Here is a 115,343-nt window from a genome sequence, read left to right as displayed (position 1 = left end):
TGTAATTACACGTTCGTTAGGTCCAGAGCCAGTCGTTAAAGTCGATATTGAAGGTCCTTATCCGGTTATGGAAGGTGACCGATACATCTTATGTAGCGATGGATTGACGAGCCATCTCAAAGATGAAGAAATAGGGATGATTGCTAAGTATCTGGAACCCAGCGATGCCTGCCGGCTGATGATCAATCTGGCAAATTTAAGAGGCGGTTCAGATAACATCTCAGTGATTGTGGTGAGAGTGGGAGAACTTCCCGATGGCAATCTTTCACAGGAAACACCCCCGGAACCAGAGCCGGAATTTGAATCAGAGAAGAGCGGGAGTGAATGGTGGTGGCTGGCAGGTGTCTGGGTCGCTTCGCTCATGGTTGCAACGGGAATCGTTATGTGGCTACTCACAAAATTTGACAGGGGGGAGTTTCTGACGTTTGGAGGAATGTCACTTCTGGTTGTGTTGCTGGTACGAAAATTATTTTCGCAACGAGAATCCAGTTCGCATGAGGAATATCTGGACCATAGTAAAACTGTTGAATGGAAACCCTATCGTTCTGAACGTTTGAAATTTAATACGGACTTTTTGCAATACTTGACAACAATGGAATCTGAGTTGCAGCGCGCTGCGATGGAGGAAGAGTGGACCATTGAATGGTCAGCTCACAATAAAATTTACTACGAAGCCAAGGAAGGACTGGAAAAGAAAAAGTATTTGAATGCCTTTCGCGATTTTTCCCGTGCGATTGATATATTGATGTCAGGTTTACATTCCTATCGAAAAGAAATGGTCCACCAGGCTCGCTGGAAAAAGGGAGCCAATCCGTCATCTCGAGAGGGCGGATGATTAACTAGAATTCTCTCTCGATTCAGGGTTTTGTCGACTTGGGGAAGTTTGCTAATTTAACGTTGGATTTCTAAGCCAATTCAGATATGATCCCATTCTTATTCCAGGGGACTCTAAAGGACTTGTGACACGGAGGTCAGTGTGTTCTTTACACAAACAATTCGACGGAAATTGGGATTGGGCTTGGGGATCATCTTTTTTATGCTGATTCTGCTGGCTTATGGGGCTGTTTCCGGTTTGCGATCTTACCGTGATACCGTCGAGGATTTTGAATATTCTCTGAATAGCCTGCCTGACCGTGATCGGTTGATTATGTCTGTTGTGGCTCTTAATGAACCTCTCCAGAAAATCCTGAATTCACATGCTGAAGCTAGTACCCATTACCAACAAAAGTTTGAACAGCAGTTGAATGAGGTTGAAACGGAAATCCAGAGCTTTCTGCAAAAAGTAGATCAATTGCCACCAGATCCAACTGTGGCGCTCTGGAAAGGCTGGGTTAAATCACAACTTAGCGAACATGGCGCCAGTATGAGAGTTTTGGAAAAACTCTCGCTTAAAAAAGCCAATCTGGGAAATCCACAAGAGAGGCATCAAACGGCTCAGCAGATGATTTTCGAGATCGCGCATCTTGAGTCCATGCTGCTGGAGCTTCATGAAGTTCCCACTGGGAACAAAGCAGCCTTAAAGCGTGCATCGAGTGTCTATCGTTCCCGATACAATATAGTCTGGGTGACTTGTCTGGTGGTTTTTATCGCATTTGGTTGCCTCATGTGGTATGGCTACAGCACAGTACTTTCTCCCATACAGGATTTGCATGAAGGAGCCCGGATTGTCGCCCAGGGGCATTTTGACCATCAGTTTGTGATTAAATCCAACGATGAGATGGCAGAGTTGGCTGAAGCATTCAACCATATGACGGTACGATTTAAAGAAAAACGGGATGAATTGAATCACAAGGTCGAAGAGCGCAGTAAGCAACTCGTTCGTTCAGAAAGGCTGGCAGGAATTGGTGTTTTGGCTGCTGGTGTCGCTCACGAAATCAATAATCCTCTCTCTGCGATTTCGATGGCTTCTGAGTCACTGCAAGGGCGGATGGTCGATTTAAAACCGCATTGTGAAGAAGCGGATATTCAAGTTGTTGAGCAATATCTCGGCTTAATTCAGCGAGAAGCGATGCGGTGCAGGGACATCACTTCCAAGCTACTCGATTTTTCACGCGGCCAGAATTCAGAGAGGAGTGTCAATGATTTGGTGGCTGTGATTGAAGAAGTTTGCTCAATGGTCAGTTTGATCAAACGTTTGAAAGGGCGGAATATCGTTTTTACTAATAAGAATCCATGTAACGCGGAATTCAATCCTGCAGAAATCAAACAAGTGATCCTTAATATTATGACCAATGCCTTGGAATCGATGGATGTAGGGGGGACATTGGAGATTCGAGTGCGCGAAAATGTAGATTCCGTGGCACTGGTTTTTAAGGACGATGGCTGTGGCATGACACAGGAAGTCAAAGAAAGGCTGTTTGATCCTTTCTTTACGCAACGAGCTGATGGGACTGGCACTGGTTTGGGGATGTCGATCACACATCGAATTATTAAGGATCATGGTGGGGAGATCGAAGTCGAAAGTGAAGGTCTGGGGCAGGGAAGTACAATTTTTGTAGAACTTCCTAAAAAATCAAAGGCACAAAATAAGGCAGCATAAATAGTTAGGTAAATATTACGAATTTCGTGTTTTTGAAATTCTCCGATTGCCACGATTTTTAAAATATGATATTACACGTCTCTCCCCCTGATTGATTCACGCAAAGTTAACGATACAGGAGAAAATGGATGTTCTCTGTACAGCATATTGCTTTAAGAATTCCTCTTCCTTATTTCACGCGCATTGTGCAGAGAAAGGTCTTGGATGTAGTCCCGGTTCCGGAATTACATTAATCAGTTTCTATGCTGGAGAAAAAAATGAGTTCGCATGATTCGAACAGAATTTCTTCAGAACCTTTCACCTATTCCTTCCTGAATACCATTCGGTTATTAAATTTATTAAATGGCTTTCTCTTTGGCAGGATGTCAAAGCGGGAAGAAGGAGCACAACTTGAGTAATTCGGTCAATAAGTTACGGGTTTTATTTGTCGATGATGAAGCAGCTATTCGTGAAGTGATGCGAATTGAGCTTCCGCGTATGGGACATGATGTCACCATTTGTGAAGACGGTCAGTCGGCTTTGGTTGCTTTGGACAAGATCACCTTTGATGCAGCCATTGTTGATTTACGGATGCCCGGACTCAGTGGCTGGGATGTGGTGGACCACATTAATAAAGTTTCTCCGGAGACCGAGGTTATTATTAGTACCGGTCATGGAAGTATTGACGAAGCCATTCAGGCGATTCGCCGCGGTGCCTATGACTTTTTACCTAAGCCTTGTAAGTTAATCGATATTGCAACTGTCCTGCAGAAAGTAGCCGATAAGCGTTCTTTACAGAACAAGAATTATGCACTTGAGTCACGACTCAAACTGGCAGAAGGGCCTTGCCAGATCGTCGGCGAGACGCCACCAATGTTACAAGTGAAAAAGCTGATCGAAAAAATTGCTCCCACAGATTCCACAGCTTTGGTTCTGGGTGAAACCGGAACTGGTAAGGAATTGGTGGCGCGCCGTGTGCATGATTTGAGTTCACGTGCATCGATGCCATTTGTGCCTGTCAACTGTGGTGCTCTGCCTGAAAACCTGGTGGAGAGTGAACTATTCGGACACCGCAAAGGAGCATTCACCGGTGCAGATACTCCTCGTAAGGGTTTAATCGAAATTGCCAATGGCGGTACGTTATTTTTAGATGAACTAGGTGAGTTAGATAAAACGATGCAGGTCAAGTTGTTACGTTTTCTCGAATCAGGCGAAGTGAGGCGTGTTGGTGATAGCGAAACATTTCATGTCGATGTCCGGATTGTTTGTGCGACGAATCGGGATCTACAGGAAATGGTCAATGAGGGGACTTTTCGTGAAGACTTATATTTTCGTGTAAATACCTTTGAGATTCGTCTGCCAGCACTACGGGAGCGTAAAGGTGACATCCCGGAAATTTCCCGTGTGTTATTGAAACGACATTTGAAAAAAGATTCCATTCCCAAAGATATTCTTGCACCGGAAACCATTGAGATTTTGCAGGATTATGACTGGAAAGGTAATGTACGCGAATTGGCCAATGCGTTGGAGCATGCTGTTATTCTGTGGGATGGTGTGCAGATTATGCCTGCCGATTTGCCGTCCAATCTAACTAAAAACTCAGTGATTCCTCTTACTGGTTCCTCATCGGTGAATTGGACAGAAGGCACCCAGGGAAAAACATTGCGTGATATCGAGATGGAAGTGATTTATCATGTGCTCGATAAACATGATGGTGACAAGCCCAAATGTGCAGCTGAGTTGGGAATTGCTCTGAAAACTCTTTATAACAAGTTGAATCAGTATCAAACTCGAGCCGCTGGTTGATTGGGTTTTTTCGCGCATAAAAAAACGCCCTAGCAAGATACCAGAGCGTTTTTGGGAAATATCCAAACATAGATCATACTGAATTCGAATTAACCGTAGCGTCTTCTAAGCGACTGTCTAGTATTTTCGAATGACGCCAGTGACAACTCCAAGGATATCAACGTTTTTAGAGTAAATAGGTTGCATACTGGAATTTGCTGGTTCAAGACGAATACGGTCACCTTCAGAGTAGTAACGTTTTAGTGTGGCTTCTTGGCCATCAACTAAAGCAACAACAATGTCGCCTTCTTTACAAGTGTTTTGCTTGTGAACAACAACGTAATCACCATCGGCGATCTGATCTTCGATCATTGAGACGCCTTTGACTTTCAAGCAGAATTGATCATCTGGATCAAATAATGGTCCGAAATCGATGTGCTCATCATCCTGCACGGCAAGAACCGGGCTACCTGCAGCAATTTGCCCTGCCAGTGGAAGACGCGTTCGTTTTTGTGAGTGATCACACAGCTGAATGGCTCGTGACATATGAGACTCGCGGGTAATGAGTCCTTTCTTTTCGAGAGCCTTCAGGTGGCACATCACGCCATTAGGAGAGCGGATGCCAAAATTAGCACCGATTTCACGGACAGTTGGTCCATAACCTCGGTTAATAATTTTGTCTTTCAAGAAGTCATAAATCTCTTGTTGTCGCTGTGTAAGGTTTGCTTTGGTGCCTGCCATTACAAAGTACCCCATTTCTTAAAGTAAAAGTGAACTAATAAGTTGACATTCCTGAAACAAAACAGGAATCCATAAACGTATTACCTAAAAAGAAAACTAATTAGGATTTCAAAATAAAGATATTAACCATCAGGAATATATAAAGAGGAGCCACCTTTTTATTATAAATGTTAATGTAACCACCTGAGTGTTATACCTGTTTTTTATTTTAGTATACTGTCGTCTACAGGGCAAGTATGACAATCAAAAATAATGTAATTTAAGGAAACACCAAGATAGTTTGAACAAAACCTTTTGAATTAAATAACTGTAACTATATAAATATAATCAACTTAGGTTTTACTAACACGTCTTCATAAAATAATAATGTTTTTCTGGATATTTGATAAAATGTTCATAAAGAGTTTCTAGGAGAACTCTAGGTGAGTTGACTCACTTGCAAAGACGCTGAATTAACAAATCGAGAAATTAGTGCCAAGTCATCATTTAAATACGTGTCTATCTCTGAAAGTCTGCACAATTACGTTGTGCTCACTAGTAAGTTGTATAGTTGACGCAGTTTCTTAACAAAGAAAATTCGCAAATTAAAAAATTTTTAGACAAAATTAAAAGTCAGCGAGAGAAAACAAAAGTTAAGTACCGCTGAGAGAAGGTTTAATGAATTCAACAAGAGTAGGAGATTGTTTTCACTAGGGTTTGATTTGCTGTGATGCTTTGAATTAGGAACTTCGTCCCACTTGTTTTTATGAAGGGATTATGGCTGGCCACTTGGTCTAGTCACATAGAAGCACTCCCAGAATCTCAAAATTTTGTTCTCAGGCTGGCACACACAAAAGGATTGTGGTTAGATTGAAAGAACCTTTAAGTAGACTGAGACTCTGGTTTGGATCATCTGACAGTATGCAACTTAGAAGAAAGCAGGGGGGAATGATGTTTCAGAACGATGACCACTTATCAATAGATCGTAGAGCGGCTTTACAAAATATCGGATTAGCATTGTTGTCAGCAGGCGCGTTCGATTCCGCTTCTGGGAATAGAGGTTTATTTGCTGACGACCAAGTCCCAGGATTTAGCGACAGTCGTCTGCAGGAGTTAAAAGACCTGAATGGGTACTTTCCATTTGATCCGAGTGAGTCACCTGAAGCATGGACAAAGCGGGCAGAATATGTCAGGCGACAAATAATGGTGGCCGCTGGTGTCTGGCCGAAACCCGAAAATACAGAGATTAAGGCAACGCTACATGGCAAAGTAGACCGGGATGATTACACAGTAGAAAAAGTATTTTTTGAGAGTTCTCCCGGTTTGTTTGTGACCGGTAATTTATATCGCCCTAGAGGGAAACAAGGGCCTTTCCCTATGATTTTATCTCCGCATGGGCATTTTGCGGAAGGTCGCTTTTATGACAGTGGAGAAAAACGTGTTCAGGCAGATATTAAAGCTGGTGCAGAAAAATACGAGGTAGGTGGCAGATATCCGCTTCAGGCACGTTGCGTTCAACTGGCTCGTATGGGGTGTATGGTATTCCATTATGACATGTTGGGATATGCCGATGGGTTCTGTCTGAGCTACCAGTTGATTCATCGTTTCGCAAAACAGCGGCCAGAGATGTCGAGCGAAAAGAACTGGGGCCTATTCAGTGCGCAGGCGGAATTACGATTGATCAATGCGCTCGGATTACAAACGCTCAATTCAATTCGTGCGCTGGATTGGGTGAGCTCTTTAGCAGAAGTTGATAAGAAACGCATTGGTATTACTGGTGCCAGTGGTGGAGGAACTCAAACATTTGTGTTAGCTGCCATTGATGATCGCATTACTGCTGCGTTTCCGGCAGTAATGGTTTCAACTGCGATGCAGGGGGGGTGTACCTGTGAAAACGCGAGCTACTTACGAATTAACACAGGAAATATTGAGTTTGCGGCACTCCTGGCTCCTCGTCCCCTCGGCATGTCTGCAGCGAATGACTGGACCAAAGAAATCGAGACCAAAGGTTTGCCCGAGCTGAAACAGCATTTCAAGATGATGGGGGTGCCTGAAAACGTAGCCGGAAAATATTATCCATTCCCGCATAATTATAACTACGTCAGTCGCGCCATGATGTACGAGTTCTTTAATCAACATTTCAAGCTGGGGCTTACGTCGCCGATTATTGAGCCTGACTTTATCCCATTGACTCGTGAAGAACTATCCGTCTGGGATAAAAAGTATCCTGCACCTCCCAGCGATGAGAAATCAGAAGTCAAAATTTTACATACATTAGCCAGGAATAATGCAGATCAAATTAAACAGCTGACTCCCAGTGATCGGGCAACCCTTGCAAAATATCGAAAAATTGTGGGAGGAGCGATCGATGTGATGATAGGCCGGTCCTTGCCAACTGCTGATGATCTGGAAGCAGACAATATTTCTGAAGAAGAGAAGCAGGGATATCGCCAATATCAGACACTTATCAAGAATAAACAGTATGGTGAATCGACTCCGGCTCTCTTCTTTCTGCCTCAGGAGTGGAACAATAAAGTAGCGATCTGGTTACACGATCAGGGGAAATCTGGTTTACTGGAAAAAAATGGTACACCGACGGCCCCCGTTCAGCGGCTGATTGATGCGGGAACAGCGGTTGCCGGAATCGATGTACTTTATCAAGGCGATTTTAATCAGAAGCAACCTGCTCCCACGGAAATGCCGGTAGTGAAGAATCCTCGTGAATTTGCTGGATTTACATTGGGTTATAATCACCCCATATTTTCAAAACAGGTACATGACATTTTGAATGTTCTGTCTTTTGCGAAACATCATGAAAGCAATCCTCAGTCCATTTCGCTGGTCGGTTTTGGTTTTTCAGGAGTCCGTGCTGCTGCTGCTTGTGCTCATTCTCCGAATCTCATCAACCACTTAGCTGTCGGGCCTGGAGACTTTCGTTTTGCTGAGATTACTAACATTCGTGATCTCAGACTATGGCCTGGAGCAGTGAAATATGGTGATGTCAACGGTTTATTGTCTCTGTGCCAGCCAGCGGCACTCTGGATTGCCGGTAACTTCACATCAGTCCCCAAGTTGGTACAGGCGACGTATCGCTCAGCCGACCAGCTAAATAAAGTCGAGATATTCAATAAAACGGCAAACAAAGAAATTGCTGCCGTTGATTGGTTGCTCAAAGACTGACCCGATATGACGCTTACGGGCGATTCACAATCGAACCAGTTTTTTGTATTTCTTTCGTGCAGGTTGAGGTTCGATTGTGTACATTGAAATGAATATCTGAACCTGTCCGCGTTAATTCCTTCACTGGGAGATTCTTATGTTATCAGGAATTCAATTGCGAGATTTGTTTGCCTCTCGATGCGATGGCTTTCACTTTATAACTCGGCGTCTTTCTGAGATCATTTTAGGGGCGATGTTGGTGTTTCTTGTGCAAATTTCCGGTTACGCAGCAGAGAAAACGAAGCTGACATACACATGGGAACAAGGACAACATTTTGCTTATCGGATCAACATCATAGCCACATTGGATGACTATACGGAAACATTAAGTGGCGTCGAACAATATGAAGTGATCAAGTCAGACTCAGATAGTATTTCGCTACGATGTACTGGGAGTTTGAATTCTACCAAGAAAAGCAAAAGTAAACGATTATTGATTCATCCCATGAGATTGCATCGTCACAGATCCCCGTTTACAGGCCTGACCCATAACATGATGAGATCTTTTGAACCACATGTTTTAAATATGAATCGATACGGCGAAATTGATACGATAAAAGGTTCTTCCTCACTCCCTTATCTGATAGGTAATTTATCAGAAATTAATCTGATTCCGCTTTCTCCTGAGAGTAATGTTGAGTGGTCCGAAAGTGAAAAAACCAGTATTTCGATTATTTCTTCAGATCGAATTCCACTGACATTACGAGGCGCGAATGTGGAAAAAACAATGGGGGCCAAACAAACTACTGATTATAAAATTACTGGACAGACAGCAGAGGAAGTTTCAATTGAAGTCAAGCATTCTTATCGAACAATCGCGATGGTTGATGGTAGCCCTGAAGTAGAACTGGCGGGAACAGGTACGATTCAGTTTGATAAAAAGCAAGGTGGTGTGAAAAGCCTGACGATGAACTACAAGCTATTTCGTCGTTCTGAAACAAGCGTGCATAAAATTCCAATCTCGATTTCTTCGAAACAAATGACTAAAGCCGAACTGTTGAAATATCGAGCTGATCAGAAAGAGTTACAAAAGAAGCATCAAGCGGAAATTAAGAAACGTAAGGAAGCCAGTAAGTTTGAGGTCCCTGAAAATATCGATGCGGATCTTAAAAACATTCTTCAGGATTTGGCAACAACAAACGTATTGAAGCGAAAGGCTGCGCTGAAAAAATTAAGTGAATCCAAACCAACACAAGAAAATCCTGAGATTTCAAAAATCTTGATCAAAGTTTTGAAGAGTGGAGACATCATTGTCGTTGCTGATGCGTCGAAAGCACTGGTGGTTTGGTCCACCAAAGAAGACGTTCCCGCTTTAATAGAATTGTTATCTCAAGTCAATATCTTGGGGGCAGACGCCATCATGGATTCTATTCTAAAACATCAGACCACCGAAGGGGTTCTTGCTGTCGCAAAATTATTGAAAGAGCCTCTTAAGTCTCATAATGCGTCGAAAAAATTGATTGCCTATGGTAGTGGGGCAGAGGAGGCCGTACTAGACCAGCTTGATCCATCCAATTTATTGACTTTGGTCAGGGTCTTCAGTGTACTCAAGGAAATTGGGACAGAAAAAAGCCTAAAAAAAATCGACGAAATATCCCGCAGCACCAAAAATCAGAACTTCAAATTTCATGCAGCTGCTGCAGTAAAAGCGATTAAAGCACGAGAAGGGAAATAAGCAGGGTAGCAATTTGCTAGTTGTTTTGCAGTTCCTGTGGGGTTCGGAATAAATTCTCTTCTTGTGTTTTTTCGTCTGAGATACGGATGATAACCGATTCTTCTTCAGAGAGTTCATCCAGCGTTCGGAAGGAATTGATTTCCAGTTCATCTTCTTCCATTTTTGGCTCTGATTTTGTAACAGGTTTGAATGAAGGTTCCACCTTAGCTTGTCTCTTCATAGAAGTTTGTGCAATTAGTTTTTGTTTTCCAGCTTGCTTTGATTGAGTAGTCGATAGCGTTGTCGTTTTTTGAACAGGTTGCTTTGAGCTCACAAGCTGTGTTGGTTGTTTGTCAAATTCTGTTTTGGGAGCGACTTTTCTGGTTGCCAATTGTTGTGTCTGTTTTTTATCCTGTTTCGCAAGGAATAGACTCTTCATCTCCGCTAGCTCAGCAGCCGCTAGCCCAGCTGTTCTTAGATTGGGGTCAGCAGTCAGCGCTAAATCATATTCCTTCAGGGCTAACTCGCCTTCACCTCGTTGTGTATGAATATATGCAACATTGGCATGCGCTTCTGCTGCAGGCATGATATTTCGAAAGAGTGAAAAGCTTTCTTTGAAACGTCCCTGATGGCCAACACTAAGAGCAAGATTATTAATGATGCGATTATTATTAGCATCATTCTGTAATGCTTCTTTGAAGATTTTTTCAGCAGCTTTAAATTGTCCTCGTTGATAGAGGGCATATCCAAAATCATTAAGCAATACAGAGTTTTGTGGATCGATTTGTCGCGCTTGTGTAAAATAACGTGTAGCAGCAACAGGGTCGCCTAATCGAGTGCAGACGATACCCAGGCGATGGCAGGCCTTAGCACTTTTAGGATTTTTGCTAAGATACTTTTCATATTGCTCACGTGCTGCCAGCAATTCATTTTTGCTCTCAAATGTTCGAGCGGCAAGGATAAGCTTGTCTGAGTTTTTCTGAGTTGGTAAAGCCGATTTGACTTTGGCAACCTGGTTGCTTAGATGGGAGCATCCCTGGAAAGTGATTGTGATGAGAAGGATCACGGTTGAACAAGACAATCCTTTGTTGTTCATGACTCTATTCCTGGCGTTATTTTGACTAATTGTATTGTGCTATTTATAACAGCATAGCGAGCTTAAATTTGTGTTTTGCTCGATCTCGACCAGACCATAACTTAGCAGGCGATACTTACTTGTTTGATGCTATTAAAAAGTGGACGGATTCAAAAGAACCCGTCCACTGTTTCATATTTCTGTAGCGAATTCCTCTTTTATCTAAAAGATTCCACCGCCTACGCCGCCAAATCCTCCGAATCCGCTACCGAATCCGCCAAAACCACCGAATCCACCATTATTATTACGGTTTTGGAATCCGTTAGTATAAGCTCGATAGGCTTCGAAACCTTCAAAGCCAGGAGCCAAGGCAGGAGCCACAACGACTCTTTCATCAGCATCTTGTACATTCATCGCGGTTAAGATCTTAACGATGACATTTCGGCGATGCATATCCAGGTCATCATTTCCGTTGACCGGATATTTGTATTCATCCGATTGATTAACAGACATAGAGCTGGGTTCAACAATTACAGGGAAAGGTGTTGAAACCATGCGAACCGCAATCTGTTTGATGTGGTCTTCACCAGCAGCATTCAGTTTTGCAGTCGCTCCGACAAATTCACTTTCATAAATTACGAAGTCGGAAGCTTCGGCATTTTCTTCCTGCTTTTGCCAAATATCATCACTAATCGTTCCCAGCGGAGCTACAGCATCGTAGGGTATTTGTGCGTGATGTTCTTTATGGTGGCAACCACTGACCAGCATTGCTGCTAAAGCAATAGCAGGCAAAGTTGCAATTTTAGGTTGTATAGACATTGCTTACTTCCTTGTATTTTCTCTCACAGTCTTGAGTGAATGTGATTGGAATAATATAAGTTTTATTTTGCAAAGAAATAATAACTTGTGTTAGTCAGAGAATCCGTAGTCGCCATTGATATAGTATTTGTCAGATTTTGTCTGATGGATAAAATCTTTTTGTTGCTGATGAATACGTTTTTTCTGCATATACCAGACAGTGCTTCTGTGGTGCACATCAGGTTTGCCTTCAATGTTATTCAAGAAGAAGAAGTCCCAATCACCTGGCTCAGTAACTTCCATGCCAGGTAATACAGTAGGGGCGTCTTCTGCTTCCATTGGGTGAACCAGTTCAGGGCTAATCAAGATGATTAGTTCTGTTTCGTCACGTGAGACAGCTTTGTTTGAGAACAGGGGACCTACGAAAGGAAGATCTCCAATAAATGGTACTCTGTTCAAGTCTCCACGTTGTTGTTCTTGAATCAGTCCGGCGATGGCGAAAACTTGACCTTCTCGCATATCAACCGTAGTGCTGACTGATTGTGTATCGATCCCCAGGATTCCTTGAACAGACAGTGCCGGATTAACAGTACTGAAAGTTGGGGTGACCTGTAATCGAATTCTATCTTTATCCAACACAGTAGGTAGAAAAGAAAGTTGTGTACCAAAGCCTTTGAAAGTTGTGGTAGCTGCTTGAGCACCACCTACGCCAACGACTGTTGGGACAGCAAATTCACCACCAGAGATAAAGTTCGCTGCTCGTCCGCTGATTGTAACCAAATTTGGTTCAGCGAGAATTTTCGCATATCCATTTTGAGCAAGTGCTGAGATGAAGAGGTCGACATCACTGCTCGTTAATGAAGCCGTTACAAGACCAGTTCCCCCATTGGCCAATTGTGATGCAACTCCTGTGAACAATTGGCTCCAACCAAAGTCACCCGATCTCACAAATAAGTCAGTACTTGCAGTGCGTGCGGCAGAACGATCAATTTGGGCGATGCGTACTTTCAGCATCACTTGCTTTTCTCCCGGAACTTTCATCATATCGATGACAGTGGCTTCGGGAAGCACTGCACCGTCGGGGAAAGGATCTGCTGCTTCACCATTTGCGAACAAAGAACCTGTACCATTTCCTGTACCGATAGCAGAACCACCGCCGGAGCGTGCACGGATAATTGTAATGATCTGTGTTGCTTCCTGCTCATCTCGGGCTTGACCTCGAACAATTAGCTTATCAGCAAAAGGAATCAATTGAATCTTGCTGTTGGGGAAGAATTCATTGATCATCTTCTGAAATTCACCGTATTCCATCCGACGTAAGTCTTCGATGGAATTATCGCCCTCAACCTTTACTTGTACACTCAGGATCTGGGGATTTGCTTCTTGTCCCAGCCAGAGCGTCATTGTTGTCGTACCGGTTTCTTTTCCGATAACTTCAACTTCCTGAGCACCGAAGGCTACCACTTCAATTTTTGTTGGGTCTGCGATAGCGACTCGGAAGACATCCATCTTCATTTTTAGAATTTTTGAATGCCTTTGTTGAACACTGAGCTCTACTTCGGATTCGTAAATTCGATCAACGAGTTGATGGACTTTTTCTTTTGTTTTGGTGCTTACAACCGGTGTATTCTTTTTTGCTGCTCCAGAAGTAAACTTGTTCGCTTTAATTTTACCTGGAACAGGAGGAGCTGGAGGGACCTGTGCAGCAAGTGGCGTAGCTGTAATAGCGACACCGCAGGCAAAAGCCAGCATTGTGCGTCTTTTCCATGAGGCATTTATAGACATACTTGTCTCCCAATCCTTTGGACATCAATTTTGGAGTTAGGAATTTAGTTAAATATCGCTCACATTAAGCCACGCTTAATGGAGATTAGTTTAATTACTTATGATGTTGCCGCTTTTTTAGTTTGTGTCTGGTAGATGGCTCAAAACTGTTAAGGAATTTAAGTCAAGCTATCAGTTATTTGCGGATTTAACTTTCAACATATCATTTTAACTCAAATCGGGAGTTGGTATCTGTTCATACAATTCCCGTAGCATCAGTCTTATCGGATAATCAAGTCAGGGAGGTTAATCTTAATTTTGCAGTGTTTCCCAGATTATGCAATTTTTTATATTTTAGAGATTTATCTGATTTTCTACTTTACCTCCGGTCATTAGTAAGTCGAAAACGATTTATGGTGAGAGAGATTACGCTCTGAGTTCAGAGTGGATTTCAGTTGTTATCCCACCAGTTTGCCTAACCAAATGAGTTGTTTATACAACGTAAAGATATAAAAGGTGGTCTCATGAATGCGAGTTTTGCATTGCTCATCGGTTTAAGTGCCTGGCAGTATGATGGTGAAGTCATTCCTGCTAGCACAGTCAGTGCTCCCGCAACTATCTCATTAGCATCATGTGAATGTAGTTATCCTGCAGCCCATTCCTGCATGCCAGGCGGCTCTTGCCAGTCAGGTGGGGGAGATGGTTCAGGTGGTGGATATGGTGTTTGTAATATGTGTGGCAGTAGTTATTGCAATGGTTTTTGCAAATTAAAGAAGCGACCTTGGTGGAATTGGAAAACAACAGGAGATATGTACCCTCATTATCCTTACACACCAGTTTATCATGGTTATTACTACTTTAGACCATATAACTACACGAATGTTTTGAAGCAAAAAGGAGAAGTTGTCGCAATAGGCGGTGATCCTAGAGCTCCTTATTCGCATAAAATGTTCGTTCAAATTTACGCACAAATTGATCTGACTTCTTATGAAGAATCTCCAGCAAATGGCGAAGACTTGCCTGTGTTGGGACCAATCCATACTCCGCTTCCCAGTCTGGAAGACATTCTTAAAAGTAAATAATGAGTTTTATTCTACTCAGTATTTGCTGGCGATGAGATTGAAAACGAAAATCAAAAGGTCTGTACAATCATGTGCAGATCTTTTTTTTATTATTCACTATGAAACGGTAATAGATCCAAAGAGAGTAATGAATTATCTGGCAGAGGCAAGCTTGTGAAAGGACCTGATTTAGAACACGTTCCCGGCGAATGGACCATGAGTGATCAAGAGTGGTGGCTTTCCACTGCGATGATCTGGGGATGTTGTCTATTTTTAACTTCCACTGTGACGATTGCTGATCCTGATCTGTGGGGACATACGCTTTATGGTCTGCGTGCGATAGAACAACATGTTCTGGTAGAATACTCCGATCCATTTTGTTATACCGAACCAGGTGCCATCTGGGTGAATCACGAATGGCTTTCTGAGCTGTCTTTTGGTTGGTTATGGAGCAATTATGGAAATATTGGACTTTGGTTGTGGCGTAATTTCTGGTTGTTGGTGATTTTTATTTCTGCCTGGTTTGCGTTGCGAAAATTCAAAGCAAGTCTTGCTGCTGCAATCTTATTACTGGTTTATACTGCATTCTGCCTTTCCCAGTTTGTAGTTTTCGTTCGTCCTCAACTTGTCACTTTTGGCTGTTTTGCATTAACTCTGTTGCTCTTAAGGCATTATCTCAATCATCCCCAATCAAAATCAATTTGGTATCTGCCGGTCGTGATGTTGTTTTGGGCAAACTCTCATGGTGGTTTTCTGGCCGGCGTTGGAATTCAAGGGGTTGTATTACTTTGGATGGGCAAGGGCGTTTATCAATCGCAATATCAACAAAGAGATTTTTTTCGGTTGTGTATTACCATTGGTCTTGCCTGGACTGTGACACTGATCAATCCTTATGGAATTCAATTACATCAGATGTTGTGGGATCATTTAATCACAAAACAGATTGTCCGTGAGTGGCAACCACTTTGGGATGCGCAACAGGCATTGTTATACTATATTCCCTTTTTGTTAATCGGGCTGGCATTTTTCGGTTCACGAAAGTGGGAGTGGGTCGACCTCATTTTAATCACAGTGGTCGCTTATCAAGCCGTCAGTCATATCAGACATGTGGCATTACTGGCAATCGCTGTTATTATTTTATTACCGAGGCCAATTTCTGATGCGATTCGAAGATTATTTCCTTATCTAAATCAACAGTGGGGAGGAGAACCGCGCAGGAAAATACGTTTTCTATTAGTTGCTTTTACTATGTTGATGGTTAGTGGGCTGGCAGTTCATACGATTATAAAGCTCTGGGAAGAGTCAGTACCTCCCTGGGAGATTGGAGTGGAAACACAAAGCAGAGCACCAGGTATGCCCGTTGCGACAATCGAAGTTATGCAAGACGAAAATCTTACCGGAAATATTTTAACGGATTATGGTTGGGCACAGTATGTTATCTGGCAAACGTTTCCGGAGTCGCGGATTGCCTTTGATGGTCGATATCGAACTGTATACTCGGCCAAGTTAGAAGAAGAATTAATACAATTTCAAAAGTTAGATAAGAACTCGCGTGGTCCCACTCCCTTGCTTGACCAGTACCCAACGGAAATATTATTACTGCCTGCGTCTTTGAAAGTGTTGGGTTATTTGGAGCAACGCCAAGACTGGGTGCAGATCTATGAAGATCCGCAGGCGACACTATGGGTAAAAAAGATTCCCCGCTTTCAAGAGATCATTGCTGAGACAAAACAAAAGAAATTGGCGATTCCCCAAGTACCAAAATGGTGTCTCTTTCCAGCCGATCCGAAGACGCTGACTCATAAGTAGATGTAATTTCTGTTTACCGAAAACGGACAATCAACAAATACTTTGAGGTATTTTTTGTTATTAACTCTTCATCTATCTCTATTTCCGCGGTTCTTATCAGTTTCAGTACATTAGACTTGTTTGGATGTGTGTTCAAGAGATGCATATCAACACCTGAATTTAACATGAATACACTGTGAATCTTCACTGTTTCTTGATCCTTAATAATGTTGAAAAACTGAATCGCCAAAGCAGCCTTGAAAAAACACGATAGTATTAGGCGCAAGATGATTTAGCTTGGTATGATAATTTCATTCCTATTCTGGATTCATTTCAAACGCGTTCCAATGCAAATTTTGCCTGAATTATTAATTCAGGCATTCGGGCTCCACATCAAAGGTTGAATCATGAAACACATTCATCAAGCTTCTCTGCGTATGTTCTCCTTTTTGTTTTTCAAGTCACTATCGAAAACTGGTATCAAGCCACTGATGATTGTTGCAGCCTGCTTGCTTTCTGCTCCTTTCTATGAGGTTCCAGTATGGGCCCAGTTTGAAGACTTACTCAACAGAATTCCTGCCAGTGCAAATTCGATTGTTGTCATTGATGTTTCTGGGATGCATGCCAGCTCGCTGGCAAAAAAAGAAGGTTGGGAAAAAAAACATGAAGCTGCTTATGTCGAACGGCCCATTTTTTTGCCACCTGAAGCAGATAAAATTGTCATTGCAGCGCAACTTAACTTTGCGAATGACTTAGGGCAGAACTGGGAATTGGCTGTCATGGATTTGCAAGAACCGATTCCGATGCGTTCTATTGCACGGGCGGAAGGTGGCTATGTGGATTCAATTAATGGTTTGCATGCCGCATGGACTCCCAGCGATGCCTACTTCGTCAGGCTTAGTACTTCTGTCATGGGTGTTATGCATCCTGCTAATCGACAAGCTGTTTCTCGCTGGGCGGACTTTGGCCGAAAAAACTCCAGTTCTGTTCTTTCACCTTATTTGAGTCGAGCTACAAAGGTAGTGCGCCGGGGGGGGCCACAAATTGCGATGGCAATTGACCTGAAAGATAGCACACAACCCCATAAACTTGAGGAAGGCCTTAAGAAGTCAAATGTGCTAAAAGGAAATGAACAGAAAATAAAAGAGCTAACTGAACTAATCAGTGGGATTCAAGGTGCCACTTTTTCTGTCAAGTTAGACAGCAAAGCTGACGGAGAATTACGAATCGATTTTAGTTCGGAGACAGCAAAATTTGCTAGTCTTGCGAAACCCATGGTTTTGGAAATCGTAGATGATTTGGGAGTCCACTTGGATGATTTAGAAAAATGGAAAGTCGAGCTAAAAGGAAAGTCAATCATTCTCAGCGGCTCTCTTACCAATGATGGCATGCGTCGTGTGTTTAGTATCCTGGAAATTCCTTCAACAAAATTCAGCGAATTGAAAGACGAAGATTTAAGCCCGGGTAGTCCAGAAAAAGTTGCTCAGGCTTCGTTGACTTATTTCAAGTCGGTAGCGGTTCTCATTGACGATTTACGGAAATACCTTCAAACAAATCGCGATAATCATATTGTTTACAATGAACGTTATGCGCGAAAAATCGATAGGCTTCCCATCTTAAACGTCGATGAAGATTTACTTGCCTATGGCTCAAAAGTCGCTGAAACGCTCCGCGGTGTTGCTTTAGCAAAAAGAGCAGCTGGATCGCGCACTGGAGTTCGTAATTCCAGCGTCTATGGGAATTACAGTTATAATTATGATTCAAACAATAATTATTATGGTCGCCGTTCAAATGCGAGTGTGAAGATTCAGAACCGGGCAGAAGAGCAATCTAAAGCGACGGGGGTTCGTTTCACTAGCTGGAAAGAAATCGAAGACTCTACGGCGTCAATTCGTAGAGAGATGACTAAACGTTATCAGATCGAGTTCTAGATCAAATCGAATGATAGTTTAACTTGTATGGAAATGAGTCAATTCAGATCGAGTTGAGCCTGTTTTGATTTTTTGAACGAGAGCTCGTCGTTTTGTTTGTGTATCAGCGATATGATTGTGAGTTGGAATCTGTTTCAGGTTTAGGATTCGGCGGATCCCCTGAATCTAACTGAAAAAGTATTTCATCTCCCTCGATATCAACCACGGTCAAAAACTGATCGCCTATTTGAATTGTATCACCGATTGAAAGTTCCAACTCCAAACTTTGTACTAACAACTCTGCCACTTATCAGCCTTTCATAGATAAACAGTGATAAATCTATTGATTGCAGCCGTTTCATTGTGTTTTGGGCTATGTATACAAATGAATTAAATGACTACAAGGATTGCAGGGGGGGGAGAGATTAGCAGGTGTTTCGGTTTATGGCAATTGGAACCTTTGTAGAAGGTGAATTCGATAAAAAACCAAAAAAAGTCAATGAGAACTCGCTTATCGCAAATCATTGAGATTATAGTTGCAATTGCAGACTTTCGTGGTTTAGCATTACGTAAGTCTCTATTTTTACTCTTCTTTCTATCCTCTTTATTGAGATTACTTTTCTTCAATTATGTCACTGCAAGAAGTTCAATCCACGGCAACTCTGTTACCACTTGAGTTTACGCCTATTTTTAAGCGTACTCGATGGGGAGGAGAACGTTTGGGGACACAGTTGCATAAATTAATTGGCTTGGAAGGGGACTACGGTGAGAGTTGGGAACTGTCTGACCATCCTGCAGCCCAAACTCGAATCGCCAATGGAGAATTCGCTGGCTGGACTCTCTCTCAACTGATTCAAAAAGATCCGGATGCCCTTTTTGGGGTTGGAAATTGTAATACAACGTTTCCGCTATTAATTAAATTCATTGATGCGACTGACCGTTTGTCTTTACAGGTCCATCCTGATAACTCTCACCTGCAGACCATCGATTCGATCGAGTCAGGAAAATCTGAAGCCTGGGTGATTCTTGATGCCACCGAAGAAAGTCAAATCTATGCGGGTTTAAAATCAGGTGTCGATGAACGTGAACTCAGACGGCATCTGGAGCAGGGGACCACTCAAGAATGTTTACATAGTTATCCTGTGCAAAAGGGAGATTCTATTTTTATTCCTGCGGGTACGCTCCATGCGATTGGTGAGGGTGTCCTGTTGGCAGAAATTCAGCAAACTAGTGATATCACATTTCGCCTATTTGATTGGAATCGCCTTGATCAATCAGGAAACCCGCGTCCCTTACATGTTGCGAAGGCTTTTGCGAGTATCGATTTTGAAAGAGGGCCGGTGGATTTACTCCAGCCTCTGAAACAATCTGCTGCAGGACACCAGATTGAGCAACTCTTGGAATCAGAGTATTTTTCAATTCGGCGCCATCTGTCCCACCATTCATTCTTACTACCTGACTTAAGACGAGCACAGGTAGTAATTGTTTTGGAAGGGGAAGGCCAGTTGGACTGTGGTGCAGAAACTTATGAACTGCTACCGGGGAAAACCATGTTGATACCTGCAACGGCCCCTGATTGTCAAATTCATGTGGATAGTGAGATTACTTTTTTAGAAGTAATCCCTGCTTAGTTGTTTGAATTACTGTACTAGACTCGTTGATACCTTTTGTATCCTTCCAGCTCAAATTCATGCAGAGTCTCCTGCAACTGTTTGCTGATATCTTGTAACCTCGCATCGTCTTCTATTTTCTGTCCCTGTTCGTCAATCACATAGAAGACATCTACAACCTGGTCGAGGTGTGTTGAAATCTTTGCCATCACGACTGACAATCCCATGCGGCTAATCGCGCGTGAAACAATATATAACAGACCGATCCGATCATGAGCGATCACATCAATAATTGTGCAACGTTTGGATGATTGATTGTCAATTTCGACGCGACCCAAATCAAATTCACCACTCAAGCTTGCCGCTTCTTGAAAACGCTGGTTATTTAAAAACATTGTTTTGGCATCAGATTCACCAACAACTGCTTTGCGAATTTCCGTTTCCATTTTTTTGATGCGACTGGCTGGGACTTCTTCCGCATAATCGTTATCGATCACTCGAAAACTATCGACAACTCCACCAGAAGCGCTCGTAGTAATCTGGGCAGAGATAATATCCATCCGTTTGGATGTGAAGACGCTGACCACTCGATGAAAACAGGATTGTGAATACATGGCTTGCGCGATCACATGGTAGTTGACCGTTCTGGTCTCTGGCTCAAATTCTCCTTCCACAACAATTTGATCTGCGGGAAGATCCCGCAAGATTTTGATGTCAGCAGCAATACGCTCTGAAGGAGTCACCAATAGATAATGCGGAGAAAACGAGTTAAACAATTCAGTAAACCAGGGTGTCGTGTCTTCTTCGTTTTCCAGAACCTGGGGAAGTTCGAGATGACTACGTACACGCTGCTTAACGCGCGAAAGCCGTTGATCTCGATTGTAGCGGGAATGTTTACCACCAAGTAACAGCATGGTTCGTTCATACAGATCCGAAAGCAATTCTGATTTCCAGTCAGTAAACACACCGGGACCTACCGCAGTAATATCAGCGGCAGTGAGTACGTACAGCATTCGTAATTTTTCCGGGCTACCTACTTTCTGGCTGAAAGCGAACAGAATATCAGGGTCTGAAATATCGCGACGAAAGGCCAGATGGGCCATTGTTAAATGCTCTCGCACCAAAAAGACCAATAATTTTTGTTCTTCCTCTTTCAAGCCAAAGCGGACTGCCGTGTCTGCGGCAATCATTGCCCCCATTTTGCTGTGGTCTTCTCCATAACCTTTACCGATATCATGTAGCAGAATGGCCAGATTTAGAATATCTTTCTTTTCAATACGTCGATAGGAACTGCCCAGGGGCGAATCATCGTTAGCAAAAGTTTCAGCCGCTTCAATCGCGCGAAAAGTATGTTCATCGACGGTGTAACTGTGGTATTGATTAAATTGCAATAAACAGTAGGCGTGTTTCATGTAGGGGATCAGTAAATTTAAGACTCCCGTTTCAAACATCGTTCGCAGCGTCGGTCCTAAGTTATTACTCCGGTCCATAATAGCTCGAAATAGGTCGATCGACTCATTGGTAAGAGCAGGGGGGAGTTGTAGTGTTGATTCACGAATTGTATCTAGAAGTTCAGGAGCGATTGAGATGCCATACAGAGAAGCGGTATCGAAAAGTTTGAGAATTTCTTCCAGGTTACTACAGACTTTGGTGCGATATTTAGGAACGACATCCAAATGATCTGGCACAATTTTTAGAATCGAATCCGAACGGTGTGTCATCAAAAAGTTATAGATCCGAGAGAAAACTGGTTGAGGGCGATGTGCTTTTATAAAACGTTCGGTGATTTCAGCAACGGCTTTGCTGTGCTGGAAATATTCTTGCATCAGAAGTTCTACTGGGCGTTGTCCGTTTGTGCCTTCAATGTTGCGTTGTTCGGCCATCCAGAGCTGTGTGTCTTTGGTGAATAAATCCTGTTGTTTGCCAGCTTCATAGTGCAGTTGAATACGTACTTTGAGCAGGTAATCGCGGGCATGCTTCAGCGTGCGAACATCACGACTGCTGATCCGGCTGTCCAGTCGCAGCATATCAAGATTCGCTGTTCCGTAACGAGAGTAACCTGCCCACCGCAGTAAATGAATATCCCGCAAACCACCGGGCGATCGTTTGATATCGGGTTCCAACTGCATGACCGCGCCGCCATGTTGCTCGCGCTCTTCCCAACGTGCTATGACACATTGTTCAAAGAAAATTCGTCTGCGAAATAAAATGACATGCCGATAAAAGCTGCGGATTAGTTGTTCGGCAAGAGATTCGTCTCCCCAGATCGAGCGTGCTTCAATCATGGCAGTTGCGAATTCTGGTTCCGTCCGCGCCATCTTGACTGAATCTGCAACAGTCCTGACGCTATGTCCCAGTTTCAGGCCTGTGTCCCAAAAATTACGCACAACGTTTCCGACGAATTCTGAGAATTCACTGGTAACCTGACTACGATAAAGAAACAACAAATCGACATCAGAGTACGGGGCCATCAATCCGCGTCCTGAGCCGCCGATGACCATAATTGTACTGTGTTGACTGATTAATTTTTGCTCTGCTTCAGGTAGCTGGTAAAATTGATCCTGGATAATCTGCAGGATTAATTGCTCAATTGATTCTGCAATTGCAGTTGCGATCTGCAAGCCGCTCGCACCACTCTTTAATAACTCTTGGCCACGTTCTCTGGCTTGCTCCAGCTTTGCTCGATAGACAACAAATGGTTGTGCCGCAGAGCTTGTGGGAGAAATGTATGACATCAAAAATTCCAGGCTGAAACGAAAAAGAAAAAAGGTTGCCCGGGTTCATGACAGAAAGTAGTAGAAGGAAGCAAATTGATGTTTAAACCGCTTCCGGTCCAGTTTCTCCCGTGCGGATTCGAATGACTTCTTCCAGATCAGTGATAAAGATTTTCCCATCACCGATTTGACCGGTTCTGGCAACTTCCGTAATCGTCTCTACTGACTTTTGAACCATATCATCTTGAACAACGATTTCGAGTTTCACTTTAGGAAGAAAGTCAACGATATATTCATTGCCACGATAAGTTTCTTTGTGACCGCGTTGACGACCAAAACCACGTACCTCACTGACAGTCATCCCACTGATTCCAATTTCGGAAATCGCGTTTTTGACCTCTTCTAATTTATAGTGGCGTATGATTGCCTGTATCTTTTTCATCAAGTGTTACTTTCGAAAAACCCTGATTTGAGTCGCATTTGCACAGATGTAAAGCAAAAGGGGCGGCAAAACGCCCCTCGCTTTACGCAGAATTATCAAAGGGCGGTGTCTCCCGCTTCGCCAGTTCGAATACGAATAATGTCTTCGACTGGCATCACAAAGATCTTTCCATCGCCGATTTGACCAGTCCGTGCTGACTCTAAAATCGTGTCGACAACGGCCTTTACTTGATCATCGGGGACGATGACTTCCATTTTGGCTTTTGGTAGGAAATCGACGGTGTATTCGGCACCACGATATTGTTCCTTATGGCCTTTTTGACGTCCAAAACCACGGACTTCAGAGACCGTCATGCCTTGGACACCAATTTCAGTCAGAGCATCTTTAACTTCTTCCAGCTTGAAATGTCTGATGACAGCTTCTACTTTTTTCATCGGAATCATACTCCCAGAAAAATGCTCGGTTCTCTTCCAGCGCTTTCGGAAACCCAAGCGACTATCACACTTATAGTATTATATCGAATTCGAATAGAAATCTCGATACATCAATTTAATTTCCTTAAAAACAATGAAAACTAATCGCTTGTATCGTTTTTAAGGTCTACTTTTCTAAAGGAAATTAATGGAAGCCAACCTGATGCTGACTCCCATTAATTCATAGTCTTACAAGAAAATATATCCTTCTTCGCCATGTTGACTCAGGTCAAGACCCTGAATTTCACCATCTTTACTGACTCGTAAGCCCATGGTCAAATCAATCAACTTCAGAATGATAATGGTTCCTATGACTGAAATAACAATCGCAGCACCCACACTCACTAATTGATTAATAAATTGTTGGGTATTACCTTCCAGTAAACCAGATCCCTCAGCATCTCCCGTGATGGCTCGTGTCGCAAATACACCTGTGAGGATGGCTCCAACAGTACCGCCAATGCCATGAACTCCAAACGCATCGAGCGAGTCATCGTATTTAAACTTTGATTTCAGAGTAGTACAAGCGAAGTAACAGGCAAAGCCTGCCAGGAGTCCGAGAATGATTCCGGAAAGCGGAGTCACGGTTCCGCAGGCAGGTGTAATACAAACCAGACCTGCGACTGCACCTGAGCAGGCACCCAGAATACTGGGTTTTCCGTTGTAGACCCATTCCGCAGCAGCCCAGGCCAAAACACCAGCCGCCGCCGCCAAATGTGTGGCAACAAAAGCATTCACCGCTCCGGCACTGGCTCCTCCTGCGCTACCCGCATTAAATCCAAACCAGCCAACCCACAACATTGTGGCACCAATAAATGTATAAGTCAGATTGTGGGGAGGCATCGGTTCCTGACCGTATCCCAGACGTTTACCGAGTAGAATGGCACAAACAAGGGCTGAGAAGCCGGAGCTGATATGCACGACCGTTCCACCCGCAAAGTCAAAGGCAGGGTAGAGTGCATTTTCGTTCCATTCGCATAACCAGCCCGTATCAGACCAGACCCAATGAGCGATCGGACAATACACAAAAGTGCCCCAGAGAATTGAGAAGACCACCATTGAACTGAACTTCATACGTTCCGCAAACGCGCCACAAATCAAAGCAGGTGTAATAATGAAAAACATCATTTGAAAGACCATGAAGAGAGATGTGGGAATGGAACCATTGTCAGGTACCACAACAGCGCCGTCAGACCACGTAGGGATAATTCCTTTAAGCAAGATATGATCAAAGCCTCCCATGAAGCCTCCCAAAATGTCTGATCCAAAAGCCAGACTGTATCCCCATATTGCCCAGATGACAGACATGAGTCCCATTAGGAACACACATTGCATCATGACGCCCAGGATATTCTTTTTACGAACCAAGCCGCCATAAAAAAGCGCAAGACCAGGAGCCGTCATCATGAGGACTAATGCAGAAGAGACCATCATCCAGGCCATATCGGCCCCGTTTAATTCAACAGAAGCTGCTTCCTGGGCTGGGGCTTCGGCACCAGATGGTTCTGGTGGAGGATTGGAAACTTCGTCAGCGAATACCTGACCGATACTTAAAAAACTCAAACAACATGCCAACAATGTACAGTACGTACTGTGTCTGTAGACTCTCCTCATTACAGGGGCCTTTCCGAGCGCAAAAGTATTTTCAAAGCAGTGAGCGAGCGCTTTGGTTCTCTGAATTGATCGGATGATCTGTTTGTGAAATCAATGCTTTGAGATGACTCTGGTTCAATCCAGTTTCATCTAATTTCATTTTTTCACGCAACCGCAATTGCGATTGGAGTCATCAGACTTCACCATATCCTCGTCTAACATAATCTTACGATCAAATCAGTTAACGGACAGTTTAACAAAGCCTTCTTATAAAATCACCTATGTGAAAGCAGGTTTTGTTCAGGTTTGTTTAAGATATGGCTCAATTTATCTCGGAACAATTGGTTAGTATACCTCAGGATCAATTACCGTTGATCATGGCGGGGATCTTATTTTTATTGGGAACCGTGGTAGGGTTTGGCGTGAATATCTGGGTTCGCAGAATGTCTCTGAGCCCAGAAGCTCAGCCATTCTCCCGTTGTCAAAAGTGTGGAATTCTCATTTCCCGTTGGAAACTGGTCCCCATTGTTCGCTGGATTCCTTTTCGGAACCGTTGCCGAAAATGTTCCACTTACATCCCTCGTTCGGAAATACTACTGGAACTGGCAACGGGAGGACTATTTGCGTTTTATTATTTCATGGCTGTGCAGCAACGTTGTCTGGAAGTACCCTCCGTAGCTCCTTCTGCAGCGATGCTAGAGTGGAGAATGCTCAATCATTATGTACTGTTGACCTTGCTTGTCGCCGCAACCAGTATCGATTTTCGAGAATATTTAATTCCCGATCAAATTACAGTGACCGGAATGGTTGTTGGTGTCTTGGGAGCGACTATCGCGGGGCACCTTCAGATCATTCATTTTTGGGTTGACTGGAACCAGGCGATTCCCGGTTTATCTGGTCCCTACATTCCTGAGTGGATCAAAGATCACTCACATTGGCATGGTTTCGTCTGGAGCTTGACGGGGCTCATTGTAGGAGGGGGGCTTACATGGGCTTTGCGATTTATCTCTTCTGTTTTACTGGGCCAGGAAGCTTTAGGGTTTGGAGATGTAACACTAATGGCCATGATCGGCAGTTTTGTCGGGTGGCAGCCAATCCTGTTGATCTTACCGTTGGCACCCTTGTGTGGATTACTAATTGGGTTTCTGAGCCGCATGGTAACAGGGAAAACTTATCTCCCTTATGGTCCCTATTTATGTGCGGCAACTCTGATCGTACTAATGGGTTGGAAATGGATTTGGCTGGCCGAATGGCCGGCGACAGTACCCGGTGCGCCACCGGAGCTTTCCATCCGTAAGCTATTTGGCGATGCAACGGGCCTGATTATGATAGTTGGTATCGCAGTGGGAGCGTTGATTGTGATGTTGCTCTTATTAAGGATTTACCGTGCGATTCCTGTCAAGCGTCATTGAACATACTCAGACGACTGGGGACCAAGGATCTTGCAGTTTAGATTTAGATCAGATCCAGCTTTTTATGGCGGCGTTGAGTTGGACGTGAGCAGTCTTCACAAATTCCATACACTTCGAGTCGGTGTTCGTTCATACGGAAATTAATTTTTTCTGCAAGTTTCTCCAGAATTTCCGCGATGTCTGAATTCTGAAATTCGAACAATTCCCCACAGCTTTTGCAGATAAAGTGATCGTGTTGCGGGTAGCCATAATCGTGCTCATAGACATCGCGATCATTGGTCCTTGCAACTTTTCGCAATAAACCCGATTCTTCCAACCAGCCTAATGTGCGATAAACTGTTGAACGGCTGACGCGTCGACCCGTTTTTTGAGCCGCCATCCGTTCGACTAACTGGTCTGCATCAAAATGTTCGTGGGATGAGAAGACTTCAGTCACGATCAATTCACGCTCCTGCGTCAGTCTCATACCCTTTGTAGCCAGATATTCTCTGAATTTCTCGGTAGGAGAAACAGCGATTTCCAGGCTTTCTAAATTAAGCACTGTTGTCTCTTTCTCTTCTAAATTTTTTATAGTCGAAAACGTGGGTTACTCGAAATCGTACTATAAACATCACGATCACGGTTAATCATATCTGTCATCTTTCGTAACAGGCCGGCGTCTATCAGCCAGCCTAATGTACGATAGACTGTCGAACGGCTAACGCGTCGCCCCGTTTTTTGAGCTGCCATCCGTTCTACCAACTGGTCCGCATCAAAATATGCACAAGATGAAAAGACCTCAGTCACGATCAACTCACGTTCCTGAGTCAACCGCATGCCTTTTCCGGCTAGAAACTCTCTAAAGTTCTCGATAGGAGACATAGTGGTTTCCAGATTTTCTATATTGAGTTCCGATATCTCTCACTCAATAATTCAACAATTTCTGTAATTTCGGCAACTGCGTTATTACGCAGATTCGTCGATTTGGTTTAAAAGACGATTCAAAGCCGCATCGAGCTTTTCATCGGTCTCATAAGTGCCATCATCAATAGCTGCCTTGATTTGTGCCAACCGTTCTGCGCGCATTTCAGAGTCGTTCGTCATTTCATCCAGCATACGCCCCGCTGAAGATATCTCTAATTCATCCTTTGGTGAAGAGATCGGTTTCGAGGTGGGCGCTTCTTTATTGTTGGTGTTATTCTGCTCAACCTGTTTATTGATTGGCAGAGAACCGGAAATAGAACTGGTGCCGGTAACGTCCATGGCGGCATTCCCCCTGTCACGGAATCCTGTGTCAGCCGGGAGAGAATTCTCCCGATCATTATTTACTTCATGAGATTCATGATATCGTAATACGGGGGATCGATTCAACTGGTAGTCTGCAGTCATGGCCATTTCTTTCATTGAATTCACTGAATTCAAGTGAATTTGCCCCTTAATAGAGCAAAAGAACACCTGTTTTCAGCTTGTTATCAATATTGAATGTAGAATGGCTTCCTGCACATCCTCCAGCTCAATGGAATATAAAGCAAGATTTGGGCTTAAGTGTAAGACATAGTCCTATGTCTTTACGGCCTCAATCGTTGAGGGGAGTTTGAACCTTTATTCCATCGACGCAGAGATTGTAGAAAGTTTAATTTCAGGGCTAGAAATCGCCCGATCAACCCGGGACTCGGTGGCTGGTGACGATTTTATGGATTATAGAGAGGGGGAAAGCACTGAACTCAAAACATATTAAAGGTTTTATTTTAAGTGCCACTCTTTTAAGAGTTTAGCCTGTATGGAAGTTTATGGTAGCGTTTCCAAGGCTGTTTGGACCCCATATCATCGCTTTGAAGCCGCTATGGTTGAATTGGACATGCTATAGCGAGAGCCTCTCTAATTATCCGCGGGCGTAAGGACCTGTTGCCACTCCTTGATATTGATTGAGACCGGAATTGAGTGCTTCTTTGATGGCAGCGGGAACCTGAGCAATTTTCTCTCGACTGATATCTAAATGAGTACAGGCTCTAAGACGGGTATGTCCCATTGCACCAATGCCTACCCCGATTTCGTGCAAGGCTTTTGAAAGTTGCATGGCGTTGCCAAGTTCCGGATGAATATCGAAAAACACCAGGTTTGTTTCGGTCTCTTCAGGAGAAATGGAGATTCCTTCAATGGTTGCCAGTTGCTCTGCCAGGAAACGGGCATTGTCATGATCTTTTTGCAGTCGTTCAATGTTGTTTTCTAATGCGTAGACACAAGCGGCAGCAACGATTCCGGCTTGTCTCAAAGCACCGCCGAAAATTTTACGGGATCGTCGTGCTTTGGCAATCTCTTCTTTCGGCCCAGCCAGAATAGAACCCATCGGACAGCCGAGACCCTTCGAAAAACAAATGGAAATGGTATCGAGAGGAGCACAGACTTCTTTGATGGAGTATCCCGCTGCGATTGTGGCATTAAAGACCCGAGCACCATCCATATGTGTCTTTAAACCATTTTCGTGTGCCCAATCGCAGATTTTATTGAGTTGACCCAGAGGGTAATAGTATCCACCACCGGCATTAGTCGTATTTTCCACACAGAGGAGCCGGGTTCGACACAAGTGCTGGTCATCGGCACGAATTTTCCCCTGCAAAGTATCTACAGTCAACATTCCCTTATCGCCAGTCAACGTGCGGCAACTAATACCACTTAGAACTGCAGGTGCACCTCCTTCAAAGATGGCGATGTGTCCCAGTTCATGAATCAGCAATTCATCGCCTGGAAGACAATGTGACCTGAGTCCCATTTGATTGGATTGTGTACCCGAACAGGCAAAGACAGCTGCTTCCATTCCCAGCATTTCACAGACCATCGATTCCAGACGATTCACGGTCGGATCTTCACCGTTCATGTCATCGCCTAACTCGGCGGTCATCATTGCTTCCAGCATTTCGGGTGTCGGTTTTGTTTTGGTATCACTGCGAAGATCAATGTAAGAATCGCTATGTGGATCCACGGTTGGTATTCCTTATCAAATGATTGCTGTATTTTCTTTGGTTTATTCTGTTCTGAGAGGGGCCAAGATGCAATCCCTTCAGAGACTCATTTTTTTTGAGCGGCTATCTGGAGGTCATTAATGGAGAGAAAACTATTGAGACTACCGGATCGAAATCCCTGCAAGTCAAGTGTTACATTGCGAAAACCTAATGCTAAAAACTCCTGTGTAATCTCTTCGACTGCTGTGGGCGTGGTCAATTTTTGTATTTGGTGAAGTGGAACTTCAATGCGCGCCAATTCATTCGGCTCCAGACGAACACGCAGTTCGTCAATCTGAAATTGCTGGCGAAGATATTGTTCTCCCTGGTCGATTCTTTGTACGCGTTCCTCTGTCACTTCCACGCCATAAACAATGCGGCTGGAAAGGCAGGGGTGTGCTGGTTTATTCCAGATGGGGAGTTCCCAGTGACGAGCTAAGTTTCTGACATCCACCTTTGTAAAACCTGCTTCAATCAGAGGACTGCGAACTTGAAAGTCCGTAGCGGCTTGCATTCCCGGACGGTGGTCCCCTTGATCATCAAGATTGGCCCCGTTAACAAGCGTTGCCGTTTCCCATTCATTACATGCTACAGAACGGGTGAGTAGTTGATACAGTTCTGTTTTGCAGAAAAAGCAACGGTTGGGGGCATTGGCTCGGTAGTCAGTTTGCGAAAACTCCGAAGTAGAAATGAGACGGTGCTCGATGCCAATCAGTTCTGCCAGTCTGATCGCTTCTTCTTTTTCTCCCAGAGCCAGACTCGGGCTGACTGCAGTGACTGCTAATGCGTGATTGCCACGTGCTAAAAATGCCCCCTGAGCGACCACTGTACTGTCAACGCCTGCAGAAAAGGCGACAACAATGCGATCCATTGTCGACAAAATTTGCTGGAGGTGCTTAGATTTTTGTGATAATTCTGCTGTCAGAGACATAATTTAAAGCGGAGGTTTTGCAAGAAGTGATTAAAAAAGTACTTATGCTGCCTCTATTATAGACAATCTGAGATAGGCTTGTCTCGGAACATCATCAGAAAAATCTGAGGTTTCTTACTGGCAATTGTCAAAAAGAGGCGAACGAGGACTAGATAGGGGAGGTTGAGTTAAAAGGAAGCATTGTACACTCTATTTAGATTTCTGTTTCGATGTGTTCAGATCTTTTTTCTGATCCCGGGGCTGATTATACTGGATGGCTACAAGTAAGCATCTGTTAAGTTTTAAGCTGATCCCAGAAGTAGTTTTTCCACCCGGCTTTCAAACCCTATAGTTAAATAAAATAAGTAGTGATAGGGTGGGGCAGGGGGCTATTTTTTTAAAGTAATCAATCAAGAAGCAAGCAATGAGGCAAGTTATGTCATTTAAGTCTGTCAATGTATTACGAATTCTCTTTGTCTTGCTATTGTGTTTGGGAGTAATAGCGGGGAGTGTAGAGGCCGCGAAGCTCACATCTGCGCAGAGAAGAGAATTGGCATCAATTAAAAAGAACCTGGGTAAGGTTTCTTCGTTGATTCGACAGAAAAAGTATGAAGAAGCCCAAGAAGCGACAGATGCGGAAGAAAAGAAATTGGAGCAGCTTGCCGCAGATGCCATGCTCGCCGAAACAGACCCGATTCTTGTGAGCACTAAAAAACTGATCGCATTGCGCCGCAAACTTCTGGAGAAGGGGATGGGAGGCGGAAAAAAAGTGGCAGGAAATCAGGGAATCAGCTTCGAGACTCAGATTGCTCCTATCTTGAATGAAAGGTGTGTGAACTGTCATGGTGCACAGCGTGCTAGTTCCAATCTGAAACTGGATACGTTTGCCGGCATGAAGCAGGGAGGACGCAATGGTGTCTTGCTGACTCCAGGTAATCCCAATAACAGTTTAATCATCCGCAAATTGACTGCTACCGGGAATCAACGTATGCCCCGAAACGGAGCACCCTTGGCACTGAATCAGATTCAATTGATTGGACGCTGGATTGCAGAAGGCGCACGCTTCGACGGACAAAAAGAGACCGATCCTATCGGAGCGTCTACGAAGAAAAAGAAAGAACCAGTCAAGGTTGTTATGGCGACTGGTGACGAAAAAGTTTCTTTTATGGAAGATGTCGCACCCTGGATGTTGGATTTTTGTTTGCGTTGTCATAGTGGTAATAATCCTGCGAGCGAATTTTCGGTTGTGACATTTGAAGATATCCTACGTGGAGGTGAAAGTGGTTCTGTCATCGTTCCTGGTAAGCCAGATGAGAGTCGCCTCTGGCATCTGGTTGGTTTACAGGATCCAATTAAAATGCCACAAGGGCAGGCATTGCTCAAAAGAAAAAATGCGCAAGATCTCAAAACCTGGATTGCTGAAGGGGCCAGGTTTGACGGAAAAGATGCGAAGGCCGCACTGCGAGCGATGGTGCCGACAGAAGATGAAAAACGCAGGGCAGAATTAGCGACACTTTCGCCTGAAAAATTTGCCGATCTACGACGCGAAAATGCTGAATCACTTTGGAAGCGTGCTCTTACAAAAGAGAAAGCAGAAATATTAGAGACCGATGAGTTCATTTTTTACGGAAACGTCAGTGCGGATCGACTAAAGCAGATTAGTGCCTGGGCTGAAACACAGGCCGATGCCTTAAGAAAGATGTTCAACGATAAGCAGAAGCCACTCTGGAAAGGAAAGCTGGCAGTCTTTGTGTATAAAGATCGTTTTGGCTATTCGGAATTTAACCAGACTATTGAAGACCGTCGTATTGATAGAACAGTGACCTGGCACTCTAAAGTAACCCCCATTTATCTGGATGCCTATTTGGTACTGCAGGACGTAGGCGATGAAGCTTCTGCGGATGCTCCTGATTTACAAACCAATGTTATTGCGGGACTCACTAATGCGGCGATTCAACGAGGGGCAGGGGACGTACCAATGTGGGTATCAAGCGGATTAGGATTGCTGCTTGCCTCCAATGGTTCATCAAGTCAAACCTATTTTGAATCGTTAAGGCAGCAGGCGCTCGAAGCGGCTCCCAAAGTCACTCGTCCTGAGCAACTGTTTGCTGAGGGAACGTTTTCTCCTGCAGAAACATCGGCCGTTGGCTTTACTTTAGTTGAGTTTTTGATCAAAAGTGGGGGATTGCCCAAAATGGCGTTGCTTTTGCGTGAGCTCAAAAGTGGCACAGCTATTCCGGCTGCACTCACGAAAGTCTACGGATCCAATTTACGAACGCTGGCTGCAACATATGCGCGCACGCTACGTCCTGGTCGTGTGAAAAAGTAAATTTGGTTTGCTGGTGAGCACTTACGAGAGAAGAGGTATCGTTTCTTGGTGTTAGAGTTCTGCTCGACCCTTTGATTCTGTAAGCAGTCCGCTATAATCAATCGCCTTGAGTTCTCCGAGTTTTTGAGTGATACCAGGGCACATAATTCTTATGATGGATGTGAATATTGTTGGCGGTGGGGTCATTGGCCTATCTGTCGCTTATGAATTAGCAAATCAAGGTCTGTCTGTTGCCATCTTTGACCGCCAGCAACTGGGAAAAGAAGCATCCTGGGCAGGGGCGGGCATGTTGCCTCCTGCGGATCTCAAGTCGGCAATGACTCCCGGTATTCGACTGCGTGCCGCCAGTAAGCTGTTATGGTCCGAATGGTCGAGCCGGTTGAAAGAGGAATCGGGCATCGACAACGGTTTCATCAATTGCGGTGGTTTGCAGATTTCACTTGGTGATGAGAGTGCCGAGTGGGATGGCTTCATTTCAGAATGGCGCGACTCAGGTGCGTTGATTGAAGAATTCGATCAAATGATGTTACAAGAGCGCGCATCGTTTTTAAGCGAGCAGGTGAAGAAAGCATTTTATCTTCCTGAGATGAGCCAGGTTCGGAATCCCCGGCACTTAAAGGCGCTGCTCCTGGCTTGTGCAAATCAAGGAGTTCAACTTAATTCCGGAATGCCGATCGTTGGTTTTGAAATGAGTGATTCCAAAATCACAGGCGTCCGAACTTCATCAGAAATTCATCATGCAGAGAAAACTGTGATTGCAGGAGGCGCCTGGTCTTCTGAAGTTCTTAGTAAACTTGGAATCAATTGCGAACTGGTTCCTGTCCAGGGACAAATCGTTTTGCTGTCGGTGAATTGCCTGCCGTTTCGTAATGTGATCGAATGTGGTAGTCAATATCTTGTACCTCGTAGTGATGGTAAAATTCTGATCGGCTCGACGGAAAGCAATGTCGGTTTTAATAAAGACAATACCGCTGAAGGCGTTGGCGGCTTGATTCAGTTTGCACAGTCTGTTGTCCCATCTTTGAAAGAGGCAACCTTCGAACGTGCCTGGGCTGGTTTACGACCCAAGTCGATTGATGGTCTACCGTATCTGGGATTTGTGGAAGGCTACGATAATCTGTTAATGGCTGCCGGGCATTATCGCGATGGGTTACAACTTTCACCGATTACCGCCAGGCTGGTCAGACAATTGATCTGTCAACAGAAACTTGATCTTCCGCTCGAACCCTTTTCCTGTTCACGTGGGATGAAAGGCTGAGTGATGATCAGGAAAACGAACCAATTAGGAGAGACAAATTGAGAGCCGTTGTTCAGAGGGTTTCCCGCGCGAGTGTGACCGTGAATAATGAGATCACGGGACAAATCGAACAGGGCTTTTTGGTTTTACTCGGAGTCGAACAGGATGATACACAGGATGATGTGATCTATCTGGCACAGAAAACTGTGGGACTCCGTGTCTTTGAAGATGAAGCCGGGAAAATGAATCTGGCATTATCTGATGTTAACGCGAAGATGCTGGTCGTGAGCCAGTTTACTTTACTGGGCGATTGTCGCAAAGGACGTCGCCCCAGTTTTGTGAATGCCGCCCGTCCCGAACAGGCAGATGAGCTCTATCAAAGTTTTGTGGCAGAAGTGAAAGGGCATGGAATTGAAGTCGCCACAGGACGTTTTCAAGAACACATGGATGTGGAGCTGGTCAATGATGGGCCGATCACGCTGCTGCTAGATAGCAAGAAACAGTTTTGATCAATTCAGAATTGAGTACCATTGAAGTGGCGATTAAGCAATTAAATTCACATCACCTCAAACGTAGTGATTCCAAATTATTATTTCAGATGTAGTTTGAGAATACTATCTGACTGCTGAGATACAAGCCTTAATTTGGTCTTTGCGCTGACAGTGATTTTTACCTATAATCCCCTACCCTTGATTTTCGAAAAATCGGGGGAGTACCAACAGGGAAGGACCGTCCGCCCGATGATTATGGAAGATCCAAGTTAGACAGGATGTCGAAATGTGGTTTGATTTACTGATTGCGGGAATTTTGCTTTACGCCATCTGGAAGGGGGCTTCCAAAGGAGTGGTCTGGCAATTGGCAGCGATTGCTGCTTTAGTCCTTTGCTTTGCTTTTGCAGAATCGCTATCTTTGCAATTGGCTCCCATGATTAATGTGAAGCCTCCGTTGAATCGCTGGATCGCGATGTTAGTGATCTATATTGTATTCTCATTTATTTCGTTTACAGTGGCGCGAAGTTTAAAATCAACTCTTGATGCATTAAAGTTCCAGGAGTTTGATCGTCATCTGGGAGCGCTTTTGGGTCTAGCAAAAGGCATCATCTTCTCATTGTTTCTGACTTTTTTCGTAATCACGATTTCCGAATCAGCCCGTGCCACTGTTTTGACTTCTCACAGTGGTTATGCAGCTGCGGTTATCTTAGACGAGCTGGCTCCTGTCATGCCGGCAGGGTTTCATGATGTTCTTGATTCGTATCTGGCCGAATTGAATCATCCCGACGTTCCCGTTCGTGACCGTAATCCCGATGAAGAACTGTTTGGCGACGACCGTAAGCATCAGGGCGAACAAAACCCGTTTCCACCTGGTTCAAACGATCTTCCCAATCCGTTCTTTCGCGGATCAGAAGGAGATGGCTCTAAAGTTCGAACTACGAATCAGGAACCCTCATTAAAAGAGATTCTCAAGAGCATTCCCGTCTATTTACGCGGAGAGCTGGAAGATAAGATCATTGAAGCCTTCAATTCAACTGCTCCTGAGGACCGTGAGGAGTTTGCCAGGCAGCTCACGTCCCGGATCCCCGGTGTGTTGAGAGGGGTTGCTGAAAACTGGCAAAATGGCCAACCAGATAGCTCAACCACATCAGGTAGCCCTTTGTTTGACGCAAATAGAAATCAAGAAGAGAAATTGAATCCTGAGCGGGCAGTGTTATTGCGGGATATTGCTGCGATCTATTCTGACTATCCTGAGGCACAGAATTCACTCATCGAGGAGTTTGAAGAAAGCCTCTCAGGCTTGCCAGATCAGGTCGTAATGGCAGTCTTAAGAGACTGGCGAGCAGATGTGCTATTGACTGGGGGAGACCCCGATTCCAAGACAGATGTAACCACACCGTTGGACGTGAGAGTTTTGCGTCAATTAGAGCTGCAACGGGTCTCACTGGATTCACTTAGTTCAACACTGCAGAGCCGGTTAAAAAACATTCAAAGACGTTAGAAATCAGAGTCTTAAAAGTGGTTGTTACAGACTGATATGACTATGACATAGTCATAAAGCAATAAAAGGGCAACACAAAGCAGGCAAATCAAGTTACATACAGAGCTCTAGGGAGCAACAGAGAGAAGATTTGAAAACCCTATAAAAATAGGGATATTTGAAATCTGAATTTAACATAACGGACATGATCAGACGTTCATACTATACTTAGTATAGTGGGGCAATCCCTATCTCCGTTTTTGCTCTACCAATTTTCATTTGCTTAGTTTTCTCCCCGATTTGTTCGGTTCTATTCTGGAGAAAATTTGCTTATAGCAAGTGCCTCAAAAACTACTATACATCAATGAAAAAACCCGGTGTCTAGGGCACCGGGAAATACAGGCTAGATCACGACAAATAGCCTGCCTTACGATGAGTTAGCTTGACGGTCCACTCACCGCGTACAGAGATTATACGCGAACCGCACGCCCAGTCTAGGCCAACTCATGACTAAATTTTTTAGGTGTGCGGAAATTTTGGAGAGCGTAAATGTCTGTTTATTTTGCTGTCAAAGCTCAGGACGGTGCAACTCTAGTTCGTCATTCACCGGTGAAAGATGATGCCCACAATAGCTACGTGGATATCGCCGTAATAGGCCGAACACTTCAGGCTAAGGCTGCTACATCACTGGTTGCTGGAATGGCTGAGGGCACACGTGTAGATGCATCAGGCTACGAAACAGAAACGTCATTCAAGGGCAATAAAGAGGTTCGTTACACCATTACGAAACTCAAGGAAGCTGGTCCTACTTCCAGTTCTGCTTAGTTAGATCTGACTTGAGGGGCGGTGAACGTGCCGTAAGGCACAAAATCAAACTGGCCGTAGGCTCCATATTGGAACCCGTTCTTAAGCCAGTCGCCTCCCCTAATCCTGCTTTGTTGAGTCGTCACTTTCGGGGGGTCACCGATAGCTGCCCCTCAAAGTGATGATTCATAAAAAGCAGATTTGAGACGTTTAAGTAAATCTTTGAGAGGGCCGTCTCACTTCATTGTTTTCGTTTGGGGTAGGTGAGGTGAGATGGTTTTAAACAACAATAAAAAGGGGGTTTAAAATGAGAAGATGGGAGATCACTTTGGTTAAATCCGGTCGTTTCGATTCTGAATTAATACATGCATATGATGAATCGGCGGCACGAAATTACGCGAAGCGTCACTTTGTTAAGCATGGATGGACGATTAGTAGCGTTCGTGAAAGTAACGAGTTTGCAAATCTCAAAGTCAGAAAGGAGAGCTAGCCTTGTACCAATTAATGTTTGACCACATGTCAAAAAGAGAAACGCATACAAGAATGTTTAATTTTCTTCATATCGCAACTCAAGATCATCACCGCTTCGGGATTCTGTTACTCGAAATGAGGATACAAGGTTTTAACCTTATTTCGATAGAAGATCTTTACGGCAACGAAGTGACTCTAGCAAAGATGTTTCATGAAGAGCTGGGGAATCATCGGGTTTCGTTAGCTAAAGCGGTATAAAAAATAAACCCCTGAGAACTGCCATTCTCAAGGGTTTGAATTTGCTTCAAGTCAGCACTCAAGCAGAAAGGGATTCTACAATGATCCGTAGAACAAAGCAAGGACGTTTTGGTTTTTCTTCACTGGAGAAAAGTGGTCAAGGAACTGTAATCAAGGATGCAACAAAAGACCTCTACGGGTCGGGGAAACAACGGATTGTCTCCCCATCCAGCAAGGATGCAAAGGGGGCAGGGACGCCGCCTTGGAAGGTAGGAAGCCATCAGGAAGATGATGCGGGCGGGACGGCGGAGCCGGACCGCCCTTATCTTGAAAAGAAACACAATACTGTGGAAAAGGAAATTGAAACTCAATTCCGCACAGTGGAAATAGACTACGTCTATGTGGGCTGCTCCTGCAGGAGCAGATTTTGCCCTGATTGCTCGGAAGGGCAGGGGATTTTACTGCGCGAACGTGTTCGCAGCGCTTTGAAGAAATGGAAACACTGTCAGATGTGGACTCTGACAGTCGATCCCAAAATTTTCAATGATGATCCGAAGGCCGCATTTGAGTACTGCAAAGAAAAACGTGTCATTGGTGAGCTCGTAAAGGCTCTCCGTCGCAAAGAAGAATTTAAGATAGGCCGGCACTATTTTTGTGCGGTCGAATGGCAGAAAAAAACGGAATTCGTGCATTATCATTTGTTGTTGGAAACCGAATTCATCCCGTTTGATATTGTCTGCCACTATTGGAATTTGAATCGTCCTAAATGGGCGACTATTTCCGAAGAGGACCAAAAGACAGGGCGTCCAAAATTTGGCTCTGTTCGTTATACGTCTCGCGTAAAAAAAATTAATACGGTTGCTCATGCAATCAACTACGCAACTAAGTATGTGATTAAGTATCCCGATCACGGGTTCCCTGATTGGGTCATGAATTACCCAAAGAAAATTGACCGTTACCACATTAGTCAATCGTTTTGGCGTCAAGCGATGACTCAGGCAGAAATTGAAGCTCTCAAAAAACCGGAAGTACTTCATTCTCTCGACTGCACTTGTGATAACTGCGTACATGAGCATGAACCACGTTCAAATCGTAAGACTCATACAGAGCGTTTAGACAACTGTAAAACCTCTGGAATTGTTTTACAGCGTAAGACGGTAAATTATCCTGGCGGTGAACAGAGACGTTATTACGGCTATTGCTTTCCTGTAGACGGTGATTTTATTCAAGTAGCGAATTCTCTTGAGAATTACGAAGGGAAAAGAGAAACGGTTTTAACATTGCATGAGTATGCAGGCTTTAAACAGGCGGGCCGTTGGTCCTCTGACTTTGAGTATGACGTTCATTTCTCTGAGCAACATCTCGTTTTCATTGATCGCCCGGCCATTTACGAGGGCGAATTTCAGGATGGTGTAATATTTGAGGGAAATATTGAGGACGCCACTTTTTAAAGGAAGAAATTTTATGTATGGATTTTTGGACTATCTGACATATGCGATGATGATTGTCTCACATTTTATAATCATGTTGGTCACGATTCTTTTTGCGGTCATCGCAGTAGTTTATGCAAGGGATGTGGCTAAACAGAAAAGGGATATTGATGATCGATTTGATTCGTGAATTTGTCTCTGCTTCGGCTGCTGTTCCTTCTTCGCTTCTGTTTTACTTTACTCTTAGTTATTCGTTCCGTTGGTTCATGAGGGCGACTCGTTACGATCCGCGAAGCATAGACGGTCACTATGTTGAAGGTGAATTGGAATCAAACTTTTTAGATGATGAAAACTATCAAAATTTTAGGGAGGATTAAAAGTGCCTATCGTTGAATGTTTACTTGTCGCATTGTTTATTATGATTATCAATCTCTGCGTTCTGACTTGGATATACTGGATGAAGTCAAAGCAGGAATGGCAGGAACTTCGAGCTGTTCGTTTAATGTTAGCTCCAGAAATTGTTTCAGTTTTAATTAACTCGAAGTCGCAAAAAAATATACCCACAAAAATTCAATCTGTTCACGCGGAACAGGGCGTTGGAATTGAGGACATTTTTAGCTAGTATTCGCCTGTTGCTTAAAAAGTAAATTTAGCCTGAATGGCTTTTTGATAATATTCTAGCTAAATGTAAACGTTTACATTTTTTCGATTACAGCAAAAAAAAATTCTAGTTACGTCTAGTCGGTCGTGGGCTTGGGGCCGGAGCTTTCTTAACCTCTGGAACTAGGTCTGGATAGATAGTGGGTTTTAGGGTCTTAACTCTATTTAGCGAAGGAGCTTCTTCGACTGCATATGTTGTCTCCTCTGGATAGAGCGAATGAAGGGCATAGAGATATCCTTGAATCTGATAAACATCTGGTAGCGGCACAAGTTGCTCACTAGTTTTAATGGCATCAAGTAACGTCTTCGAAGGTTTTGAGGCATATGGATTTCGAACGTATTCAGTTAAAGCTTTACAATACATCAGGCGTAGTTTTCGAACTAGGCATTCACCATCACTCAAGGAATCATCTCTTATTAATTTTTGTTGCATATCGTTAATAGTTTTATCGGCTTTATCAAATTCACCACGTGTTGTATACAACCGAATTAAAAGCTCTTGACATTCAAATTCGATGAATTTGCTATGATTTCGTTCTCTTGCAAGTTTTAGAAGATGTTCACATTCTTCGTAGTTGCCTAAATTAAGAAACTGCAAGGAAATTTCGACAAGCTCTGGTGCAGTTCCCACATTTGACCGTTTGTCAATACGCATACAATCTGTGCAGTGACTGATGATTTCATATCGCCTCTGATCTGACATTGATGCAAATTTTGCAGTGATTGGAGCGCATGTGACGGGACTCAATCTAACATTTTCATTCGACTTACGGATTTCGGCCAATGAGTTACGAAATTGTTCTTCGTCAGATTTCTTCGAATTGAATATATACCCTAAGTAACCGACTACAAGAACTAGGATTCCACAAACTACTTTAATCCACATAGCTACATTTTGATGATCTACACTGGCTTTTCGTTCTTTCTTCGGTAGGTCATTTGTCTGGCTAGTTTTATTCGCTGGTGTAGATGAAGGTTTTGGCTCCAGTTCCATTTTGAACTCCTTGGTAATGTTTTTGCGTAGGTTCAATAAAATTGTAACGTTAATTTGCTAAATGAGATCAATGAATTATTTAAAAATTAGATTGAACAGGAGTTTTATTTAATGCTCTCATCGTGTTAGTCTGATTTTTAATGTTGAGGGATAGAGTTTAAATCGAATTGAATAGGCACATTTTAAAACAAACGCCAAGTGGTCTCATCGAAGATTTTGTATCTTTGTGATGTCATTATTGGGTTATGAATCTACTTATTGACTTTCGCAGCATTACGCACAGAGTATGCAATGTCGCTTGCAAAAAGTTGTTGAATTTCCTCCAATTCATTGGCAATTTTCCTATTCGGAGCTTGCGACTTTAATGTACTCAACGCATCTGCCGCTGCACGTCTTAGTAGGATTGAAGAGTTTGATTGAGCTGTTTTTAGTGCGTAGGTTACCATTCGCCATTGCGGCCGTGTTAATGTGGCATTATTTTTGTTTACGATTGCATCAAATGCTAGAGCTGCAGCGTTTGTGTTTGGATCTTGCATACCCATAATTACTGGAACCCAAGTACTTTCTGAAATAGTTGGGATTTCTCTGACAGCAGCAAATGCTGATTTCCGAATTTCGGGTGAACTGCTACTGAGAGATTTCTCTACAATACACAGTAATCTATCACCAAAGACATCAGGTAAATGGTATTCAATACAAGAAAGTATAAAAAGAGCGTGTCCTACTACTTGATTTAGTGTGACACCATTGAAACGAAATACGCTGAGAGGATGATTTTGTTGTTCAATATCTGGAAAATGTCCTGTCAGTTCTATTCTTCCTTCGGCAATTGGTGCCAAGACTTCAAATAAATCATTAGCGAGATTTCGGTCGAGGACATCAGCAAATCTCTTAATACAATCTATGAATGGATACTTATTTGCGAGTACATTTTCTGGATCAGAAATAGACTTCGAGAGTGCTCTAATGACGTCCCTAATGGATTCCGGACTGAAGTTCTTTCGGTTACTAGCCATCGCGTGAAGATCGGTCAGAGATAGATAGTGTACATATACGATTTCATGCTCTTTTACAGAATGCCAAGTCATTTTTGGTCCATTGACCGGGATTGGTTGAGTGCCCTTGGGTAATTGTTGAACTACGTTATTTAGATCAGTTATTATCTTTTTGGCGTAGTTGTCCAACTGATTGTTTGTGTTAAGTATTTCATATCCGAAATGAGGTGCAAGTTGCATCAACGCGGGATATATTCCTTGACCTTTTGGAAAAAGGGCATCTCGGATTGTTTTGCTGACAGACTCAGGTCCATAGGAAACGATTCGACCTAGCAAGTTTAAAGTTTTCGCATAGTCTTGGGAGTTTTTGCGGTCCGTTGCCAATGGAATGGCTAGGTCTGCTAGTACCGGAAGAGATTCTTCAGGTGAAGCAGGAACGGTTTGATATACGGCATCGATTATTTCTTCTCGATTTAGAATAAGCTTGTTTGGATTCTTTTCTATTTCTTTCCATGCAGGATGTTTAGTTGCAGTTATGATGATTTTTTGAGCCATTTCTTCTGTGGAACGGGATGCGATTGCTTTAATAGTATTCCATGCGACCTTTTCGGACGCTCCGTGATCTTCTGGATCTCTCTCACGTTTGCATCGGGGGAGAATCCATCGAATCAGTCGATCTACAAAATCATTAGGAACAATGTCAGTTGCCTCCTGGATAAACTCACATGCAATATTGAAGTGTGATCTGAGATTTGCAGTGGTCATTAACTTTTCTAAGACCTTCGAGATTTCTTTAGGTTTTCTTGAATCAACTAAAGACTTTGCGATTTGTTTAGCTATTTCTGAGTTTTCTGCAATTGACGCGTGAAATGCTGCGTCTGCAAACTCTTGAAGTCTAATGCACTCTTCGGCCATGTAGCAGGATGCGTTACGGAAGGAAGACCAATGTCCCTGCTTATAGGTTCTAACTAATTCTCTCCAAAAAGTAGGTAACGAGTCGTAGCTTTGTCCTCTTGCTGCCTGCTTTGATGCATGCAGTAAATCTGAATCATTTTGATGCCTTATTCCAGCAAATCGCATTTCGTCAACTAAGTTCTGATAACGAGATATTTCATCTGAATCAATCGATGCAAAAGCAACATTTGACCTGTTGAATTCAATCACAATTGCAACGTTATGTGGAAGCGATTTCAGTAGAGGTTCTAGCTCCAAGCTGAATACCTGATGCGAAGCCTTAAACTCTTTATCTAAAAAGAGCAGCTCAGACTTCGTCGAAAGTACTGCAGCACGATCTATGTCAGCTAAGCTAGTGGTTTTAAGATGCTCTTCAATTAATTGAAGAGCTCTATTTAGATTGCCGCAATATGCTATGCGATGAGCCATGGCAATTAGATTTCGTGTTTTATCTTCCACTAAATCCAGCATTTAGTTTAGCTCCCTATCTTGACTAAAGTCACCTTGTAACAGTTCCATCTGTGAGAGCTCTGCTTTAAGCCAAGGTTTTTCAGAAGCAGATGCCCATTCAAGAGCTTCCTCAATTGCTTCTTTTGACTCCAGGTATTCGCACGATGCTTCTAGTGCTCTAATTTGCGATTTTGTAAATAGCCACTTTCTTTTATCAGAGTTGGGTAAGTCTGAAAATTCCGGCGTGAGTATTTGGAGTAACCTACGTATGCTAAAGTGGTCGCCATCATCTATTTCCCACTCAAGGAGCCGAAGTCCAATCTTTAGTCGCATATCTAATGTCAATTGCTTAAGGTCTTTTGTGTAGGGATTGAAAAGCAACGAGTGAGCATCTCTGCGTCTACCCAATTCAAAAAGGTCTGTCGCAATATTGCTTAACTCAATGAGATATTCTTCGGTTTCAAGCTCTGAATTTCGTTTTTGTAGTGAATCTATTCTACGGCGAATACTGGGTTGTGCCTCCTTGTACAATGTTAGAGTTGCAAGCTGTTGTGCTTCATTCTCGACATTTCGACGCCTTGAAAGCTGTTTCAACATTGTAGTTAATACTTCTTCCGGCATAGCGTCACTATGTAGTTTATCTCTGACTTTAGCAGTAGCAGTCCAATGGCAACCGTTCTTCAGAAGAATGGTTTCATGGTGTTGAAGCTCGTCACGAATCCATGGCATTTGTAACTTGGGAATGACTTTCGAGTACTCATCTTTGTAATCTTGTGGGAAGTCAAACCAAACTGTGATTAATCGTTGATTTACATCAAGTGTAACATCTTCAGTGTAATAATGTCGCCACCAATGTGTTTGGGATTCCAAGTCTAGTAAGAGCGTTCGCTCCTTTTCTCTACTTGCTCGTCGCCGTGATTCGTCGAGGATATCAGCGATTCGAAGGAATGCGCTAAGTAATGGTGTTCGTATAGAAGGTCCTTCTTCAACCAAGTCTTTATATTTATCAGTATTAGTCGGTATACAGTGAGCGTGACAAAGGTTGGCTATATAAGAACCATTAAATTCTGCAGTTAATTGAATTCCGATCGGAGGTTCGCTTGAGGTCATGGAATTTCTAACCATTTCGGCAGAAATCTGATTATGATATGCTCGTAAGTATTCACGCCGTTCTGATTCAGTTTGTTCTTCCCATGGTGTTGTTAAATTTAAGTCTGAGATCACTTTGGTTTTTCCTGCACACTCGTAATGCATGCCGATATCGTGCAAGTAACAGGAGCTGTATAGAATAATTAATTCTTGATCTGATAATGGTTCCTTGATCCCTTCTTGTAGCTGGTCTACTAGCGAGGCAACGTTGTCTGAGTGGTTTACGCTATGATCAGTAAAATGGTGTAAGAGATTGTTGGCTAATATCCCTGCTACTTTCATTCGTAATGCAATGAGTAGTGCGCGATAGCTATCATCTTGAAAATGTTTAAATTTGGGTGGTGTGCCAATATTCATTCTTTGGTCAATCCTGAATTTTATGTTTACACGTATTGTTGTTCTATAAACTGATAAGTGTAGATTGATTATATCATGCCTGCATAAACCCGTCTTGCTCATAACCATCGAATTGTTGATTTGTCGGTTAAACTAAAACTGCTAAAAAACATGCGTGGAAAAATTCAATCTGACGATACAGGGCAGGGGAGTATATTTGATTCTGTTTCTATTCCGAATGGGGAGATTGAGTTTTGAGCATTGGTGACCTTGTAAGTGCAATTGGTTTAAGTGCCGGTATTGCAACAGGTGCGTTGATACTGGCTGACATCGTTATTCTTGTCTTGGCCGCGTGGATGGGTTTTAAAGTTGTTAAATACGCGGCTTCGTGGTTTAGTGATGGCTCAAACGGTCTGAATCTTATTGGCATGTTGATCGCGTGGCGAGTGCCGGGGGCACGTTGGGCGATTGCTTCCATGATGGGAACAAATCAGGCAGCCAAAAGTTCTTACAGTTACAAACGACGGCGAAAATTCAAGAAAAAATCTTGAGACGTCGGACGGGCAGGGGGGCGAACTTTAAGAAAGAAAAAAAGAAAAAAATATGCATGGAAAATCAAGACCTGACGATTTCTCTTTTTGTCGCGTTGTTACTTCCAGTTCTTGAAAGTGCAAAAAATGGATATCGCTGTCGATGCCTTCTCGTTAGCAAGCTTTCTGATCAGTGCAGGGTTCATCATGTCAGCCGCGATTCATTTTTTGGTATTTACTCTCTCAGGCTGGAAAAGTTTTTTCTTCTGCAAATGAAAAGGGAGTTTGATTTGAATTTTGTTCTTGCTAAGTGTAAAGCCAATTTCTACAAAGCGCTTTACGTCGTTCCTGCATTGCTTGCTGTGTTATCCCTTGGTTCGCCTGCACAAGCACAGGGCCTCACTGTAACCGATATCACTTCAGCCGTTGATGTTGGTTCTCTTATTCAGACGGGGGCCGGTGAACTAGCAACCATTGTTGCGGTTGCCTTGATTGCCTCTATCGGCTTCATGATTGTGAAGTATGGCATACGTTGGTTCCGTGGCGTAGCCTGATTTTTTTGTGTTCCATCCTTGATGAAAAGGGGCGGGGTGTTTTCGGGGGGTTCCGATTTCTTCCTCGTCCCTTTTTTATGTAAACAGGAAACTTCGCATGGATGCGGAATTGAAAGAATATCTTGACTGGCTGCTGTTGGTCGGTGTGTCGATCGCGATTACTTCCGGTCTGAATGTAGGTCAAACGATGTGGGATTTAGTTCGTCGTGCCGCACGCGAAAAAAACTGGTGGTTGGTCTTCTGTGCCTTTCTGTTTGTGATGCCTGAAACTTCTCAAGCTCAATGTTTTGATGACAGTGTGGAAGATATGCAGATACAAACCTTTGGCGAGGGGGTTGTGGCTCCTGTTTATGGGGTTCAAGCTGTTTATACTCGGCTCGATTTGACGAATCAGCGTTATGTTGAAGTCTCTGAAGCTCTCTGTGGTCCTAATGGTTGTCATTATTCTTCACGCGGTCAACTCTGTTCCATTGGCGATACTTCCATGACTCAACATTGGTGGGCCGTTCAAGGTTTTCCCTCTTCTAATTTGGCACAGTCTTACGGATTTAATAATACTCCGAACGGTACGATTGGCAGTGCAGCGTATCAATGCGATTGCAATGGAACTCCCAGCGGTTGTCCTCCCGGTCATACCTGGGATGGTCAAAGCTGTGTCCCTGACAATCCGTTGCCTCCTTGCGGGCCGGGTTATATTCGTGATGACCTCGGTTTTTGTAATCCCGATCCTAATAACCCGCCTGATCCTTGCGGGCCGGGATACATTCGTGACGAATTTGGTCAATGTAATCCTGATCCTAATAACCCTCCTGATCCTTGTCCGCCAAATCATACACGTGATGAGTTTGGTACTTGTAATCCTGAACCATGCCCGCCGGGTCATACAGCGGATGAAAACGGAAACTGTATTGAAGATCCATGTCCACCGGGTCAAAGTCGTGATGAGAATGGACAGTGTGTAGACGATCCCTGTCCTCCGGGGTTTAGCCGTGATCAGAACGGGGAATGTGTTGAAGATCCGTGTCCGAACGGGCAGGGGAGGGATGAAAACGGCGACTGTGTACCGCTTCCTTGTCCTAATGAGGGTGAAGTCCGCGACATTGACGGTAATTGTGTTGTTCCCTGTGCAAGAGATGAGGTTCGCGATGAAAACGGCAACTGTGTGCCGGGCGAATGTCAAGAGGGGTACTATCGCGACGAATCAGGCCAGTGTGTGCCGGGTTGTCCTGAAGGTCAAACCGCCGATGATGACGGGAATTGTCAATGTCCTGAAGGGACCGAACATAGCGAAGACGGTCTCAGTTGTGTGACTCCTCCGTGTGAAGATACAGACGGGGACGGTTGCTGTGACGAAATCGATCCTGATCCCGAAGATCCTTCTTGTGGTTGTACTCGTACCGAAACGGATACGTGTGGCGAATGTCCAGAGTGTGAAAAGACAATGGACAGCGTGTTACAGGATTACATCGATTTGTTTATGCAGTTTGGCGTTGATCTTACACCGTTTCAAAGTACGGGGGATGTCGGCTTGAGTTGGGTGATTCCGTTACCGCAACGTTTATTTTCATCCGGCACGACACTCGTACTTTATTCGGATGAAAGAAGTATGGATGCAGGGCCAATTAAAACGGCAGTCGGTACGGCTCGTGCTGCCTTCCGGAATATCTGTCTTACAATTTTAGTCTTACTTTCTGTTCGGGCCATTATGAGAATTTTTATGGGGTAAAAAATGCTAGACGATCTGTTTAATTATGCATTCGGCTTTGGTGAGTGGTTTGACAAGTTGATCAACTCGTTGTTGTGTTGGTTCTCACAAGCCTATTGCTGGTTCTTCACTGTGATGACGGATTATGTGTATGCTGCTGTGGCGGCATTCGTGCCAACTGAGCCGGGTTGGTATACCGTCGATATCAGTTCTTTTGCCACTTACTATCAGGCGTGCAATGCTTGGTTGCCATTATCTGAGGCGGCGTTAGCTGTCGCCTTTTGGGCGGGGATTTATATTCCGTATCGCTCATTGCAATTCGTGGTTGCATTCTTCATTTCTTAAGCTGAATTTTTCAAGGAGGAAAGATGGCTTATCGTGATCAATTAATTATCACTGCGGCACCGTCGGGAACAGGGAAAACTTATGTTCGCGGTGTTTGCTACATTGTCAAAGTATTCTTGCCTGATGAGTCGGGGGTTTTGTATTCGAATTATCCGCATGATATCCCCGCCATTCAGGAACACTTTAAAGGGAAGATTGGGCCGGAAGAAATCGAGCGTCGTTTGCAACGTATCCCGCGTGACGTTTTAGATTCATGGATGAATGACGGTTGCGGTCCGTGGGATTACTTCGCCGGGAAAGACGTGAAGGGGGCACACATCGCCATTGATGAGGTGCATAATTACTTGCATAAAAAAAGTAGTACCTCTCATGTTCAACTCTGGAAAAAATTCCTTGGTGAAATTCGAAAACGTGGTGCCACGATTGAGCTGTTGACGCAAGCTCAAAATAAGCTGCCTTCTGATCTGTTAACTGAAGCCGCCTTGCTGATTCGTTTGGTTGACTCTCAGTCACTACAAGATCCCTTGTTCAAAATTGAGTTGGCTGACTGGTACGAAATGCTGGCTTGTTATACCGGGATTTATCCGGCGGCCGTGTGGGAAATCAGGGAGCATCTAGTCGGCACAAAGCACGAAGAAATTTCGCGTCGAAAGTGGCGGCGGGATAAATATTTTTTCAAGCTCTACAATTCTTACAATGATACAGAAGATGGAGAGCAGGGGATTGGGGAACCTCCTCCTAAAATGTATCAGAAATTAAATTTCATCGCCCTTCACTGGTGGTTTCTCAAGAAAAACTTCGAGTCGGTTTTGCCTCGCGTCTTGGGCGTTGCTTTTGCTTTCTGGCTCGTCTCTGGCGGCTTTGTGATGGTCATGAATTATTTCATGGGGCGTATGATGGATACCGCAAAGATCACTGCAAAATCCAAAGTAGGAAAAACACCTGGCGTTGATTCACAAACATTAGCACCTGATGATGAAAATCTCGGTGAATGGGTCACGATTAAACAGCGTAAAGAATTGCAAGATCAATTGGCGTTAGAAAAACAACGCTCTGAATCGTTACAGAAGTTTCGAGATGATGTGAATAAAAACATTGCCGAAATGAAACGGCGTGGTGATCGTATCGGAATGTTATTCCGTGACTACGCGGTGACGGAATCGGGGCGAATGGTTCGTAAGGGAGACGACATTTACACATACATGGGATTGAAAATTATAGATCGGATTAACAAGGATGAGGGTAACGTTTATTTTACTGATGGTGGCTTGTACCACGTTGGGCAGCACACTCGCCGGTTGTCGAACAAGATCGAAGCACTCACGTCTCCAACCCTTCAAACAGTACTTGACGGAACTGGTGGAGGAAGTCAAAGAACAGGACGAAAACGACTCACAGAAGCAGAACGAAAACAGCGTATTAAATTTCAAGGCAGACGCCCAACCACTTTATACACTCCTGCAAGTGATTTCGAAAAACTCAGGGAAAACAATCGTCGCCGATCAGGCTCTCATGAATCAGCCGGTCACTCTGGAAGTCATCGACCAATCCCTGACGTCAACGCTCTCAATGGTGGCTCGTCATCTCGGCGTTGATGTTGCCAAAAATGGCGACGTTTATTTTTTGGGGACTCTCAAGCCGGAAGATTTAGGAGTTTTGGTGCGTCGGGTTCGACGGTTGGATCAGGAAGCATTACAACGAAGTTTGGAGGCGGTACTCACGACAAATGGTAAAGTTCATACGCTGGCTGATGGGATTGTTATTGCGTCAGATTCTGTGGAGGTTCTCCAGAAAGTTGATACGGTCATTGATGCGATTCATAGCAGTGCGGCGGTAAGTTGGGCCGTGCAATTGTACGTGGTTTCGATGACCGATAAGGATGCGAGAGATTTAGGCTTTGATTTGGCACCGGCGGTTGAGGTTTCTTATTCGTTAGCCGCCCTGACCTCTGGTAATCTGGTCGAGCTTGGGAAGATTGAAGCAAAGTTTGATGCCATTTTACGGGCCTCTGATTCGAGATCTACATTAAGGACAATGGCCGAACCGATGTTTTTACTAGCTGATGGGGAAACCGGGACATTTCACAGGGGTGATTCTGTGCCAGTTCCTAAGCGAACCGTGACCGATCAGGGGACTGTTTCCATCACTGGATATGATCAAATTGAGGCAGGGGTCTCCGTTGATGTTCTCGTTCGTGAGGTGACCGATAGCGTGCTGCGTCTGGAAGTGGAATTAAAGCTAGATGAGATTGTGGAATTGTTAAATGGTGAAGCCCCCTTCTTGTCTGGTGAGAATTATAGGTGCAATTCTCTTTTGCGTTCTGGACGCGTTTCTCTCATTGGTTCATTAGAAAGGTCGCGTACGAAGGACATCGCGTCACAGTGGCTTAAATGGGGTTCAGGGAGTGAGAAAGAAAAGTCGATAGTCCAGATATGGGCGAGGGCTTACCGTGTTGATTTGAATGAAAAGCCGAACGAAAGAGCGAGCGGTCCGAGCGAGCGAATGAGTGAGGCTTGGAGTCCTGACTTACTTGATTTTTGATTGTTGTTTTTAGTCTTATTTTGGCAGGTTAGAAATGCTGAACAGTATGGCTTATTTTGAGGTCGTTTTTACTTCGTTTTTGTGTGTCTTTTTTGGTGTTATTTCCAACCTTTTTTATGGCCAAATTAATATTAACCTTGCAAAGGAGAAGAGAAAGAGCTATTTTCGACAGACACTGTAAAACTAGGCTTTTTTGAAAATTGAATTTAACATAACGGACATTATCGGACGTTCGTGGTAGAGTGCTATTTCTAGTATTGAGGTGTGAAGTCACTGTTTCTTGCAGGCCAGTGAGTATGCTTGAAACCGGAGTGGTATTACTCGATTTCCCCTGTTTCGTTGAACATGCCGATCTTACGAAATTTCTCGTAGCGGAGATCGACTAATTGATCGCTGGGAAGCTCCTTCAACTCCTTCAGATTGGCTGCTAATGAAGCCTTCAAAGCAGTCGCCATTTGACGATGATCACGATGTGCTCCCCCCAATGGTTCTGGAATGATTTCGTCAATGATTCCCAGGTCGAACAAGTTCTGGCTGGTAAATTTCAGTGCGTTGGCGGCTTCGTTGGCGAATTTAACATCTTTCCACAAAATGCCTGCACAACCTTCAGGGGTGATGACAGAATAATAAGCGTATTGTAAGACGGCAATACGGTCGCCGATTCCGATTCCCAATGCTCCCCCAGAGCCACCCTCGCCAATCACCACACAGATGATGGGGGTTTTCAGTAGCGACATTTCTCTAAGGTTGACTGCGATGTTGTAGGCTTGACCGTGTTCTTCTGCTTTGATTCCCGGATAAGCGCCTGGCGTATCGATCAAGCAGATGATGGGTATGCCAAACTTTTCCGCCATCTTCATTTTGGAAAGTGCCTTACGATAACCTTCCGGATGAGCACAGCCATAAAAGCACTCGGTACGTTCTTTTAAGCTACGGCCTTTTTGTTGACCAACGAACATAACTTTTTGTCCGTCGAGCTTGGCAAAACCAGTCAGGATAGCACGATCATCACCCATGGCTCTATCGCCGTGTAATTCTACGAATTCATCAAAGACCAATTCGAGGTAATCCAGGGTTTGGGGACGTTCAGGATGGCGGGCAACCTTTACGGTATCCCAGGCATCAAGATTCGCAAAGATCTCGCGTTTCATGCGTGTGATTTCCAGACGCATATTGCGGATGGCATCTTTGGTGTTGGGGGTAGGATCCGGTTCCTGTTCGATTTTTTTGAGCTGTTCTTCCAGATCGTAAATGGGACGCTCGAATGGAAGCTGATTGATGACAGACATGTTTTGCTAGGCCACGTATAAAAAAAGAATGTGTTTATGTAAAGATGCTAGGTATTTTGCAAGTTGCAAGCGATTAATGCAAGATTTTATATTTTTAGATCACGTCTGGCAATTCATCCATAAAAGGAAGATCATCATCGTTCTTGTTTTTTTTCTTGCTCTCGGCGGTCTCCTGAGGTTGCTGAGCCGGTGGTTGTTGCGCTGCTGGGGGTTGCTGCGCCTGTGGTTGTGGCTGCGGTGCCTGAGTTGGTGCCGGCGCGACAGGAGTCTGTTGTGGTGGCATGCCAGGTTGCGGTGGTTGATGCTGAGGATACGGTTGTTGTGGTTGCTGCGGATGACCTGGTGGAGGATAAGCTCCCGGAGGCAGGGGTTGTCCTTGTTGTTGTGGTGGGTGCATCACAGGTTGCCCTGGCATTGGTTGTCCCGGCATGGGTTGCGGTGGCATCTGATACCCGGGCATTGGTTGGGGTGGATACATTGGTTGCTGATACTGTGGCGGGTATCCCCCCGGCATAGGCTGAGGTGGTGGCGGTTGTTGCTGGGGTTTCTTTTCTTTGGGAGGTTCTGGCTTTCGTTTCGGCTTGGCGTTGGCTTTACGTTCGGCTATTAATTGCTCAGCCAGTTTGGGGTCAGCTTTAACCAGTTCCGATAAGCGAGCATCCGCGCGACTGTCCAGTCGCTTTTCTTTCATCGATTCCTTTTCTTCTTTATCTGCTTGCGCTTTTTCCTGAGCGATGACTTCTGAAATTTCTGTTTTGAATAATTTCATATTCCTCATGGAAGAAACGATTTCATCCATTGATTGAAATCGGTCTGCAGGTTTCTTAGCCAGCATCTTCAGTACGAATTCATCAAATTCGGGTGACACATTCGGATTAATGCTCGAAGGAGGTACAGGGCGTTCTGAAATATGTTTTAGAAGAACTTCTTTAGGATTTTCGCCATGAAAGGGAGTTTTTCCAGTGAGGATTTCGAAGATCGTGATTCCCAGGCTATAAACATCCGCTTCCGGACCGAGTGGGAGTTTCTTAATTGTTTCTGGTGCTATGTAAGAGCGTGTGCCCTGAACGGTTTTGGGTTTTCCAAACAACTTACCAATCCCTTTGGCAACGGGTACGGCGAGTCCGAAGTCGATGACTTTGACTTCCGAACTTTTACTGATCAGAATATTTTCGGGCTTGATGTCTTTGTGAACCCAACCTTTTTCATGCATGTGCCCGAGTGCCATCGCTGTTGACTCTACCAGCTTTCTCAGCCGTGATTGTACGCTGAGTTGGTCAGAAGACATTTGCGAACGTAGATTGGGAGCGCGAAAATAATCCATCAGCAAATAAATATGCTTTTTGGATTTCACAAATTTATGAAGAAAGATCAGATTGGGATGATCCAGGGATCCAGCCACTTTTGCCTCGAGCTTCATCGTGGCAACCACTTCCGGTTTTTTCATAGGCTCTGGGAGGAGTCGTTTCATCGCAAAACTGGTCGTTCCACCCTGTTCTTTTACTTCCCAGACTTGCGTCGTGGTGCCATCGGCGATGAGATTGACTAATTCATATTCATCGACAACATTTTCTGCTTCTGCTGTTTCCGTTGTTTCTGCCATCGCGCAACCTCTAGCTTTTGAACGACTCAATGCACTGTTATTCGAAATCATTGCCATTGACTACAATGATCTATCATAAACTGAGTTCGTTTTTAGATGTGATGTGACTCTTATGAACTCAGACAATTGATCTGAAACATTTTCTCACAGCTTATAGTGTAACGAGGTCGAGCCCCTAACGGAACAATGGAATCTAAAAGCTGACCTTTTTTTCAGTTGGTTTTGAAGGAGAACGGCCTGTCGTTTTTCTCTGGGTCGGCTCTGGCTTGCCGACTGTCAGCTTGGGTTGCACTGCAGTTCCATCCGGTAGTGGTTGTGATGTGCTGACTATGATCTCATCATCTTTATTGAAAGCAGCTGAGACAAAGAGCCGTTCTGGGCCGATCTGACCCAGGATTTGGGGAATCAGATCTCTGATCACATTTTCACGAACAATCTGAATTGTTCGTTTTCCTTCAGGGGTGTTCTTGACGGAAATGGTAGGGATTTCCGCAATCGGATAGCGTGGAATCAATGCCACATTCACTGCCTGACCTGGCCGAAACTGATTCCCATTATTATTCAAAATCACGACAGCCGAGGTGATGGAATTCCCCAGATCTCTGAGCTTTTCAAATTTTGGGGCGAGAGGAAGTATTTGGTCAACAGTGGCTTGAGCTGTCTGTTCTTCGACATTGAGATTAATGCTGGTGCCTTTTTGCGCCTGTTCGCGTTCCAATGGGATCTCAACTTGAAGTTTTGAAGTGTCTCCCAATTCCAGAAGTGGCTCCCCTGCTCTGACGAAGGCACCTGGCGCGGCGAAGATTCGGAAGATCTCTCCTTGAAATGGCGCGCGGATATTGGTTTGCTCTAATCGAATGTTGGCGATTTTCAATTCTGCCTCGGCCAGATCCACTTTGGCTTTGGCAATTGCTGTGGCTTTGCCTGTTGCATTTTTTTGTTCCTGTTTGGCCAGTTCCAGGGCTGCTTCTGCGCGCGTGACTTCGGCTTCCGGGATACTGGAATCCAGACGAACTAAAACCGCTTTCGATGTTGGTTTCTCTCCTGACTTGACATCAACTGCATGCACAACGCCATCGATCGGCGAAGATATTACGAGTGAACGTACCGGTTTTAAATTCAACGGAACGTAATAATCACGTGGATGCCTGAGTGAGATTGCTTCTCGCTCAATCGAAACAGTCTGTGGCCCCTTAGTATCTTTCTGTGCAGAGGTAGGAGTGACTGATAGCAAAATCGCTACAATCAGGGAATAGCAGAGGCACTTTTTAATACAAGACACAGACAAGACTGCTTGTTTATCACGGAGGAGCTTCAACATAATCGCGCTTTCGTCTACGAACTAAGTCACACATGAGCAAAAGTTTCTTCGTAGATTTTCGCTAACAATCCCTGCACTTTCAAGCAGTGTTTACTGATCTTTCCCTGATTTCGAAGAAGATGTTGTAAGCTTTTTTGTAAGCAGAGCTACAGATTCTTATTGGCAGAAGACCCATCCCCGCAATTTAATACAACAGGCAGAAGTACAGTTTTTGGTATCAATCCAGAGTTGATGGCACCAGCCACTCGATTTTTCTGACACGCGCGGTGGTCGTTTCAACTCGAAAGTGACGGAGGGAGTATAGCGATCTGATTTGACGATCCCCGTGACTAAAGAAGCCGGAGAGACTTTGGCGGGGGCATTCGCTTTCATCAAATTGCAAGCAGATAATGCGTCGATGGCGTATTCCGCACAATGGATTCCCTTAGCTCTGCTTCCGGTCAAATGATGTTTGATTGAATAAGGCGTTCCCAATTTTTGATCCAGATAATGCTCATATTCAGCTGTCATGGATGGATTAAATTTCGTCTTTGGTTGAAAGATATGAATCGTAGCGGGACGTTGTGTATTCAAATAATTTTTCAGTGTCAGGCAGCGGGCCCCTGTTCCATTCATGCTGTCGTAAACTAATGGTTCGCCATTTCGGATCACAACCATTGCGACATGCGTATAAGCACTTTTTGTGTAAATGCGAACTGCCAGACAGTCTCCTTTGCTGAATAGCAGAGTGCCTGTCTGAACGCGGGAAGAAAGTGAATCGGCCAGTTGGTCGAAAGTTGTAAAATTAGTTGTCATTTGTGGTTTTTCAGCCTGGGCAGGTGGCTGCTCATTTTCATGGGGAATTAGTGGCGCGGAAGCCAGGATCGTAATAGACAGGAATAATGACATAACAGTCTCCTTCTGAAAAGATCAAAACCGTGTTTGTTATGTTCAGATGCAATTGTGCGAGGAATTCTCGAATCTCAGTTAGTTAAATCGATTTTTCCCCCTTCGTGATTCGTAGTTAACGAGTGATTCTTGAAAAAAGATTATAATAAAATCAGCGAAAATCAGAAAATGATGGCACACTGAAAAATTATTCTCACCACAAAACCTGATTTAACGATGATTAATATTGCAGATCTGACGTAGTATGAGCCGACTTTTTTGCGCTCAACATGAAGTGATGTGTAGAGCCGTCGATTGCAACATCGGTGAATAGATCAAGCAAACGATTCGCGTACCATTGATATTGTTTGGTAGAAAACTGTAACAGACCTCCTGGCTTCAAGGCACGCAGACTCATCTGTAAGAAGGCCTCTCCCTGATCTTCGCTCGTGAAATAGGATTTACACGCGAGAACATAATCGTAGGTTTCTGGAACGATGCCCTCTCCTTCTTTGTGTAATTCCACACGAACGTTAGACAAATGATTTTTGGCTATCCCCTGCTCTGTGCATTTCACAGCGCGTGCATTACTGTCAATGGCGTGTACGGTTGCGGTTTCATGACGAGCTGCTGCAACAAACGCAACAATGCCAGAACCACAATCAACGTTTAAGATAGTTGTCTTATCAGAAAGTTCCATGAGGTTAGTCAAAGCACGCGCACTTTGATTGGGACGACGGTGGCTGAAGACGCCAGGTTGCGTAAACGCATGCAACAAGTGATCGCTATCACGAATGACTGTTTCATCGAGAAAGTCTTTTTTATTGGAGAGCGTTTTCTGTTTTTTGCCTTGATAGATGATTCCAAAGTCAGAAACGATTCTCGTCACTTTGCTGAAGAGTGACTTCAGAAATTTATGATATTCGTAATCTTTGATGCGAGGCGAAGCAATGGTCAGCATGCCTCCAATTTGCAGGCAGTGAACGGCAGAGAATGTCAAATCTCGCACATACTCGTCGGAATACTGTTCCGAGAGCGGTAAAAGTGCCGCGTCATATTTACTTTCAGGAAAATCGTTGTCGCAGAGCGCATTCCATTCAATCGAAAGCGGTTGTTCTTCCTGTAAGAGACGACATTTTTGCTGAATGCGGTTGCTAATCGTTTTATCAAAACTGAAACTGTCAACGCAGCTGTCTGGCTGGGCACGTTGTATCATTTGTGTTGTGAGTGGCTGTAAATTTGATTGAAAGCAGAGTGTGTGCTTGGCTTGCCACTCAGGTGCCAAATAGTCCAGCAGCATCTGTTCCGGTGCTGGAGCCATTTTTTTCGAACGTTGTTTCTTTTTAGATTTGCGTGACATAGTATTTCATTTTAGAACGCTTATCAGTTCTGCAAGAAGTGTGAATGGTGGCGGAAGTTGTCAACATTTCAAACGTGTTTCATTGGGATTCAATGATTATAAAACACGGCAGATCAAACATGTCAAGTAATGGTTCTCTGGACAACTGGGAGAAACGGGATGGTCGGCGGGTTGCCCACGCTGTTCCAGAATCTGGACATGTCGTCGCGTATGTTGTGAAACTGAAGACAGCATCTGCTGAAATTCTGACTGGCTGATCAGTCCCGAACAACTGCAAGTAACCAGAATGCCTCCTGGTTTCAGAACATCGAATGCCAAACGGTTCAAGCTGAAGTATCCTTTCAGGGCCTGTTTGATTCCGCTGCGATGTCGCGCCATTTTGGGGGGATCCAGAATGACCGAATCGAATTGTTCTCCTTCTGCTTTTAACTGTTCGAGTACTGCGTATGCTTTTCCAGTTTGGAATTGAATTCGATTACCTACACCATTCAGTTCTGCATTGGCAGTGGCCTGTTCGATGGCGGATGGTGAAGAATCGTAGGCGAGAACTGATTGTGCTTTGCCATGAATCACTGCATTCAGAGCGAAGCCTCCCGTGTAGCAATGCATCTCCAGCAGGCGGTGCCCTTTCAGGTACCTGGCTGCTGCCAGACGATTTTCGCGTTGATCAAGATAAAACCCGGTTTTTTGTCCCGTCACCATGCTCATGCCATAACGAACTCCATTCTCTTCGAGAAAGAAATGTTCGGGAGGTGCTTCGCCATCGAGCAGCTGATCAGAGACTTCCAGACCTTCCGATTCACGCATCCCTTTTTCGGTACGTAACCAGATTCCCCTGGGTTGAAATCTTTTTTTGAGAAACTGGATTACCAGTTCCTGTTTTTGTGAGAGTGCCAAACTGGAAAATTGAACTAGAAACCATTGGCCATAACGGTCAATGGTCAGTCCTGAGAGTTGATCTGCTTCACTAAAGACCAGTCGGCAACCAGTGTTTTCAAACTGATCCAACAAGCCGACTGTTTCGCGCAGTGCAACTGCCTGCTCCAGTCGATGTTCCCAAAAGTTTTCATTCAGGATTTGCTCTTCTTTCCACGCATACAGGCGGACTCGAATGTTGCTATTGGGATTGTATAGTCCGCGAGCGATAAATTCTTTCTTATCTGATTGCAGGATCACCTCATCACCGGCTTGAGGAGATCCCTCAATTTTCGAGATCGCTCCGGCAAAGACCCAGGGATGCCGACCAAAGAAAGGGAGTGCACGTCTTGGTTTGAGAGTTACACATGGTGTTGAAACTGTTTCGGTAGTGACTGTCAAGTCGGACCCTATTGGGTTTGAATCAGTCATGAGAGATTTCTATTCAAAAAGCATCGGTAGAATTTTAGCGTCTATCGAAAAGAAAAAAGGGCGATCACTAACGGAATTGACCGGAAATGAACTGGATTGATGATTACGTGCGCAGGTCTTGTTAAAGACAAACCACGTTGAGTTTTATGATTCACTGGAAGTGGAATTAGGTGTGCGTTCCACTTCCGCAAGGTAAGCCAGCAATCGATCCCGCTCATTTGTCAAATGTCTGACACGCAATAGAGAACGGACCCGCGTGGTTAATTCAATTCGATTCACAGGCTTGGTTAAAAAATCATCACAGCCAGCCTGCACGGATTTTTCAATATCTCCCATTTCATTCAATGCCGTGACGACCAGAATGGGAATATCTTTGGTCTCTTCATTTTGTTTCAGCTGTGCGCAAACTTCATAGCCGCTTAGTTTAGGCATCATGATATCCAGTAAGATCAGATCAGGCTCAATTTCAGTGACCTTCTCAATTGTTTCTTTGCCGTCATATGCCATGAAGGTTTCATAACCTTCATCCAGCAGATATGCGTCTAATAGCTCGCAATTCTGATGATTATCATCAGCGATGAGTACTTTTGAATTCTTCAATGAGATTTCAGACGACATGATCTTTAACCCGTAGTATTAGATAGAAGGAATCGCTGGCCCTTTGGGTCAGCCTGAAATGCCAACCCATGCTTCCTATGTGCAATTTAACTGATTTAACGTAGAATCACAACAACCTGTAAACCGAATTTCCCGGTAGTGAATTGTTTTTCTGGCTGTGATCGTTTCCGTCAGGTTCAAGCGCACCGGCAATTACTACCACATCCGCTCGATTTGAGCTGTGTTGGTTCTGGCTTACAGCCGCAGCCTTGTTTATTACAGCCACAGCTTTTCTTCAAAAGCTCTCTGGCAGGTGATGCTACGATCAGACGACGAAGCAACACTTCATTGATGCGTCCGCGGAATCGGATTTTGCCATCAATCAGTACGACGGGGACACATGTGCCAAATTTTTCCACAAGTGCCGGATCACTATAGATATCAATCAATTCCACTTGAGGCAGATAGGCGGAGTAATCTTCCAGGATCTCGGTTGCTTCTTCGCAGAGGGGACAGTTTTCTTTTGTGTATACCGTGAGTGTCTCAAAGCGCTGTCCAGGCTCTTCCGGGATCCAGTCTCTGGTTTGCTGGGGTTCGTACTTACGTTCTCCCTCTTTCATTTCCGAACTGGAAATTTGCTTTAAAATCGCAATTCCGCCGAAGGACAAACAGAGTGCCAATAGCTTCCACACAGTTGGATTCTGAAACCAGGAACGGGGCATGGTAAAGGGGAGCCAACTCGTACCTGTCAGAGAGAGAGCAAAAATACCTAAGCCCAGAAATAACAAGGTGTTCCCCAAAACAGAGAGTCCTTGTGGAAGTTCTTCTTTGCGTGCAGTCGTGCTCATATCGTGTTTCCTGGTTTATACTCTTTTCTTGGACTTTTTTAGCGTATTCTGCCCGTCATCTCTAAACTATTAATCGAATTTCTACTCAAAATATTATAGTGAATTGCTGCGCTTTTTGAATCTCTTCCCAGTTTTATCCAATTTCGTTGTCATGATTCAGGCAAAATTAAGCTCATTCAAGATAGTGTTCAAATTGTATAGATGTCGCATTGAACGGAAAAAGTGCTTCTGCGAGCGCTCCATTCATTAGATGTGATTCAGGAGATTCCTTAAACCAATACTGGTCAGGCATTAAAACGGATGCTAGAGTGTTATTATTACCTGGCTGAGTAAATAGAGATTCATCGAAGGACACGTTGAGCGAATTGGTAGAGAATGGCGGGAAAACTAACGGCCGAAGGTTTTTTAAACCTGGTAAAACAAAGCGGTCTGGTTTCGGTCGATCAGTTGAAAAAACTTCTTTCCGAATATCAGGAAAAAGGGGTCAAGCTGGGCGAACCTGCTGAGATCGCAGAGGAGCTGATTCGGCGTTCGTTGGTAACCAGATGGCAGGCTACCAAGTTACTACAGGGAAAGCATAAAGGATTTTTCCTTGGAAAATATCGCCTGTTGGATCTGGTTGGTAAAGGGGGCATGAGTTCGGTCTATTTGGCGGAACATGTGCTGATGCGTCGTCGTTGTGCCATTAAAGTGCTCCCCTCCAAACGAGTTAATGACGCTTCTTACCTTGCCCGCTTTCATCGTGAAGCGCAGGCGGTCGCACTATTGGATCACCCGAATATCGTGCGGGCTTACGATGTGGACCATGAAATGGAAAATGAAGCGGAAATTCATTTTCTGGTGATGGAATATGTCGATGGTCGGGATTTACATGAGATCGTGAATAAGAATGGACCTCTCGACTTTCGAGACGCCGTGAATTACATCCGGCAGGCGGCCAATGGTTTGGCTCACGCGCATGAAGCAGATATGGTACACCGGGATGTCAAACCAGGAAATTTGCTGGTTGATTCTAAAGGGGTCGTCAAGATTCTTGACTTGGGGTTAGCTCGTTTTTTTAACGAAGGTGAAGACAAGTCACTGACAATCGCGCATGATGAAAAAGTATTGGGGACGGCTGACTATCTCGCGCCCGAGCAGGCCATTGACAGCCATATGGTAGATTCCCGTGCGGACATCTATAGCCTGGGTTGTACTTTATCGTTTTTGTTGACAGGTCATCCCCCCTTCACCGAAGGTACGCTCGCGCAGCGATTGATGGCGCATCAAACGAAAGAGCCACCACCTATCACTGATGACCGGCCCGATACTCCTGAAGATTTATTGTTGATCATTAATAAAATGATGGCAAAAGATCGCGAGGAGCGATACCAAACTGCAACTGAAACGGCGGAAGCCTTATATGAATGGTTGCAGAAAAATACAGACGATGAGTGGCGACAGAATAATGTGAGTAGTGGTGTCGGTTCCGGGGTTGGGTTAACTCAAAACAGTTCCGGAGTTCAAGAGCAACAGAAAAAAAATCCCGAACTGGCTGCGTTCCTCTCAAATTTGCAGGATGAACCAGTCGTTCCCCAGACAAGTGATTCCGGTAATTTGAAAAAGACGAAGAGTAGTCCTCAGCTTGAGCAGCCAAAAAAGTCTTCTTCCGATGTTCGAGATTCCTCCATTGTGCAAGAAAATAAAATCGGTACCGGATCAACGCGCATTTCTAATGTTGCAGAAACAAAACCTGGAAGTGGTGCAAAAGCTGCTGCACCGGCAGTTGCCGCAAAGGCCAAGCCGATAGCAAAGCCAGTCAAGAAACCTGCGAAGCGACCTGTCAAAAAAGCAATTCCTGTTGCCGAAGCCCTACCAGGTGATTCGGTTGTTATGGAAGCTGAACCGGATGAAGTTGAAGCAGAGTTAGTTGAAGAAGCGACGGCTTCCGATTCCTTTCTCGATGCAATTCCCGGCAGCGATCGTCGGTGGTTTCTCCCTGCTATCGCGGGAGGCGGAGTAGGATTGTTGTTGATAGTGGGGGTTGTGATGTATGCGTTGAAGGGGGAGGGTGACGAACCAAAGCCTGAAGACGCACAGACTGTCCAACCAGAACCAACACCAGACAAGCCTGCAGAACCAGAATCATTACCAGAAGAAATTAAAGTTGGGCCAGAGGAAGATTACAAAACGATTTCTGCTGTTCTCAAAGACATTCAGATTGTCTTCGGGAAAACTTTTGGTGTGGATAACAAACATTATACGATCAAAGTTGCTGCCGGGCAGGAATTAAAAGAGCGGATCAGTATTGATAATTCTCAATTAAATTATCCCAAGGGAATTACGATTGTTGCCGACCAGGGAAAACCAGTGATCTTGGCTCCTGAGGGGCCTGAGCCAATCATTCAGCTACAGGGAATTGAAGGTCTCACAATCGAAGGTTTTCTGATTAGAGCACAAGGCAAAAAAGTGGCCATTCAATTAAATGATTATCTGGTTGGAACGCGATTGAAAAATTTGAAGATAAATGATTTTCAAACTACAGGTATTCTGGCCGATGGAGTGAGTGGACTTGAAAATGAGCCACTGCTCCTGGAAAACCTGAAAATCAAAGCGGGTAATCCACAGGCAGTTGGTGTCCATTTTACTGGTGCGACGAATAGTGGGATTGTTGTGTCCAATCTGCGTTGTTTGAAAACGATGCAAACGGGCATTCAATACTCATCGACAGTGAAAGACACCCATATCAAGGAATCCATTTTTTCAGAGACTGCAACCGGGATACGTTTTGAGTCCTTGGGATATGATTTTATTAACTTGAAACTGACGAACAATACCTTTTTTATTGTGAACTCAGGGATTGTGATTACGGCGATGCCCGGACCCAATAGCGAAGCGATTCAGATTTCCCGTAATCTGTTTGCAACGCTTGAAGGCCCAGAAGCAACTGTCGAACAACAGAACGATCCCAAAGTCTGGGCAAAGATTTTAACAGCTCAGGAAAATTATTCTTCGCGAACCGCGCCAAAACCACTTCCCGCTGACGCATTGGATCTCTTCAAAAATAAAGGGAAGCGGGGCGATGCGAATTTGAGCAATTTCGTTTCGACAACACCCGGAGATGAAAAATTCCTCTCCCCTGCCCCGGATAATCCTGCTCGTAAAGTGGCCGGGACTCCCGGTGGCATGAAACCTTACGTAGGGGCTGTCGCACCGTAAAATCTGATTTGTCAAATTAATTTGAGGTCTTCGTAAATCGCCTCATTGATTTCTTTCGCACGGCGTTGGTGTTTTGGTTCGCCCGGTCTACCATTCGCGACAACAGCGACGACGAGCTCTTTTTCAGGATCGGCAAAGGCAATCGAAGATTGTGAACCACCATGCCCAAATGTATTTTCCGAAGCGTACTTTCCGAACCCGTATGGGACGGTAGTTTCGCCGTAACGGTTTGAATTAATGATAAAGCCGAGTCCATAATCGATAATGTGTTGCAGCGTTAAATCGAACTGGTCGATACGATGCCGGCTGGTCATCGTCTCAACAGTCTGAGGTTCAAACAGAGGTATTCCCTGATTCAGCAGGCATTCATAAAACCAGCCCAGTTCCCGAATCGGGCCTCGTGCATTCCCCCCCGGTGAAGGTTTCACACAGCGCGGTGCTGAATGCCAGTCGGTCAGTTGCATCTCTCCTTTTTCTCGCTGATAGACGTAGGCAATGTTGTCTTGAATCGTTTCAAAGACTTTATCGGGTACACCCAGCCAACTCTGGTTCATGTTTAGAGGTTCCAAAATCAGATCCCGGATCAGTTCGGGATAAGGTTGTTCCATGATGCTTTGCAGGATTTCTCCTAAAATAAACCAACTGGATGAAACGTGGTAACCGGCTGTTTTTCCGATTTGCCAGTTTTCTTCAAGTGGTGTAGTGCATATGCGTTGGATCGTCTCTTCCCAATCCGATTCCGGCCAGCCTGTTTCGACTATTCGAAAGCCAGCTGTATGGTTAAGAATGTGTAGTAAGGTAATTGTTTCTTTGCCGTGTGCGCCGAATTCAGGAATAAAACGTGTCACTCGATCGTCAAAATTCAGTTTTCCCAGTTCCGCTAGGCGTGCAATGGCCATCGCTGTCAGCGGCTTTCCCGCAGAGAGCCAGAGATTAATAGTATCTGCAGTCATGGGAATTTCGGGGCGTGCCTCTCCTACACCGGCGTCTGCAATGACTTCGCCCTGCAATGAGACATAAATTTGCACTCCCGTGTGCAACTCGTTTTCGATGCCGCTCATTATCCGTTGAAAGGTCAATGGAAGACGATCTTCGAGGGACGACACAGGCAACTCGCTTTCAGATAAGATGAGGAGAATTCAATATGTACTTGAGGTTGCTTTTAGCGGAATCGATACGGCAATTCAACCATCACAGACTCGCAGCATTCGTTGTTTAATGGTTTCAAGTAATAATGCAGGGAAACGCAGGCTCTTGATTCCTGTATGAAATGGGATTTGGTATCATTATTGACTTATTCGATAATAGGCTCAAGTTGATGAAATAATGACTGACAACTGGGAACACAAGCGAGAGCATCATGAAGATTACCGCGATTAAAACCTACCCTGTTCGTATTCCTCTCAAACCCGAACGCCGCATGATTTCAGCACTCGGCAAACACGATGTTTCCCAATATCTGGTATTGCGAGTAGAAACAGACGCCGGTATTGAGGGAGCCGGTGAAGCAACAGTCATCTCACGCTGGAGTGGTGAAACGGTCTGGGGGGCACAGGCCATTGTTGATCGCATCTTTACACCGTTATTGCTGGGACATGATCCGTGTGACATTGAAAACGTGAATTTGATTATGGATCGAATCGCACAGGGAAACTGGTTTGCCAAGTCCGCAATCGAGATGGCCTGCTGGGACATAAAAGGGAAAGAAGCAGGCCAACCGGTCTATGAGTTATTGGGAGGTGCTGCGCGGAGTCGTTCGATCAAGTGTCGCTTTTCAATGGGCGCGTATGCTTTGGAACGAGCAGAACGTCGAACTAAGGAACTTGTGGCTTCCGGATTTAGTACGATCAAAGTCAAAGTGGGTACCAATCCGGATGAAGATGTCGCTCGCGTCAAGCTGGTACGCGAAACAATGGGACCGGATTTGGAGTTAACCATCGACGCCAATGCGGGGTGGGATGCAACCACCGCGATCGCGGCAATGGAACGCATGGCTGACTGTAATGTGGTGCTGTTTGAACAACCGACACCACGGGGTGACTTTGCCGCGCTCGCAGAAGTGCGACGTGCCATTCAACCAGAAATCATGGCCGATGATATTTGTTTTGATCTGGAGGATGCAAAAGAGTGTATTCGGAATGAGGCCTGCGATGTGATCAACGTTTATCCCGGTAAGAATGGGGGTATCAGTAAGACTGTCGCGATTGTGAAATACGCCGAGCAACACGGGATTCCTTGTAGTATCGGTTCCAATCTGGAACTTGATATCGCTTCCGCTGCGATGTGTCATTCGGTCGTTGGTTGTCCAAATATGAACATTGAGCAATATCCGGGTGATATTCTCGGTCCTGAATATCATGAAATTTCTGTTGTTAAAAATCCGCTCCAGATCGAAGGCCCGGTCATCACGATTCCTGACTTGCCAGGACTGGGAATCGAAGTGGATTGGGGAATCGTCGAAGTGAATTCAAACACTTAGTGATTTCAGCCAGCTTAGCGGAATTCTCTCTCAACTTAAAATAGAATAATTTAACGGAACAATTTACTCATGAATGAAAAGTACGTTGCATTGATTACCGGGTCAGCCACGGGTGTAGGACGTGCCTGTGCCCAGCGCTTTGCCGAAGAAGGCTTTGATATCGTGGTGAATTATTCCCGCAGTGAAGCAGAAGCCCTTGAAACGAAATTCCTGGTGGAGGCAGAAGGGGGAAATGTTTTACTCATTCAGTGCGATGTGAGTGATGATGCAGCCGTACAAGCGATGATTGGCGAAGTGGAATCTCAATGGGGACGTCTGGATGTGCTTGTAAATAATGCGGGTACGACTGAATTTATCGAACACAAGGATCTGGACGCAGTGACCGAGGAGATTTGGGACCGCATTCTGGGGGTGAATTTGAAAGGGCCGTTCTTTTGTGTTCGTGCGGCAGCACATTTATTACGGATCAGTGATTTGGGATCAGTGGTGAATGTCAGCTCCACCGCAGGCATTGATGGTCGTGGTTCGAGTGTTGCCTATTGTGCAAGTAAAGGTGGTTTAAATACGATGACTAAATCACTGGCCCGTGCTCTCGGACCTGAGATTCGCGTGAACTCCGTTTGCCCCGGTCCAATTGACAGCCGCTGGCTCAAACGAGTGATGACAGATGAACAACTGGCCGAAGAGACGTCGGGTTATCCGATTCCCCGCCCTTCTCTACCCGGTGACATTGCCGATACAGTGTTGTATCTTTCGCTAGGAACGACTCTGAGCACCGGACAGTTATTAGTCGTTGATGGTGGCAGGACGATGTAGAGTGTTGTCTTACTCAGATTGATTCCAGTAAATTTTCAAATTGTGTGAATTACGACCGGCGGCAACAATATCGATTTTCCCATCGCCGTTCAGATCGCCCAGTCGAATGTCTTCGCAGGCCATCCCGTTCTCATCGATCCAGGCAGATTTCCAAATCTTGCCTGAAGCGTCGGTCGACCAATAGACTTTGACCCCCACTTTCTGATCTTTGTTAGGAGAACGCCAGCCAGCCACGATTTCCTGACGCCCGTTTCCTGAGAGATCTGCGGTCGCAATTGCGTGGCCGGCTTTGATGTTCTCGTCAAGCACCTGTCGACCTGAAATCTCAGTTGGTTTCGTTCCAGATTGATACAATACCAGTTTGTCGCCATGCAGTGGTTCAATGGTTGTGATGAATTGGTTGAAGGGGGCTATGTGCCCCATACGAATTTCGCCGCTACCTTCGATGACAGGAAAACGTTCTTTTTTCCACTCTCCCTTGTCATAGGAAATCAGCATTGCGCCTTCACGACCTGCATAGAGAATCTCTTCTGCTTCTGTATGGGGATTCCATTGAGCGGGGTCAAGATTGTGTGTGACATGTAACGTGTCTTCGATCACCGTTTGCTTCCATTTGTCTTTGGGATTGGTGGGCTTCTCATAAGCAATCAACTTCACACCGGCACCTTCCCCTTTTTTATTTCCTTTGCCATGCAGGGGAGAAACAACGAGTGCAAAACGATTTTTTCCCAGCTTGACCCAACGCATACGATGAACAACGGGTTGATTGGGAAGTTTGATGGGATTCCATAACTGCGTTCGATCTTTGGGAGGTTCGAGATAGAAAACCGCTCCCGAATTCAGTGTATCGCCGGGGTTCCACTGTCCGCCGACTGCGATTTCGACTTTCCCGTCGCCGTCAATATCACGAGCTGCAATGCAAACATTATCTCGTTCGGTCAAATTTTCAGCAATCACATGCCGTTTCCAGGTGGGATTCTGATACCAGACGAATTCTTTCTTATCTGCCAGTAGGATGTCTGGTTTTCCATCGCCGTCCACATCGCCAATGGCGGTGCCATAACCGATTTCAACCGTATCATCAATGGTTTGCGGTTTGAATTTTGGTGCGTGGTTCGCAGAAAAACAAACGTTTGTTATAAACAGGCAGGCAATGAATGAAAGATGTTTCATCGGAGAAACCTTTTAGCGGCAGGAAAAAATCTGGTTGTTGGGGTCACTATTATGATTGGAGCCGATCTGATCTCGGATTGCAAGGAATTCACGAAATGGAGAGACAAACGATGAGAGGAATGCCAGTCCTCACAGCTGCAAGAGAGTGAATTCTACCAGTCTGCTCAACTAAATAACTGTTTGAGTGGTTCCCCATCTTCGTTGATTGGAACCGGGCGGTTCAGCGCATCGGGTAACATTAAGCCCGGGTCAATGCCCATGGCCCAGTAGATGGTGGCGGCCAGATCTTCCGGGCTGACAGGATGTTCAACCGGTTTGGAAGCAAGTCGGTCAGAGCGTCCGTAAGTGGTACCTCCTTGAATGCCGGCACCGGCGATGAGAGCCGGGAAGAGTTGGCTCCAGTGACCGCGGCCCCAGGAATTGTTTGGTTTGGGAGTGCGTCCCATTTCTCCCATGGCGATCACGAGTGTTTCGTCCAGCATACCTCGTTGATCCAGATCCGCTAATAACGCAGCGGCTCCTTGATCGAACGTAGGCAGTAAATGGTGCTGCACATCATCACTGTTGCGGTGCGAGTCCCAGCTATAACCGTCTACACAATCATAGTGCACGGTGACAAAGCGAACGCCTGCTTCAACCAGTCTGCGCGCCATCAGGCAGGACTGACCAAAGAGATGACGTCCGTACTGATCACGGAGTGATTCTGGTTCTTTTTGAATATTCAAGGCATTGCGCGTGCTGTCCGAAGTCAGAAGTGCCAAAGCACGTTGACGAAACTGGTCAAAGATCTGTGAGTCGGCCTTGTCAAAATTTCGCTTCATATGGTCAAAGTGTTTGAGTAGCGCGATGCGACGACGGATCGTTTTGAGAGGCACTTCTGGTGCAAGCCCTTCGATCTCATAACTTAATTCTTCATCAGTGCAGTCACGCCAGTAAGGATTGTCTGTTGAGTCCCGTTGATCGACGGTCGTTGTCAGTGGATTATATGCACGCCCTAACCAACCTGCATATTCACCCGGTCGAAGGTAACGACCACCCGCCTGCAAACGTCCCAGACGATTGGGGACTACCGAGTAGTTCGGCAGATCACGTTCCAATCCTCCCGGTGTATGTTGAGTCAAATATTCCACGACCGAACCCACCGAAGGCCAGTCTTTGGGAGTGGCGTCAAAGCCCGCGCCGATGGGAATGTGCCAACGTTTTCCGGTTTGAATGTAATGGCCGCCGCCACTGTGATCATTGAATGTGTGAGTCATGCTGCGAATGACAGAATATTTATCAGAGACATTGGCCAGGTGTGGCAAATGTTCGCTGATGAGTAGCCCGGGGGTACGGCAGTCGATTGATTGAAACGGGCCACGAATTTCGCTGGGAGCTTCTGGTTTGAGATCAAATGTTTCGAGCTGACTGGGACCACCAAACAGAAACAGAAAGATGACTGATTTTGCACGCCCCCCTTGAAAGGGATCGGCTATCTGTTTTTGTTCCGCCTGTAAGACCTTAGGTAGACTGAGGCCAAGCAGCCCGGCACCGCCCGTTGTAAGAAGTTCCCGTCGTGTAATTCCATTACCGGTTCGGCTTGGATGATTCAGGATCGAGAACATAGTAATATCCTTTCGCTTGTTTTAGTTTAGCACGTGATATTAACTCGGTCTGATGCTGCGAGGATAACTTGAGGTCGGTTTGATTATTCTGCTGCACCATTCTAACAACTGATCGGTTGTCTGTCTCTATGATATGTAGTTTTTTTTATATGTTTTTACAAGACGCAAAAAAGTAGTACAGAGCTGTGGGTTTTGGTGAAATGATTGGGTAGAGTTGATATCAGCTCTCTGAAAAGTTCGATGATGAATCCAACCACCATCAAATAGGAGAGAGTTCTTACAGCGCGACTTACCGGCTTCCATGATTTTCAGGAGAGACTACCAATGCTTTCGATGCGAAAACAGGCTGTGATACTTGCTCTAGTTACTTGTTGTTATAGTTTCCTGAATGAGACTGCTTTGTTACAGGCAGAAGATTGGCCACAGTTCCGCGGTCCGAATTGTTCGGGAGTTTCCACTGCGAAGAACGCGTTACCGGCAAAATTCAGCGATCAGGAAAATGTCATCTGGTCGGAGAAACTGGGAGATGGCATCGGTTGCCCTGTTGTTGCTGCGGGGCGTGTTTTTACCTCAGGTATGGTGGGAAAAGACAAAGTCGCACTGTATGCCTTCGATGCCGCGACCGGGAAAAAAATGTGGGAACGTGTCTGGAAGACCGGCGAACTGCTCGAGATTCATAAGACTAACAGCTTTGCCGCAACGACACCCGCTGCCGACGACGAACGCGTTTACTTCTACTTCAGTACGCTCGGCATGTTGGCTGTTGACGCAGAAACAGGAGCTGACATCTGGCAAAAGAAACTTCCTGTGCCTTATTTTGTATTCAAATGGGGGGCGGGTATGTCCCCTACGCTTTATAAAGATTTGGTACTCTTCTGTCAGGACGATGACCTGGCACCTGCGTTCTATGCATTCGACAAGGCAACCGGAAAGATTGTCTGGAAAGATGATCGCAGCGATCAGGCTGTGAACTATTCACATCCGGTGATTTGTGAAACTGACAAGGGCGACGAGATTATTGTTGCCGGAACCGGCAAGTTGATCGGCTACGATCCGAAAACCGGTAAGCGGCTCTGGAGTGCCCGTACATTGTTACGCAATATTAAAACGACCCCTGTCAGCCGTGATGGCATTATTTATGTAGCACTCCAAAGTGGTGGGATTGCCAATCAGTGGCTGGCTTCTATCGATCGTTGGGAGACGGGCAACAGCGATGGGAAAGTGACCAAAGACGAAATTCAGGCGTTTGTCGGCAAAGTCAAAGTACCCGAGGCCTTTTATAAAAAGACATTTGATCGGGGAGACCTGAATAAAGATGGTGCCCTGGAAGGCAAAGAACTGGACATCGCGTTTCTGCCACCGGGTAATGAGGCAGGTGCGAAGTTTGGAGAAGAACCGGCACAGCAGTTTATCCTGGCAGTGAAAGGTGGTGGTAGAGGTGATGTGACCAAATCACATTTACTCTGGAAACATCCAACCAAACACACCGACCACATTGTCTCGCCTTTAGTCACGGCAGATCGCATGTTTCTGGTCAAGGGAGGCGGGATTTCAACCTGTTATGAAGTGGGGAAAGGCAAAAAGCTCTGGGGACCCAAGCGAATTCAAAACGAAAGTGAATATTTCGCGTCTCCGATTTTCGGCGATGGGAAGATTTATGTCGCTGGCGAGAACGGCAAGATCGTTGTGTTGGAAGACGGCCCGGAGCAAAAGATTCTTGCTAAGAACGACATGGGCGATTCCATTCTGGGTACTCCCGCGATTGCCGACGGTCGGATGTTTGTTCGCACACGCAGCAAGTTGATTTGTGTGAGTGAGAAGTAGGGTTTGGAATGCTGAGGTTGTCAGTGAATTTAGGCTACAAGGTGTCGAACGACATTTTTGTAACATTTGTCAGCTCTGTTGTGGTCATGCTCATGCTGAGTCTGAATTCAGCTCTGTCTGCTGAGGTGAATTCTGCCAAACCGGTTCTCGTCCATTATATGCCCTGGTACGCTTCCAAGCCTGTCAGTGGCGAATGGGGATGGCACTGGACAATGGGTCGTTTTGATCCCGAAAAGATTCGCAGTAATGGCCAGCGCGAGGTGGCCTCTCATGATTATCCGCTGATTGGTCTCTATGATTCGAATGATCCCGATGCGCTCGAATGTCAAGTGCTTCAGATGAAAATGGCTGGCATCAATGGCGTGATCGTTGACTGGTATGGAATTTCTGACTTTCGGGACTATGGTCACATTCACCGCAATACACGGCATCTGGTCAAATTTATCAAACAAGCGGGACTCAAATTTGCAATCTGTTATGAAGACCAGACCATCAAGCATATGCTCGAGAACAAATTCATTTCGCAGCAGGATGCGGTTACACGGGGAAAGGAAGTTTTCAAATGGCTTGACGAACATTGGCTTACCGATGATGCCTATGTCAAACTCCAGGGCCAGCCGATTCTTCTGGTTTTTGGGCCTCAGTTTTATCACAAAGATCAATGGCTCCAGCTCAAAGCTGGTTTGTCTCGGCCTCCCCAGCTCTTTGGTTTGCCGCATCTGACAAAATCGGCAGGCTTTGATGGGATGTTTCTCTGGCCTCCTGTCTCAGGTGGGAAAACAGTGACTCCCGATGAGTGGCAAAAACAACTTCGCACTCAATATAACAAATCATCGGCAGAGCCGATTCTTGCCGTAGCCTTCCCCGGTTTTCATGATATTTACGAGCAAGCTGGTTTACATAAGAGTTATGGATCGATTGAAGCGCGGAGCGGCAAGACCCTGGAGGAATCATTGAAACTGGCTGCAGAGAGTGACTCCCCCCTGATTCAGATTGCAACCTGGAACGATTACGGCGAAGGAACCATCGTTGAACCTGATACAAAACGTGGCTATCAGTCTCTGGAAATGATCCAAAACTTCATCAAGTCACAGGACCGCAATGTCACGACCGCAACTGCCAAGGATTTACGATTGCCAGCGCGACTTTATCAACTGAAAAAACAGAATCAAAAACAACCAGATGAGATGCAAAAACTGAAAAAAGCGGCTGCGTTTCTATTTGCGAGTCAGTATGATGCGGCACGTGAAATTCTTGAGTCTTACCCGCTAAAAAACCGTTGAATTTGTTCTCAGCAACGACAGCATTTGGCACACTTGTGAGCCATTCTCTGCGCTGAATGATCCCGAGGCTTGATTTCCTGTTGAAATTCGCTATTATGCACAATCGATTGTGCAAAGGGGTTCTATGAGTCAGTCTGCGAACAAACAGATAACATTAAAAGAGGTGGCAGAAGCGGCCGGAGTGAGCGTTTCGACGGCTTCTCGAGCTCTGGCGGGGAAAGCGGAAGCCTATCGCATCAGTCGTTCAACAGAACGCTCTGTGCAAGCGGCTGCGAAACGATTGCAGTTTCAACCCAGTCTGTTGGCGAAGTCATTGCGTTCTCAACGTACCAAATTGCTGGGTGTAGTCCTGCCGAACATCGCCAACCCGTTTTTTGCGTCGATCGCCCGAGAAATTACATTAGCGGCAGAAGAGAATGAGTTCTCAGTGCTCCTGGCAGACAGCCAGGAAAATGGCGAGACTGAAGTGCATCTAGTCGAGCAATTGCAGGCTCGACAGATTGAAGGTCTGGTGGTGTGTCCCGTCGGGATTCAAAATCAGCACCTTACCAAAATTACCAGACAGAACTTACCCCTGGTGTTGGTAGACCGAGGATTTGCACATAAGGATTTAGTCACGGTAACCTCCGATCATCGTGAGGGGGCTCGTGTAGCGACAAAGTTACTAACTGATCAGGGACACCATCAGATTGGTGTATTACAGGGCCTTCCCGATACATTGCCCAACACGGAACGTTTAAGAGGTTACAGTGAAGAACTCAAACGTTGTGGGATCACCTTTGATCCGACATTGATTGCAGGAAATCATTTCGATGAATCCTCGGGCTATCATGCCGCACATCAATTATTATCCGCTCATCCTGAGATCACTGCGCTGTTTGCATTCAGTAACCAGAATGCCTTAGGGGCACTGCGGGCGACTGCGGAACTGGGACGCAACATTCCCGACGATCTTTCATTGATTGCCTTTGATGATCATCCTTTTGCCGCTTATCTGGCCGCACCGCTCACATCGGTTTGTCAGGATGTAAGTCAACTGGGTCGCGTTGCCGCGAGTTTGCTGATGGAACAAATCAAAACCGGAAAACAACCCATAGAAAAACAACATCGTATTCCTGTCGAAATCATCAACCGATCTTCGATTGCAAAATTCGAGTGAGCATAAACAAAACAACTTTGAGAAAGGTTTCAAAAAAATGAATCAAAATGCTAAGACGTTCAACTATCGATACTCATTGATCGTTTGTAGTTTTTTTTGTTGCACACTGTTATGGATGAATGCGATAGTGAAGGCAGAGGAACCAGAGCGTCCTGTTCCGCTGATCTTTGATACCGATATCGGGAATGACGTAGATGATGTTCTGGCACTCGGGATGATTCATGCACTCGAAGCCCGCGGCGACTGTAAATTGCTGGCCGTTACAATTACGAAAGACAATCCACTGGCTGCATCGTTCACAGACGCAGTGAATACGTTTTACGGCAAAGGTGAAATTCCGATTGGCATCTGCCGCAGTGGTGTGACTCCTCAGAAGGGTAAGTTCAACGTACTGGCCCAGAAAAAAGACAATGGCAAATTACGCTATCCCCATGATTTGAAAGATGCCAAACAGATTCCCGATGCTGTAACGGTCTTACGCAAAGCATTGGGCGGTGCGAAAGATGGTTCGGTGGTCATTGCACAAGTCGGTTTTTCGACCAATCTGGCGAATTTACTGAAATCGACCGGAGATGACATCAGTCCGTTGACTGGAAAACAACTGGTGAAGCAAAAGGTCAAGTTGCTTTCGATCATGGCGGGGGCCTTCGAAAAGATTCCCAGAAAAGGCAAACTGGTTGATCATCTCGAATATAATATTATTAAGGATATCCCAGCCGCGCAAAAGCTGGCTCAGGAATGGCCGACACCCGTTGTATGGAGTGGTTATGAAATTGGTCTATCGGTACCCTATCCGCATGAAAGCATCGAAGAGGATTATAATTACACGCCTCATCACCCGTTAGCCGAGGCATACATTCTGTATAACCCTCCGCCTCACAATCGTCCGACCTGGGATTTAACGAGTGTGCTTTATGCTGTTTTTCCTCATCGCGGATATTTTGGTCTTTCGGATTCAGGAGACGTCGATGTGAAAGACAATGGTCTGACGACATTTAAGAAAAATGATCAAGGTCACCACCGCTATTTAAAGCTGAATGATGCCCAACGCCAGCGGCTGATCGAAGCGCTCGTGCAGCTTTCCAGTCAACCACCTGCAAAATAGTAGCGAAGGTGGTTTGATGACTGAAAAGCAACAAGCGAAGATCACTGTAGTCGGTTCCATCAATATGGATTTGATGATCCGTGCGTCAAATCTGCCACTCCCTGGTGAGACGGTCATTGCTGATTCTAAAGTGGAAAATCCGGGAGGCAAAGGCGCGAATCAGGCCGTGGCAGCGGCCCGGATGGGTGCGAGTGTCACAATGATTGGCTGTGTGGGAGATGACAGTTTTGCTACGCAATTGTTGGAGAACCTTGCAGAAGAAAACGTTGATACATCGCGCATTACACGGCGGGAGAATACCGCTAGTGGTGTCGCAGTAGTGATGGTGGAAGAGAGTGGCGAGAATGCGATTCTCGTTGTGCCTGGTGCCAATGCTCTGGTCAATCAGCAGGAGATCGAACAGGCAAGACAGGTGATAAGCGACAGTGATGTTTTGTTGATGCAATTAGAGGTGCCGCAGGAAATCGTCGCGTATACAACACAGATCGCACGCGATGCGGGAGTACCTGTGATTCTCGATCCGGCCCCTGCTCCGCTTGAATGTTGTGCCGATTTATTGAATGTCGATTTGATTTGCCCCAATCAATCCGAGGTAGCGGCATTGCTGGGGAAACCGGTTGAGTCAATGGACGATGCAGTGTCGCTGATGAAAGAACTGACGCAGCTTGGTCCCAAACAGGCAATCATCACGATGGGGGAACAGGGAGCCGTTGTGTTTGATGGGGAGACCGTTCAAACAGTGCCATCATTTGCCGTAGAAGCCATCGATTCTACAGCTGCCGGTGATGCGTTTGCAGCGGGAATAGCCGTTCGCCTGGCAGAGCATGCGAGTTTGATCGAAGCGGTACAGTTTGCTTCCGCCGCGGGTGCGTTGGCTGCATCGGGCGCAGGAGCGCAAACAGCGATGCCGACGCGAGAACAAATCGAAACACTTTTAAAACAACAATAAGAGGAATGCTCAAATGAACGAGTTTAGAAGACATTGGCATCATAGTTTATTGTTGGCGCTCTGTTGCCTGCTGATGAGCTGCATAGAAAACAGTGATCAGAAAGCTCAGCAGGTTGACGTCAATTCGGGAGATAAAAAACCACGAATTGCTTTGATCATGAAGTCACTGGCGAATGATTTTTTTTCTTCCATGGCGGAGGGAGCTAAAAAACATCAACAGCAACAAGGGGATGAATATGAACTGATCGTCAACGGAATCAAGGATGAGCGAGATCTCAGTCGTCAGGTGGCACTGGTTGAAGAAATGGTAGCTAATGGTGTGGATGCAATTGTGATTGCACCTGCGGATTCAAAGGCACTGGTTCCCGCGCTACGTCGCGCGCGGGAAGCGGGGGTGGTGGTCGTTAACATCGATAACAAGCTAGATCAGGAAATCCTGGAAGCGGAAAAAATTTCAATTCCCTTCGTTGGGCCCGATAATCAAGCGGGAGCCAAAAAGGTGGGCGATTTCCTGGCTTCGAAGCTGAAGTCGGGCGATGAAGTGGTTGTGTTAGAAGGCATTCGGACCTCTTTTAACGGAACACAGCGGCGACTTGGTTTTGAAGCGGCGATGCAGGATGCGGGGATCAAGATTGTAGACAGTCAATCGGCACAATGGGAAATGAGTATGGCGAATACTCTGGCCCTTTCGATGCTCAGCGAGCATCGGAATGTCAAAGCGATTCTGGCAGCGAATGACAGTATGGCTCTGGGGGCGTTAGCGGCCGTCAAGAATAATAATAAGACTGGCGAGGTGGCCATTGTCGGATTTGATAATATCGCTGCCGTTCAACAGGCAATTCGGGATGGTCAGATCCTGGCGACGGCCGACCAGCATGGCGGTGAGCTGGCGGTGTTTGGAATTGAACACGCATTGCGTTTGATTGAGGACCCGGATGCGAAAGTTGAAGATCGCGAAACCCCCGTCGATCTCATTACCGCTGAGGTTCTGAAATGAATGGTGAGTCGCAGCCGCTCCGTCTTACCGTTCACGAGCTATGCAAGGATTACGTTGTACGGGTATTGTATGACGTGCAGTTTGAACTCAAAACAGGCGAAATCCACGCGTTGTTGGGAGCCAATGGTGCGGGTAAAAGTACGCTCTGTCGGATTATTGCTGGTTTAACGCCAGCAACTTCGGGCAGCATGACTTTGAACGGCGAGTTATACAATCCCCGCGATAAACGCTCTGCCGAGTCGTTGGGTGTCCAGATTGTACAACAGGAACTGAATCTGATTCCGACGTTGACCGTCGCTGAAAATCTATTACTGGGACACTTTCCACAGCGGTGTGGGATCGTCAATCGAAAGTTACTCCATGCACATGCACGAGCGGCTTTGGATCGATTCGGGTTAAACGATATCGACACCAATCAAATGGCGGGTAGCCTCGGTATCGGCCAGCAACAGATGCTGGAAATCGCAGCGGCCCTGGATCGGAATTGTCAGGTGTTGATTCTGGATGAACCGACGGCGGCGTTGAGTGCCGGTGAAACCAAGCGGCTGTTTACGCGACTCTCTGAACTGCGAAAGAATGGTGTTGGCATTATTTATATCAGTCATCGGCTGGATGAGATCGCTCAGATTGCCGACCGCCTGACTGTGTTGCGAGATGGCAAATTTGTAAGCACTCATCAGGTGGATGAGTTCAAACCGATCGAACGAGTGATTGATCTCATGACGGGAGAAACTGAGGCGGCTCAGCACGCGATTCAGAATCATCGGTCTTATGCAATAGATCAGGAAATGATTCGTGTTTCGGGATTGGGGCGCGCGTCCGTGGTTCAAAATGTGAATTTTTCAGTCAAAGCGGGTGAACGTTATGGAATCGCTGGTTTGGTGGGATCGGGGCGTACTGAGCTGTTACGTTTGATATTTGGAGCTGACCGAACGGACAGCGGAGAAATATTTTTACGGGGGGAAACATCGCCTTATCAGTTTGACCATCCTCATACAGCAGTCTCACAACGACTGGCAATGGTGACGGAAGATCGCAAGCAAAACGGGTTGTTACTTTCACAATCGATTCGGGTGAATACGACACTCTCCAGTATGGAATTGCTGGCTGGTTCCGTTGGTATCATCAATTGCAGTCAGGAAAAGAAACTCGTTGAAGTACAGCGGGAAACGATGCAAATTCACGCCCGCAATATCGAGCAAAGTGTGGGGACGCTGAGTGGTGGCAATCAACAAAAAGTGGCGGTGGCAAAGTGGCTGTTGAAAGACGCGGATGTGTTTCTATTTGATGAACCGACGCGCGGCATTGATGTGGCAGCCCGTAGAAAGATTCATCAGCTATTCGACAAACTTGCCGAACAAGGTAAGGCACTCATTATTGTAAGCAGTGATCTGGAAGAACTATTCGAAACCTGTGACTGCATCGGCGTGATGTCGGCGGGGAAACTGGTTTCAGAATACACGCGTGAAACCTGGTCGTACGACGCAATCATGCAGGATTGCTTTTCAGGATACACACAACCAGAGACATGCTCTGTTTCAGGATCAAACTCATGAACGACTCCCCTGCCCCTGTTTCCGAGACGCCTTCTGCTTCGCGCTCTGTCAGCGAAAACCTGATGTCTTCGCTCCTGCAATACGCGGGATTGCTGGGTGTGCTGGCGCTGTTAGTTCTGATCTTCAGTATGATGAGCCAGAATTTTCTGTCACAGCAGACTTTGATCACGATTGCTAATCATATTCCTGATCTGACGGTGATTGCCGTGGGGATGACGCTGGTACTGATTATCGGTGGCATTGATTTGTCGGTAGGGTCGTTACTGGCACTCTCATCAGCCGTACTGGGGGTGTTGATGGTTAACTATGGCTGGCCGCTTTGGGCGGCGGTTCCCATCTGTCTGGGAGTGGGAGCGTTTTGTGGTGTGTTGAATGGTGTAATCAGCGTCAAAGCGGGCATCCCATCGTTCATCGTTACATTGGGCATGCTGGAAATGGCACGCGGCAGTGCGTATCTGATGACCGATTCACAGACAAAATACATCGGCTCTTCGATTGAATGGATTGGCGTGCCAATGAAGGGCCTCGCGTTTTCGCCTGCGTTTTTGTTGTCGCTAGTGATCGTTTTCGTGGGGCAATATTTGCTCACACGGACTGTGTTTGGCAGATACTGTATCGCCATCGGCACAAACGTGGAAGCAGTGCGCATGTCGGGCATCCGCACAGCTCCCTATTCGATTACCGTGTTCACAATCAGCGGTTTGATGTGTGGTTTAGCTGGCATCATGCAAACTTCCAGACTTTCCACTGCCGACCCAAACGCCGCCGTCGGATTAGAACTGGCGGCCATCGCAGCCTGTGTGATCGGCGGTACCAGCCTGATGGGCGGTCGCGGTTCTGTGATCAATACGTTCTTCGGTGTGCTGATCATCGCTGTTTTACAAACGGGGTTGGCTCAGGTTGGTGCTTCGGATCCGATTAAACGTGTGATTACGGGAGCGGTGATCATTGTCGCGGTGTTACTGGATGCAGCGAGGCAGCGGTGGAAACGGCGCGGGTGAGCTGGTTCTATACCAAGCCTAACATAGCAGCTGTGTTTCTCAATAGTTGAGCTATTTTACATAGTTTTCGAATCAATTTCTAAGAGAACTCTGTCGTCTGCCGATTATTAAATAAAATTGTTTACATGAAAATATAGTGTGTTATAGTGTTGACGCAATTGGGTTTTGTTGGTTTTTAGGACACTTGAATTTTATGAAAATGTATAGTTTTTTCAGTGAATAAATCTTTTGGTCCTATATTATTTTTAAAATCGAAGTACACAAATATTGAATTTAGGAGATCAACAGAACCCATTTTATTGCTTTGGAGATTAATTATGTCTCGGTACTCCCCATTTCTGATATTGCTGTTGGCTATTTCAACAGGATGTAGCAAAGGAAGGGTTGAGGAGGGCAAAGAATTTGTTAAGTTTCCCTGGCCACCTCCAAAAGCTTCTGCTCAGAGTCTCATCCCTAGCTCATATTTTGAAAACGAGTCTGGCAATACTCTCTTTGTTAAGGATATCGATCAAAAGATTTGCGATGCGCTAACTGCACAAGGTTATTCTGAACGCAGCTATTTTGCCGTTCCTGGTGGCTTTGCCCTTGTGACGAGGCTGGAACAATTCGATGAAAATGGAAAATCCAAGGCACCTCCCGATCGTTGGGTGACTGATATAAGACCAATGCGTGGTTTTTCTCTGGGCGAGTACATTCGCACTTTGTTTACCGCGAGTCCCGGGTATTACAGAATTATTGTCTTCATTGTAACGCCGGTTCTGTTTGACCAGACAAATCAAGAAGTGAACCGAGATGAAGCGATGGCATGGTTGAGGAGCGGCTTAAATAATTTGCCCGATGATGTCGGCGCGCAGGAATATTCTCAGAGCCACGTATGCACGGCTTTGATTTATGAATTCAAGCAGCCAGAGAAAGGAACTGATGCTGAACTCAGTGTGCCGGGACGGCTTTCCGGTATGGAGCATTTGACAAATGCGGGTCTGTTTGAGGAATTAAAGAAATAAATAATTCAGATGGCGAAAAGTGATTTGGACTGAGGGGGGGAGAGATGACCGACCGTATTTTGCTCGCTGAAGCCCGCTGGGGACTTTCGAAGATCTGGTTTTTCTGGGGAGGGATGCTCTTTACAATTATAGTGGTGCAATCTATTTTTGGCAGGTACGGTGAACAGGTCAAAGAAGCATGGTCCTGGTTTATTCCGACAATCATTCCAACACTCTCTTTAATGATGGGGGTGCTTGGCGCGGAAGCGATGCTCAGCGGCGATGACGTTCGCAATGTAAAAAAGAACTTTTATATTATTACCTGGTGGCTTTCGTTTGGTTATCTGCTCATACTATCGATTACAATTCTATTGGAACCCTTCGCACCGATGAATGTCATCGAACTTTATCTGCTATCAAATTTTTGGCTCTCGCCTCTGCAGGGAATTGTGGGAGGGGGGATTGCACTGTTATTTACCTCGCAACGAAAAGAATCCTCTCCAAACACTCCGCAGCCTATTGAAGAATAATCAAATGAGAGTAATTTAATAAACAGTTCTTCTTGATAGTACCATCCAACTACCGATCAACAATTGTTATTACAAGATTATCCCTCCCAAAACTTAATTAAACCGCAACGAATACAGATTCGCGTCTTTGAGTTTGATTTTGAGCCTTACGGATTTGCTGGCGAGCTGTCTGATATCGGAGTCGGTTTTTCAACGGATAGGACATAAGAGTGTATCGCCGAAGAGTTCGGTGGGTTATCAAAAAATAAAGCGAACCCCTGCCCTTCTTTTGTGTCTTAGTGAAAACGTCAAGTGATTTTAGATTTGCGGACGTTTTCTTCGTCATTCAGGACAGTCGTCTTTGTTCTACTTAGGAAATGAGTTTCTGCTTGGTATTGTTACTCATTTGCAGATGAATCATTTCAGATTCCTGAAATCAATGACCAGTCAACTCTGTTAAGGATACCCCCCTGATATATGCTACCAGTCGATGAGCTTACTCTGGCGATTGATATTCATGCTCGAAGTTACAAACTGTTGCGCTGGGTTTCCGATGATGTTGAAAGAGCTTTCAATCCCAGAACACGCTCGCATGAGTTTGCTAACGTTGCTGATGTAGTCCTTGATTGGGTTGAGCAGCATTATTTGAATTTTCCAATTGAGATGCGACCGGATCGTCGGCATTTGAGTCAATTCGCAAACTATTTCAGTACCTACGTCCTCACTTCGTTTGACGTCATTGATCAACCGGGAATGCAATTGGTGAGCAGTTGTGGTTGCTATTGTCCCTTGTGTTGGCATCTTATGAATGCAGGGCATCTGAAGACAAAGAAACTGTCTAAACGGGATAAAAACCGTGCCGTTGACCTGATGGTTGATCGTGTCACCGCTCTAGCACTTGAAGAGGGGATTCAATTGAAGCCTGAAGCTGCTTCGAAGATTGTCCATGATGAAGAAACACGGCGGTGTGCAGGATATTCTACTTATGGCCATTGGTTGATTGAACGGATGGATGGATATTCTGATGGGAAATCGATCTTGGCTCTTTGGCGGGAAATTGCCTGGTATCCAACAGGTTCGCCGAGAAAATTCTTTAAACTGCGTTTCAAAGATTTTCGATTTGCTGAGGAAGCTCTGATTGAGGCCATGCAAACTGCCCTGCTCTCATAAAGTCCTGCATGCCACAGTTATTTATTTTCTCGATGACAGAATTTTTACCACTACAAAAAACATGAAATGGTATTCATGTTTCATATGGCTTTTCAATTAAGTTACCGAGTGCAAGCAGGATTAGAAATTGGATTGTTTATTGAAACCGTAGCGAATACAGATCCGCGTCTTTGAGTTTGATTTTCATACGGATTGGTTTGCCAGCGAGTTGGCTGACGTCGGAACCATTTTTCCAGTGAACCGAGCGTGAGAGTGTGTCGCCGAAGAGTTCGATGCCCTCTTTTTCTGTGAAGCCGGGAATGGGTTTGCCTTCGGGAGTTTGTAACTCAACGACAATAGAACCGGCGGCTGAGGTGGCGAAGTTGAGCAGCAGTTCTTTACCCTTGAACGTGATGGGTTTGGTGATGATCTCTCCCCCCTTTATCGGTGCTTTGATTGAGACAAAGCCGTCGATTCGCATCGTGTAGCGCCTCAGCTGATTGCTTGTTCCGGTCCAGTAGCCCTCGGAAGCATAGAGAGACAGTTCATTCGGAGCACCTTCGGTGGTAGATTTGGTTTCGACCATTTGCCAGGCAATGTATTGATTGCCGTAGGCCCAGGTGTCGTTGCGTTCGGGGCCGGGACGCAGGAAGGCTTCCTGCCAGCGTTTGAATTTCACCCCGTCACGGCTGGTCATGAAGAGGGCTTCGGTTATGGCCATGCCATAACGATCAGAAATGGAAGAACGCATTTTACGGTGTTTCGCATCGGGCAGCGCTTCCATCGATTTTGACCAGCCACGTTCGATGTAACGTGTAGGCAAGCCAACCAGAATGTGGGGAGCCCGATAGTAGGGTTTGATTTGATTCGTATAGAGATGCTCGGGTGGTGCATCGCCATAAGTCAGGTTCTGGGGCTTGCTCCAATTCAGTAAGTCCTCAGAGGTCGCAGTACGGATGTCACGATAGCCGGCCGGCTTCCAGACTTTGTCAGTGGTGCCGGCTGTAAAATAACGCCAGTAAGCGCGGTATTTTTTGATGGTCGGATCCCAGAACGCCAGATTTTGTGAATCGAAGGCGCCGTGGGTAATCACCGGTTTATCAATCATGAGAGACCAGTGAATGCCATCTGGTGATTTCAGGACGAGCAGACCTTTGGGACCGCGAGAGCGTAGAATGGCCTTAAATTTGGCATCAGCGGGACAGTTCGGGTTTTCGTCTTTGAAAACGGCGGGATGCACGGGGTCGGGTTGGGCGTCTTTCATCCAGTCGCGACGTTCGAGCCCGATCACGATGTTGTTATCTTTGGAACCACCTTTGGGAAAGGCAAACAGGCCGAGATCAGGTCGTTTCCAGTGGATTCCATCATCGCTCTCAGCATAGCAGGTGAAGTTACTGGGATTGGGGCCAAGCTTTCCCTGCTGCACATCCAAGTGCCAGGCTTTGTAGTACATACGATATTTGTCGCCATCTTTGAAAATACTTTGATAGCCGCAGCCGCTGCCTTCCCAGGGGGCATCATACGTGAATACGACTCCCTGCGGAACAGGGTGATGCAATACAAAGCGTGCCTCTGATGAGCGCGATTCAATTAAGGTGTCATCCACCAATAATTCCAGTCGCGAGCCAATATGAATAGGTTCGGCTGCGAAGCTGATGCTTGAGGTGATGATGATCAAAAGTGAGAGGCAGAGGGCCAGCAATCGTTTCATGATGATGTTCCTGATTGATGTTATCTTGCGGCTGATGGATAAGGAGAGGCCTTTTATTCTATCGCATTTTTCCATTGGATGGAAAGTCAACTGGAAACTGGACTACCACGAAAGACACGAAACGCACGAAAAAGATTCATTCTTAGGAATGGTTATCTGTGTGTACTGGTCAGTGTTAGAACGTATGTGATTAATTTCAATAAGTGATGGTGCCATTACTTCTGTGAGGCTACTTGAAGACGTTTGTATGAATGAAACCACTAAAAAAACGAGAATTTTTTTGAACTATTGAACGTCTGTGGGTAAGATGCACGTTCCCACTTCTTTGATCGACTCAAATTTAGGAATTATAGGCCATGGCCGCTGTTGATAGTAATCTGGTGGATACCAAACTAACACAATTGAATCTCAGGTTATCGCCCGATATTAATTATCGACTGGAAACGATGTTTCCCAAAATTGAGGGGATGTTTGCTAACAGCGGGATTAAGAAAAAGTTCAAACTGGTGCAGCGCGTAGAACCATTGTTGAAAGAGATGCTTATGGAAAATGAGGAAGTGCTCTTTATTTCCAAAGGGAATCAGTCCTCTGTTTCAGAGCAGTTTTTTATGGGTGCACTCTGGGCACAAACGATTAATCATACGGTAGTGGTGCTCACGAATTTAAGACTACTTTGTATTAGGACCAATGGTAAGGGGAAACCAAAACGAACCTTCTGGTCGATTTACTATAGCCAAATTAAAGAACTGAAAAGTACGATTTTTGGAAATGCAAAAATTTGTCTGAAGGATGGCAAGAATCTGAACTATTCCGGTTTTCCCAAAATTGATCGCAAGACGATGCGGGCGGTGTTTCTGGACGCCTACAAATTGTTTGAAGAAAAAGGCTTTGATCCTGAAGTTTCTCAATCTCGCGAGAAACTGTGCGGCAATTGTTTCGATGTTGTTCCGAAACACAATTATGAGTGTGAAAGCTGTGGAGCCACTTTCTGGAAACCATCAGAAATCGGCATTCGTAGTTTTGTCTTCCCGTCCTGGGGTGACTTTGTCATGAAACATTATTCCGTGGCATGTGCTGAGCTACTCGGGTTTATGATCTTACTGATGGCAATCGCATTTGCAGTTTCAGATGGAGAGTATGGCTTTGCTGTATTCTTGTTTGTTATCGCTAATGGCGCTGACGCAGCAATTACTGCACAAATTGCTGCGAAAGGATTGCATCTCAAGAAGGTTCCCAGAGAAGCATGAGTGATCTTAATTGAAGCTCTGCATTTCAAAACCGCGCTGGTGAAAATGGACTCGCGTCAATGTGCGTGGGTTGGTCTTGCACGATCTCGGCAATTAATTTTCCCGTAGCTGTGGCCAAACTCATTCCAAGCATGTTATGACCGGTAGCGAGATAAGCATTCGTGAGATTGGGAACGCGGCCGATAATTGGCAGGCTGTCCCAGGTCATGGGACGCCAACCGAACCAGGTTTGTTGCTCTCCCTCTGTGAAGGGAGTCATCAGATAAGGCTCAGCAGATGTGCATAATTGAGCAATGCGATGTTTGGGGATGGATGTGTCATGACCGGAGAATTCCATCATCGAACCCAGACGATAACCGTTCTGGAATGGTGAGACTCCTACCTTATGCTCCGGAAACAGCATTGGATATTGCGGACACGGTGTTGGCCGCGGCATGGTGACTGAGTAACCTTTGCCCGGCTGAATCGGAATTTGACATTCCAGTTCCGCTGATAACTGAGGGCTCCACGCACCTGTGGCAAAGATAATACGATCAGCTTCCATCTCTCCACACGAAGTGATCAGATGTGTGATTTGACCATTCGATTTTCGAAGCGCTTGTAACTCACAGTTATCCACGAACTTGACGCCGCTCTGTTTGAGACGCTCTGTCCATTGTGAATTGAGTAAGTCTGGTCTTACAGACGTATCTGATGGATAATAGTAGGCGCCTGCGAGATCGTGTTTTAGGGCGGGGTCAAATGCGGGGAGATCATGGCCTTTAATACAGTGGGCTTTCACCCCAAAGTGATCGGACAGAATTTGATCGGTTTTAGAAAACTCGTGCATCCCTTTTTCGGTTTGCAGCACATAGAGCAGTCCTTTTTCTGTCCATTCACAATCAAGGTGCTCCTCTTTGATAAGTTTGCGATATTCGAGCATTGAAGAGTCTAGAATTGATTTGAGATGATTCCCTGAGGCGAGCATCTGGCGATGAGTGCAGCGTCTGGCGAATTGCCACATCCAGTTCCATAGTGCCGGGCTCAAGCGTGGTTTGATACGAAAGGGGGCATGGGGAGTAAACAGTGATTTCAGAGCGACGCGAAATGCTCCCGGTTCTGTGAGAGGCAAGACGTGACTTGGACAGATATACCCACAGTTTCCATACGAGCAGGCGCCCGCGATCGACTTTCGGTCGATGACGGTCACCTGGATGCCTGTTTTTGACAGATAGTGAGCACAAGCAATTCCAATGATTCCCGAGCCGACAACAATCGCTGTTTTGGGTTCTGAGGAGACATTCATGATTGGCCTTCAACAGTGATTCCATATCGAAATGGGTCGTTGGGTTGCTGGATGAGTTGTCCTTCTCCGCAAATATAAGCGTTACCAGTGATGGTGGGGACAATGTGGCCATCGTTCATGTCGCAATAGGTGGCAAGAAAACGACTGCCGATAATACTTTCCTGAATCCAGGGTTCATTCGGCTTTAGTTTTCCGTCAGCAGCCAGACAAGCGAGTTTGGCACTGGTGCCGGTACCACAGGGGGAACGATCATAGGCACCACCGGGGCAGTAAACGAAATTACGACTGTTTGCATCAGGGAATTCTGCAGGCCCGAAGAATTCAATGTGATCAATCTCTTCGCCATCTGCCCCGGTGATCTGTTGACGTTCCAGCTCTGATCTGATCAGTCGAGCCGCTTCAGTAAGTGGTCTCACATTTTGTAGCGTGAGTGCAACTGGTGATTGTTCAATCAGGAAAAACCAGTTCCCACCCCAGGCGATGTCACCAACAACCGTTCCTAAATCGGAAACATTCAGACTGACCTTTTGTCGAAAGCGAAAACTGGGAACATTTTGAATTGCAACTTTGTTAGGCGAGAGAAGACTGGCTTCGACAACCCCGACAGGTGTCTCCAACCGACAGATACCGAGTTCCACACTCCCCTGATAGGCGAGAGTGACAGCCACCCCCATCGCACCATGACCACACATGCCCAGATAGCCGGTATTATTGAAGAAGATGACGCCCGCCGCACAAGAGGAATCGACAGGCTCACAAAGTAAAGCGCCTACGACTGCCTCTGATCCGCGTGGTTCACTAATCACCGCGCTACGATAGTTGTCAAATTCTTCTTTAAAGCGTTGCAAGCGTTCCGACAGAGAGCCACTACCCAGGTCTGGTCCTCCTCCGACGATGACACGTGTTGGCTCTCCTTCAGTATGTGAGTCAATGATGCGCATAATAGGCTCCTCGCGATTTAAGTATTCGAACCCGGCCACATACTCCACCATTTTCTGAATTGTTCCCACTGCGAGCGAATAAAATTCTGTTGACTGGGACTGAGTGCATCCGATTTGTAGAAGTGATGCTCATATTCAGGATTGCCTTCCAGCACCATCAAATACTTGTAGTACAACACAAGGTCCGGGCCTTCATCATAAGTAGCAAGTACATTGAGTGCTTCCGTGAGTTCGAGTGCGAGTTTTCGCGCTTCAGCATCACCGGCGGCTGCCTGTTCGCAGAGTTCGATCAGACGCAGAGTTTCTTTTGGCAACGCATTACCCACGCCTGTGATGGCACCGCTTGCGCCACAATGTACGTAGCCATGAAAGACCTGAGTATCTACACCTGCAATCAACACAAGGTCCGGATCGCTATGAGTAATATGCTCAGCGGCGTAGCTCAGTGATTCCCCCCCCCCGAATTCTTTGAATCCCACGAGATTGGAATAATCGCGGCGCAGATCGAAAAATAGATCGGCTTTCGTTTCGAAGCCATAATAGGGACTGTTATAAATCACAGCAGGAAGTTCACCACCCGCTTTCAAGATCGCTGCAAAGTGATCACGCTGTGCTGCCGCCGAGGTACCTCGTGACAAGACACGTGGTATGACCATCAGTCCTGACGCTCCGATCTCTTTTGCGTGACTGGCAATCGCCACCGCGCGTTGCGTGTTTTGTGCTCCAGTGCCTACGATAACTGGTATGCCTGCTTCCACCAGTTGACGTACCCCTTCCCTGCGTTGTTCATCGGTGAGTAAGGGCCAGTCGCCCATTGAACCACAGTAGACAACAGCTCGCATACCGGCCGCGATGAGCTCACGCCCTTTTTTGATTAGAGACTCAAAGTCAGGAAGACCATCAACAGAACATGGTGTCATTAGAGCAGGAATACATCCGCGGAATACGTGTGCCTTATCAGTCACATCAGTTCTCCTTGTCGAGGCGTTTTGATCTAGAGTTTTATCGCGGTGCGATCCCGCCGAATACGAATTCAGAATACTGTATATGTTATGTCTAAAATTGTGCGTTGTCTTGACTAAGAGTCGACATTCAACTTAAAAAAGCGCACAATTGTGAAATGGAGACAAACTCATGATTTATGAAATGCTAAGCCAACTTGATCCCCCCTTTACGGGCGAGGAGTTGTTTGATCACTTATCAGACATCGTTTTTTTCATCAAGAACGAGCGGGGGGAGTATTTAGTTGTCAATAACACGCTTGTGGATCGTTGTAACGTTCAAGACAAGCGACAATTAATTGGATGCACTGCAGCCGAGGTACTTCCCGCGCCGCTGGGAACCAGTTTTGTGGCGCAGGACCTGTCGGTATTGCAAACGGGACAGCCGATTGTTTCGCAATTAGAACTGCATATTTATGCTTCAGGAGATGTAGGATGGTGTCTGACGACCAAACTCCCTTTACGAAAACGAAAAACCGGCACTGTCGTGGGATTGGTTGGTGTCTCCCAGGACTTACATTTGCCTGATATGACGACAGAAGCGTATCAGCACCTCGCAGCAGCGATTTCTTATGCTGAAGAACATCTGGCAAAGCCTCCCACAGTGGATGAACTGGCTGAGATTGCTGAAATGTCACACTATCAACTCAACCGACGTATGCGTCATGTTTTTGGTCTGACTGCCGGTCAATGGCTTTTGAAATTGCGCATTGATCGTGCACGACAGGCACTGAGGGAGACCGAGGCATCGATTGCTTCCATCGCGTTGAGTGTGGGTTACTCCGATCAGAGTGCCTTCACGCGTCAGTTTCGTCGTACAACGGGAATATCACCCCGTGACTATCAGAAGTCGAGGGATTACAGCTGATTAAAACAATTGTTGCTCGCTCACGATTATGCTATTCTGCGTATCGGGTCAATTGTTTTGGGTTTTAAAAGATCACTGTAAAGAATGTGAGGCGATTCAATGAGCCGTGCGCTGTTAGTCATCGACGTGCAGAATGAGTATTTTACTGGAGCTTTGCCCATTACCCATCCCGCAGGGCATCTGGAAAAGATTTTGGAAGCGATGGATGCAGCGGCAGGTTCTGTACCAACCGTTGTGATACAACATTACTTTCCAGATTCAGATAAGCCGTTCTTTCAAAAAGGAACACCGGAATGGGAACTGCACCCTGAGGTAGCATCTCGTTCGTATGATCATCTCGTTCAGAAGACATTACCGGGAAGTTTTACAAGTACCGATTTAGAAGAATGGTTGCGTGATCGTGGTGTGGATACCATCACAATTGCAGGATACATGACGCACATGTGCTGTGACACAACAGCGCGACAGGCAGTACACCTAGGATTTACCGTTGAGTTTTTGGGTGATGCGACGGGGACACTCTCTCTCTCGAACTCTGCAGGAGAAGTGACGGCAGAAGAGTTGCATCGTTCGGTTCTTTGCGCACAGCAGATGATGTTGAGTGAAGTACTGGATGTGCAAAGCTGGACCGAGCGAATTTGATGATGATTCCTCGCATTTCTTTTGATTTGATGTCACTATTTCAGAGGTGAGCCAAGTCATGACTAACTGATTCTATTTATGAGTCAACTACATTTCTTTCAAAACGGAGATTAAATTCACTTCCTGCTTTTTTTTAAAATTTTCTGATGAATCTCGAGTAAAATAAGCTCAAACTTCTTTGATGACTCTATTAAGGAAGGGTGAGCCATGGAAACTGTTGACCGAGATCAAGTGGCTGAGAAATTAGAGGAATTGAATTTCTATTGGTATCCCAAAATTTCTTATCGGTTGGAAACCATGTTTCCTCGCATTGATGGGTTCTTCATTAACGTCCAAATCAGGGATAAGGTTGATTTGGTACGGCATCTTGAGCCTCTGCTGGGAACGATGCTTCTGAAAAAAGAAGTCGTTTTATTTCTCTCCAAAGGGAGTCAATCAACACTCTTCGATGTGTTTTTAATGGGCTCATTGTGGGCAGAAAGCACGTTGCATACCGTGATTGTATTTACGAATTTACGTGTGTTCTGTATTCGCACCGATAGGATGGGAATTCCACATAAGACATTCTGGTCAATTTACTATAGCCAAATTGATGAGATCGTTTCCACGATTCTTGGCTATACAAAGATTTGCCTCAAAGATGGCAACAATTTGTGGTTTTCCGGATTTAACAAAGAAGCACAGCAAAGTATGCAGTGCCTTGTTGAGGAGATTGGACTGGAATATCGGGATAAAGGATTTGATCCTGCAGTGACTCAATCACGAGAGCAGCTTTGTGGTCACTGCTTTAGTGTGATTCCACCGAATATCTATCAGTGTGAGTGTTGTCGTGCTACCTATTGGACACCTTCCGAAGTTGGAATTCGCAGTTTTATCTTCCCTTCCTGGGGCGATATTGTGATGAGGCATTATGCATTGGCCTGCGCTGAGTTTTGTGGTTTTTTGTTATTGGTCCTGCTCACCTTGATCGCATTTTCTGAGGGGAAGTATTTCACAGGACTAGCAATATTTTTCATCGCGAATTTGGCAGATGCCGCATTGAGTGTGCAAATCGCTACGAAGGGCCTGCACCTGAAAAAAATCCCCAAGAAATAGATAAACATTTAAGGTGTTGTCGAATCAGTGTGTACTCCAGGAGAGCCACCGTCGCTTGATGATCAAACTAATCGCAAACACAAGAGAAATACTGCAGAATGTGACCAGTAAAATTCTAAGATACCCGGCAACTGGTGTCGAAAGTCCGACACCAGTGAAGAGGGCAATATATGCAGCAATACAGGCAGGACACTTAGGCATTAATGCCAGAACGATTCCGGAGAGAAGACAGCTTAAAGTCGGTAGAAATTGTTTTGAAGGTTTACCGATTGTTGGTGTTTCTCTGAGAGAAGTTCTGCAGTGGCAAGATGAACTCATAATCAACTTTCTTTTGCGGAGCAACACTCGTCTTTTCACTGTGCGGTATTGTTGGTATTATATTTATCGTGATGTCGTACCCAATCCATGGTTGTTTTCTCGTTGCGTCCGTTGGGAGTCAGGTCAAGAAAATTGTGTGCTCCCAGTAAAATGTCAAGACCGCGGGTATAAGTTGAATAGGTGTGATATATGCTGCCGTCGGCTTCTTTGACGAAGACACTCAAGCCGGGCATTTCCTCTGCGACTTTCCCTGTCTGTTCATAGTTGTAAAAGGCTGCTTCTTCAGCGATTTGCTCTTTTGTAAATGAGACACCAAAATCAAAGTTGAAATTGCTGCCCGCTGAAGAGACCCAGGGAAAAGCCCAACCCATTCTCTGTTTAAAATCCTGAAATTCGGCGAAAGGTGCCCGCGCGACGGCAACCAGAGAAACATCGTGGTGAGCCAGATGGAGATTGATCCCATCGAAATGATCAGCGAGAAAGGAACAGGAGACGCACCCTGCCTTCCAGCCAGGGCCGTACATGAAATGATAAACAATCAGTTGACTGTTGTTGCCAAAAAGATCTGAGAGTGTTTGTTGACCTGATTCTGATTCAAACAGATAGTCCTCTTCGACTTTGACACGTGGTAACTCTCTTCGTTGGCGCGCCAGATCGTCCAGTTCGTGCCTCACAGCTTTTTCTTTGATGAGTAATTCGCGACGGGCTTCGAGCCACTGATCGTGAGAAATAATGGCAGGGGATGACATTTGAGTTGTCCTCTTGAAATGAATGTGAAAGAAAGAAAGAAAATGCCGCCGCACTTAGATTGTCGAGAGTTTGCGACGGCATCTTGAATCGTTATGTATTAAGCAAAGACTGGTTCCATGCCGAGTGTTGCTCGAATTGTGGCGATTTGACCGCCGTGCACAAAATCATGTTGTGCTAATGTATGTACGGCAGTGATCGCATCAGGGGCAATCTGCGCGATCTCTTCCGGGGATGTCTGCCAAATGGCATCACCTTCTAAACTCTGAGCCCACTTAATCAGCCTCGTGCGGGCTGTTTCCATCCGTTTCAATAATTCTTCACGGTCGGGATAGTCGGCAGGGTTGTCGCTGGGAGTCGTTCCGTTGATAAACAACTCGGTATGTCCTTCCGGCAAACAACTGGGCTCATTGCAAAATAACGAAACGAACAAGTCGTCCGCATAAGCGACATGGCCCATCACCCACAGGGCATGGTTCCCTGCTCCACCAGCGCGCACGTGTAATTGATCATCAGATAACGTTTCCAGTAATCCAAGTAAAAAATTACGAGAGCGAGGCAGTTGTTCCGCAGCGTGTTCTACAATTGATGGGGTTTGTTGTTGTGTTGTCATAAATAATCTCCTGATTCTGTTTTTATAAGGGGTTTTAAGCTGATTGTTCAGCACGTTGTTTGATTTGACCTAACTGGTACTCCCAGCCAGGAGTCACATGTTCCGCATGTGAGGGATCAATATTTCCAATGGCCTGATGCAGGAACTGTAGTGTGGTGGCTTCACCCTTTTCGATGAGTCGGTATTGCATATGTGACATGACCGGATAGGACATGAAGAGCGGCCCGTTGATTTCAATCAGAGTGGGTGGCTTGATGACCTGGACAGTTCCCCAGAAATGCCCTGCCCCTTCTCCAAGATCGCGAAACCAGCGACCGCCGGGCCACGCTTCCAGTTTCATAGGCAAAGGAGTTCCATCCGGCATTTCGGAAGCAGGTCCCAATTGTTCGAGTAGCGATTCGTACGCCAGCTGAATCGGCGCGGCAATTTCGATAGTGCGCTCGATATATAACGACGTCTGATTTTGATCTGCTGCTGTTACCATGTTTGGTTACCCTTCTTTCTCTTTCTAGGATTTCTCTTGTTTCGCTGCTTTGGCCTTAGCCTCAGCAAGTGCTTTGACTCCAGCCAACTGGTGATCCCAGAATTGTTCAAATGTTTGTACCCAGTCAAAAACTGGTTTGAGTTGTTTGGCGTTGAGGCTGTACCAGCGGTGTTTTCCGTCCTGTCTCACATTCACGAGCCCCACCTCCCGCAATACGCGAAGATGTTTCGATACTTGTGGTTGTGCCACACCCATCGAGTCCACCAGGTCATTCACAGAACGCTCCTGACCTGCCAGATGATGGATGATTTCGCGCCTGCGTTCTTCCGCAATGGCATTAAAAGCGTCGGTTGTTGTTGGTGATCTAGGCATGTCGGTCATTATATTCCCATATAGGAATATGTAAAGTCCTTTTTTGGAACGAAAATCAAATTTTGTGAAAGTCGTCGTTGTGATCGCGATTGGTGGAACTTAAGATCCTGTGCCTTCGCGAAGAGTTTGTCAGGCGTGAAGTCTAGAGGCTGTCAGGTTTTGAAGATCGGACCGACTAATACATCTTCAGTGAATAAGAGATGCACTTAATGATGAATTTAGAAAAACACACTCTGACTAGTTCTTGCGGTGAATACAGACGCCGAGTGTGGTACTTACCTGCCGAGGACCCACCTGTGAGAATCGGGATTTTTCTCGATGGTGAATATTACATCAATCAAATGGATGCCCCTGCGCAATTGGTCGCGTTACAACGCGAAGGACTGATTCCTCCGATCGCATGTCTGTTTGTTTCTTATGAAAATGGAGAAACGCGTCACTACGACTTTACCTGCAATGATCGTTATGCGCGTTTCATTACCGAAGACCTGATTGAGTGGATTCGAAGTCAGAATGCAGGAATTTCCAAGCAAGATTGCTTGATCGGTGGGCTGAGTTTGAGTGGACTTCAAGTGGCTTTTACTGCTCTAACTACACCTAAGGTCTTTTCATTCACACTTTGTCAGTCTGGATCTCTGTGGTGGAATCAGGAATGGCTCACGAGTTACTTACGAAGTTATTCTGGTAACGGAGATAAATTTTGGATTAGTGTGGGTGATCAGGAAACAGATTCGGGAATCGTTCATCCTCCGACTGACTTAGTACAAGATGTCGATCAGATATCGGCGGTCAGGCGATTTGCAGATGCACTAAAGGCGCAAGGAGAGAGTGTGCATTATCATCTCTTTGCAGGAGGGCACGATCCAAAGTGTTGGGAAGCCGAATTTTCTGATGCGATGCAATGGTTGTTAGGATGATGAGTCATATTTTAAATAGAGACGCATGGCTGAACCGGCTATTCTCCCGGATGATACGATCGGCTGGTGTTCTTGCGAATTTCATCCATCGTAAACCAGGCCGGTTTGAATTGACCGTTTGCATAGAGCGGTGCCTGATCCAGGTAATGAGGTGATTTTGGATTTGTGCTTTGTCCATAGGGGACAATCGATTTCGCACGAATTCCCTTCGGATCGAATTCGATGACGCTGACGTAGGAATGGCCGTGAAAACCATATCTCTTTTTTGAGCCGGGAACTTCACGCGACAGATGTGTAAAAACCATTCCGACACGAGGGTGACCTCCGGCAAGAGGAAAGCTCTTTCCTTTGTCACCAGCTAACTGCCCTGCTCTGCCGGGGCGCTGATGCCGAAACACTTCGCCATATTCAATACGCCAATCACCAAACCTGTTTTCTAAATCTTGTTTTACTACAGATAGCAGTTCGAGCGTTTCGATGTCGTTTGGTTTGACTTGTTGAATTCTTCGTCCCATTTTTTCATACCATAAATGAAACAGTGTCGACGCTACAGAGTCTTGTTTGCATTGCTGGTCCCAGGATTTGAGTTCGTTGACTAATGGCTTAACGGATTCTGCCAGTCGAGCATGTCGCTGGTTTGTGGTTTCACTTTCAATGGATGAGAGAGCTTTCGACATGCCTGAAATCCAAGTGTTGGCTTCATTCACGTGAGTATCCCAGGCGGCGTCAGACCAAGTGTTAAAAGTAAATTTGTCATTCCCGGACAAGATCTTCTTTGATATTTTGACTCGGTTATTGTCCTGGTCTCGATGGCCTAAATAGCGAGGGTATTTCTTACGCTGCGGACTTTCTTTCATTGTACATGTCGTGAACGGAGATGAATTACAGTTCTGCATCCAGCCACATGCCGGGTTCAGAACCTGTGGTAGTTCATGCAGTGTGTGGTAGCCCGCCCATTCTGTTGCAGATGTGTTACCGGGGACCGGTTTGGTCCAATCGATCGTTGGATCGCGTCGGGGTGTTGCTGAGTTGTAAACATACCACGTGTTTCCTTCAACGTCGGCATACATGATGTTGTGAAAGACCAGCGCGCGTTTTGAAACTGCTGCCTGGAATTCATTGCGGTTTTTGGCTTTTGCCATTTGATAGAATTGCTGCGGCATGCCTCCCTCACGAATCATTGCCGTGCGAATCGCATAGCCTTTCTTGTTAAACAGAATCAAGACAGGGCCGTGATGAGTTTTTAAACAGGTGATCTCTTGTTCGATCAATTTTCCATTGGTTTGCTTGATTTTAATCGTCTCTTTCCAGGTTTCCGCTGTCAGCCACTGGTCGTTAAAACGATACTTTAAAGGATCATATGGATGATTAAATGATTCCACATAGACATCCACGATATCCGGATAGTTGACCGTCAGACTCCATCCCAGTTTTTCGTTGTGCCCAGCAAAGGGAAACAGGAAGCTACCGTATGCGAAACCACCTGAAATATTTAAACCGGTTTCGCTGTTCAGATGCCCTTCATAGACTTCGTTGAGCGGGATATGAGGATTGATCAGCAGCATTGCGTTTCCGGTGGCACTGCGACTGGGGCCGATGGCCCACATGTTTGAGCCATCTTGTTCCTCCTTTGGTTTTGGTTCTGGCAATTTGGTTTTGTTCTTTTTGGAGTCTGCCTGCTGTTTCATCACTTTTAACAGATGCCGGTATTCTGGACTCTTGGTCAATAAAGCGAGATTCATGGTTCGACTGGCTGCCAGCAGATGCCACGGTTCGAACCGCCTTATGAGTACAGGTTGCTCTTCGGGGTGATTCGCGACGTAATAATTGAGCGCATCCGCATAGGCGATCAGAATGGTTTTGAAATCATCGTCAGTGGCTGCAAATTCGGCCTTTGCGTGCTTCGGAACTTCGTTGATGCGCATCAGACGGTCCATCGGAAAACCGCCTGGTCCGATTAATTCTGCGGAACGTCCCATTCCGCTAAGCAGGCTTTTTTGGATTTTTTGAAATTCATCTTCTGCACGTGCATAGGTAAAACCAAAGACCACACTGGCATCGGTTGGTCCTGTGACATGTGGCACGCCGTACGTGTCTCGGTAGATAGTCGTTTTCTGTGCGAGTTGTTTCGCGCGATCGAGGCTTTGTGTAAGTAAGACACTGGCGTTTTGTTTTGCTTTTACTTCTGTCGACTGATTCTCGACGGCTTCTGAAATGAGTGGGCTGATGAAATAGAATAAAAAGGAGGCAATCCCCAAGAAGTAATTTTTTATAGAAGAATAGGTTTGCTGTTCCATTTCGTCGGTCCTTCTTTCGTATGCATATAGTGCTCAAGCAAAAATTTATTAGAAGCCGGTATGAGTGTGAAGTCAAGTAGGAACGGTAATCAGAGGCTTATTATGAGTTTGCATATTAGCCTGATGGCATGTACTCTATTGAGATGTATGTTTCTGGTCGAAGTGATCTGGTTTTGATAGATAATTTGCTTTTTAGAGGATCAATTTGCATGCCCGAATATCAACATGATCGATCTTTGGGTGAAGGTGTCTACTTTACCTCCGATGATTATATTGGGATCATGCGCCGGATTATCATTTTTATGGTTGATGTAACTGTGTTAATTTTATTACAGGCATTGATCACGATAGTCCATGACTTGCTGACAGGTGACTATGTGAGTGAGACTCCCATTTGGATCTGGTTATTTTGTGTTTGGGGCTATCTGACTGTTGTCAGAGCTTCAAGAATTCGGACAGTTGGTTATTGGGTGACCAATTCGAAGATTGTCAATCTTAGAGGAAATAAGCCTTCTGTATTTCGAATGACATATCGTCTTTTACTCAGCACTTTTATGTCGTTTAATTACATCTACGATCTAATGTGGTCTGCTGTTGATGAAGATCGCCAGACGCTGACCGACCGTTTTGCAGGGACTTGTGTTGTTAAGAAAAACTCCGCGCCACAGGGACGCTCTGAAATTCATCTTGCCAATTATTGTGCTTTAGGCTTTATCTATGTTTATCAACGCGTGACACGACCAAAACAGTTCGATCAGAAAATGTCATCGAAAGAGAACGAGTCAGTTTAGCCAGCATTGGAAATATAACGATGTGGAACTGGATTAAGAGAATTTTCTCACGCGAAACATATGATGAAGCTGCTGCTGAGCAGTGGTATGAAGAGAAAAGCAATCTGATGGAACATGTATTGGGCAAAGAGCATGACATGGTGATGCATTCTTTGATTCCCTATGCGGTGGGAGGTGCGCTCCATGGGTATTATTATCCAAATGGAATTGAAGGAGTGGGGATTGCTACCAAAGATTTGTCAACTCTGCCTAGAAAAGGTTCCAATAATGATTTTTTTGACTGTTATGAACTTGTGATGTTTACTAGAGAGAAATTTTCTTTTGAAGAGGCGCTTGATAAGAGCACCAGTTTCGGGCAAATACATCATCATCTCAAGGCTATCCTGAATGTGGTTGCCCCCTACGGTGCACAGGCGACGTTAAATCCTGCTGAAACCTGCGAATTTCCAGAGGATATGGAAGAAATCGGGGGAAAATGTTTGATCTTTGATCGCTATGGTTCGTTTTCTGATAGTGAGCTGAATTCTTTTGGTATGATGGTCGTGATTGAGGTATTTCGGAGAGAGATGAACTATGCTCGACAAAAAGGTGGTAACAGCTTGATTAAACGATTAAAAAAGGCGGGCCATTATCCCTATTCGGATTTGGATCGCGATTCGGTTGTTTGAGAATTTCAAATGATATTCAGTGGAGGACACACACACAATGGATCCTGCAACAATTGGCTTGATTGGCGGTATTGGTGGCACGGTCATTGGCTTTATGGGCGGTGCAATCGGCACCTGGTTCAGTATTAAGAATACGAATGGTCCGCGGGAAAAATCGTTGATGATCCAGATGTCTGTGATCTTGTGGACGATCATCTTAACGTTTCTTGCGCTAATGTTTCTCTTGCCAGTGCCTTACAAGCACTTGCTCTGGATCCCGTACGGAATTGGTTTGCCCGTTGCCATTCGATATTGTAACCGGAAACAGCAGGAAATTCGCAAGACAGAAGTCAGTCACTGATCGATTTCACCACTCGAATACAGATCTGTCACTCAATTATTATCATTTTTATGTGGGACAAAGCTTCATGGGATCTTCTGGAATGGTGTGGCAAGTTATGTGGTGGCTGTTGTTTCTGCTCGGATGTGTTGCGCTCTATTTCACTCTGACCTGGCCGACAGTCAAAGGAAAATCATGTTTGGTGGTATCGTTATTGGTGGTTTTGAGTGTTGAATTATTAACCCATTTACTGCAACTGTTTCTCAATGACTCAAATAATATGATGATGGGGCCTGATCGTTATAAACAAATCCTGTCATTCTCTTTTTTGTTAAATTGCCTCTCGGTCGCTGGCAAGATTTTATTCGTCATCGCGCTATTTCAGTTACGCTCCCAACTGCGGCAATTCAAAGCGGCATTGTCTGGTGAAACGGGCTAAGCCCAAGGAGTCAACACATGCAGCCATTCGATTTGATAATGATTGTTGTACTCGTCCTGTTTTTATTGTTGATGTCCCTGATTCTTGTGCGGTGTGTGAAAGACTTATCTCGGCATAAAGGGAGCACTGGATCAGGTTCTGGTGGGATCATCGGGATGATGGTGGAAATGGACCGTATCGTGAATCCCTTAAGCGAGCACGTGACGGAAGCGAAAGAGGTTGAAAGGCAGGAAGAGGAAATAGGCGGCGATTAGTTTTTATGGAAAGTAATGTTTTGCATTAAGATATTTCTATTATCGTAAATAGCAATGACTTCAGTAAAGAACAGCATGTCAGGAGGCGTTCGTTTGAACAAACCCGCCTACTGTCCGTATTGTGCTGACCCCGTCTCTGGCGAAGCAGTGACGTTGTGGGATGATCGTGTCTATTGTCGCAAATGTGTGGAAGACGTTTCGCCCGAGCTTTTTGAATTTATAGCTTTGCCTTCCAATAATATGAGACACAATATGTTGTCAAATCATGGTTGTATTATATTATTGAATGAGAGTTCTTAAGAAAGGCGAGGGGAAATGACGGGTGAGGAAGTTGAAAAATCCATCATTGAATGGTTACGCCAGCATTACCCTGAAGAACCGGACTGGCAAAATACGAACTTCCACTGTTTTACAGATGAACCACTCGAGCTAAAGATGATTCCGGTATTTCAAGCAATCGAATATAATATAGATAACGGTGGCTGGTCTCAATTTTTGTGGAATTGCTATGGGACATGGCCGCGAATGGTAGAGATTGCCGCGGATGGGTATGAATTAATCGGGGCACGGCCACAGCGGGAAGCGCTTGAATTGCTTCGCGAAATACTCGCAGCTCATGAAGTTGAATGTGCCAGTTTCATGCGGAAAGCTGCCAAAGAAAGAGGCTCTACAATCTTTGCTGAGTTCACAAAACGAAGTTATGCTCAACCGGGAAATGATTGGCAGGATCTCTTCTATTATAATTCTGGAATCAATGAATTACGCTTAGCGTGGTTGGCTCAACATGCGACTCAGGTTAGAATTCTCATGTCCAAAAAACAAACATTGAGGTTATGGCTTAAACAGATATTTTCCTGGTCAGCCAATTGAGAAAATCAAGTGGAAACAGTTTTAATCGATATTTGCCGGAAAGAAAAGGAATCTCAGGTCGAATCACAAATTCCTAAAAATATGGCGAAAGAATATTTCAAGAAATATCTGACCCAATAACTAAGTTGAGGATCGAAGACGAAGTTCCATATTCGTTAGAAGTCAAAGACTTCTTCAGTGGTGCTGCCCTGTATGCCGATGGAACGATTTGTGCTTCATGGTCGCCTCAGGGGCTGGCTTTTAAGTTACCGGAGCAAAAAGCAGAATCGCTGATTGCTAAAGGTAAGGCGAAGCCGCTCAAATATTTTCCAAAGGGCCATGTCAAAAAAGGGTATGCGCTGTTTGAAGATCCTGAGAGTCGAAAAGCAGTCACATGGAAAAAATACTTTCTGAAAGCAGTTCAGCAAGTATTGGTGATTCAGCAGGTTGATGGATGTATTTGAATGTCTATCATTCTACAATACACGATTTTACGGATCGCTCAGTGATTAACTATTAATCAATCTTATACATCCATTAGTTGATATGAATATATTGATCATCACCGTCGGTACCCAGGGGGATGTGCAGCCTTATGTCGCCCTGGGTAAAGGGCTCAAGGCCGCCGGCCATTCTGTTACCGTTTGCACCTGTGCCTATTTTGAGTCCTTTGTCACTGCACATGGATTAGATTATGCGTTTATGAATGATGACCTGATTAAGTTCATGCATTCAGATGACGGTAAGATTGCGATGGAAAATACGGGGAACCTGTGGGAAGCAATTCGTACGGCGATCAAAATCATTCCCACCGTCGGCCCTATGCAGCGTCGCCAGATTGATGATTCCTGGCAAGCAACGCAAGCCGTTCAGCCTGATCTCATTCTCTATCATCCCAAAGCACTGTGTGCTCCCGATTTTGCTGAAAGATTGGGTGTGCTCAGTATCATTGGATTCTATTTGCCTCTGTTTGCTGTCACCGGCGACTTCCCCGCGATGGGATTGCCGCAGTGGAAGCTGGGGCGTTGGTATAACCGGTTGACGCATGGGTTGATTAACAAAGCAACCTGGTGGGGAATGAGAAAGCATATTTCGGCGTGGCGGAAAGAGAATGACTTGCCGCGCAAGCAGGGAATTGATTTTTTGAACCAGTCAGACGGTCAACCAGCACCCGCACTGTACGCGTTTAGCGAATCTGTGATTCCCCGACCGACAGACTGGCCTGAAAACGCAAGGGTGTCCGGATACTGGTTTCTGGACCAGATCGACGATTGGAAGCCTCCGGCTGAACTTCAGGAATTTTTATCCAACGGTGAGCCGCCGATCTACTTTGGATTTGGCAGTATCTTTGGGCAGGACCCTCTGCGTTTGACGAAAATAATTGTCGAAGCTGTGAAAGCAACGGGAGTCCGTGCGATTCTGGCCCGTGGCTGGGGGGGCCTTGATCTGGATCAAATCGAATTACCGGAGACCATTTTTAAGCTCGATTTTGCGCCGCACGACTGGTTGTTTCCTCAAGTGGCAGCCGTGGTGCATCATGGGGGATGTGGAACGACAGCCGCGGGTCTGCGTGCCGGGCGGCCTTCGATCCTTTGTCCTTTCTTTGGCGATCAACCTTTCTGGGGTAGCATTATCGAAAATCTGGGCGTGGGGCCGACTCCCCTGCCCCAAAAGAAACTGACGGTCGAAAAATTAAGCGCCGCGATTCGTCAAGTCACCACAGATACTGCCATGATTGAGAAAGCCGATCAAATCGGTCAGAGGATTCGAAGCGAAGATGGTGTTGCCAATGCCGTTAAATTCATTGACCAATGGTTAGCACGAGATTCTGAATTATCACTCGTTGATAGAAAATCAGATGGTTTACAATGACTGGTTAGTTTTCGTGATGCTTTACTGGGGCCTTTTGTTATTTTCTTGATACACTGCATTTATTTGTTACGCTGATGAGTACCCTGACATGTAAGAAACTGATGCAGTATTATCTGTGATAGTTGTTCTTCAAATGATTAATCAGTTACTGCAGAATTGGAATCGCCATGAATGACAACGAAAAAAATGATTCTTCGCAGTCGGGTGAGCCGACAAAGCCTGACTCTGTCAGTGGCGAACTTCCCGCACAGTCAGCGCAATCAACCAGTGCTGGAGGCTCCTCAAGTGCCGAGAGTCAGTCGGCTGATCGTCCAGCGTTCAAGGACCGAAGTACCGGGCTGATCATTTTTGGGTTGCTGCAAATTTTCATGGGGGGCTGCTGTGCCTTGATGATTCCATTGATGTTGCTATCGCTGGCTGTCGCCCCTGATGTCAATCCCCAACTGGATACACAGACGCTGGTTCCAGCAATTGGAATTTATACCCTGTTGGCGGTGCTGTTAATCTGGTTGGGAGTCGGTTCATTTCTTGCCCGCCGTTGGGCGAGAGCGCTGACATTAGTGCTGGCGTGGATATGGCTTGTCATCGGCATTATGGCGATGATCATGATCGCCGTTTGGATGCCGAACCTGTTCAACATGATAGGTCAGGATCAGAAGATTCCACCGGAGATGCTCCTGTTTATGCAGGTGGTGATGACGGGCACCATCGGTTGCATGTATCTCTTCCTGCCTGGAATCTTCGTTCTGTTCTATCAAAGTAAGCATGTGAAAGCGACGTGCGAGATGAAAGACCCTCATGTTCGCTGGACTGACAAGTGTCCGCTGCCGGTGCTGGCAATGAGTCTGATGCTGGGTTATAGCTCCTTATCGATCTTCTATTCGGCGAGCTACGGTTTTGTGACACCGTTCTTTGGAATCATATTGAAGGGACTCTCAGGTGGTTTGGTGATGTTGGCCTTTTCTTTACTTGCCGTTTATCTGGCCTGGGCAACATATCACTTGAAAATTGTAGCCTGGTGGACGATGCTGATTGCATACGTGACTTTCGGCATATCAGGCATAATCACTTTTTCACGCATCGACATGATGGACCTTTATAAAGAAATGGATATGCCCAAGGAACAGTTAAAAATCATTGAGCAATCCGGAATAGTCGATCGGATGAATCTGCCCTTGATGTTCAGCCTGAGCTTTGTCGTGTTCGTGGGGTACATGCTTTGGGTCCGCAAGTACTTCGTCTCTAGTTCCTGAATATAGAAAATGTTTTTTATGGACAATTCACAACTTCAAGATCGCCTGGAGTTTCTTCGCCGCGCCGAGCGTTTGAAAGACACCCTTCGCAGTGGTCATACTACCGAAGGTAGAACCGAGAGTGTGGCTGACCACACATGGCGTTTAACGCTGTTAGTCATTACGTTTTCAGATTTATTACCAAATGTTGACTTGCTTCGACTTTTAAAGATTTGCGTTCTGCATGATTTGGGTGAGGCGATTAATGGTGACATACCTGCTCCCTTTCAAACAGGCGCAGCTCCCAAATCTGATAAGGAACGAGCCGACTTTGAATCTCTGCTGTCGACGTTGCCCGCACACCTGAAGTCTGAGTTCTTGTCTCTGTGGGACGAGTACGAAAACATTGAATCCAATGAAGCACAGATCGCCAAAGCACTCGATAAGATTGAAACCCTCATACAACACAATCAAGGTCGGAACCCTAAAGGTTTTGATTACGCGTTCAATTTGGATTACGGAAAACAATATACGGACGCCGTGCCGCTGGCCTCGCAGTTACGTGCTCTTATTGACAAAGACACAGCAGCTAATGCGGCACACTCTCAGCGCGGCGGTTAACGATTAAGCGGGCCATAAATTTCCGGCCGGCGATCCTGAAGGTGATTATTCTCTTTTGCCTGTGAAAGGTTGATGTCACAAATCAAAATTTGGGGCGCATCCTCTTTGTCGTTCTTGTGATCCTGCTTTGCGAGCACTTGTCCTCGTGGCCCGGTGACAAGGCTTTGCCTGGGGTGAGTAAATGCAATGAAGCATTGGTTCTCGTAAGATCGAGTTCGCATCATGGCTTCGTTCAAATCGTTATGAAAACCGTAAGTTGGATTGAGAATCAGACGCGCCCCTTGGAGCCTTAACGTCCTAGCTGTTTCGGGCCAACGGCGATCGGCGCAAATCATCATACCCACTTTGCCCCAGGGAGTGTTCCAAACGGGCAAGGCCCGCCCTGGTGCATACTGCAAGTCATGAGCTTGCAGGTGCGTTTTATGATACACGCCAATTAGTTTTCCCTGATCACTCCACAAGCCAGAGGCGTTAAAAGCCCGCCCTTTTTCCAGCGACGTAAAACCAAAACAAAGAAACATATGGTGTTTCTTTGCCAGGCGAGCTACGTTTTTAAGGTACTTGCTTTGGTCGAGTGGTTGAGCAACCGTATGAATTTTCTCCGGAGTAGAATCTTTGGCAGTACTCGCATAACCATCGAGCCAGCACTCTGGGGTGATCAACACGTCGGCTTTTTTTTGGGCAGCCTGGGAAACTGCTTTCTCAAAAAGTTGGTAGTTTGACTCCAGTTTCCATTTTTCCGGAACTGCTCGCATCAGCGCTAAACGAACTCGATTGCGGGCACTTGGTTTTGTTTTTTCCTTTGCCAAACCAGTTTGTGTACCGATTAGAGTGATCACGATCAAAAAACACCAACTTCGGCAGATGAATTTGCTCATTGGAATCACCTCTCGCAAATCGAAAAATAGATCTGTCCTTACCGTCTACTCTTTTTCAAACCGGAAAATTCCTTCGCCGCCTTTGACGGTTTGAACTGTGTAATACAGCTCTCCGTCTTGATCGGTTCCAAATGCCATGACGGGAATCCCACCTGAGCTGATTTGCAGATTGCGAATGACTTTACCAGACTCTTCATCGTATTCGAGCGCCCAGATTTTTCCGGAGACAAAGTCGGCGTAGACATACATGCCTTGCAGTTCAGGCAGCCGCTTGCCCCTGTAGACGATGCCACCGGTGATGGAACGACCAACACCGTGATCGTATTCCCAGATTGGATCGATGGGCGCGTCTTTTGCAGTCTCGGGACGATTACCAAAGTTGCGTGTGCCTTCGCGAACGCTCCAGCCGTAGTTGCCACCTTTTTTAATAATGTTGACTTCTTCCCAGAGATCCTGGCCGACTTCTCCTGCATACAAAGTGCCGGTTTGAGGATCAAAGCTCAACCGCCAGACATTGCGAACGCCGTATGCGTAAATTTCAGGTTTGGCTTTGGCGCGATCGACAAACGGGTTGTCTGCGGGAATCGCATAGTTCTTGCCGTTTTGTTTGTGGTCTACATCGATACGTAAAATGGAACCGAGTAAGGTTTCCAGATCCTGACCGTTGCCGAGTGGATCATTGCCGGAACCGCCGTCTCCCAGTCCGATATACAGATACCCGTCCGGACCAAAGGCAATTGATCCACCGTTATGGTTACCATAGGGCTGGTCGATTTCCATTACGACTTGCTCACTGTTGGCATCAGCGCGATTGGGATCGTCTTTTGAAACTTGAAACTTGGAAACTATCGATCGACGGGGGCCTTCCGCTGCGGAATAGTAAACGAAGAACTGGCCATTTTCTTTGAAGTCAGGATGAAAGGCCAGGCCTAACATGCCTTCTTCATTGTTCTTCTTCCAGGGGGCGACCTTAGGTCGGATGTCGAGAAACAGCTTGGTTTTCTTTGGCGACTTCTTATCGATGACATGAATCATGCCGTTCTGCGTCGCGATAAAAATACGACCGCTATCATCATTGGCGTGAGTCACAATCATCGGTCGCAATGGAACGACTTTTCCTGTTTCTTCATTGACGGCTTCCCAACCTTCCCATTTTAAATTGGGGAATGCGGGAACGCCTTTGAGTGCCAGTTTCCCATCACTGGGATCCTGTACCGAACCATCTGCGGGGATCTCTCTGATTTTGATATTTCGGAATGAAACCAGGTCGTTATGATCCTGCAGACAGATATGTCCTTTGGTCGGTTTTCCGAATTTAGGGAACTTCGAGAACTTGCTGGCGGCGACCCGTTTATCCCAGTCGGCGCTCCCTTTATTGAAACGGAAATATTTCACCCCATTCATAACGACTTCGGATCGGTCAGGCCCGACTCTGAGAAAGAGGTGATTCCACTTACCGGCGGGACGTGTGGCATCCACGACGGCGGGTGTTACTTTTTTGCCTGCCTTTTCTGCTTCGATCATCCATTTGGGTGTTGCTGGTTTGTAAAGTTGGTACAGCCAACCTGCTTTTTGGGGATCGTGTCCATCGACGTTATCTTGAATCTGAATTTCCGGCCCGGTGCGCCAGGGGGTCTTTTCTTCTTCCGTGACGTGAAACATCAGGCCGCTGTTTCCCTCTTTGGAAATGCGATACTCAAGCGAGATTTCGAAGAATTCAAACTGATCTTTCGTGATAATGTCGCCAGCCCCTTTTGCGGAACGGGAAAGAACACCGTCTTTAATCGTCCAGCCATCACTGACATTGTCTTTTTTATAATTACGCCAGCCGTTGGTTGTCTTTCCATCAAAGAGCAGTTTCCAGCCGCTACGTTGTTCAGCTTTCGAGAGGCGATTTAATGAATCATCGGCACCAGCGGTAGCCACGACAAGAGAAAGGCTTGCTGGAATCAACGTCAGCATCAAACATAATTTATTGCGCATCACGAATGAACTTTCTTAATGAATTGTTAATCGACTGGAATCGATGGAGTGAGTATCAACTTGGAGTGAGGACGATTTCTTCTTATTACTGTTATCCAACATTTTCCAGGCAGAATCAACCACAAAGGCAGGCTGACTTCTCAAATTTTTAATGCCATCGAAAGGGCGATTGTGTATACTCATTTTTACAGAAACGAGTCTGGATATTAAGTAACGTGGATTGTTTCTACTGAAAAACAAGTTTATCAGATTAGAGGTTCTACTTTTGGAACAAGCGAATCAGTCATCAGAGCTAACACAAGAATCAGCGCAACCAGCATGCTTGGCGACAGAACCCAACTCGAATACAGTATTTTTGGGGATCGCCATAGGCATTTGGGTGTTCCCACTTCTCATATCCTGGGGCTTGTTTCTTTTCTCTCTGGGGGACTCGGAGTATCTTGGTTTCTGGGTAATCTCCCGAATTGGCCCCTTCGACTTGCTATTGAGCTCTATCTCAGAATATTGGTTATGTGTTTTTTCGCTCATAGTGGATATCGCATTCGTAGCTGCCATTTTTAAGATTTTTCGCTCACAACGCTTTCAATATTCTATTTTTGTTTTACTTGGAATACTGGCATGGTATATCTGGGGGCTGATTATGTTCGTAAACAGCATTCACATCGCATAATGGAGTTATTTAGCAGTTCAGTTTACATACTCAATGAAGGGAGTCTCAGAATGAAACGTTTTTTCCGGTCCTCATTATTTGGTCCACTTGTTGTCTGCGCCTTGTTTACTGTGCTTTATGCCGCGCCACCTACTACAAATAAAACTAAAACGCACGGCAATTCCTATAACATGTATACCAGTGCCCTGCATGTTGATGATTCCGGAGTGGTTGCCATTCCAGCACGTTATCGATGGAGTGTCGAGACGAGCTGGAGAGGAATCGACTTAAACGGCAAAAACCTTCCCGATACGCGTGTGATGCTGCGCTTGCATGATCCCAATCATAACTTCACCGCCCTTACAGCGCAGATGGACTTGGCGACTGCCGCAAAACTCCATCACGAACTGGGGAACATCATTGTGAAGAAACTACAGAATCCAGATTTTCAGTATCGGCCACAGCTTTATCGGCCCGATCAGATACCGACCAAGCGAATCATTGGCATCGATACGAAAGGTACTGCAATCGTTGAAGATGTCGACAAATCCCAATAACAATTCTTGCAAATTGGATCATATTGACGATGCGAAAGCTGGCCATTGGTAGGATCATTGGATTGATTATTGCTTTGGTCTTGATTTCTATCGCATATTCCTTCGGAGTATCTGCTTTTCGCTTCAAAGAAAATTTCCAAGAATGGATAGTAGCCCGACCGATGGAGACAACCATCGATTTGTCTCAGCCGGGAAAAGTCAGTGTTCCTTTTCATCAGACCTGTAGTATCTCGCACGGTGAGCTTATAGTTTTGGACTGTAATATTAAAGATGAAGCGGGAAATGTACCTGACGGACTACTGACTGGTTTATCGGCTTCGATTACATTCACCGATGCGGAAGGAAATGAGGTTGATAGCAGAGAACTGGTTCATTTAGGAGTTCATCCTCAGAATGGTCGGATCATACGGAATGTCGCTGAAGATATTATATTGGCCGACATTCCTACGTTTAGAACAGGGAATTATACGGCGACGATAATTGTAGAAGATGGAGTGGCTGCTTTGGCTGATTATCCACAAACGATTTATGCAAGGTATCAATTGTGTGGTTGCGAACAAATTCCTGTTTACACTTTGGGTTTTGTTTCATTCGTGATTGGTACAATTGGGTTGATTGTAATGCTGTGCGTCGTTGCCGGTTTGATACGATTTGGTGTCTGGCAGAATGTCGCATCAGAGAGTGTATCTTTGAGCCAATGAAAAAATAACAAGATATTTGGTTTGTTTTGTTTCGGAATCTACTCTTTCTGTTTTTATTACGATTAATCAAATAGATTGCAAAATGGTCATGAAAAAAATATCTTGTAGAGTCACTTTCTTTCATAAAAAGCTTTCCCCAATTATTTTTCTGTGTGCTTTATTCTATGTTATGACCATGCTTGTATTTGGAGTACGAGGAAATCCGATTTTCGCTATTTATTTCACCCCAATCATAATTATCGCTCTGTGGAGCATTTTGAAATCCAAAGAATTAAAAGTGCTTGATGAGGTATATGATGATGGGGACTCATTATTGCTCAGAAATTCAGGAAAGGAAATTAGAGTTAATCTTGGGGACATCAAGCATATAAGCTATGGCACTAAGAGGAGTAGGCGCCCGACTGTAATAATGAATTTTCGTCAAGACAATGAGCTGGGCACTGAAGTTCGTTTCTGGCCAGCCGGAGAGGATATTCTTTCATGGGAAGAAAACAATGATATTGAAGAGTTGATCGGGAGGATCTACCAAGCAAACGCAAAATACAGAGAAATTCAAATAGAAGATATCTCAGCACTTTTTGAGGTGCGGATTGCGACCTGGGAAAATTCAAACGGTGCGGAAGAGCTGGAATCTTTGGGGTATACTTATAATGTAGTGAAACAGATGCTGAAACATACGCATCAAGGTTGGCTTTGTGAGATTGAGAATCAGGTAGTTGGGTTTGCGATTGGCAATAGAGAAACGGGAGAGATGTGGGTGATCGCCGTACTGCGGGAGTATGAAGGGAATGGTATCGGTAAGAGACTGTTGACAATGGTTGAAGATTCGCTCTGGGCACGAGGCTGGTTAGAGATTTGGCTGACGACCGACCCCAATGAGAAGGTTCGCGCAGTCGGATTTTTCCGCCATCTGGGTTGGGAAGACTGGAAAATGGATGGCAACCGATTCATGCAGAAAAAACGATCAGTCGAAGCTATAACTGGCTAGGTTTTATACTTTCGCTTAATTGAGAACTAAATGAACAATCCTATGTATGACGAATTCGCCAGAGAATATGACTCGGCGATTCAAAATAATTCTTATAATGCCCATTATGAACGGCCATCATTACTCTCATTGCTCCCTGAAGTGAATGAGAAAACAGTGATTGATTTAGGTTGTGGGCCGGGGCTTTATTCTAAATTTCTGGTTGAGAACGGTGCCAAAGTCACTGCCGTTGATGGTTCTCAAGAAATGATTCAAATTGTAAAGGAAAAATTAGGTGATCAGATTGATTGCTATGTGCAGAATCTTGCTGATGGATTACCCAATGAACAGGATCAGACCTTTGATGTGGCTGTTTGTCCTTTGATGATTCATTACCTTGAAGATTTCACGAAACTGTTTACTGATATCAAGCGAATCTTAAAACCGGATGGCATTTTCATCTTTTCTACACATCATCCCTTTGTCGATTATCAACTCTCGCCCTCCGGCAATTACTTTTTAACTGAGAAAATTGTGGATGAATGGGATACGGTGGGGCGTCCGGTACGGGTGGAATATTATCGACGCCCTCTCACATCGATTATTCAAGCCATTGTCGATGCGGGGATGTATGTCATCACATTAACTGAGGGAGAACCTGCTTCGCACATGCAGGAATCGTCTCCGGAATCTTATCAAAAACTATCGACAGAGCCCGGTTTTCTATTTCTCAAATGTAAAGTAGTTTCGTAACCTTATCTTTACGTTATGATATAAATAAAAGACAGAATCGAATCTGATCGTTGCTATGTACCTCATCGTGACTCGAAGATCGGTTTGTAATCCGCTTACACTTTGGACTACTGAAGCTGACTTTCAGCCTTTCGCGGGGAAATCTCAAAATGTTTACGCTTGATATGAACACACTGACCTCAGAGCAGCGGGCGATGGTTGAGTTATGGGAAGCACATTTAGAGGCGGAGTTTGAAACCAAGAGTGCTTCCGCATCTTGTGGGACGATGACCAAAGAGCCGTATGTGAATCACATACCGACGCTGACTGGTGGCGTGGGATGGAAGCAGTTGGAGCACTTTTATGACAAATATTTCATCCCACATATGCCGGCCGATGTAGAGACAGAGTTAATCTCACGGACTGTCGGACAGAATCGCATCGTGGATGAATTTGTGTTTCGTTGTACGCACACAGTGCAAATGGATTGGTTATTGCCGGGCGTTCCACCCACAGGGCGTCGGTTAGAACTGGTTCTGATTGTGATTATTTCGTTTGAAGAGGGAAAGATGAGCGAAGAACACATTCACTGGGATCAGGCTTCGGCACTGGTACAAGCGGGGTTGCTCGATCCTGAAACGCTTCCGGTTTCTGGCGCGGAAGCAGCGCATAAGATGCTTGATCGCAATTCGGTTCCCTCGAATCAATTAATCAAACGCACGATTGCGGATGAATTACTATAGCGTGTTGAATCATACTTAAAATAATCAAGCAGGCACTTTCATCTACGAAAATAGAACTTCAACTAAAACCAGTTTGGTTGTTAAGTCATGGATTTTTCAAATTGAGAGGAGGTGCTTCATGATCATGGATACAAGCAATTTACTGACGATTTTGGGAATTGCGATTGCGTTATCTGCTTATCTTTCTGCCATCAGACTGATGGCGATTCAGAAAATTAGCGATATTTCTAAAGACGATCCTAAAGGGAGTTGCAAAAAATGGGATATACGGAAGAAACTCGGATTATTGACCCTTGCTGACATTCCGATTGTTCTGTCCGCTTTTTTTCTAGGCCTACATTTGCTTTGGAATGATCTGAGGTTTAATTTTCTGGGATATGAAATATTTAGCGGTGATCCTTATTCATGGCTTTTGCCAGTCGGCTTATGGCTGTTTCTGATCGCAGGTACGGTGATGGTGTTACTGCATGTGTTCGCCTGGATAATAACTTGCAGTGAACTACTAAGGGGAAATAAGACAGTCGAGAAAAAAGTGGAATCTGAAGTAACGACGGTGAAAAAAGAGCAGGAAAAGAAACCTGAAGCCTCTAAACTTCAAATTGAAGTACAAGAATCAAGTGGTGAAGTATCTGAATCATGAGCATGCAGCAGGAAATTGCAGATTGGAATGGTAAGTCTGCCGATGACATTCACTTGACTTACAGCCGTTATTATCATGCCCCTGCCTTTATTTCTAAGGTCCTTTCTTTGATCAAACAGGTACCTTATCAAAAAGGCGCGACCTGGCTATTAAAGAAGCATTTGGAGGATGAGGGGCATTTGACTCTTCAAGAGATAGGAAGTATTTACAGAACGCTGCCCAAATTGGAACATTGGGAATCGAAGTTACATATTTTGCAATGTATGCCATTCATGCCCATTCGTAAGTCGAACGTCAAAGTCGTTGAATCTTTCCTGAGGGATTGTCTGGCTGACCAGAATAAGTTCGTGAGAGCCTGGACCTATAACGGATTTTATGTGCTTGCTAAACAATACCCGGAATATCAAGCAGAGGTCGATCAGCTTCTGGATGAGGCGATGCAGAATGAAGCAGCGTCTGTTAAAGCCAGGATTCGAAACATTTTGAAACAAAGCTGAGAGCGCGAAAATGAAAAAGTCTGAGAAACGGGATCTGCTTTACGTTATTGGTGTATGTTTTGTTTTGGTGATTCTCTTTTTTCTGTGGTTCCTTTCGTACAATGCCAGTAAGGGGTATTGGGAAGCGGAAGTTGACAGCAAAGGACCTGGCGTGATTCTGACAATTCGACGAGCGGGAACTGAATCTGATCACCTGAGTCGCCGGATTTTATTTAAAGATATTGGTACTGATGTGATTAAGTCGGGGACATTCAAGTTACCCGATGAAGCAGATGAGATGTCGGGAATAAAAATGACATTTCAAGATATTACCCTGCGTCCTGGTCGCGTGATGCTTCAACTGAATGATCATGAAATTGACATCATGGTTGCTAAAATCTCAGTAGATTCCCAAATCCATGCTTGGGATCAAGCTGAGCTGATTGAGATTTTAGATTGAGGTGATGGTAATTTTCGCTTCCTGAAATAGTGTGTGACATTTGTCGTTATTCCGCAATATTATCCCAAAACGCCCCCTCATCATTGGGAGCCTGAGGGCTATAATCTTAAAAGCAGCTAATTCTCCCGACCGGTTTCTTTCAGATCGGTGATATCCGTAAGACGTCAATTGATAGAAATTCGACCATGTCTCTCGAACAGAAAGACTTAAACTTTGATCCGGGGTTGATTCTCCTGACTGGGGCCACGGGTTATGTGGGCGGGCGGTTGCTGCCTGTGCTGGAACAGAGCGGTTATCGAGTGCGTTGCCTGGCACGACGTCCTGAAATCCTGCAACCTAAGGTGGCCGCTTCGACGGAAGTGGTGGCCGGCGATGTACTCGAACGTGAAACACTCGATGCCGTGCTTGCGGGAGTGAAAGTAGCCTACTATCTGATTCACTCGATGGGGGTCAAAGGTTCGTTTGAGGAAAATGATCGTCTGGCCGCACGGAATTTTGCAGAAGCGGCGCGCGTGGCAGGAGTGGAGCGCATTATCTATCTGGGGGGACTGGGAGATGAGCATGAAGAACTCTCGCCTCATCTACGGAGTCGCCAGGAAGTGGGAGAAATTTTGCGCGAGTCAGGTGTGCCTGTGCTTGAGTTTCGTGCGTCGATTGTCATCGGTTCGGGCAGCCTCTCCTTTGAGATGATTCGTTCGCTGGTGGAACGTCTGCCGATCATGATTACACCCAAGTGGGTGATGCGTAACGCGCAACCGATCGCCATTGAAGATTTGATTGGCTATCTAACGGCAGCCATGAATTTGCCGCTCTCAGACTATCGCGTCTATGAGATCGGCGGTGCTGATCAAGATTCTTACGCCGACATCATGCGTGTGTATGCCAAGTGTCGTAATTTACGAATTCACATGATACCGGTACCTGTGTTAACACCCTATCTTTCGAGTCTGTGGTTGGGGTTAGTCACACCCTTATACGCGCGCATTGGGCGTAAACTGATTGAAAGCATTGTGCATTCCACGGTGGTTCGCGATGAAGCCGCCTTGAACGTATTTGATATTCAACCGATGGGCATCGAACAGGCGATTCGTCGTGCCTTGGCGAATGAAGACAAAGCCTTCGCGGAGACACGGTGGTCCGATGCGCTTTCTTCTTCAGGCGCACTTCCGACCTGGGTGGGAGTGCGATTTGGTACGCGACTTGTCGATTCACGAACGACACAAGTTGCCCGTCCTCCCTCGATTGCATTTCAGCCAATTCAACGAATTGGTGGCGATACTGGCTGGTATGCCTGCAACTGGTTATGGCATCTACGAGGGTTTATGGATTTACTGGTAGGTGGCGTCGGCATGCGTCGTGGTCGTTTACATGCGGAACATTTGCGGGTTGGCGATACCGTCGACTTCTGGCGCGTGGAAGCCTATGAGCCTGAGCATCGTCTACGACTGGTTGCCGAGATGAAACTCCCCGGACGCGCCTGGCTCGAATTCCAGGTAACGGGTAACGATCAATCTTCGACGATCACGCAAACAGCGATTTATGATCCCATCGGTCTGCTTGGGCGTCTGTACTGGTATGCGGTTTGCCCGCTGCATCATTTTGTCTTTTCAGGCATGCTACGAAATATAGCGAAAGCTGCGTTGCAGGTAGATGAGCAAACCCCAACAACCATTTCACAAAAGTGAATTCCCATTGCCCCGGCTCTCTGCTCTTACCTTCTTGTACTCAATGATTTAAAATAAACTGAGACGGTTTGGCCTCGTAATCGATACTGCAAGGTAATGAGGGTTCATACGTACCAGAGAGATAACGCGATTCAGTTCCAGGAATGATCTCAATGAGGAAAGTGTTACTGACCGGTTTCGAACCATACGGAAATACGCCCACCAATCCGGCAGAGTCTGTAGCGAGGGCCCTTGATGGTACTTTGGTTGGTGATGCAGAAATTGTCTCTCGCATTGTTCCGAACGTGTTCTTTGAATGCATCGACTTTGTTTGTGCTGCCATTGCCGAAGTGCAGCCGGAACTGGTGATTATGCTGGGAGAATATGGCGGTCGCGCGATGATCACAGTCGAACGGCTCGCGCAGAACTTTAATGACGGGACCCGGTATCACTTAGCAGATAATGCAGGCAATGTGCTGCAGGGACAACCGACGGTAGCCGAAGGGCCAGCGGCTTACTACACCACGCTCCCATTACGTGCGATGGTCAAAGCGATGCGTGCCGCTGGGATTCCCTCTGATATTTCAGATGCAGCGGGAACGTTCTGCTGTAATCATCTGATGTATGGCGTTCTGCACCATATCGCCCAGGAGCAACTCCCCATTCGTGCGGGGTGGATTCATCTGCCCCACTTACCAAGCGTGGCGGCAATGGACGAGAACCTGGGGGCGCCCAGTATGTCAGTCAAAACGTCGACGGCCGGAGTCAAAGCAGGCATTCAGGCCGCGCTCGAGCATTCCAAAGATATTGACGAACCAAGTGTTTCACGATTGCAGATTTGATTTATTTCTGATTTGAGTTTGATTGATTTTGTAGACTCATGATGGAATGATTAGCGTTTTGTCATTGAATAACAAAGGAAGTACAAAATGGACACGCAGACTCTGACAACATTCTTTATGTGGTGCACAATTTTCAATGGGGGTGTACTGATTCTGTGGACGTTTTTTTGCATGTTCGCTCCCGACTTTGTGTATCGGGTCCAGAGCAAATGGTTTCCCCTGCCTCGAGAAACCTTCGATGTAGTGATCTACTCATTGCTCGGATTGTTTAAGCTTGTCTTTATTGCGTTCAGCCTGGTTCCCTATTTGGCGCTGTTGATGATTGGGTGATCTGGTTGAAGAGAATTTTGGTTTCTTGAAAAGTAAGATTATGACAGTCAAAGACCAAACCCCTGACGAGCGCTGTCGATCAAGGGGTGAGTTAGGTTTAAGAGAAAAACGTACCAGTATGACACAAAATCAATTTCAAAATCAATCCGGTCCCCTGCCCGGCGAACGGGACTTTGATCCTTATGAAGGTGACCTGGACGCGCAGTCTGCCTGGAAAAATTTTGGTGGCTTGAGCCTGTCGGAGGCATACCAGAAATTTTTGGAGAATCCCGGTACATACTCAGAAGATTTCATGTGGATGGGGGACAAGGCGTTTGTCTATTATTTCCCGGTGCTCGAACGTTATCTGCTGGTCACTCCCGTCTGGGGCAAAGAGAATGGAAGTGAGTGGTGTCAGATTCTGGGGCTGGGATCTGCAATCCAGTTTCAGTTTACCGAACAGAGTCTACCAGAGTTGTTGCAGCTTACGCCACGCGTGTTGACGTTGATTGCTCAGGTGAAGGAATCGATCGATGCTTATGTCGCCAGCGGACATCCTTATTATTCCGATCCGGAAATTCATCAACATGTCATCAAAGAATGGAACGAACTTGAACAACACCTGCAGCAGTTTGTTGATCTTTAAACTAATGAGCAAAAAAATGAGTCTGGTAGAAAGTGATGTTTAATGCCAGCTTCAAAACCAGTTCCTCAGAATATGTGGTTTCGGGTTACTCTCATTGCAATTCTATTTTTGTGGTTTGTTATTATGGAGATCAATAGTCTGTTAAATTAGCGAGGAATGAACTGTTTTCCAAACAAGATAATAGCAACGTGCGGCATGCAGGCTAAACAATCTTTTGCATGAGAATTAATCCACAGAGGCAACATGAACGAATTGATTGAAATCCTGGTCTGGCCCGTGACAGTGATTATTGTTGTGGTCATCCTGCGGCAGCCACTGGGAAAACTGGTGCAAACCACCAAGAAGCTCAAGTATAAAGACCTGGAGGTCAGTTTCCGCGA

At 45.4% G+C, this 115,343-nt stretch carries 105 protein-coding genes (2 of these 105 cut by a window edge); 66 read left to right on the top strand and 39 right to left on the bottom strand.

The window, feature by feature from the left end; all coding sequences use genetic code 11:
* The 3 genes from V202x_RS13880 to V202x_RS13870 form a co-directional block, all read left to right on the top strand.
* On the top strand, positions 1-835 hold the 3' portion of the coding sequence (locus V202x_RS13880; RefSeq protein ID WP_145175811.1) for a PP2C family protein-serine/threonine phosphatase. Its footprint begins 509 nt before the window's first position; 835 of the gene's 1,344 nt are visible here — the last part of the coding sequence; its start codon lies off the left edge, out of view; it ends in the stop codon at positions 833-835.
* 141 nt (positions 836-976) lie between these two features.
* The gene (locus V202x_RS13875; RefSeq protein ID WP_145175808.1) at positions 977-2,539 is read left to right on the top strand and encodes a sensor histidine kinase; all 1,563 of its coding nucleotides are present in this window, start codon (positions 977-979) and stop codon (positions 2,537-2,539) included.
* Between the two features lie 390 nt (positions 2,540-2,929).
* A complete protein-coding gene (locus tag V202x_RS13870; RefSeq protein WP_145175804.1) occupies positions 2,930-4,324 on the top strand; it encodes a sigma-54-dependent transcriptional regulator in 1,395 nt (464 codons plus the stop codon).
* A 117-nt stretch (positions 4,325-4,441) separates the two neighbouring features.
* Here V202x_RS13870 and lexA read toward each other — a convergent pair whose 3' ends face one another.
* Positions 4,442-5,044: a transcriptional repressor LexA gene (lexA, locus tag V202x_RS13865; RefSeq protein WP_145175801.1), complete on the bottom strand. Its 603-nt coding sequence runs from the start codon at positions 5,042-5,044 to the stop codon at positions 4,442-4,444.
* Between the two features lie 927 nt (positions 5,045-5,971).
* Between lexA and V202x_RS13860 the strand changes: the two genes are divergently transcribed.
* Together V202x_RS13860 and V202x_RS13855 are read left to right on the top strand one after the other, a co-directional pair.
* Positions 5,972-8,203 carry an alpha/beta hydrolase family protein gene (locus tag V202x_RS13860; protein WP_197993385.1) on the top strand — a complete coding sequence of 744 codons (2,232 nt, stop codon included), beginning with the start codon at positions 5,972-5,974 and terminating at the stop codon, positions 8,201-8,203.
* Between the two features lie 136 nt (positions 8,204-8,339).
* Complete coding sequence (locus tag V202x_RS13855) at positions 8,340-9,917, top strand: hypothetical protein (protein ID WP_145175795.1); 1,578 nt, start codon at positions 8,340-8,342, stop codon at positions 9,915-9,917.
* A 16-nt stretch (positions 9,918-9,933) separates the two neighbouring features.
* On the opposite strand, the gene V202x_RS13850 is transcribed toward V202x_RS13855, so the two are convergent.
* The 3 genes from V202x_RS13850 to V202x_RS13840 all read right to left on the bottom strand — a co-directional run bounded on the left by V202x_RS13850 (position 9,934) and on the right by V202x_RS13840 (position 13,554).
* Positions 9,934-10,992 carry a tetratricopeptide repeat protein gene (locus V202x_RS13850; protein ID WP_145175792.1) on the bottom strand — a complete coding sequence of 353 codons (1,059 nt, stop codon included), beginning with the start codon at positions 10,990-10,992 and terminating at the stop codon, positions 9,934-9,936.
* Positions 10,993-11,193: 201 nt separating this feature from the next.
* A complete protein-coding gene (locus V202x_RS13845; RefSeq protein ID WP_145175789.1) occupies positions 11,194-11,790 on the bottom strand; it encodes a hypothetical protein in 597 nt (198 codons plus the stop codon).
* A gap of 90 nt (positions 11,791-11,880) precedes the next feature.
* Positions 11,881-13,554 carry a type II and III secretion system protein family protein gene (locus tag V202x_RS13840; protein WP_145175786.1) on the bottom strand — a complete coding sequence of 558 codons (1,674 nt, stop codon included), beginning with the start codon at positions 13,552-13,554 and terminating at the stop codon, positions 11,881-11,883.
* Positions 13,555-14,057: 503 nt separating this feature from the next.
* Between V202x_RS13840 and V202x_RS13835 the strand changes: the two genes are divergently transcribed.
* The 4 genes from V202x_RS13835 (at position 14,058) to V202x_RS13820 (ending at position 19,923) form a co-directional block, all read left to right on the top strand.
* Positions 14,058-14,615: a hypothetical protein gene (locus V202x_RS13835; protein WP_144986829.1), complete on the top strand. Its 558-nt coding sequence runs from the start codon at positions 14,058-14,060 to the stop codon at positions 14,613-14,615.
* Between the two features lie 153 nt (positions 14,616-14,768).
* Positions 14,769-16,403: a hypothetical protein gene (locus tag V202x_RS13830; RefSeq protein WP_145175783.1), complete on the top strand. Its 1,635-nt coding sequence runs from the start codon at positions 14,769-14,771 to the stop codon at positions 16,401-16,403.
* Between the two features lie 386 nt (positions 16,404-16,789).
* Positions 16,790-18,313, top strand: coding sequence for a hypothetical protein (locus V202x_RS13825; protein WP_145175780.1), 1,524 nt, complete (start codon positions 16,790-16,792; stop codon positions 18,311-18,313).
* 608 nt (positions 18,314-18,921) lie between these two features.
* On the top strand, positions 18,922-19,923 hold the full coding sequence (locus V202x_RS13820; protein WP_145175777.1) for a type I phosphomannose isomerase catalytic subunit: 1,002 nt from the start codon (positions 18,922-18,924) through the stop codon (positions 19,921-19,923).
* Between the two features lie 17 nt (positions 19,924-19,940).
* Here the strand turns inward: V202x_RS13820 and glnD are convergent, their stop codons facing one another.
* From glnD to V202x_RS13800, 4 genes are all read right to left on the bottom strand, one after another.
* Positions 19,941-22,637 carry a [protein-PII] uridylyltransferase gene (glnD, locus tag V202x_RS13815; RefSeq protein ID WP_145175774.1) on the bottom strand — a complete coding sequence of 899 codons (2,697 nt, stop codon included), beginning with the start codon at positions 22,635-22,637 and terminating at the stop codon, positions 19,941-19,943.
* An 82-nt stretch (positions 22,638-22,719) separates the two neighbouring features.
* Positions 22,720-23,058: a P-II family nitrogen regulator gene (locus V202x_RS13810; protein WP_144986819.1), complete on the bottom strand. Its 339-nt coding sequence runs from the start codon at positions 23,056-23,058 to the stop codon at positions 22,720-22,722.
* Positions 23,059-23,153: 95 nt separating this feature from the next.
* Positions 23,154-23,492 (bottom strand): P-II family nitrogen regulator, encoded by a 339-nt coding sequence (locus V202x_RS13805; RefSeq protein WP_144986818.1) that lies wholly within the window; start codon positions 23,490-23,492, stop codon positions 23,154-23,156.
* 228 nt (positions 23,493-23,720) lie between these two features.
* Positions 23,721-25,145 (bottom strand): ammonium transporter, encoded by a 1,425-nt coding sequence (locus V202x_RS13800; RefSeq protein WP_409996676.1) that lies wholly within the window; start codon positions 25,143-25,145, stop codon positions 23,721-23,723.
* A gap of 296 nt (positions 25,146-25,441) precedes the next feature.
* Here V202x_RS13800 and V202x_RS13795 point away from each other — a divergent pair, with 296 nt between their 5' ends.
* Positions 25,442-26,536 (top strand): prepilin peptidase, encoded by a 1,095-nt coding sequence (locus V202x_RS13795; RefSeq protein WP_232098979.1) that lies wholly within the window; start codon positions 25,442-25,444, stop codon positions 26,534-26,536.
* Between the two features lie 43 nt (positions 26,537-26,579).
* On the opposite strand, the gene V202x_RS13790 is transcribed toward V202x_RS13795, so the two are convergent.
* From V202x_RS13790 to larE, 5 genes are all read right to left on the bottom strand, one after another.
* Entirely contained in the window at positions 26,580-27,077 is a 498-nt protein-coding gene (locus V202x_RS13790; protein ID WP_144986816.1) for a Fur family transcriptional regulator, read from the bottom strand.
* A gap of 26 nt (positions 27,078-27,103) precedes the next feature.
* Positions 27,104-27,397, bottom strand: a complete 294-nt coding sequence (locus V202x_RS13785) for a Fur family transcriptional regulator (protein WP_145175771.1) — start codon at positions 27,395-27,397, stop codon at positions 27,104-27,106.
* An 84-nt stretch (positions 27,398-27,481) separates the two neighbouring features.
* Complete coding sequence (locus V202x_RS13780; RefSeq protein WP_232099013.1) at positions 27,482-27,928, bottom strand: flagellar biosynthesis anti-sigma factor FlgM; 447 nt, start codon at positions 27,926-27,928, stop codon at positions 27,482-27,484.
* Positions 27,929-28,397: 469 nt separating this feature from the next.
* Positions 28,398-29,495, bottom strand: coding sequence for a threonine aldolase family protein (locus tag V202x_RS13775; protein ID WP_145175765.1), 1,098 nt, complete (start codon positions 29,493-29,495; stop codon positions 28,398-28,400).
* An 86-nt stretch (positions 29,496-29,581) separates the two neighbouring features.
* Entirely contained in the window at positions 29,582-30,445 is an 864-nt protein-coding gene (larE, locus tag V202x_RS13770) for an ATP-dependent sacrificial sulfur transferase LarE (protein ID WP_145175763.1), read from the bottom strand.
* Between the two features lie 415 nt (positions 30,446-30,860).
* Between larE and V202x_RS13765 the strand changes: the two genes are divergently transcribed.
* The 8 genes from V202x_RS13765 (at position 30,861) to V202x_RS13730 (ending at position 39,280) form a co-directional block, all read left to right on the top strand.
* Positions 30,861-32,753: a c-type cytochrome domain-containing protein gene (locus V202x_RS13765; RefSeq protein WP_197993384.1), complete on the top strand. Its 1,893-nt coding sequence runs from the start codon at positions 30,861-30,863 to the stop codon at positions 32,751-32,753.
* 151 nt (positions 32,754-32,904) lie between these two features.
* Entirely contained in the window at positions 32,905-34,011 is a 1,107-nt protein-coding gene (gene thiO / locus V202x_RS13760; RefSeq protein WP_145175756.1) for a glycine oxidase ThiO, read from the top strand.
* A 38-nt stretch (positions 34,012-34,049) separates the two neighbouring features.
* A complete protein-coding gene (gene dtd, locus V202x_RS13755) occupies positions 34,050-34,499 on the top strand; it encodes a D-aminoacyl-tRNA deacylase (RefSeq protein ID WP_145175753.1) in 450 nt (149 codons plus the stop codon).
* Between the two features lie 268 nt (positions 34,500-34,767).
* Positions 34,768-35,982, top strand: coding sequence for a CvpA family protein (locus V202x_RS13750; protein WP_145175750.1), 1,215 nt, complete (start codon positions 34,768-34,770; stop codon positions 35,980-35,982).
* Positions 35,983-36,510: 528 nt separating this feature from the next.
* Positions 36,511-36,786 (top strand): hypothetical protein, encoded by a 276-nt coding sequence (locus V202x_RS13745; RefSeq protein WP_145175746.1) that lies wholly within the window; start codon positions 36,511-36,513, stop codon positions 36,784-36,786.
* A 286-nt stretch (positions 36,787-37,072) separates the two neighbouring features.
* Positions 37,073-37,255: a hypothetical protein gene (locus V202x_RS13740; protein WP_145175743.1), complete on the top strand. Its 183-nt coding sequence runs from the start codon at positions 37,073-37,075 to the stop codon at positions 37,253-37,255.
* Between the two features lie 319 nt (positions 37,256-37,574).
* Positions 37,575-38,924, top strand: coding sequence for a hypothetical protein (locus tag V202x_RS13735; RefSeq protein ID WP_145175740.1), 1,350 nt, complete (start codon positions 37,575-37,577; stop codon positions 38,922-38,924).
* Positions 38,925-39,073: 149 nt separating this feature from the next.
* The gene (locus V202x_RS13730) at positions 39,074-39,280 is read left to right on the top strand and encodes a hypothetical protein (protein WP_145175737.1); all 207 of its coding nucleotides are present in this window, start codon (positions 39,074-39,076) and stop codon (positions 39,278-39,280) included.
* A gap of 350 nt (positions 39,281-39,630) precedes the next feature.
* On the opposite strand, the gene V202x_RS13725 is transcribed toward V202x_RS13730, so the two are convergent.
* The 3 genes from V202x_RS13725 to V202x_RS13715 form a co-directional block, all read right to left on the bottom strand.
* Positions 39,631-40,557, bottom strand: a complete 927-nt coding sequence (locus V202x_RS13725) for a hypothetical protein (RefSeq protein WP_145175734.1) — start codon at positions 40,555-40,557, stop codon at positions 39,631-39,633.
* 251 nt (positions 40,558-40,808) lie between these two features.
* Complete coding sequence (locus V202x_RS13720; protein ID WP_145175730.1) at positions 40,809-42,977, bottom strand: hypothetical protein; 2,169 nt, start codon at positions 42,975-42,977, stop codon at positions 40,809-40,811.
* Positions 42,978-44,462 carry an HD domain-containing protein gene (locus V202x_RS13715; RefSeq protein ID WP_197993383.1) on the bottom strand — a complete coding sequence of 495 codons (1,485 nt, stop codon included), beginning with the start codon at positions 44,460-44,462 and terminating at the stop codon, positions 42,978-42,980.
* Between the two features lie 233 nt (positions 44,463-44,695).
* On the opposite strand from V202x_RS13715, the gene V202x_RS13710 reads away from it, so the two are divergent.
* The 6 genes from V202x_RS13710 (at position 44,696) to V202x_RS13685 (ending at position 50,116) form a co-directional block, all read left to right on the top strand.
* Positions 44,696-44,992, top strand: coding sequence for a hypothetical protein (locus tag V202x_RS13710; protein ID WP_145175725.1), 297 nt, complete (start codon positions 44,696-44,698; stop codon positions 44,990-44,992).
* A gap of 56 nt (positions 44,993-45,048) precedes the next feature.
* A complete protein-coding gene (locus V202x_RS13705; RefSeq protein ID WP_145175722.1) occupies positions 45,049-45,525 on the top strand; it encodes a hypothetical protein in 477 nt (158 codons plus the stop codon).
* A gap of 97 nt (positions 45,526-45,622) precedes the next feature.
* Positions 45,623-47,251: a hypothetical protein gene (locus V202x_RS13700; RefSeq protein WP_145175719.1), complete on the top strand. Its 1,629-nt coding sequence runs from the start codon at positions 45,623-45,625 to the stop codon at positions 47,249-47,251.
* 3 nt (positions 47,252-47,254) lie between these two features.
* Entirely contained in the window at positions 47,255-47,575 is a 321-nt protein-coding gene (locus V202x_RS13695; RefSeq protein ID WP_145175716.1) for a hypothetical protein, read from the top strand.
* Between the two features lie 23 nt (positions 47,576-47,598).
* On the top strand, positions 47,599-49,170 hold the full coding sequence (locus V202x_RS13690; protein WP_145175713.1) for a zonular occludens toxin domain-containing protein: 1,572 nt from the start codon (positions 47,599-47,601) through the stop codon (positions 49,168-49,170).
* Complete coding sequence (locus V202x_RS13685; RefSeq protein ID WP_197993382.1) at positions 49,088-50,116, top strand: hypothetical protein; 1,029 nt, start codon at positions 49,088-49,090, stop codon at positions 50,114-50,116. Before V202x_RS13690 ends, V202x_RS13685 begins: the two co-directional genes overlap by 83 nt.
* Positions 50,117-50,433: 317 nt before the next feature.
* On the opposite strand, the gene V202x_RS13680 is transcribed toward V202x_RS13685, so the two are convergent.
* The 8 genes from V202x_RS13680 to V202x_RS13645 form a co-directional block, all read right to left on the bottom strand.
* The gene (locus V202x_RS13680) at positions 50,434-51,405 is read right to left on the bottom strand and encodes an acetyl-CoA carboxylase carboxyltransferase subunit alpha (RefSeq protein ID WP_145175707.1); all 972 of its coding nucleotides are present in this window, start codon (positions 51,403-51,405) and stop codon (positions 50,434-50,436) included.
* A gap of 94 nt (positions 51,406-51,499) precedes the next feature.
* Positions 51,500-53,008 (bottom strand): serine/threonine protein kinase, encoded by a 1,509-nt coding sequence (locus tag V202x_RS13675; RefSeq protein WP_197993381.1) that lies wholly within the window; start codon positions 53,006-53,008, stop codon positions 51,500-51,502.
* 193 nt (positions 53,009-53,201) lie between these two features.
* Positions 53,202-54,329, bottom strand: a complete 1,128-nt coding sequence (locus V202x_RS13670; protein ID WP_145175702.1) for an efflux RND transporter periplasmic adaptor subunit — start codon at positions 54,327-54,329, stop codon at positions 53,202-53,204.
* Positions 54,330-54,485: 156 nt separating this feature from the next.
* Positions 54,486-55,217 (bottom strand): YiiX/YebB-like N1pC/P60 family cysteine hydrolase, encoded by a 732-nt coding sequence (locus V202x_RS13665; RefSeq protein ID WP_145175699.1) that lies wholly within the window; start codon positions 55,215-55,217, stop codon positions 54,486-54,488.
* Between the two features lie 220 nt (positions 55,218-55,437).
* Positions 55,438-56,556, bottom strand: coding sequence for a methyltransferase (locus V202x_RS13660; RefSeq protein WP_145175696.1), 1,119 nt, complete (start codon positions 56,554-56,556; stop codon positions 55,438-55,440).
* A gap of 96 nt (positions 56,557-56,652) precedes the next feature.
* Positions 56,653-57,903 (bottom strand): class I SAM-dependent rRNA methyltransferase, encoded by a 1,251-nt coding sequence (locus V202x_RS13655; RefSeq protein ID WP_145175693.1) that lies wholly within the window; start codon positions 57,901-57,903, stop codon positions 56,653-56,655.
* Positions 57,904-58,047: 144 nt separating this feature from the next.
* On the bottom strand, positions 58,048-58,521 hold the full coding sequence (locus V202x_RS13650) for a response regulator (protein WP_145175690.1): 474 nt from the start codon (positions 58,519-58,521) through the stop codon (positions 58,048-58,050).
* A 176-nt stretch (positions 58,522-58,697) separates the two neighbouring features.
* Positions 58,698-59,348 (bottom strand): glutaredoxin family protein, encoded by a 651-nt coding sequence (locus V202x_RS13645; RefSeq protein WP_145175687.1) that lies wholly within the window; start codon positions 59,346-59,348, stop codon positions 58,698-58,700.
* A gap of 375 nt (positions 59,349-59,723) precedes the next feature.
* On the opposite strand from V202x_RS13645, the gene V202x_RS13640 reads away from it, so the two are divergent.
* Positions 59,724-62,546, top strand: a complete 2,823-nt coding sequence (locus V202x_RS13640; RefSeq protein ID WP_145175684.1) for a serine/threonine protein kinase — start codon at positions 59,724-59,726, stop codon at positions 62,544-62,546.
* Between the two features lie 11 nt (positions 62,547-62,557).
* Here V202x_RS13640 and V202x_RS13635 read toward each other — a convergent pair whose 3' ends face one another.
* Positions 62,558-63,652: a serine hydrolase domain-containing protein gene (locus V202x_RS13635; RefSeq protein WP_145175681.1), complete on the bottom strand. Its 1,095-nt coding sequence runs from the start codon at positions 63,650-63,652 to the stop codon at positions 62,558-62,560.
* 254 nt (positions 63,653-63,906) lie between these two features.
* Between V202x_RS13635 and V202x_RS13630 the strand changes: the two genes are divergently transcribed.
* Positions 63,907-65,025, top strand: coding sequence for a mandelate racemase/muconate lactonizing enzyme family protein (locus V202x_RS13630; protein WP_145175678.1), 1,119 nt, complete (start codon positions 63,907-63,909; stop codon positions 65,023-65,025).
* A 69-nt stretch (positions 65,026-65,094) separates the two neighbouring features.
* The gene (locus tag V202x_RS13625; RefSeq protein WP_145175674.1) at positions 65,095-65,841 is read left to right on the top strand and encodes an SDR family NAD(P)-dependent oxidoreductase; all 747 of its coding nucleotides are present in this window, start codon (positions 65,095-65,097) and stop codon (positions 65,839-65,841) included.
* 9 nt (positions 65,842-65,850) lie between these two features.
* Here V202x_RS13625 and V202x_RS13620 read toward each other — a convergent pair whose 3' ends face one another.
* A complete protein-coding gene (locus V202x_RS13620; protein WP_145175671.1) occupies positions 65,851-67,014 on the bottom strand; it encodes an FG-GAP-like repeat-containing protein in 1,164 nt (387 codons plus the stop codon).
* Between the two features lie 164 nt (positions 67,015-67,178).
* Positions 67,179-68,618 carry a DUF1501 domain-containing protein gene (locus V202x_RS13615; protein WP_145175668.1) on the bottom strand — a complete coding sequence of 480 codons (1,440 nt, stop codon included), beginning with the start codon at positions 68,616-68,618 and terminating at the stop codon, positions 67,179-67,181.
* Between the two features lie 324 nt (positions 68,619-68,942).
* On the opposite strand from V202x_RS13615, the gene V202x_RS13610 reads away from it, so the two are divergent.
* The 11 genes from V202x_RS13610 (at position 68,943) to V202x_RS13560 (ending at position 81,154) form a co-directional block, all read left to right on the top strand.
* Positions 68,943-70,442 carry a PQQ-binding-like beta-propeller repeat protein gene (locus V202x_RS13610; RefSeq protein WP_145175666.1) on the top strand — a complete coding sequence of 500 codons (1,500 nt, stop codon included), beginning with the start codon at positions 68,943-68,945 and terminating at the stop codon, positions 70,440-70,442.
* Between the two features lie 41 nt (positions 70,443-70,483).
* The gene (locus V202x_RS13605) at positions 70,484-71,725 is read left to right on the top strand and encodes a glycoside hydrolase family 71/99-like protein (RefSeq protein WP_197993380.1); all 1,242 of its coding nucleotides are present in this window, start codon (positions 70,484-70,486) and stop codon (positions 71,723-71,725) included.
* A gap of 124 nt (positions 71,726-71,849) precedes the next feature.
* On the top strand, positions 71,850-72,884 hold the full coding sequence (locus V202x_RS13600) for a LacI family DNA-binding transcriptional regulator (protein ID WP_145175661.1): 1,035 nt from the start codon (positions 71,850-71,852) through the stop codon (positions 72,882-72,884).
* A gap of 37 nt (positions 72,885-72,921) precedes the next feature.
* Positions 72,922-73,989: a nucleoside hydrolase gene (locus V202x_RS13595; RefSeq protein ID WP_145175658.1), complete on the top strand. Its 1,068-nt coding sequence runs from the start codon at positions 72,922-72,924 to the stop codon at positions 73,987-73,989.
* A gap of 16 nt (positions 73,990-74,005) precedes the next feature.
* Positions 74,006-74,938: a ribokinase gene (rbsK, locus tag V202x_RS13590; protein ID WP_145175656.1), complete on the top strand. Its 933-nt coding sequence runs from the start codon at positions 74,006-74,008 to the stop codon at positions 74,936-74,938.
* Positions 74,939-75,011: 73 nt separating this feature from the next.
* Positions 75,012-75,935, top strand: a complete 924-nt coding sequence (locus tag V202x_RS13585) for a sugar ABC transporter substrate-binding protein (RefSeq protein ID WP_145180580.1) — start codon at positions 75,012-75,014, stop codon at positions 75,933-75,935.
* Positions 75,932-77,491 (top strand): sugar ABC transporter ATP-binding protein, encoded by a 1,560-nt coding sequence (locus V202x_RS13580; protein WP_145175653.1) that lies wholly within the window; start codon positions 75,932-75,934, stop codon positions 77,489-77,491. The genes V202x_RS13585 and V202x_RS13580 overlap by 4 nt, the downstream gene beginning before the upstream one ends.
* On the top strand, positions 77,488-78,492 hold the full coding sequence (locus V202x_RS13575) for an ABC transporter permease (RefSeq protein ID WP_145175650.1): 1,005 nt from the start codon (positions 77,488-77,490) through the stop codon (positions 78,490-78,492). The genes V202x_RS13580 and V202x_RS13575 overlap by 4 nt, the downstream gene beginning before the upstream one ends.
* Before the next feature lie 317 nt (positions 78,493-78,809).
* On the top strand, positions 78,810-79,496 hold the full coding sequence (locus V202x_RS13570; protein ID WP_145175647.1) for a hypothetical protein: 687 nt from the start codon (positions 78,810-78,812) through the stop codon (positions 79,494-79,496).
* A 44-nt stretch (positions 79,497-79,540) separates the two neighbouring features.
* Positions 79,541-80,005 carry a hypothetical protein gene (locus V202x_RS13565; RefSeq protein WP_145175644.1) on the top strand — a complete coding sequence of 155 codons (465 nt, stop codon included), beginning with the start codon at positions 79,541-79,543 and terminating at the stop codon, positions 80,003-80,005.
* 456 nt (positions 80,006-80,461) lie between these two features.
* Entirely contained in the window at positions 80,462-81,154 is a 693-nt protein-coding gene (locus V202x_RS13560; protein WP_145175641.1) for a hypothetical protein, read from the top strand.
* A 136-nt stretch (positions 81,155-81,290) separates the two neighbouring features.
* On the opposite strand, the gene V202x_RS13555 is transcribed toward V202x_RS13560, so the two are convergent.
* Complete coding sequence (locus tag V202x_RS13555; protein ID WP_145175638.1) at positions 81,291-82,844, bottom strand: hypothetical protein; 1,554 nt, start codon at positions 82,842-82,844, stop codon at positions 81,291-81,293.
* Between the two features lie 356 nt (positions 82,845-83,200).
* On the opposite strand from V202x_RS13555, the gene V202x_RS13550 reads away from it, so the two are divergent.
* The gene (locus V202x_RS13550; protein WP_145175635.1) at positions 83,201-84,091 is read left to right on the top strand and encodes a PH domain-containing protein; all 891 of its coding nucleotides are present in this window, start codon (positions 83,201-83,203) and stop codon (positions 84,089-84,091) included.
* A 25-nt stretch (positions 84,092-84,116) separates the two neighbouring features.
* Here the strand turns inward: V202x_RS13550 and V202x_RS13545 are convergent, their stop codons facing one another.
* The 3 genes from V202x_RS13545 to V202x_RS13535 are packed head-to-tail and all read right to left on the bottom strand — an operon-like array spanning position 84,117 to position 87,282.
* Positions 84,117-85,376 (bottom strand): NAD(P)/FAD-dependent oxidoreductase, encoded by a 1,260-nt coding sequence (locus V202x_RS13545; protein ID WP_145175632.1) that lies wholly within the window; start codon positions 85,374-85,376, stop codon positions 84,117-84,119.
* Entirely contained in the window at positions 85,373-86,317 is a 945-nt protein-coding gene (locus V202x_RS13540; RefSeq protein WP_145175629.1) for a proline racemase family protein, read from the bottom strand. Before V202x_RS13540 ends, V202x_RS13545 begins: the two co-directional genes overlap by 4 nt.
* Positions 86,318-86,334: 17 nt before the next feature.
* Positions 86,335-87,282: a dihydrodipicolinate synthase family protein gene (locus V202x_RS13535; RefSeq protein ID WP_145175626.1), complete on the bottom strand. Its 948-nt coding sequence runs from the start codon at positions 87,280-87,282 to the stop codon at positions 86,335-86,337.
* Positions 87,283-87,451: 169 nt separating this feature from the next.
* On the opposite strand from V202x_RS13535, the gene V202x_RS13530 reads away from it, so the two are divergent.
* From V202x_RS13530 to V202x_RS13520, 3 genes are all read left to right on the top strand, one after another.
* Positions 87,452-88,186, top strand: a complete 735-nt coding sequence (locus tag V202x_RS13530; protein ID WP_145175623.1) for an AraC family transcriptional regulator — start codon at positions 87,452-87,454, stop codon at positions 88,184-88,186.
* A 99-nt stretch (positions 88,187-88,285) separates the two neighbouring features.
* Positions 88,286-88,828: a cysteine hydrolase family protein gene (locus tag V202x_RS13525; protein ID WP_144986738.1), complete on the top strand. Its 543-nt coding sequence runs from the start codon at positions 88,286-88,288 to the stop codon at positions 88,826-88,828.
* Between the two features lie 207 nt (positions 88,829-89,035).
* Positions 89,036-89,923 (top strand): hypothetical protein, encoded by an 888-nt coding sequence (locus V202x_RS13520; protein ID WP_145175620.1) that lies wholly within the window; start codon positions 89,036-89,038, stop codon positions 89,921-89,923.
* 24 nt (positions 89,924-89,947) lie between these two features.
* On the opposite strand, the gene V202x_RS13515 is transcribed toward V202x_RS13520, so the two are convergent.
* The 5 genes from V202x_RS13515 to V202x_RS13495 form a co-directional block, all read right to left on the bottom strand.
* The gene (locus tag V202x_RS13515; protein ID WP_145175617.1) at positions 89,948-90,241 is read right to left on the bottom strand and encodes a hypothetical protein; all 294 of its coding nucleotides are present in this window, start codon (positions 90,239-90,241) and stop codon (positions 89,948-89,950) included.
* A 35-nt stretch (positions 90,242-90,276) separates the two neighbouring features.
* A complete protein-coding gene (locus tag V202x_RS13510; protein WP_145175614.1) occupies positions 90,277-90,990 on the bottom strand; it encodes a DUF899 domain-containing protein in 714 nt (237 codons plus the stop codon).
* Between the two features lie 98 nt (positions 90,991-91,088).
* Entirely contained in the window at positions 91,089-91,601 is a 513-nt protein-coding gene (locus V202x_RS13505) for a DinB family protein (RefSeq protein WP_145175612.1), read from the bottom strand.
* 34 nt (positions 91,602-91,635) lie between these two features.
* Complete coding sequence (locus V202x_RS13500) at positions 91,636-92,085, bottom strand: SRPBCC family protein (RefSeq protein ID WP_145175609.1); 450 nt, start codon at positions 92,083-92,085, stop codon at positions 91,636-91,638.
* 24 nt (positions 92,086-92,109) lie between these two features.
* Positions 92,110-92,457 (bottom strand): ArsR/SmtB family transcription factor, encoded by a 348-nt coding sequence (locus V202x_RS13495; RefSeq protein WP_145175606.1) that lies wholly within the window; start codon positions 92,455-92,457, stop codon positions 92,110-92,112.
* Positions 92,458-92,666: 209 nt separating this feature from the next.
* Here V202x_RS13495 and V202x_RS13490 point away from each other — a divergent pair, with 209 nt between their 5' ends.
* On the top strand, positions 92,667-93,374 hold the full coding sequence (locus V202x_RS13490; protein ID WP_197993378.1) for an alpha/beta hydrolase: 708 nt from the start codon (positions 92,667-92,669) through the stop codon (positions 93,372-93,374).
* 38 nt (positions 93,375-93,412) lie between these two features.
* Here V202x_RS13490 and V202x_RS13485 read toward each other — a convergent pair whose 3' ends face one another.
* Positions 93,413-95,671: a penicillin acylase family protein gene (locus V202x_RS13485; protein WP_145175602.1), complete on the bottom strand. Its 2,259-nt coding sequence runs from the start codon at positions 95,669-95,671 to the stop codon at positions 93,413-93,415.
* Positions 95,672-95,880: 209 nt separating this feature from the next.
* On the opposite strand from V202x_RS13485, the gene V202x_RS13480 reads away from it, so the two are divergent.
* The 10 genes from V202x_RS13480 to V202x_RS13435 all read left to right on the top strand — a co-directional run bounded on the left by V202x_RS13480 (position 95,881) and on the right by V202x_RS13435 (position 102,716).
* Positions 95,881-96,462, top strand: coding sequence for an RDD family protein (locus tag V202x_RS13480; RefSeq protein WP_197993377.1), 582 nt, complete (start codon positions 95,881-95,883; stop codon positions 96,460-96,462).
* Positions 96,463-96,482: 20 nt separating this feature from the next.
* Positions 96,483-97,130, top strand: coding sequence for a suppressor of fused domain protein (locus V202x_RS13475; RefSeq protein ID WP_145175596.1), 648 nt, complete (start codon positions 96,483-96,485; stop codon positions 97,128-97,130).
* 37 nt (positions 97,131-97,167) lie between these two features.
* A complete protein-coding gene (locus tag V202x_RS13470) occupies positions 97,168-97,470 on the top strand; it encodes a hypothetical protein (RefSeq protein ID WP_145175593.1) in 303 nt (100 codons plus the stop codon).
* A gap of 82 nt (positions 97,471-97,552) precedes the next feature.
* Complete coding sequence (locus V202x_RS13465; protein WP_145175590.1) at positions 97,553-97,888, top strand: hypothetical protein; 336 nt, start codon at positions 97,553-97,555, stop codon at positions 97,886-97,888.
* A gap of 17 nt (positions 97,889-97,905) precedes the next feature.
* Positions 97,906-98,142 (top strand): hypothetical protein, encoded by a 237-nt coding sequence (locus V202x_RS13460; RefSeq protein WP_145175587.1) that lies wholly within the window; start codon positions 97,906-97,908, stop codon positions 98,140-98,142.
* 315 nt (positions 98,143-98,457) lie between these two features.
* A complete protein-coding gene (locus V202x_RS13455) occupies positions 98,458-99,012 on the top strand; it encodes a DUF4375 domain-containing protein (protein WP_145175583.1) in 555 nt (184 codons plus the stop codon).
* 125 nt (positions 99,013-99,137) lie between these two features.
* Positions 99,138-99,455, top strand: coding sequence for a TfoX/Sxy family protein (locus V202x_RS13450; RefSeq protein ID WP_197993376.1), 318 nt, complete (start codon positions 99,138-99,140; stop codon positions 99,453-99,455).
* Positions 99,456-99,537: 82 nt separating this feature from the next.
* Positions 99,538-100,863 carry a glycosyltransferase gene (locus tag V202x_RS13445; RefSeq protein WP_145175577.1) on the top strand — a complete coding sequence of 442 codons (1,326 nt, stop codon included), beginning with the start codon at positions 99,538-99,540 and terminating at the stop codon, positions 100,861-100,863.
* Positions 100,864-101,030: 167 nt separating this feature from the next.
* Entirely contained in the window at positions 101,031-102,116 is a 1,086-nt protein-coding gene (locus V202x_RS13440) for a hypothetical protein (RefSeq protein WP_145175574.1), read from the top strand.
* Positions 102,117-102,134: 18 nt separating this feature from the next.
* Positions 102,135-102,716 carry an HD domain-containing protein gene (locus tag V202x_RS13435; RefSeq protein ID WP_145175571.1) on the top strand — a complete coding sequence of 194 codons (582 nt, stop codon included), beginning with the start codon at positions 102,135-102,137 and terminating at the stop codon, positions 102,714-102,716.
* On the opposite strand, the gene V202x_RS13430 is transcribed toward V202x_RS13435, so the two are convergent.
* Together V202x_RS13430 and V202x_RS13425 are read right to left on the bottom strand one after the other, a co-directional pair.
* A complete protein-coding gene (locus tag V202x_RS13430) occupies positions 102,713-103,594 on the bottom strand; it encodes a carbon-nitrogen hydrolase family protein (protein ID WP_145175568.1) in 882 nt (293 codons plus the stop codon). The genes V202x_RS13435 and V202x_RS13430 overlap by 4 nt on opposite strands.
* A 45-nt stretch (positions 103,595-103,639) precedes the next feature.
* Positions 103,640-105,577 (bottom strand): PQQ-dependent sugar dehydrogenase, encoded by a 1,938-nt coding sequence (locus V202x_RS13425; protein ID WP_145175565.1) that lies wholly within the window; start codon positions 105,575-105,577, stop codon positions 103,640-103,642.
* 720 nt (positions 105,578-106,297) lie between these two features.
* Between V202x_RS13425 and V202x_RS13420 the strand changes: the two genes are divergently transcribed.
* The 13 genes from V202x_RS13420 to V202x_RS13360 all read left to right on the top strand — a co-directional run.
* A complete protein-coding gene (locus tag V202x_RS13420; RefSeq protein WP_145175562.1) occupies positions 106,298-106,783 on the top strand; it encodes a hypothetical protein in 486 nt (161 codons plus the stop codon).
* A 29-nt stretch (positions 106,784-106,812) separates the two neighbouring features.
* Positions 106,813-107,484, top strand: coding sequence for a hypothetical protein (locus V202x_RS13415; protein WP_145175559.1), 672 nt, complete (start codon positions 106,813-106,815; stop codon positions 107,482-107,484).
* A gap of 82 nt (positions 107,485-107,566) precedes the next feature.
* Positions 107,567-108,472, top strand: a complete 906-nt coding sequence (locus V202x_RS13410; RefSeq protein WP_145175556.1) for a GNAT family N-acetyltransferase — start codon at positions 107,567-107,569, stop codon at positions 108,470-108,472.
* Positions 108,473-108,502: 30 nt separating this feature from the next.
* Positions 108,503-109,204 (top strand): class I SAM-dependent DNA methyltransferase, encoded by a 702-nt coding sequence (locus V202x_RS13405; RefSeq protein ID WP_145175553.1) that lies wholly within the window; start codon positions 108,503-108,505, stop codon positions 109,202-109,204.
* Between the two features lie 149 nt (positions 109,205-109,353).
* A complete protein-coding gene (locus tag V202x_RS13400; RefSeq protein ID WP_145175550.1) occupies positions 109,354-109,926 on the top strand; it encodes an ester cyclase in 573 nt (190 codons plus the stop codon).
* 124 nt (positions 109,927-110,050) lie between these two features.
* Positions 110,051-110,566 carry a hypothetical protein gene (locus tag V202x_RS13395; protein ID WP_145175547.1) on the top strand — a complete coding sequence of 172 codons (516 nt, stop codon included), beginning with the start codon at positions 110,051-110,053 and terminating at the stop codon, positions 110,564-110,566.
* Positions 110,567-110,568: 2 nt separating this feature from the next.
* Entirely contained in the window at positions 110,569-111,063 is a 495-nt protein-coding gene (locus V202x_RS13390) for a hypothetical protein (protein ID WP_197993375.1), read from the top strand.
* 10 nt (positions 111,064-111,073) lie between these two features.
* A complete protein-coding gene (locus tag V202x_RS13385; protein ID WP_145175542.1) occupies positions 111,074-111,502 on the top strand; it encodes a hypothetical protein in 429 nt (142 codons plus the stop codon).
* Positions 111,503-111,687: 185 nt separating this feature from the next.
* A complete protein-coding gene (locus V202x_RS13380) occupies positions 111,688-113,187 on the top strand; it encodes an SDR family oxidoreductase (RefSeq protein ID WP_145175539.1) in 1,500 nt (499 codons plus the stop codon).
* Between the two features lie 152 nt (positions 113,188-113,339).
* Positions 113,340-114,008 (top strand): pyroglutamyl-peptidase I, encoded by a 669-nt coding sequence (gene pcp / locus V202x_RS13375; protein ID WP_145175536.1) that lies wholly within the window; start codon positions 113,340-113,342, stop codon positions 114,006-114,008.
* An 87-nt stretch (positions 114,009-114,095) separates the two neighbouring features.
* Entirely contained in the window at positions 114,096-114,338 is a 243-nt protein-coding gene (locus tag V202x_RS13370; protein ID WP_145175533.1) for a DUF6868 family protein, read from the top strand.
* A gap of 40 nt (positions 114,339-114,378) precedes the next feature.
* Positions 114,379-114,963 (top strand): hypothetical protein, encoded by a 585-nt coding sequence (locus V202x_RS13365; protein ID WP_145175530.1) that lies wholly within the window; start codon positions 114,379-114,381, stop codon positions 114,961-114,963.
* 243 nt (positions 114,964-115,206) lie between these two features.
* Positions 115,207-115,343 carry the 5' portion of a DUF4145 domain-containing protein gene (locus V202x_RS13360; RefSeq protein ID WP_145175527.1) on the top strand. It continues 427 nt past the right edge of the window, so 137 of the gene's 564 nt are visible here — the first part of the coding sequence; the start codon lies at positions 115,207-115,209; its stop codon lies off the right edge, out of view.

Origin of the sequence: Gimesia aquarii, assembly GCF_007748175.1 — a bacterium.
Classification (GTDB): Bacteria; Planctomycetota; Planctomycetia; order Planctomycetales; family Planctomycetaceae; genus Gimesia; species Gimesia aquarii_A.
The sequence above is the reverse complement of the archived record's forward strand: the minus strand, read 5'-3'. Positions and strand labels throughout refer to the sequence as shown.

What these genes read in the sequence shown, in the direction of transcription:
- lexA (WP_145175801.1), bottom strand. Translation starts at nt 5,044, where the DNA reads ATGGCAGGCACCAAAGCAAACCTTACACAGCGACAACAAGAGATTTAT.
- V202x_RS13860 (WP_197993385.1), top strand. Translation starts at nt 5,972, where the DNA reads ATGATGTTTCAGAACGATGACCACTTATCAATAGATCGTAGAGCGGCT.
- V202x_RS13855 (WP_145175795.1), top strand. Translation starts at nt 8,340, where the DNA reads ATGTTATCAGGAATTCAATTGCGAGATTTGTTTGCCTCTCGATGCGAT.
- V202x_RS13850 (WP_145175792.1), bottom strand. Translation starts at nt 10,992, where the DNA reads ATGAACAACAAAGGATTGTCTTGTTCAACCGTGATCCTTCTCATCACA.
- V202x_RS13845 (WP_145175789.1), bottom strand. Translation starts at nt 11,790, where the DNA reads ATGTCTATACAACCTAAAATTGCAACTTTGCCTGCTATTGCTTTAGCA.
- V202x_RS13840 (WP_145175786.1), bottom strand. Translation starts at nt 13,554, where the DNA reads ATGTCTATAAATGCCTCATGGAAAAGACGCACAATGCTGGCTTTTGCC.
- V202x_RS13835 (WP_144986829.1), top strand. Translation starts at nt 14,058, where the DNA reads ATGAATGCGAGTTTTGCATTGCTCATCGGTTTAAGTGCCTGGCAGTAT.
- V202x_RS13825 (WP_145175780.1), top strand. Translation starts at nt 16,790, where the DNA reads ATGAAACACATTCATCAAGCTTCTCTGCGTATGTTCTCCTTTTTGTTT.
- V202x_RS13820 (WP_145175777.1), top strand. Translation starts at nt 18,922, where the DNA reads ATGTCACTGCAAGAAGTTCAATCCACGGCAACTCTGTTACCACTTGAG.
- glnD (WP_145175774.1), bottom strand. Translation starts at nt 22,637, where the DNA reads ATGTCATACATTTCTCCCACAAGCTCTGCGGCACAACCATTTGTTGTC.
- V202x_RS13810 (WP_144986819.1), bottom strand. Translation starts at nt 23,058, where the DNA reads ATGAAAAAGATACAGGCAATCATACGCCACTATAAATTAGAAGAGGTC.
- V202x_RS13805 (WP_144986818.1), bottom strand. Translation starts at nt 23,492, where the DNA reads ATGAAAAAAGTAGAAGCTGTCATCAGACATTTCAAGCTGGAAGAAGTT.
- V202x_RS13800 (WP_409996676.1), bottom strand. Translation starts at nt 25,145, where the DNA reads ATGAGGAGAGTCTACAGACACAGTACGTACTGTACATTGTTGGCATGT.
- V202x_RS13795 (WP_232098979.1), top strand. Translation starts at nt 25,442, where the DNA reads ATGGCTCAATTTATCTCGGAACAATTGGTTAGTATACCTCAGGATCAA.
- V202x_RS13785 (WP_145175771.1), bottom strand. Translation starts at nt 27,397, where the DNA reads ATGTCTCCTATCGAGAACTTTAGAGAGTTTCTAGCCGGAAAAGGCATG.
- larE (WP_145175763.1), bottom strand. Translation starts at nt 30,445, where the DNA reads ATGTCTCTGACAGCAGAATTATCACAAAAATCTAAGCACCTCCAGCAA.
- V202x_RS13765 (WP_197993384.1), top strand. Translation starts at nt 30,861, where the DNA reads ATGTCATTTAAGTCTGTCAATGTATTACGAATTCTCTTTGTCTTGCTA.
- thiO (WP_145175756.1), top strand. Translation starts at nt 32,905, where the DNA reads ATGATGGATGTGAATATTGTTGGCGGTGGGGTCATTGGCCTATCTGTC.
- V202x_RS13750 (WP_145175750.1), top strand. Translation starts at nt 34,768, where the DNA reads ATGTGGTTTGATTTACTGATTGCGGGAATTTTGCTTTACGCCATCTGG.
- V202x_RS13745 (WP_145175746.1), top strand. Translation starts at nt 36,511, where the DNA reads ATGTCTGTTTATTTTGCTGTCAAAGCTCAGGACGGTGCAACTCTAGTT.
- V202x_RS13740 (WP_145175743.1), top strand. Translation starts at nt 37,073, where the DNA reads ATGAGAAGATGGGAGATCACTTTGGTTAAATCCGGTCGTTTCGATTCT.
- V202x_RS13735 (WP_145175740.1), top strand. Translation starts at nt 37,575, where the DNA reads ATGATCCGTAGAACAAAGCAAGGACGTTTTGGTTTTTCTTCACTGGAG.
- V202x_RS13730 (WP_145175737.1), top strand. Translation starts at nt 39,074, where the DNA reads ATGATCGATTTGATTCGTGAATTTGTCTCTGCTTCGGCTGCTGTTCCT.
- V202x_RS13725 (WP_145175734.1), bottom strand. Translation starts at nt 40,557, where the DNA reads ATGGAACTGGAGCCAAAACCTTCATCTACACCAGCGAATAAAACTAGC.
- V202x_RS13720 (WP_145175730.1), bottom strand. Translation starts at nt 42,977, where the DNA reads ATGCTGGATTTAGTGGAAGATAAAACACGAAATCTAATTGCCATGGCT.
- V202x_RS13715 (WP_197993383.1), bottom strand. Translation starts at nt 44,462, where the DNA reads ATGAATATTGGCACACCACCCAAATTTAAACATTTTCAAGATGATAGC.
- V202x_RS13705 (WP_145175722.1), top strand. Translation starts at nt 45,049, where the DNA reads ATGGAAAATCAAGACCTGACGATTTCTCTTTTTGTCGCGTTGTTACTT.
- V202x_RS13700 (WP_145175719.1), top strand. Translation starts at nt 45,623, where the DNA reads ATGGATGCGGAATTGAAAGAATATCTTGACTGGCTGCTGTTGGTCGGT.
- V202x_RS13695 (WP_145175716.1), top strand. Translation starts at nt 47,255, where the DNA reads ATGCTAGACGATCTGTTTAATTATGCATTCGGCTTTGGTGAGTGGTTT.
- V202x_RS13690 (WP_145175713.1), top strand. Translation starts at nt 47,599, where the DNA reads ATGGCTTATCGTGATCAATTAATTATCACTGCGGCACCGTCGGGAACA.
- V202x_RS13685 (WP_197993382.1), top strand. Translation starts at nt 49,088, where the DNA reads ATGAATCAGCCGGTCACTCTGGAAGTCATCGACCAATCCCTGACGTCA.
- V202x_RS13680 (WP_145175707.1), bottom strand. Translation starts at nt 51,405, where the DNA reads ATGTCTGTCATCAATCAGCTTCCATTCGAGCGTCCCATTTACGATCTG.
- V202x_RS13675 (WP_197993381.1), bottom strand. Translation starts at nt 53,008, where the DNA reads ATGGCAGAAACAACGGAAACAGCAGAAGCAGAAAATGTTGTCGATGAA.
- V202x_RS13670 (WP_145175702.1), bottom strand. Translation starts at nt 54,329, where the DNA reads ATGTTGAAGCTCCTCCGTGATAAACAAGCAGTCTTGTCTGTGTCTTGT.
- V202x_RS13665 (WP_145175699.1), bottom strand. Translation starts at nt 55,217, where the DNA reads ATGTCATTATTCCTGTCTATTACGATCCTGGCTTCCGCGCCACTAATT.
- V202x_RS13660 (WP_145175696.1), bottom strand. Translation starts at nt 56,556, where the DNA reads ATGTCACGCAAATCTAAAAAGAAACAACGTTCGAAAAAAATGGCTCCA.
- V202x_RS13655 (WP_145175693.1), bottom strand. Translation starts at nt 57,903, where the DNA reads ATGACTGATTCAAACCCAATAGGGTCCGACTTGACAGTCACTACCGAA.
- V202x_RS13650 (WP_145175690.1), bottom strand. Translation starts at nt 58,521, where the DNA reads ATGTCGTCTGAAATCTCATTGAAGAATTCAAAAGTACTCATCGCTGAT.
- V202x_RS13645 (WP_145175687.1), bottom strand. Translation starts at nt 59,348, where the DNA reads ATGAGCACGACTGCACGCAAAGAAGAACTTCCACAAGGACTCTCTGTT.
- V202x_RS13640 (WP_145175684.1), top strand. Translation starts at nt 59,724, where the DNA reads ATGGCGGGAAAACTAACGGCCGAAGGTTTTTTAAACCTGGTAAAACAA.
- V202x_RS13630 (WP_145175678.1), top strand. Translation starts at nt 63,907, where the DNA reads ATGAAGATTACCGCGATTAAAACCTACCCTGTTCGTATTCCTCTCAAA.
- V202x_RS13625 (WP_145175674.1), top strand. Translation starts at nt 65,095, where the DNA reads ATGAATGAAAAGTACGTTGCATTGATTACCGGGTCAGCCACGGGTGTA.
- V202x_RS13620 (WP_145175671.1), bottom strand. Translation starts at nt 67,014, where the DNA reads ATGAAACATCTTTCATTCATTGCCTGCCTGTTTATAACAAACGTTTGT.
- V202x_RS13615 (WP_145175668.1), bottom strand. Translation starts at nt 68,618, where the DNA reads ATGTTCTCGATCCTGAATCATCCAAGCCGAACCGGTAATGGAATTACA.
- V202x_RS13610 (WP_145175666.1), top strand. Translation starts at nt 68,943, where the DNA reads ATGCTTTCGATGCGAAAACAGGCTGTGATACTTGCTCTAGTTACTTGT.
- V202x_RS13600 (WP_145175661.1), top strand. Translation starts at nt 71,850, where the DNA reads ATGAGTCAGTCTGCGAACAAACAGATAACATTAAAAGAGGTGGCAGAA.
- V202x_RS13595 (WP_145175658.1), top strand. Translation starts at nt 72,922, where the DNA reads ATGAATCAAAATGCTAAGACGTTCAACTATCGATACTCATTGATCGTT.
- rbsK (WP_145175656.1), top strand. Translation starts at nt 74,006, where the DNA reads ATGACTGAAAAGCAACAAGCGAAGATCACTGTAGTCGGTTCCATCAAT.
- V202x_RS13585 (WP_145180580.1), top strand. Translation starts at nt 75,012, where the DNA reads ATGAGCTGCATAGAAAACAGTGATCAGAAAGCTCAGCAGGTTGACGTC.
- V202x_RS13580 (WP_145175653.1), top strand. Translation starts at nt 75,932, where the DNA reads ATGAATGGTGAGTCGCAGCCGCTCCGTCTTACCGTTCACGAGCTATGC.
- V202x_RS13575 (WP_145175650.1), top strand. Translation starts at nt 77,488, where the DNA reads ATGAACGACTCCCCTGCCCCTGTTTCCGAGACGCCTTCTGCTTCGCGC.
- V202x_RS13570 (WP_145175647.1), top strand. Translation starts at nt 78,810, where the DNA reads ATGTCTCGGTACTCCCCATTTCTGATATTGCTGTTGGCTATTTCAACA.
- V202x_RS13565 (WP_145175644.1), top strand. Translation starts at nt 79,541, where the DNA reads ATGACCGACCGTATTTTGCTCGCTGAAGCCCGCTGGGGACTTTCGAAG.
- V202x_RS13560 (WP_145175641.1), top strand. Translation starts at nt 80,462, where the DNA reads ATGCTACCAGTCGATGAGCTTACTCTGGCGATTGATATTCATGCTCGA.
- V202x_RS13555 (WP_145175638.1), bottom strand. Translation starts at nt 82,844, where the DNA reads ATGAAACGATTGCTGGCCCTCTGCCTCTCACTTTTGATCATCATCACC.
- V202x_RS13550 (WP_145175635.1), top strand. Translation starts at nt 83,201, where the DNA reads ATGGCCGCTGTTGATAGTAATCTGGTGGATACCAAACTAACACAATTG.
- V202x_RS13545 (WP_145175632.1), bottom strand. Translation starts at nt 85,376, where the DNA reads ATGAATGTCTCCTCAGAACCCAAAACAGCGATTGTTGTCGGCTCGGGA.
- V202x_RS13540 (WP_145175629.1), bottom strand. Translation starts at nt 86,317, where the DNA reads ATGCGCATCATTGACTCACATACTGAAGGAGAGCCAACACGTGTCATC.
- V202x_RS13530 (WP_145175623.1), top strand. Translation starts at nt 87,452, where the DNA reads ATGATTTATGAAATGCTAAGCCAACTTGATCCCCCCTTTACGGGCGAG.
- V202x_RS13525 (WP_144986738.1), top strand. Translation starts at nt 88,286, where the DNA reads ATGAGCCGTGCGCTGTTAGTCATCGACGTGCAGAATGAGTATTTTACT.
- V202x_RS13520 (WP_145175620.1), top strand. Translation starts at nt 89,036, where the DNA reads ATGGAAACTGTTGACCGAGATCAAGTGGCTGAGAAATTAGAGGAATTG.
- V202x_RS13515 (WP_145175617.1), bottom strand. Translation starts at nt 90,241, where the DNA reads ATGAGTTCATCTTGCCACTGCAGAACTTCTCTCAGAGAAACACCAACA.
- V202x_RS13510 (WP_145175614.1), bottom strand. Translation starts at nt 90,990, where the DNA reads ATGTCATCCCCTGCCATTATTTCTCACGATCAGTGGCTCGAAGCCCGT.
- V202x_RS13505 (WP_145175612.1), bottom strand. Translation starts at nt 91,601, where the DNA reads ATGACAACACAACAACAAACCCCATCAATTGTAGAACACGCTGCGGAA.
- V202x_RS13500 (WP_145175609.1), bottom strand. Translation starts at nt 92,085, where the DNA reads ATGGTAACAGCAGCAGATCAAAATCAGACGTCGTTATATATCGAGCGC.
- V202x_RS13495 (WP_145175606.1), bottom strand. Translation starts at nt 92,457, where the DNA reads ATGCCTAGATCACCAACAACAACCGACGCTTTTAATGCCATTGCGGAA.
- V202x_RS13490 (WP_197993378.1), top strand. Translation starts at nt 92,667, where the DNA reads ATGATGAATTTAGAAAAACACACTCTGACTAGTTCTTGCGGTGAATAC.
- V202x_RS13485 (WP_145175602.1), bottom strand. Translation starts at nt 95,671, where the DNA reads ATGGAACAGCAAACCTATTCTTCTATAAAAAATTACTTCTTGGGGATT.
- V202x_RS13480 (WP_197993377.1), top strand. Translation starts at nt 95,881, where the DNA reads ATGCCCGAATATCAACATGATCGATCTTTGGGTGAAGGTGTCTACTTT.
- V202x_RS13475 (WP_145175596.1), top strand. Translation starts at nt 96,483, where the DNA reads ATGTGGAACTGGATTAAGAGAATTTTCTCACGCGAAACATATGATGAA.
- V202x_RS13470 (WP_145175593.1), top strand. Translation starts at nt 97,168, where the DNA reads ATGGATCCTGCAACAATTGGCTTGATTGGCGGTATTGGTGGCACGGTC.
- V202x_RS13465 (WP_145175590.1), top strand. Translation starts at nt 97,553, where the DNA reads ATGGTGTGGCAAGTTATGTGGTGGCTGTTGTTTCTGCTCGGATGTGTT.
- V202x_RS13460 (WP_145175587.1), top strand. Translation starts at nt 97,906, where the DNA reads ATGCAGCCATTCGATTTGATAATGATTGTTGTACTCGTCCTGTTTTTA.
- V202x_RS13455 (WP_145175583.1), top strand. Translation starts at nt 98,458, where the DNA reads ATGACGGGTGAGGAAGTTGAAAAATCCATCATTGAATGGTTACGCCAG.
- V202x_RS13445 (WP_145175577.1), top strand. Translation starts at nt 99,538, where the DNA reads ATGAATATATTGATCATCACCGTCGGTACCCAGGGGGATGTGCAGCCT.
- V202x_RS13440 (WP_145175574.1), top strand. Translation starts at nt 101,031, where the DNA reads ATGAATGACAACGAAAAAAATGATTCTTCGCAGTCGGGTGAGCCGACA.
- V202x_RS13435 (WP_145175571.1), top strand. Translation starts at nt 102,135, where the DNA reads ATGGACAATTCACAACTTCAAGATCGCCTGGAGTTTCTTCGCCGCGCC.
- V202x_RS13430 (WP_145175568.1), bottom strand. Translation starts at nt 103,594, where the DNA reads ATGAGCAAATTCATCTGCCGAAGTTGGTGTTTTTTGATCGTGATCACT.
- V202x_RS13425 (WP_145175565.1), bottom strand. Translation starts at nt 105,577, where the DNA reads ATGCGCAATAAATTATGTTTGATGCTGACGTTGATTCCAGCAAGCCTT.
- V202x_RS13420 (WP_145175562.1), top strand. Translation starts at nt 106,298, where the DNA reads ATGAAACGTTTTTTCCGGTCCTCATTATTTGGTCCACTTGTTGTCTGC.
- V202x_RS13415 (WP_145175559.1), top strand. Translation starts at nt 106,813, where the DNA reads ATGCGAAAGCTGGCCATTGGTAGGATCATTGGATTGATTATTGCTTTG.
- V202x_RS13410 (WP_145175556.1), top strand. Translation starts at nt 107,567, where the DNA reads ATGGTCATGAAAAAAATATCTTGTAGAGTCACTTTCTTTCATAAAAAG.
- V202x_RS13405 (WP_145175553.1), top strand. Translation starts at nt 108,503, where the DNA reads ATGAACAATCCTATGTATGACGAATTCGCCAGAGAATATGACTCGGCG.
- V202x_RS13400 (WP_145175550.1), top strand. Translation starts at nt 109,354, where the DNA reads ATGTTTACGCTTGATATGAACACACTGACCTCAGAGCAGCGGGCGATG.
- V202x_RS13395 (WP_145175547.1), top strand. Translation starts at nt 110,051, where the DNA reads ATGGATACAAGCAATTTACTGACGATTTTGGGAATTGCGATTGCGTTA.
- V202x_RS13390 (WP_197993375.1), top strand. Translation starts at nt 110,569, where the DNA reads ATGCAGCAGGAAATTGCAGATTGGAATGGTAAGTCTGCCGATGACATT.
- V202x_RS13385 (WP_145175542.1), top strand. Translation starts at nt 111,074, where the DNA reads ATGAAAAAGTCTGAGAAACGGGATCTGCTTTACGTTATTGGTGTATGT.
- V202x_RS13380 (WP_145175539.1), top strand. Translation starts at nt 111,688, where the DNA reads ATGTCTCTCGAACAGAAAGACTTAAACTTTGATCCGGGGTTGATTCTC.
- pcp (WP_145175536.1), top strand. Translation starts at nt 113,340, where the DNA reads ATGAGGAAAGTGTTACTGACCGGTTTCGAACCATACGGAAATACGCCC.
- V202x_RS13370 (WP_145175533.1), top strand. Translation starts at nt 114,096, where the DNA reads ATGGACACGCAGACTCTGACAACATTCTTTATGTGGTGCACAATTTTC.
- V202x_RS13365 (WP_145175530.1), top strand. Translation starts at nt 114,379, where the DNA reads ATGACAGTCAAAGACCAAACCCCTGACGAGCGCTGTCGATCAAGGGGT.